Here is a 115343-nt window from a genome sequence, read left to right as displayed (position 1 = left end):
CCTTTTCTTCTGCGTGCAGAAGAAAAGGAGCTGCTATCAGCAGGGCTGTCAATATAAATTTGTTCATGGATGAATGCTTTTTGTTTTTGTATTTATTAGTATTGATATCTTTTTATGATTATATTAAATAATCATAGTCCGAAACCAAGTGCGAAATAGATGAAATTATGGTGCCCGATGTCTTCTGTCCGCGAGTGGGCATAGCGGTAGCCTACGCTCAGTGAGCCGTTCGACGACGATTTGCCTATTTGCGGAACGAAACTCACCGATACGTCATAGAACGTATTTTTCCAGTCGGCGTGCCCTATCGTGCTTCCCATTTTGGCTTTCATCTGCCAGTGGCTTTTGGCGTTTTTTACGAATTGGTATGCCAGTCCGCCGGCGAGTCCCGTGTTCGAGAAATACGTTTTCACGTCGTCCATCTTGTAGTAGTTGTATGTCTGCTCCACGCTTCCCACGATGTTCAGCCGCCCTTGTATGCCCAAGTAAAGGTCGAGGGCATAGTTGTTCATCCTCATCCCCTTGTTGCCGAACGACGCTCCTATATTCGGCTCTATGCCGAGGCATAGGTATTTCGTCGTGGCGTTGGGGTTGCACTGTGCATTTCCGCTCATGGGCAGCATGGCAAGAAATACTGATAAAATAAAAAAATGCTTCATGTTATTTTTTTTATGCAGTAGTCATATAGTGTTCATAACACAATATCATCATATAGTGTTATGAACATTATCGGTGTATATGGCTATTATTCAAAATAAATACGATATCCGCCATTTGTACCAAGACTGGGGTTATATTGGTAATCACCTTTTTTCATTGTAAGTGAGGTTGGCATTTTTTCAATATGGCCTGCATAAACAGGATTTCCTATACTATCTAATTCGATTTTGTCCGCATGAATTTTATCGTATGTGCCAGTCAAATTACAATCAATATGCAAATTTGGTATCTCTTCGGGATTGATATCTTTTAGCGGTTCAGATAAGAATAAATCTACAAATTTTTTCCCATTTTCGTCTTGTTGCAAATAGGTTGTAACATATTTTTTATCGTATGTTAATTTGGTGTTTTTAGGGAACCATTCAAAATTGCATAATCCGAAGCCTCGGCAGTTTCTGCTTGTTCTTCCCCATTCAGACCATCTGCATATAACTATCGTAACGTTATTTTTTTCAGAATAATCTGGGTTTACTTTATCAGTGCGAGTTTGGGAATTATTAAGTGCCAACTGATCATTTAATGACATATATTTAAATGTCCTTGCAACTTCATCCGATGGCTCGGTATCATTATTTACGTATTCTTCATTGCTGCAAGAAGCAAGCATTACTACTGCGAGCATAGTGCTCATTAAAATCTTTTTCATTTTGTTGATTTTTAAATTGATTATAATTTGTTTATTCAAAATATCCGTAAACGTATTTATCATTATAGTAAATCTCGATAGTGAATTTGTCGTTTTGATATTCTTCGGGAATGCTTAATGTGGTTTCTGCCGGGTTTATCATTTTCTTTTTATCATAGATAGTGTTTCCGGTGGCATCTTTTATTATAATATGTGCATTATATATAATGGTGTCTGTGCTGATGGTAACTTCGTCTTTGTCGTACTTTACCGTGGGGACTTCAAAGCGATGTTGGTCAGTTTTTGGAATATCCCAATGTAGTTCAACTGTTTTTCCCTGTGCGTGCATGCCCATACTTGTGATGATTGCCATGCAACAAATCATAAATTTCTTTTTCATACTTTTATTTTTTCGATTTCGTTTGATTTCTGATTTCGATGCAAAAGTATGAATACGAAAAAAGAATGCCAACGAAACGCGTTGACATTAAGTTGACAATAGCCGTCAAGAGTTGACAGGTTATTGACAAACGAGAGTTAAATTATTGGTTTACAGAGATTTGATGAAAGCGTCAAAGTCTTTTGCGGTTCCGTCGTTTCCGAATAGTTTTTCTTGCAACCGCTTTCTGGCTTTCGATATTCCGCTGGTGGAGAGGCTCAGTAGGGTTCCTATGTCTTTCACCGGGATGTCGAGTCGGATGAGCATGCAGATGCGATATTCCTGCATGCTGATGTCATGATATTCGTAGATTGTGCTGCGGAAATTCTCGATTTCTGCATTGATTGTCTCGTCGAGTGCTTTCCATTCATCTACATGCAGCACCTTGTCTGCCTTTGCCCGCTGAATGATTGTTTTATATATTTCGGTATTTGCGAGTCTTGCTCTTGCCGCCTCGTTTCTTGCTTGTTTGCGTTTCGCGTTTTCGTTGGCGAGTATCAGGTCTGCCTTTTGCTGCTCTATCTTTTCCGTGAGGCTTTTGTTTTCGTTGGCGGTGGAGAACAGTTGTTTTTCCAGTTCGGCTATTTTGGCTTTGTTTTCGTTGATGTATGCCTCGCTTTGCTTGAACAGTTCCGTTTTCATTCGTTTGAATTTCTCGGTCTGCTCCTTGCGTTTTTTGACGTTTCTGATGATGTATATTGCGAGAATTCCCGATATTGTGCAGATTATTATGTAGCTGAACAGAATGATGTTCAGCTGCGATGCATTTTCGGCTTTCAGCTCCAAGTTCTCTTTTTCGCGCAGTTTATAGTTATATAGTGAGCTCATTCTAGCCACAGATTCGGCGGCGGTGATTTTAAATATGGAGTCTATATGGGTCTTGGTTAACTGCATATATTTCTCGACGTTGATATAGTCACCTTTATTCAAATAAATTTTGGCAAGACTTTCGCTTGCAGTTTGTTTTGCGTGCATAGTACCAATGTCTAATAACTTCATGGAATATTTATATGCGGAATCATATTGGTTAGTTTGCATATAAATATTGACAGCCATATTATAATCATGGCTTTTACTTTTATTCTCATTGTTATATAAATTGGCTTTGAGCAGTTTTAGAGCAGTATCATAGTCTTGTTTTTTTATATATAAATTGGTTATAGATGAATTTATATCATTTATTATTTCATGATTATTTATTTTTGTAGCAAAAGACATTGCCTTTTTGAAATATATAAGGCAACTATCTAGACTTTTGTTGTATCTGTGTATGTCTGCAATATCTCGTAAAGAATATACCATGTTCACGGTATCTTTTAGAATGCTATCGTATTTATATGCTTTCAAATGTGCTTGTAATGCTTCTTCATAAAGATATTGTTGCCCGAAAATAAATCCCTCTTGTGCGCTAATATTGCTCAGGAGCCGATAGTTTTTGCTGTCTTTCAGCGTTTCTTCCGCTTTTTGGAAAAACTCGATGGCGCGTGGAGCATCCTTTAAATCTCGGTAAACGCTTCCGGCATAGTAGTATGCCTCGGGCAGAAGCCGGCTGTCGCCGCCATTCTCGTAATATTCCACAAGTTTGAGAATAGCACTGTCCGACGTGTGCGTGGCGTATGCCTTGTCGGCCGCTTTGATGCGCAGCAACTCGTAGTACATCCGCTCATGCTCGGGAGCGGCCGCCATTGCGCTGCTGATAGAGTCGAGCATGGCCGTCGCATCATTGGGATTTACGGATGTAAGACTGTCCGCCTCAACCAGTTCCCGGCGGTATTCGGGTGCCGAGCAGGCGGATAAAACTACCGTGGCTACTGCCGCTGCCACTATATATAATATGTATGTGCGATGCGAATAAAAACGTTTTGACATATCGTCAACCATAAAGAATCATTACACTAAGTTGCAAAATTAATATATTTTTCGGATATAAGCAATAAAAGATGAGTATAGTGAAACCTTTTAGGCTGTGCGAACGGAAATACACGGGATATGGAGTTGAGGCAAAAAAGAAAAGGGGAAAGCCGGAACGGCTTTCCCCGATATTTGCGGCCGTTTGCCCGCCGATTGGCAATGTGTCGCTTATTGTTTGTAATTTGTTTTGCTTTCGGCTCACATTCCGCTGCTTGCGGCAGCCTCGTCGGGTGGGCATCATACCGTGAATGTGCGTCGGCAAGGTTGTCAGTTGTGTACCAGCGTGCCGATAGGCTCGCCGTCCATCACCTTTTTCAGGTTGCCGACAACGTCCATGTTGAACACGTATATCGGCAGGTTGTTCTCCTTGCACATCGTGGTTGCCGTGAGATCCATTACCTTTAAGCCGCGGGTGTAAATCTCGTCGTATGTTATCTCGTCGAACTTGGTGGCCTCGGGGTCTTTCTCAGGGTCTGCGGTATAAATACCGTCGACACGTGTTCCCTTCAACATCACGTCGGCCTCGATTTCTATTCCGCGCAGCGACGAGCCGGTGTCGGTGGTGAAGTAGGGACTGCCCGTGCCTGCCGAGAAGATGCAGACGCGGCCTGCTTCCATGGCCTCGATGGCGCGCCACTTGGTATAGAACTCGCCTATCGGCTCCATGCGGATCGCCGTGAGCACGCTGGTGCGCACGCCGATGGCTTCGAGTGCCGAACTGAGTGCGAGCGAGTTGATTACCGTTGCGCACATACCCATCTGGTCGCCTTTCACCCGGTCGAAGCCTTTTTGAGAGCCGCTGAGGCCCCGGAAGATGTTGCCCCCGCCGATTACGATGCCTATCTGCACTCCCATTTCGCTCACTTCCTTAATCTGGCGGGCGTAGTCGGCCAGCCGTTCGGGGTCTATTCCGTAGTTCTGGTTGCCCATGAGGCTCTCGCCGCTGAGCTTCAACAATATTCTTTTGTACTTTGCCATAATGTTATTTGTTGTTTGATTGATTGCTGTTTATGATGAAAGACACCTCTTTGAAGGCGTATTCGCGTCGCTTCCCGTCTGCCGTAGCGAGCGTTAGCATGCCGTTGGGACTTACTGATTCTATCGTGGCGTCAAACTCTCCGTCCTTGTCCCGGTATGCGTGGATGCCGTGTCGGCGGTATAATGCCTCCTTGTACATGGCGTGTATGTCATCGTGGTGTCCGCCGTCTATCATGTCGAGATATGCCGACAGGCGTCTGATGAATACTCCGAGAACCTCCATTCGGTCGGCATCCTTTCCGTTGATTACCGCCAGTGACGTCGGGTTTGGAGCGTCGCCGGCAAACAGCCGCTGGTTTATGTTGATGCCTGTGCCTATTATGCAACTTGTGACGAGGCCGTGGGCGATGGTGCATTCGGACAGGGTGCCGCTTATTTTGCTGTCGCCGTGATACACGTCGTTAGGCCATTTGACGCTGATGCCGTCCGTGTGTCGTTCCAATGCGTCTTTTACAGCCAACGATCCCGCTTCGAGCAATACGAACTGCCGGCGTGCCTGTACATTTTTCGGATATGCCTTGACGGCGAGCAATAGGTTCTTTCCGGCTTCGCTTTCCCACCGGTTGGTGCCTTGGCCCCGGCCGGCGGTCTGGTTTTCGGCGCATACCACTGTCATGCGGGTTCCCTCTTCGCCACGGTAATACCGCAGGAAATCTATCGTCGAGCCGGTCTCTTCGATGAAAATAGTCTTTATATGTTCCATTGTGTGGGTTTCTCTGCCGTTCTTATATCAGTAAGGCAGCGGGGTGAAAGCGTCCTCGATGTGGTTTATACTGTATTCGCCTCCGCTGGCTCCGGTGACGGCAATGATGTCGAAACGTATCGGGGCGTCTATTCCATGTTTCTTCACGAAAGCGTTTGTCGCCATTGCCAGCGAGCGCATCTTGCGGCTGTCGACGGCCGTTTCCGGTTCCGTCAGTGTGTTTCCGGCTCTTGTTTTAACCTCGGCTATCACCAAAGTGTCTCTGTCTACGGCTATTATGTCGATGTCGCGATGTCCGAACCGCCAGTTGCGACGCATGATACCGTACCCTTTTTGTTCGAGAAAGTCGGCTGCGACGCGTTCTCCCCATTGCCCGAAATCATTGTGTTCTGCCATCTGTCTCGTTCTTTTTATATGTTGTCCGATTTGTGGATATGCTTGTAATGCGTTTGTAGCGGCTTATCGGCAGGCGGACGGTTGGTTTGTTGTTTATTATTGCAAAAATAGCATTTTTATCCCGTTCGTCAAAGAATTTGTATTACTTTTGTATCAGATAAGTTGTGCCTTGGCGACCAATGCTGTCCACATCGCTTAGGCCCACTTGTCGCAGTATATAAAAATAATATGGATATGACGGCGGAAGAGCAACTTAAAGAAGACGAGAAGTATATGCGCAAGGCCATTACAGAGGCCGAAGAGGCACTCAAAGCCGGCGAGATTCCCATCGGGGCGGTGATAGTGTGCAAAGGGAAGATAATATCGAGAGCACATAATCTCACCGAGACTCTTAACGACGTGACAGCCCATGCCGAGATGCAGGCCATTACATCGGCCGCCAATATGCTTGGCGGCAAGTATCTCACCGGATGTACTTTGTATGTGACGGTCGAGCCGTGTGCCATGTGTGCGGGTGCTATCGGGTGGGCACAGATACCCCGTATTGTTTATGGCGCGCCCGATGAGAAACGCGGCTATAAAAAACTTGCCCCCGGTGCGATGCATCCGAAGGCAGAGATAGTCACCGGCGTGCTCGGTGATGAGTGCGCCATGATGATGAAAGAATTTTTCCGCAGTCTGAGATAGGGCGTCCGTTGTCGTGCGGGGTGTGTAAAGGGTGTCTTGCGTCTCATTCGGCGCTGCCGTCGCCTTGGTAGGTATTGTAAGTGTTGCCAAGGTCGGGGTTGGTGCCGAAATACTCGTCATCGTAGTTTGTCTCGATAATCTTTTGGTTGTATTCCTTTCTTACCGGCCCCACGGTCATCACAATATCGTTGTAGCTGACAGTTGGGATTACTATTCCGAAGATGCCTATTGCCACTCTTGTGCCCTCGGGGCGGAAGTTGTTGTGTACCCGTGCTGTCGAGTAGAATGTGTGTCTGTATACTTCGAGACGGTTGTATTTGTCGAAGTCTTTCAGGTTATTTATTATCGAGGCAGAGTCACTGTCGGTGAAGATAGCCGTGAAATTGCGTACCACATCATCGATTCTATCATTTTTCGAGAGTTTGTTCTCGTTGATACACTGGCTTATTCCGTCGGCCGTGTTGTAGATCATGTCATCCTCGGTCGGAACCGACAGGTTGGCGAATAGTAATCCGAAGGCGACAATCACCGCCATGATGATGAGCTTCCCGAGACAACTGTGGTAGAATAATTCCGCGAAAGTCTCTTTTTTGTATGTGCCTCTGTCTGCTTGATACATGTCCGTGTGTTTTAAATGGTTGCCGATTATTGTTCTGTTCAGGCCCGCTTTACTTGCTGTGTATCAGGTTCATGAATTCCTGCCGCGTCTTTGCCTGGTTGAATGCCCCGCTGAAATCGCTTGTCGTCGTCACGGAGTTCTGTTTCTCCACGCCTCTCATCTGCATGCACATGTGGCGTGCCTCCACCACGACCATCACTCCGAGCGGGTGCAGTGTCTGCTCGATGCACTCCTTTATCTGCGATGTCATTCGTTCCTGTACCTGCAATCTGTGTGAGAATATATCCACCACGCGTGCTATCTTGCTCAGTCCGGTGATATATCCGTTGGGTATATATGCCACGTGCGCTTTGCCGTAGAAAGGCAGCATGTGATGTTCGCAGAGTGAGAAGAAGTCAATATCTTTCACTATTACCATCTGGCTGTAATCTTCTTTGAACAAGGCGTCTGTCAATACCTTGTTGGCGTCCATTCCGTAGCCTCTTGTCAGCACCCGCATGGCCTTTGCCACGCGCATAGGTGTCTTTACCAGGCCTTCTCGCTCAGGGTTTTCTCCGAGCAGTCCGAGAATGCTTTCGTAGTGTGAGGCCAGTTTGTCGAGGCTCTCACAGTGTTCTGTTTCCAAGTTCATTTGATTAATATTGTACGCTGATTTTTCCTTTCACTATCGATGCCTGCTTGTACCCGAGTCCTTGAATGGCTTCAAGCATGCGGTGCGCCTCCTCGTATGTCTTGTAGTTTCCCACACGGCATATCCAGCGTGGAGAATAGAAATGCACATATATTGACTCGTCAGGGAATGCCGATTTTATTCTGTTTCCTGTTTTTTCGGCGTTCTGCCTGTCTTGCCTGGTGTTGCCGCCGGCAAATGCCTGCACTCTGTATCCGGTAACCTTTCGGGTTCTAGACGTTGTCGTTCGTGGTGCCTCGCTCTCTGTCGCTACGGTATTCCTGGACGCTGTGGTTTCGGTGTTGACCTTTCCTGTTGCCGGCATGCTTTCCGTTTTCCGTGCCATCGGCATACTTTTGCTGCCGGATGTGCTTCTTGACGGTGCGGTTGCCGTTCTCGGGCCGTTTACCAGATTGCTCACAGCCTCGTCCTGTGTCACGGTCACCACACCCTGGCCGGCGGTCTTCTTTTGCAGCCTGTCGATGAATGTCTGTGCGCCGGCCGTGGCGGCGAAGCATGAAAGGAGTGATATTATAATCGCTTTGCGCATTCTTTGCAGAGTTTTTATGGGGTCGGGGTTGGGAATGTTTCGAGGGTTGTGAATGGCGGATATAGGATGAAGATATGAGTGGTACCGGGCATGATATCCCGTCACGCATGCCTCATTCCTGTATCCTCCATTTTCAATCCTCGAAACAGCAAGTCTTCACCTTCCTCCGTTGTTAGTTGAACGCGTCGATGATGCCCTTGAAGTCGGCTGCTTTCAATGATGCGCCGCCGATCAGTCCGCCGTCGATATTCGGCTTGGCGAACAGTTCGGGAGCGTTGCTTGCCTTGCAGCTTCCGCCATAGAGGATGGTTGTGTCTTCAGCCACTTCTTTGCCATATTTATCAGCCACAACGCTGCGTATGAAAGCGTGGATCTCCTCGGCCTGCTCTGCGGTGGCAGTCTTTCCTGTGCCGATAGCCCAGATAGGCTCGTATGCGATGACGATGTTCTTGAACTCGTCGGCTGTCAGGTTGAATACGCTGCCTTCCAGCTCGGCTTTCACAACCTCGTTCTGCTTGTCGGCCTCGCGCTCTTCAAGGCTCTCTCCGATACAGAAAATCACTTTCAGGCCGTTCTTCAATGCGAGCAGTACTTTCTCTTTCAGTATCTCGGGAGTCTCTCCGTAGTATCCGCGGCGCTCTGAGTGGCCGAGTATCACGTACTGTGCTCCGGTGCTCTTCACCATCTCTGCCGATACCTCTCCGGTATATGCTCCGCTCTCCTTGTCGGCGCAGTTCTCGGCACCGAGGCCGATAACGTCCTGATTGAGGAATTGGGCGATGCTTGCCAGGTGGATAAACGGGGTGCAGATGACAACGCCACAGTTTGGCTTGTCAGTAGTAAGAGTGTCGTTCAGCTCCTTTGCCAGTGCGATACCGTCTTGCAGGTTCATGTTCATTTTCCAGTTGCCTGCCACAATTTTTTTTCTCATTTTCTTTTGTTTTAAGAGTTTATATATTTTATTCGAATTTTTCTTTCTTTTCAGCCACTTTGTCCATGCCCATAGCCTGTCTGCCAGAGTGAGGACGAAGAGTGGCAGAATGTACCACATTATTATGAATGCCACCTTTCCGGTGGTCGAATGCTCGTTTGTGTTCCCGGCCCTTATGTTGTCGAGAATGCCTGTGAGCGAGTTCTCGTCCGGCAGGTCGTTGCAGCTCCATTTTCCTGCCACGGTACCGTTTTCGATGAGTATCAGCCCCGGGTTGCTCCTTATCATGGTCTGAAGGGTTGTGGGGTCGGTGGTGCAGAACGGATATTCGGCTCCCGTGATGGCCTGCCACCTGTTCATGGCTTTCTCTCCGCTTGCAGTCAGGCAGTAGAAAGGTATGTCGTTTTCCTCGGCATATTCGTACACGGCGTTTATCATGTCGAGCCGGCTGTCGTCTGCCGTTTCCAGATGCGGTGCCGCGAGCAGGAACGTGAATCCCTTGTCGTTGAGAACCCTGTCGGTTATATCTTCGTTGCCGTCTCTCGTCACTATCGAGAAGTCGTGTATCGGTGGTATGTATCCCTCGGCCGTCTGTACAGTCTTGCTGTCTACGAAAGTCCATGTGGAATCGGGATAGCTGTCGAGTGTGAACTCTTTTCTCTCACCGTCTTTTTCCATTATGAATGTTGTCTCGAATTGCGGGCCGGTCTTTCCTGGCGGCATTTCCATGCCCTGTCTGATATTCGCCCCGATACGATATGGGCGGAAGTCGAACGGCGGCAGGTAGTACAGCGAGTAGCCCGAGACGAACAGGATGAACACCACCGTGTAGTTAATCACTATCCATTGATTGCTCTTGCCTATCAGTCTCACCACTGTGAGCGGTCGCCGCCACATCACGAATGCCGCGCCGAGCAGCACCGTGTTTTTCCAGAATGTCTGCCAGTTGGTCAGTTTAACTGCGTCGCCGAAGCATCCGCAGTCGCTCACCGGGTCCGCAACGGCTATCCACAGCGTGAACGGAGTAAATGCGGCCATGACGGCAAGCGCCACTTGCGATGTCAGTTTGCGGCGTATGGCGAACAGGAACGCTATGCCGATGGTGAACTCGGCCGCGGCCAAAATCACGGCCGCCATCATGGCGATGAAGTCGGGGATGTATCCCGCCAGTCCCATTGCCTCGGCATAGTCCGTTATCTTTATCTGCGTGCCCGTAGGATCCACGGCCTTGACAAATCCCGAGAATATGAATGTCACGGCGAGTAACAGGCGGCAGGCGTTTACTGAAACTGCTCTCACTTATCGCTCAGTTTGATCGCTCCGAATACGGCGTAGTTTATTATATCCATGTAGTTCGAGTCTATACCCTCGCTTGCTATCGTGTCGCCCCCGAGATTCTCAATCTCCTTGATGCGCTCGATCTTCGTCAGTATGAAGTCTGTGTAACTGCTCACGCGCATCGACCGCCAGGCCTCATCATAGTCGTGGTTCTTGCGTTTCATGAGTTCGAGCGCTTCGAGCGCGTGCCGGTCGTAGTGCTCCATGGCCTCGCCGGCGGTCATGTCCACAGTGTCGGAAAATCCCTTTTCGAGCTGTATCAGGCCTATGATTCCGTAGTTTATCAGCGCTATGAACTCCGGACGTATGTCGTCACCCACTTTCGATACCTTTTTTATTTCAAGGCTGCGTATCCGTTTTGCCTTGATGAACAGCTGGTCGGTGAGCGATGACGGTCTGAGTATGCGCCAAGAGGCACCGTAGTCGTGCAGTTTTTTGCCGAACAGTGAGCGGCATTCGCTTATCACCTGTTCAAACTGTCCGTCGGTGTTTGTTTCGGTTGTTGCCATTGTGAGTGATTGTTTATTCGCTGCAAATTTATTAAAATATTACGAAACAGCCAAATCGGGGTTTCTCATTTGTCGTTTTGCAACTGCCGGCGGTGTATGTATCTGATTTTGGCAAACTGTGTGTCCATCACGATTTTCATGGAGTCGCGCTCTATTCTTCTCCTTGTCAGTTCGTCTATCTGTTCCTGTGTGGCGTAGGCTCCGCTTTTCTCCACCGCTTTTCTCATCACCTCATAGTCTCTGCTCGCTATCTGATACAGCTTGTCTGCTTCCTCGGCGTCTTCCTGCGCTTTCTTCAAGGCGATGCGCTGTTGCAGTTCAAGCGCCTGCTTGCGCACCTCAATGGCGTTGGGATATATCTTTCGCAGTGAGTCGATGGCATCGAGCGCAATGTCGTAGCGTCCGTGCACGAAGTCGTAGTTGGCGCTGTCGAGCAGTTTCTCGGCTTCTTTTTGTGTGCTGTTACATCCGCAGACGGCTGCCGCAGCGGCGAGCGATATGATAAGCGTTTTCGATTTCATTGTGTATGAGCTTTTTGGTAATGTCCCGCAAAATTAATCATCTTTTCCCGATTATCAATGCCTGTGCGGTCATTTTAAGAATAAAACTTCGTTTTTTTATTGTTTTTTATTTAATGTGTGTCTTTGTCTTGTTGGTGTTGTATTTTGTTACGGTGTATCGTGAAGTGTATCGCGATGACATTTTGTTTCCATCGCTTTTTTGCGTATATTTGTTCTCGGCAAATCGCTTTAAAAGCGTTTCTGTCGTGATAAATATTTACAAAAGTGTTGGATAAATATATGGTTGATATTGGAATGTGTATAAATATACGGCTTTTGACGGCTGCGATTTTTGATAATCGCGATATGGTGGGGTCGTCACCGTAGTAATATGTGTGCGGTTTAGGCATGAGGGTATGTGCTTGTCTCTCTGGTCGTGAAGCCGTTTTTGCATATGCGGTCGTATTATAGGCGAATTGTCCAAAGGCTCCCGGTGCGTGGCATCGGGAGCCTTTTTGCGTTTATACCGATATTTTCGTGCTGCATTAGGGTGCTTATTGCGTTGCGTTTGGATACTTGTCGCATTCCGTTTAGACGCTGAATGCATTGCATTGGGATACTGGTTGCGGTATGACGGGATGCCGGTTGCGGAACAGTGGCGTTTTAATTGTTTTCATGTTGTGTGTATATCAAAAAACAAAGGATATTTCGTTGCTTTTCTTCCGGTATTGCATGTTTATGCACTTCGGTGTCGTGATGTCCTGTGTGACTGTTTGTTTACAAAACGTCGTTTTTATGGCAGTCTGTGTTTCATTTGCCTTGTGTGTTGAGAGGATAATGGTGCCCTGTGTGTGAAATATTGTTTTTGCGTGGTTGAAAAAGTCTTTTCTTTTTGGCTATGTCATATATAATGTGTACTTTTGCAACCTTATTCACGTTTAAAAGAACAAGGTGCGTTGGTGCCTGAACGAGTGTATTCAAGGAAATGAAAATACTTACTGACGAAGAACTGGCGGAAGTGCTCGACAGAGAGATATTCCGCAAGATTTCAACCGCTGCCGACAAGCTCGGAGTGGAGTGTTATGTGGTGGGCGGATACGTGAGGGACCTGTTTCTCGAACGTCCGTCAAACGATATAGATGTGGTTGTGGTGGGCAGCGGCATCGAGGTGGCGTCTGAGTTGAAAAGGATGCTCGGTCGCAAGGCCCGTCTTTCGGTATTCCGGAATTTCGGCACCGCCCAGGTGAAATTCGGCGACATGGAAGTGGAGTTTGTGGGCGCGCGCCGGGAGAGCTATAGTCACGACTCGCGCAAACCGGTGGTGGAAGACGGCACGCTCGAAGACGACCAGAACCGCCGGGACTTCACGATCAACGCCATGGCCGTGTGCCTGAACGCCGGACGGTACGGAGAGCTGGTAGACCCGTTCGATGGCATTTATGACCTTGAAGAGCGCACGATATGTACCCCGCTCGACCCGGACATAACCTTCTCGGACGACCCGTTGCGCATGATGCGCTGCATACGGTTTGCCACGCAGCTGAACTTCATGATAGAGGAAGAGACGTTCGAGGCTCTCGAACGAAACGCCGACCGGATAAAGATCGTGAGCGGCGAGCGTATAAAAGACGAACTGAACAAGATAATGATGACAGACACGCCGAGCCGCGGTTTTGTTGACTTGCAGCGTTGCGGACTGCTCAACATCATATTGCCCGAGCTGGCTGCGCTCGACATAGTGGAAACGAAGAACGGCAGGTCGCACAAGAACAATTTCTACCATACTCTCGAGGTGCTCGACAACGTGTGCCGGCGCTCTGACAACCTGTGGCTGCGATGGGCCGCGCTGATGCACGACATCGGCAAGACACGCGGCAAGCGCTGGGATGCGGCTCAGGGATGGACGTTTCATAACCATAATTTCATAGGGGCGAAGATGGTGCCTCAGACTTTCCGCAGGCTGGCATTGCCGCTGGATGCCAAGATGAAATACGTGCAGAAGCTCGTGGACCTGCACATGCGGCCGATAGTGATTGCCGACGAGGTGGTGACCGACAGTGCCGTGCGCCGTCTGATGAATGATGCCGGCGATGACATAGACGACCTTATGACACTTTGTGAGGCCGACATCACGAGCAAGAACCAGGTTCGGAAGAAGTGTTTTCTCGAGAATTTCCGTGTTGTCCGCGAGAAGCTCGCCGACCTGAAAGAGAAAGACTACAAGCGGATGCTTCAGCCATGTATCGACGGTAACGAGATAATGGAAATGTTCGGTCTCGGCCCGTGCAGGGAAGTGGGCGCTCTGAAACAGGCTCTCAAGGATGCCGTGCTCGATAACCGGGTGCTTAACGAGCGCGAGCCGCTCATGCGCCTGCTTATGGACAAAGCGAGGGAAATGAGGCTGGTATGATTGCATGGAGCGTGCCTATGTTTAGTTACAAATCCTTAACTTGTGAATAATTATTGTTAAATTAAAAAGCTGAAATCGGCCATATAATATAATTATGACTATATTTGCAACCTGGAAACTCAACAGGTAAAAAAAGTTTTCTTACCTGTTGCGTTTAATTTGATTGTCTGTTAAGGAACTACCCTGTAAAGCAATAATAGTAAATCAATAGTATATAAAAAGAAAGTATGAAACAGAAGAAGATGTTTTTCTTGGTGGCTTTGGCTGCGGTGCTTGTCTCTTGCGGAGGCGGCAAGAAAGGCGGCAAGCCCAATTTCGGTGACAATGAGTATGCTGTGAGGACAATCCAGGCACAGCAGGCAATGTTGTCAAATTCATATCCGGCCACAATCAAGGGTGTGCAGGATGTGGAGATCCGTCCGAAGGTAGCAGGATTTATCACAAAGGTGAATGTTCATGAAGGTCAGCAAGTGCGCAAGGGGCAGGTGCTCTTTGTGATAGATAATGTCACTTATGAGGCTGCCGTGCGCCAGTCTAAGGCCTCTGTAAATGCGGCCAAGGCCCAACTTAACACGGCCAAACTGACATACGAGAACAGTAAGAAGCTGTTTGAGAACAAGGTGATAGGAGATTACGAACTGCAGTCGGCCGCAAATACGTACGAGTCGGCACAGGCCGCTCTGGCACAGGCCGAGGCCGGATATATATCGGCAAAGCAAAATCTCGACTTCTGCTATGTGACAAGTCCGGCAGACGGCGTGGTGGGCGAATTGCCATACAAGGTGGGAGCGCTCGTCAGCTCGTCCGTTCAGCAGCCGTTGACAACCGTGGCCGACATCAAGACCATGCAGGTGTACTTCTCCATGACGGAGAAAGACATCATGAGCCTGTCCAGGGCAGCCGGTGGAATGACCGCGGCAGTCAAGGATTTTCCGGCGGTCAAGTTGCAACTGGCCGATGGAAGCGTGTTCGGACACGAAGGACATATCGCGGCGATAAGCGGAGTGATAGACGCTTCGACGGGAGCCGTGCAGGTTCGTGCTGATTTCGCCAATCCTGAACATCTGCTCAAGAGCGGCGGTTCAGGCTCTGTTATCATCCCGCAGACCAAGCAGGGTGCGATCGTTGTTCCTCAGGATGCTGTGACACAGGTACAGGACAAGTATTTTGTATATGTCGTGGGCAAGGATAACAAGGTGAAATATACTCCCGTTACCGTAAATCCGGATAACGACGGCAAGACTTATATAATAGAAAACGGCGTGAAGGCCGGACAGTCTATTGTCGTTTACGGTGTGTCCGCACTGTCTGACGGACTTGAAATAAAACCGCTTACCGAGGCTCAGTATGCAGAGAAATTGCAGAAAGCCGAGAAACTCGGCGAGGCCCAGGGCGACCTCAGTGCGTTTAAGAAAGCAATGGGAATGTAAAACCGATTATTAGAGAACAATGAAATTAGACAGATTTATAGAACGCCCGGTGCTATCGACGGTGATTTCCATCCTGATAGTCATCCTGGGCTTTATCGGACTGGTGTCGCTGCCTATCGAGCAATATCCCGACATCGCTCCGCCTACAATCATGGTGCGCGCTTCGTATAGCGGTGCCAATGCCGAGACGGTGCTCAACTCGGTGATAACACCGCTTGAGGAGCAGATAAACGGTGTGGAGGGCATGACCTATATGACCTCGGCCGCCACTAACGACGGTTCCGGCTCAATCACCGTATACTTCCAGCAGGGCGCCAATGCCGACATGGCACAGGTGAATGTGCAGAACCGTGTGTCGCAGGCTTCGGCGCTGTTGCCTGCCGAGGTTACCCGTGCCGGTGTGCAGGTGATGAAGCGTCAGAACAGTAACGTGCTCATTTTCGCCATCACCGGTGATCCGGAGAAATACGACAACAAATTCCTCGGCAACTATGCCGACATCAATATCATACCCGCCATCAAGCGTGTGAAGGGTGTGGGTGAGTGTCAGGCCATGGGTTTGCAGTCTTACACTATGCGCCTATGGCTCGATCCGGTGAAGATGAAGAACCACAACCTCATGCCGAGCGACATCACCGGCGTGCTGGCTCAGCAGAACATTGAGGCCGCTCCCGGTAAGTTCGGCGAGCAGACGGACAATCAGTACGAGTATACAATACGATATAAAGGTCGTCTGAAAACTCCCGAGGAGTTCCAGAACATGATTATCACGAGCGATACCGACGGACGCACGGTGCGTGTCAAGGACGTGGCGAACGTCGAACTGGGCGGTCTTTACTACTCGTTCATGCAGTCGGTGGACGGTGAGGCTTCGTGTATGATGATGGTGACGCAGACTGCCGGCAGTAACGCTACTCAGATTGCGGATGATGTAAAGGCCGTGTTGGCGGAAGCGGAGAAGGCATTGCCGCCCGGAGTGCAGATCAAGTTGCTGCAAGATGTGACCGAGTTCCTCGACGCTTCGATCGACGAGCTTGTCAAAACCCTTGTAGAGGCATTTGTGTTGGTGTTTATCGTGGTGTATATCTTCTTGCAGGACATACGTTCCACGCTCATCCCGCTTATCGCGGTGCCGGTATCTCTGGTGGGAACATTCTTCTTCCTGTATGTATTCGGCTTCTCGCTTAACCTCTTGACGCTGGCCGCTCTCGTGCTTGCCATCGCCATAGTGGTGGACGACGCCATAGTGGTGGTCGAGGCCGTGCACGCCAAGCTTGACCTCGGTTACAAGAGTGCTGTCACCGCGTCGAAAGATGCCATGAGTGAAATATCGGGAGCTATCATATCCATTACACTCGTGATGGCGGCCGTGTTTGTACCGGTGTCGTTCCTCGGAGGTACAAGCGGTACGTTCTACCGTGAGTTCGGTGTTACCATGGCCATATCCATTGTGATCTCGGCGCTCAACGCTTTGACTCTTTCTCCGGCTCTTTGCGCCATGCTGTTGAAGCCGCACAACGCCGACGGAACGGAACGTAAGATGTCGAGAGTGGATCGTTTCCATGCCGCTTTCAACGCCGCTTACGGCAAAGTGCTGAATAAATATCAGGGCGGTGTGCGCCGTATAGTGGAGCGTCCGCTCATAGCCGTAGGCGCGACGATAGTGGGTATAGCGGCAATGGCCGTACTGATGATGAATACCCGAACGGGACTTGTGCCCGACGAGGATACAGGTACGCTCTTCGTTACCGTGGCAACGCCTCCCGGCACGGGCCTTGAAAAGACGAACGGAGTGATGGACCAGGTTGACAGGATGTTGAAGAGCAACCCTGCGGTGTCTAATACTCTGCGTATCACAGGATACAGCTTTATCGGCGGACAAGGTTCAAACCAGGGAACGTTCATCGTGAAGTTGAAGAGTTTCGAGGAGCGTAACGCTGCCGAGGGACCGTTGAAGTACGTAGGTGTGCACAATCTCGGTTCATCCATGGTGCTCGGAATGATTTACAAGCAGACAGCGTCAATCAAAGGCGCGCAGATTTTGGCATTCCAGCCGCCTATGGTACAAGGATTCTCCGCTACGAACGGTCTTACTTTCTCTATGCAGGACCGTACCGGTGGAGATGTGAATAAGTTCTTCGAGACGACACAGAAGTTCCTCGGCGAGTTGAACAAGCGTCCCGAGGTGAGCAGCGCCATGACGCAGTACAATTCTAAATATCCTCAGTACATGATGGATGTCGACGTATCGAAGTGTAAGCAGAGCGGTATCGACCCGTCGGTGGTTCTTTCTACCATGCAGGGATACTTCGGAGGACTTTACGCCTCCAACTTCAACAGCTACGGTAAGCTGTATCGTGTGATGATACAGGCGGCCTATGAGTTCCGCGGCGACTTGAAGAGTCTCGATAACATATATGTACGTACCAATAACGGCATGAGCCCTATCAAGGAGTATGTCAACCTGACGAAGATTTACGCGCCTCAGGAGATAGACCGTTTCAACCTGTTTACGTCTATAAACGTCAATGCGTCGCCGGCAGAAGGATACTCTACGGGTGATGTTATCAAGGCAATGGAAGAGGTAGCCGCTACAAGTCTTCCCGAGGGCTTCTCGTATGAGTTCTCTGGTCTGACCCGTTCGGAGCAGGAATCGAGCAACTCCACGGCTATAATCTTCGTGCTCTGTCTGACGTTCGTATACCTGATTCTTTCAGCCCAGTATGAGAGTTATGTGCTGCCGCTGTCTGTAATACTGTCGATTCCGTTCGGATTGGCCGGCGCATTCCTGTTCACCAACCTCTTCGGAAAGCAGAACGACATCTATATGCAGATTGCCCTTATCATGCTTATCGGTCTGTTGGCGAAGAACGCCATCCTTATTGTGGAGTTCGCCCTTGAGCGTCGTCGTACCGGTATGGCCATATCATGGTCAGCCGTATTGGGAGCGGCAGCCCGTCTGCGTCCTATTCTCATGACATCTCTCGCCATGATTATCGGTCTTTTGCCGTTGCTTGTCCCCATGGGAGCCGGTTACAACGGTAACATGACTCTTGGAGCGGCAGCCGTCGGCGGTATGCTTATCGGTATGCTCTGCCAGATTATGGTTGTTCCGGCGCTGTTCTATATCTTCCAGTTGCTACAAGAGAAGATCAAGCCGATAGCGTTTAAGGACGATGACGCCCATGTTGACTCGGAGTTGTTGCAATACACACGTCCCGTAGATAAATAAATGACAGAAAGATTATGAAGAAACTAATGATGATAATGTCCGCATCGCTGCTTCTCGGCAGCTGCGGACTATACAATAAATACGAGCGCCCGGATGTGAACACAAAGGGATTGGTGCGCGATGTGACGTCACTGACGGACACGCTGGCAGTGAGCGACACCACAAGTTTCGGCAATCTGCCGTGGCGCAGTGTGTTTACCGATCCTCGGTTGCAGGGACTGATAGAGACCGGGTTGAAGTATAACTTTGACTTGCAGAACGCAGCCCTTAACGTAAAGATGGTAGAGGCACAGCTCCTCTCTTCGAAGTTGGCATTCCTGCCCTCCATCTCGCTTACCCCCCAGGGCACGCTTTCATCATGGGACGGGCATACTCCCTCGAAAATATATTCTCTTCCCGTTAGCGCAAGTTGGAGCATCGACCTGTTTGGAAACCTGCTTTCGCAGAAGCGCAGCGCCCAGGTGGCACTTCTCGGCATGAAAGACTATCAGCTTGTGGTGAAGACCGGCGTAATCACCGGTATCGCCAACATGTACTACACGCTGCTGATGCTCGACAAGCAGAAAGCAATAGTAGACGAGATGGTGGGCCTGACGAAGAGCACGTGGGAGATGATGAAGTTACAGAAAGAGCTTGGCCGCGCACGTTCGACAAGTGTTCAGAGCGCTGAGGCAAGCTACTATTCAGTCCAGGCGCAGGCCGCCGACATCAACAGGCAGATTCGTGAGACGGAAAACTCGCTTTCGTTGCTGCTCGGTCAGCCGGCACAGACTATCGCCCGCGGCAAGCTCGATGAGCAGTCGCTGCCCGCCGAGTTCAGCACCGGCATAGCGATACAGATGCTCAACAACCGTCCAGACGTCCACTATGCCGAGATGACCCTCGCTCAGTGTTTCTATGACACCGAGACGGCCCGCAGCCGTTTCTATCCGAGCATCACCATCAGCGGTTCGGGTGCCTATACCAATAACTCCGGCATGGGCATTGTCAACCCCGGCAAGTGGTTGCTCTCTGCCATCGGAAGCCTTACCCAGCCGATTTTCGCCCGCGGCCAGCTGGTAGCCGGCCTGAAAGTGGCCAAGGCTCAGCAGGAACAGGCATACAACAACTGGCAGAACGCCATCTTGAAGGCCGGCAGTGAGGTTAGCAATGCTCTCGTGCAGTACAACTCTTCTGATGAGAAAAGCCGCCTCGAAGCCAAGCAGGTGGCTGTGTTGCGCCAGAACGTGGAAGACACCAAACAGCTCTACGCAAGCAGCGGAAGCACCTATCTCGAAGTAATATCGGCACAGTCGAGCCTGCTCAACGCCGAACTGTCGAAGGCTGCCGACGACTTCTCGAAGATGCAGGCCGTGGTGAGTCTTTACACCGCGCTCGGCGGCGGAAGATATTGATGTAAATGCCTGATGTTAAATGTTGGATGACGAACGTCAGAAAGATACTTGTCATCTGGCATTTGACACCTGACATGTCGCGTGACACACATTTGTCATACAGTATCCGGCATCTGACATCAGGCATCTGACATATTTACATTTAACATATAAACCTCATTTTTATGATAAGCGAAAGAGCAGAAATAAGTCCGAAAGCGAAGATTGGCCAAAACGTTACCATCTATCCTTTCGCATATATAGAAGACGATGTGGTGATAGGTGACGACTGTGTCATCTATCCGTACGTCAGTGTGATGAACGGTACACGTCTCGGTCGTGGAAACAAGGTTTTCCAGAATACCGTGCTTGGCGCCGTGCCTCAGGACTTCAACTACCGTGGCGACGCCTCACAGTTGATTATCGGTGATGAGAACGTGATACGTGAGAATGTGGTTATCAACCGTGCCACGTTCAGCGACGGCCGTACGGTAATAGGCAACCGCAACTTCCTTATGGAAGGCGTGCATGTGTCGCACGACACCAAGATAGGCAATGTAAACGTGTTCGGCTACGGAACGAAAATCGGCGGAGACTGTGAGATTGGCGACCGTATTATTTTCTCATCCGGAGTGATTGCCAATCCGGGCGCCCGTGTGGGCGACGCGGCGATGATACAGGCCGGAAGCCGTTTCAGTAAGGATATCCCTCCTTTTATCGTGGCTACCGACAACCCTGTGCGTTATGGTGGCGTGAATAAGGTAATCCTTCAGAATTACGGTGTGGGCGATAAGGTTATAGCGCACATCGCCAATGCCTACCGACTTGTGTTCCACGGGCAGACATCGGTGTTCGACGCCGTGCTGCAGATAGAACAGCAGGTGCCCGACGGAAAGGAAGTGCGCAACATCATTGAATTCATACGTGCCACCAAGCTCGGGATCATAGGCAAGATGTGATTCCGGATTGGTGATAGAACAGCCTTAGGGTTTTCATCAAACGGTTTCCGGCCCGGCCGCATGACATCGGTGTATGTCACTGTCATGCGGGCGGGCCGGAATTTTTTTGTGTTCCGCATCCAGTATGGCTCAGACCGTAAGGTTGTCATTTTGTAAATATTGTTCGTAATGCCGGCGGCAGTTCCGATATTGTATATTTATGCGATACGGGTCGTTACACGGTATAAAATACTTTGAAAAATGACAGGTTTCTCATTGTTTTGAGGTTGATTTGCCGCTTTTTTGCAATAGAGTGCTTATTGTGTTGCATTGGGATACCCGTTGTGTCGCATTCGGTATCCCGTTGGAGTCCGTTTGGCTACCGAACGTACTCCGATTAGTATCCCGTTGCAGGCGGCATGAAGCCTGTTTTTTGCATAAATATTCATCTTCGTGTAAACATGCTTGCGGGGTCTCACACAGTGGTGAGGCCCCGCAAGCATATCTGTCGGCCTGTGCCGACGGACAATAACCATGTAAAACGTATCGTTTCAAGCACCCTGCCGCATGCGGATGTCAGATTTTATGGTATTCCGTAAGTGTATGAATATGCAGCGGCAGGTGTGCTGAGTGTAATAAAAATATCATTCTTTTCATGGATTTCGCTTTTTGGTTTGATGCAAATATAGCGAAATATTCTTCCGTAATCAAGTATTTTCATGCTATACTTCACGCTATATGCAATGGTTTTTTGCTGTCTGCTCTTCATCGTGCCTGATGTTTGTCGCGGCCGTTCGGACAATAGCCCCCTGCCGTTCAGTATGAAGCGGTGCACGGTATGCCGCAGGCGATCACCCTGTCGCGGATGGCGTCGAGTGCCTCTTTCGGAGCTTTTCTCAGTCCGTGTGCCGGTGTCTCCCTGTCTATGGTGTATATCATCACGCTCTCGGGGCTTATGCTTTTCACCGTTTCGAGCCACGGTGCCACATATTCGTCGCCGGTATTGTCCACGCTCCGTCCGTCGGCCTCTCCTGTCATGAACATCGTCTGTATGATGAGATGCCCTTTGAAAGCCCTCATAGCTTCCTTTACGGCTTCGAGTTCGAATGTGCCTGTCGGCCTGTCCACGGCATTTATGTACCCGATGTCTGTCGTGTCGAGTTTCAGAATGTTGTTGTCCACCCTCATCAGTGCGTCGTGTACGTTGCGGCGGGTGATGCGGGTAGAGTTGCTGAGCACCGAAATTTTCGCGTCCGGGAAGTGGAGGTCGCGTAGCGATATGGTGTCGTCTATTATTCCGGCAAACTCAGGGTGGCATGTCGGCTCTCCGTTGCCTGCGAATGTCAGCACGTCGGGGGCCGTTCCATCCGCTTTCATTTCTTGCAGTTTGGCTTCGAGTGCGGCCGCCACCTCGCCCCGCGACGGCATTCCGAGGGTGGGGCGGTGGTCTTTGTTAAATCCGCATTCGCAATATATGCAGTCGAATGTGCATACCTTGCCGTCGGCCGGCAGCAGGTTGATGCCGAGCGACACTCCGAGCCTGCGGCTTCTCACAGGTCCGAATATTGGCGATGGATAAATGATAGTACTCATCTGTATTTCTTTTAATGGAATTCAAAGGTACATAAAAATACCGCACGACTGCGGTTAATACATGTTAAATGTATTGTGTGTTAATGGATTTTTTTGTTACTTTGCATCAATTTTGGTGTATTACGTCCGAAAAGATAATGGGAAAAAGAAAGAAAAAGAACCGTTTGCGTGGCGGGATGCAGGCCGTGACGTTATGTATAAGCACCACATTGGTGCTGATCCTTCTCGGGTTGATGGTGTTTTTCGTGCTTGCGGCGCGTAACCTGTCTGCCTATGTCAAGGAAAACCTCACCGTGACGTTGATGCTCGGAGACTCGGTCTCCGTAAATCAGGCCCGCATGCTGTGCCGTGACCTTTACCGCAGGCCTTATTCTCATGACATAGACTACATCAGCAAGGAACAGGCCCAGCAGGAGCAGTGCGCCGCGATGGGTTCCGACCCGTCGGAATTTCTCGGGTTCAATCCCTTTGTAGCCACTGTCGAGGTACGTATGAAAGCCGATTACGCCAACCGCGACTCCCTCAGGTGGATATCGAAAGAGTTGCGCAAGCGGCCGGAAGTCACTGACGTGGCATACCAGGAAGACCTGATGGACAGCGTGAACGATAATCTGGGCAAGGTCAGCATAGTGCTCCTCGTGCTCGCCGTGCTGCTCACCTGCGTCTCTTTCTCGCTTATCAGCAACACCGTGCGCCTTGGCATATACTCACGCCGTTTCCTCATTCACACCATGAAGCTCGTCGGAGCGTCATGGGGATTTATACGCCGTCCGTTCCTGCGCCGTGCCATGGGGCTAGGATTGCTTGCCGCCCTGTTTGCCTGTACGGCTCTCGGCGGAGGCTTTTATATGCTCTATCGCTATGAGCCGGGCATCATGACGATTTTCACATGGGAGGAACTTGCCGCCACGGCAGGCTCGGTGTTCCTCTTCGGAATAGTGATTACTGCAGTGTGCTCGTACCTGTCTGTCAATAAATTCCTGAAAATGACAGCCGGGGAGCTTTACAATATCTGACGGATGCATGTACGCCATACGGTGGATACGTGCCGGATATGCCGGCCGTGCATTTCAGTACCGGTAAGAAAACATATCACCAATAATAAATATGGATAAGAGAAATTTTGCTTTCGACCGTGTGAACTTCATCCTCCTTGCCGTGAGCATGGCAGTGATAGTTCTCGGTTTTATTCTGATGAGTGGTCCGGGGTCGACAGACACGACCTATAATCCGGAAATATTCAGCGCACGACGCATTAAACTTGCTCCGGCGCTGTGTGTCATCGGCTTCCTGTCGATGATATATTCAGTTCTTCACAAGCCCAAGACCGTGGCGGGAAATGATGATAAAAAGGAAGAAACCGTAAATCCGGAGAATACCGATGAGTTGGTTTGAGGCATTGATCTTAGGCCTTGTGCAGGGGCTGACGGAGTATCTCCCGGTGAGCAGTAGCGGACATTTGGCCATAGGCTCACATCTCTTCGGACTGGAAGGGGCGGAAAATCTGGCTTTCACCGTTCTTGTCCATGTGGCAACGGTGATGAGCACGCTTGTCATTCTTTGGAGCGAGATAGACTGGATTGTACGCGGGTTGTTCAAGTGCGAACTTAACGCGGAGACCAAATATGCTTTGAATATCGTCGTGTCGATGGTCCCTATCGGTATAGTGGGAGTGTTTTTCAAGGATAAAGTGGAGGAAATCTTCGGATCGGGACTGCTTGTCGTGGGGTGCATGCTCCTTGTGACAGCCGTTCTTCTTACATTCTCTTACTATGCCAAGCCGCGTCAGAAAGAACATATAGGCTGGCTCGACGCCCTGATTATCGGTCTGGCGCAGGCTTGTGCCGTGATGCCGGGCCTGTCGCGTTCGGGCAGTACGATCGCCACCGGTCTGCTGCTGGGCAACAAGAAAGAAAATCTCGCGCAGTTCTCTTTCCTCATGGTTATCCCGCCCATTCTCGGCGAGGCTCTTCTCGATGTAATGAAGGCCGTCAAGGGCGAGGACACTTTCGGCGGGATAGACACCCTTCCGCTTGTGGTCGGCTTCGTGGCGGCGTTCCTGTCGGGTTGCGTGGCGTGCAGATGGATGATTGATATAGTCAAGAAAGGCAAGCTGGTATACTTCGGCATCTACTGTGCCATAGCCGGAACGGCCACTGTTCTGTTCTCTGTTTTATGATTAAAAGTATCCCTGCGATGAATTTCACCGAAGGAGAAATTATATATTTGAACAAGCCTTACGGCATGTCGAGTTTCGGAGCGCTTGCCCGTGTGCGTTATCTCATATCGCGGCGTATAGGTGTCAAGAAAGTGAAGACAGGCCATGCGGGCACTCTTGACCCGTTGGCCACGGGCGTGTTGATAATATGCACCGGACGGAAGACCAAGGAAATAGAGGCTTTGCAGTATCGTGACAAGGAATATACGGCCACGCTGCAACTCGGATGCACCACCCCGAGCTATGACCGTGAGCATACGGTAGACTACACATTCCCTACGGCGCACATCACCCGGGAGCTTATTCTCGACACTCTTCCGCGCTTTCTCGGAGAGATACAGCAGGTGCCGCCGGAGTATTCGGCGTGCAAGATAGACGGCAAGCGTGCATATAAGATGATGCGTAAGGGTGAGAAAGTGGAACTCAAGCCCAAGACATTGCGCATTGACGAGATAGAACTCACATTTTTCGACCCTGTCAGGATGCAGATGGGTATACGTGTGGTATGCGGCAAGGGTACGTATATCAGGGCTTTGGCGCGCGACATCGGGATTGCGCTCGGCAGCGGCGCTTTTCTCACCGAGTTGTGCCGTACCCGTATAGGGGATGTAAGGCTGGAGCGATGCGTCGCCTTGGACGACTTCCCCGCATGGCTGGAAAGCATGCCGGTAGACGATGACGCGAAGACCTGTATATGATAATATAAAGAAAGGAGAATACTAAATATGAAACTGTCACAATTCAAATTCAAGTTGCCGGAGGCTCAAGTGGCGCTCGAACCGGCATTCCGTGCTTTCGAAAATGAGGACGGAACGATAGATAAAGTGTATCACAGAGATGAATGTCGCCTGATGGTCGTGCACCGTAAGAGCCGGGCCATAGACATGTTCAAGACCGATGCCGACGGCAATGAGATGAAAGATGCCGACGGTAGTCCGCGGTTTCTCACGTTCAGGGATATTGTCAACTATTTCGATGAGGGCGACACGTTCATATTTAACGATACGAAAGTGTTTCCCGCGCGTCTTTACGGTACGAAAGAGAAGACCGACGCCAAGATAGAAGTATTTCTGTTGCGCGAACTTAACGAAGAGCTCCGGTTGTGGGATGTGCTCGTCGAGCCAGCCCGCAAGATACGAATAGGCAATAAGCTGTTCTTCGATGAAGACGGGCCGATGGTCGCCGAGGTGATAGACAATACCACAAGCCGCGGCCGCACGTTGCGTTTTCTGTACGATTGCCCTCACGATGAGTTCAAGCGCGAGCTGTTTTCTCTCGGCGAGGCTCCGTTGCCACGATATATTGTTGACCACCGTCGGGCTACGGCCGACGATATGGAGAACTTCCAGACCATATACGCAAAGAACGAGGGAGCGGTCACCGCACCGTCATCTGGTCTTCATTTCAGCCGCGAACTGATGAAAATGATGGAAATCAGGGGGTATAACTTCTCGTATATCACCGTGCATTGCGGTCTCGGCAACTTCGAGCCGATAGAAGTCGAGGACCTCACCAAGCATAAGATGAGTTCCGAGCAGATGGAGATAGGTCCCGAAGCGTGCCGCATTGTTAACGGCGCCAAGATGGCAGGGCACCGTATCTGCGCCGTGGGAGTGAGCACAGCCCGTGCCACTGAGACCGCAGTGGGCACCGACGGGCTGCTGAAAGAGTACGAAGGGTGGACGAACAAGTTTATTTTCCCGCCCTACGACTTCGGAATGGCAAACAGTCTGATCGCCAATTTCTACCATCCCGAGTCCACCATGCTCATGACCACAGCTGCGTTCGGTGGCTACGATATCGTGATGGAGGCCTATTCGAAAGCCCTTAAAAACGGTTATCGCTTCGGTTGCTATGGCGACGCGCTTCTCATTGTTGACGATTGATGATGTGATGGCCGGCTGACGACGGCCTGTCTGCGGGTGAATTCAAGTCGGTTTGAATACCGTTTACCGTAGGATTGCCGGATGGTTACACCCCAATAGTATACAGAATATCGAGACGCAAATCCGATATTGAAGTCGGATTACCGGATGTCTGCAACCACATAATATGTCCATGCACAAGTTATACCTTGGTCTCGGAGCGAATATAGGCGACTGCCGGCGCACCATTTCGGAGGCCATTGACGAGATAGGAGAGCAGATCGGCACCGTTGTGTGCCGGTCTGCTCTTTATGATACCGAGCCGTGGGGCTTCGAGTCGGCCAACCGTTTCGTCAATGCGGTGGTCTGTTGCGATACTGTCCTGAGTCCGCGGGAAGTGCTTGACCGTACCAGGCGGATAGAACGACGGCTCGGACGCAAGGAGAAGACCGTGGCGGGGCGGTATCACGACCGTGCGATTGACATCGACATACTGCTCTACGACGACATTACCGTCGACGAACCCGACCTTAAAATCCCTCATCCGCTGATGCAAGAGCGTGATTTCGTGATGATACCGCTGCGTGAGATAATGGGAGAAGAGATGCCCGTGATGCCGGAACAGAGATTGTGACGTGTGATAATAGCCTGCCGAATGACGGATGAGGAGTCCTGAATTGCGGCGCACATTCCGCTGTGGCATGTAATGAATGCCGGTCGGACAGCGATTAAGATGTATCGAAGTGTGTTGTAAAAACCACTGTGGCATATAATAATTACTAATCATAAAACAATAAAAACAGCATGAAAAAGACCTTATTGAGTATCTTTGTCGCCGCGCTCGCCTTTGCCGCAAGCGCGCATGCGGACAATCCTTACAAGCACTACACGGACAACCTGCCTTTCAAGATGCCGGAGGTGAAAGCGCCGGTGTTTCCCGATCGTGACGTGAACCTGAAAGATTTCGGAGCCGTTGGCGACGGCAAGACCCTGTGCACCGAAGCCTTTGCCAAGGCGATAGACAACCTGAGCGGCAAGGGCGGCGGCCGGCTTGTCGTGCCGAGAGGTATATGGCATACAGGGCCGATAGTGTTGAAGAGCAATATCAACCTGCATCTTGAAAAGGGAGCGGTAATCCTTTTCGCTGCCGACGAGTCACTGTATCCGCTCATCAGCACATCTTTCGAGGGACTTGAGACACGCCGTTGCCAGTCTCCGCTGAGCGCAAACGGAGCCACTAACATTGCCGTAACCGGCAAAGGGGCTATAGATGGTAACGGCCAATACTGGCGTCCGCTCAAAAAAGCGAAGGTGACCGAGGCACAGTGGAAGTCGTTCACCGGCAAGGGCGGCGTGCTGAAACGTGCCGACTTGTGGTTCCCCTCCGAGGGGTATGCCAAGGGCGATGCCGGAGCTAACATGAATGTGCCGCAGGGAATGAAGTCGGAAGACGACTGGAAAAGCGTCAAACGTTTCCTGCGCCCCGTGATGGTGAGTCTCGTCAATTGCAAGAACGTGTTGTTGCAGGGCGTTATTTTCCAGAATTCCCCCGCTTGGAACATACATCCTCTGATGTGCGAGAACATCATAATAGACGATGTACTTGCTCGAAACCCATCGTATGCGCAGAACGGTGACGCCCTTGATCTCGAATCGTGCAAGAACGCCTTGATTGTAAACTCCAAGTTTGATGCCGGTGACGACGGTATCTGTATCAAGAGCGGAAAAGACGCCGACGGTCGCCGTCGTGGCCGTCCGTGTGAGAACGTTGTGGTAGACGGATGCACGGTGTTTGCCGGTCATGGCGGTTTCGTGGTAGGTTCGGAGATGAGCGGCGGCGTGCGCAACATCATGGTGACCGACTGTCAGTTTCTCGGTACCGATGTCGGTCTTCGCTTCAAGAGTACCCGCGGACGCGGAGGAATTGTCGAAAACATATTCATCGACGGCATATCGATGAACGACATAAAGAACGACGCGATCACGTTCAATATGTATTACGGCGGAAAGTCTATTGCCGAGTCAATCGCCGACGGTGACAATCCCAATGTGTCAGACAAGAAACCCGTGGACGAGACAACTCCGATATTCCGTAATATAGACATACGCAGGGTCGTTTGCAACGGCTCTGGACGTGCCATGGAATTCAAGGGGCTTCCCGAAATGCCCATAGACGGTATCACGCTGACAGATATAGACATCATAACCCGTGGCGACGCTGAGTTTGCCAACGCCAAGAATATAAAGAAGAGCAATGTCAACATAAAAGTGGTGAAGTAGTTCTTTAGAAATGTTTCTTCGGAGTTAAGAAGTAGTTTTACAAGAGTTCCGAAGAAAAATCTTCCGGACTCTCCCGATAAAGCTTCACTGAAAAAAAGGCTCCGACCGTCATTCGACAGTCGGAGCCTTTTATTTCTTTAGATTTCCGATCGCTTATTTACGCAGACCCAAAGCCTTGATGATCGCGCGGTAACGCTCCACGTCACGGTCGTAGAGATAGTTGAGCAGCGCACGGCGCTTACCTACGAGTTGTGTCAGTGAGCGTGCTGTGGTGAAGTCCTTGCGGTTCTTCTTCAAGTGCTCTGTCAGGTGAGAGATGCGGTATGAGAAAAGCGCAATCTGGCTTTCGGCAGAGCCTGTGTCTGTCGTTGATTTGCCATACTTACCGAAAATCTCTTGTTTTTTTGTTTGATCCAAATACATTTTTGTTTTGATTAATTTGTTGTTTCATTACATCTGTCAGACGCTTCCCGCCTTAATCACAACGGTTACATCATCGAATGCACCGGATTTTCCGGATTTCGGCCGCAAAGTTACATCTTTTTTTTCATACAGCCAAATGGTATTGAGCTTTTTTCAATGTTTAACCAACTGTCGCATATATGCCAAATATCATTGATTTTATGTCGGTTGTGAGTGTTTTCACAACTTCGTCCGTTTTTTTGCATACTTTGTTTTGCGCATTGGAGTATATACTCCTTTCCACTTTCGTGTTTCGTTTCGAGCGGTGTGCAGCGGGGGGCCGTCTTGTCCGGTATTCCCGTATGCACGCCGAGATGCCTAAAAAAGAGGTCTTGCGGAGCCTTTACGGCCAAAAAAACGGGGAAACACTGCTCTGTCTGCTCTAAAAATATTAACTTTGCACCCGATTTTTAAGGTATAACGAAATGCAAGACATCAGAAACATCGCCATCATCGCGCACGTAGACCATGGCAAGACCACACTTGTGGACAAGATGATGCTGGCCGGCAACCTGTTTCGTGAGGGACAGGATCTCAGCGGACAAGTATTGGACAGCAACGACCTCGAACGTGAGCGAGGCATAACAATCCTCTCTAAAAATGTGTCGATAGACTGGAAAGGAGTGAAGATAAACATCATCGACACTCCGGGACACTCCGATTTCGGCGGTGAGGTGGAGCGTGTGCTCAACATGGCAGACGGATGTCTGTTGCTTGTGGATGCCTTTGAAGGCCCGATGCCGCAGACGCGTTTCGTGCTGCAAAAAGCATTGCAGATAGGTCTTAAACCGATAGTGGTTGTTAACAAGGTTGACAAGCCCAACTGCCGCCCCGAAGAGGTGTACGAGATGGTGTTCGACCTGATGTTCTCTCTAAACGCCACCGAAGACCAGCTTGACTTCCCCGTGGTGTACGGTTCGGCCAAGAACGGATGGATGAGTGCCGACTACAAGAACCCGACGACAGACATCACATATCTGCTCGATAAGATCGTCGAGGTTATTCCGGCCCCGAAAGTGATCGAGGGTACTCCGCAGATGCTTATCACAAGTCTCGACTATTCGAGCTACACAGGCCGTATAGCCGTGGGACGCGTCCATCGCGGACTCCTGGCCGAGGGCATGAATATCGTGATATCACACCGTGACGGCTCTACCGAGCGCACGAGGATAAAGGAACTGCACACGTTCGAGGGCATGGGACATGCCAAGACGAGCCAAGTGCAGAGCGGAGATATCTGCGCCATAATCGGATTGGACCGCTTTGAGATCGGCGACACTATATGCGATGCCGAAAATCCCGAGCCGTTGCCGCCAATAGCGATAGACGAGCCGACCATGAGCATGCTGTTCACCATCAACGACTCGCCGTTCTTCGGCCGTGAGGGCAAGTTTGTCACCAGCCGTCATATCAACGACAGACTGACAAAAGAGCTTGAGAAGAACCTTGCCCTGCGTGTGGCTCCGTTCGAGGATTATACCGACAAGTGGGTTGTCAGCGGCCGTGGAGTGTTGCATCTCTCGGTGCTCATCGAGACTATGCGCCGTGAGGGATATGAGTTGCAGGTAGGTCAGCCGCAGGTTATATACAAGGAGATAGACGGTCAGCGCTGCGAGCCGATTGAGGAACTGACGATCAATGTGCCGGAAGAGTTTTCCAGCAAGATGATAGACATGGTGACACGCCGCAAAGGCGAGATGGTTTCTATGGAAAGTCAGGCCGACCGTGTGAACATCGAGTTCGATATTCCCTCGCGAGGCATCATCGGTTTGCGTACCAATGTGCTCACCGCCAGTCAGGGCGAGGCCATCATGGCACATCGTTTCAAGGAGTACCAGCCTTATAAGGGCGATATTTCGCGCCGCATGAACGGCAGCATGATAGCTCTCGAAACGGGTACTGCCTACGCATATTCCATAGACAAGTTGCAAGACCGTGGCAAGTTCTTCATCGAGCCGGGTGAAGAGGTATATGCGGGTGAGGTTGTAGGCGAGCATGTTCACGACAATGATCTCGTCATCAACGTGGCCAAGGCCAAGCAGTTGACAAATACACGTGCCAGCGGAAGCGACGACAAGGCACGTATTGTGCCGCGTACCGTGCTCTCGCTTGAAGAGGCTCTCGAATATATCAAGGCCGACGAGCTTGTCGAGGTGACACCGAAGAGCATGCGTATGCGCAAGGCGATACTCGACCATAACGAGCGGAAGAAAGCGAGCAAGGAGTAATGAGGCTCGGTGGCTGACAGTCCGCTCGGCCTATGATGCTCAAATGCAGGGCAGGCATATTCTCAAACAGATGTGAAGAATATGCCTGCCCTGCATTTGAACATATGCGATGACATGTCGTTATGCTTATCACTACATGCCGTCAGGGATATGTGAGATTCTCGTCTTTTATGCCTTCGAGTACCTCGGTGAGATATTTTTTTGCTTCGTGGCGTGCCATCGGCAGGTCGTGGAGCAGCCAGTTGCCACAGTCGCGCGGCGCGGCGCCGGGTATTTCACCTTCAAACTCGGCCACGAAACGGAATGTCTGCCTCATAAGTTCCACAATGTCACGGCTCTCGTAGTCGCCGCGTATCAGCAGGTAGTTGCCAGTCAGGCATCCCATGGGTCCCCAATACACTATTCTTTCCTTCCACTCGTCGTTGTTGCGCAGGTATGTGGCGGCCAGGTGCTCTATGGTGTGCAGCGCTCCGGGGTGCAAAGCCGGCTCGCGGTTAGGCTCTTTCATGCGTATGTCAAACGTGGTCACGGTCTCTCCGCCCACCTCGTCCTTACGTGATACGTATATGCCGCGCAGCAGCCGGTCGTGGTCTATTGTAAAACTCGGTATCTTGTTCATTACTGTCGTTATGTTTATAGGTTGTTTTTATATCTATGTATGGGTCGCCGTTACGATACGGATAAATCGTTACCGGCATACCGGTAATCATGCATGCGGATATTTTTTCATATCCGTTCGATAAATGCTTTAGTCACCTCGAACGAACTGTCTGCCGCCGTTTCCCAGAAGTTGAAGTACTGTCGGGCCTTGTGGTCGCTCAGCGGGATGTCGCTTATTATTCTGAAACTGATGAACGGCACGTTTCGTTGGGCGCAAGCATGGGCTATGGCGGCCGACTCCATGTCTACGGCGGCGGCCTCGGGGAAGTGGCTTATGATGTCTCTCATCTTGTCGCGCGAGTCGACAAACCAGTCGCCCGTCACGGTGAGACCTGATGTTATCTTCGTGCCGCAGTCAAGGGAGAGTGCCGTTCGTAGCAGCCTCGGGTCGGCATCGAAACGTTCCTGCATGCCGGGTATCTGTCCGTATGCCTGCTCTTCACCGCAGTACACGTCGTGGTAGCATGTCTGCGCCGCCGCCACCACCTCGCCGATGCCGAGCGTTGTCGCGGCTCCGCCCGCCACACCGGTTGAAACCACGGCGTCAGGCGAAAACCCGGTGAGCAGTTCCGTCGCTCCGATGGCGGCGTTCACCTTGCCTATTCCGCATTGGTGCAGCACCAGCTCGTTGCATCCTGTCGTTCCGACGGTATAGCGCCTTCCTCCTCTCTCGATGTCTTTCGGATTTTCGAGCAGCGCTTTTATCCGTCCGAACTCCTTTTCCATCGCTATTATTATTCCTATTCTCATATATTTGTAAATCGTTTGCGGCCACAAAGTTACTTAATAATTATGAATTAGTGATTATGTATTGTGGATTAAAATGCTTAACTTTGCGGGCGTAATTAGATAATAACATAAACATTTATACAGATGAACACATTCAAGAAATGCCTGCCCGATTTGCTGGCAGTGCTGTTATTCGCGGTCTTGGCGTTCGCCTATTTCTTTCCAGCCGATACCGAAGGCCGCATTCTATACCGTCATGACTCGTCGGCGGGCCGCGGTCTCGGCCAGGAACAGGTTGACTACCGCAAACGCACTGGTGAGATGACCAGATGGACAAACTCTGCTTTTTGCGGGATGCCTACCTACCAGATAGCTCCCTCCTATGATAGCTCTGATGTGATAAAGGCCGCCGAGAAAGCCTATCATCTGTGGTTGCCGGAGAATGTATGGTACGTCTTCGCCTATATGTTGGGCTTCTATATACTGTTGCGCGCTTTCGATTTCAGGCAGTCTCTTGCCGCGCTCGGCTCTATAATATGGGCTTTCAGCAGTTATTTCTTCATCATAATAGCCGCCGGACATATATGGAAGGTGATGGCTTTGGCATATCTTCCGCCGATGATTGCCGGCATAGTGCTGGCTTACAGGGGCAGATACCTGTGGGGATTGCTTGTCACATCGTTGTTCTGTGCCCTTGAGATAAACGCCAACCATGTGCAGATGACGTATTACTATCTGTTTATCATCGTCTTCATGGTTATCGCATACGCCGTCGAGGCTGTACGGAGCAAAGAGTATAAGCACTTTGCCAAAGCCACGGCCGTGTGCGCCATGGGAGCGTTGATAGGTCTGAGTATCAATATTTCTAATCTTTATCACACGTGGGAGTATAGTAAGGAGTCGATGAGAGGCAAGAGCGAGCTGACAAAAGCCGATTCGGCCAACCAGACGGACAGCGGTCTTGAGCGCGACTATATCACCCAGTGGAGCTATGGGGTGGGCGAGACGTGGACACTGCTCGTACCCAACACCAAGGGCGGAGCGTCTGTTCCGATGGCGAGAAACAAGACTGCCATGAAGCATGCTGACCCGAACTACTCATACATCTACCAGCAGATAGGACAGTACTGGGGTGAGCAGCCTGGCACGAGCGGCCCCGTATATGTGGGCGCCTTTGTGCTGATGCTGTTTGTTCTCGGCTTGTTTATCGTGAAAGGGCCGTTGAAGTGGGCGTTGCTTTCCGCCACGGTGCTGTCGGTACTTCTGTCGTGGGGACATAATTTCATGCCGTTTACCGACTTTTTCATAGATTATGTGCCGATGTACTCCAAGTTCCGCACGGTTGCTTCGATACTCGTGATAGCCGAGTTCACCATCCCGCTGCTCGCCATGCTTGCCCTTAAGCGCATTGTCGACGAGCCAGAACTGCTTACCGCGAAAATAAAATACGTGTATTTGAGCTTCGCCCTGACCGGAGGCGTGGCTCTGTTGTTCGCTCTGATGCCGTCGATATTCTTTTCCAACTATGTGTCTTCGTCCGAGTTGAGTGCCTTGAGCCAGTTCCCGCAGGAACAGTTGCAGCCGCTTTTGGCTAATCTCACCGAGATGCGTAAGGCCATGTTCACGGCAGACTGCTGGCGCTCGTTCGCCATAATCGTCGCAGGCACATTGCTGTTACTGCTCTACAAGGCGAAGAGATTGAAGTCGCAGTACATGATAGCCGGCATCGTCGTGTTGTGTCTGGCAGACATGTGGCAGGTGAACAAGCGCTACCTGAACGACGAGATGTTCGTGGAGCGCAGCGTGAGAGAGACTCCGGTGACGGCGAATGCCGCCGTGACACAGGTTATGAATGACAAATCGCTGTATTACAGAGTGCTTAATCTGGCGTCAAACACATTCAACGAAAACGAGACTTCATATCATTTGAAGAGTGTCGGCGGTTATCATCCGGCCAAGTTGCGCCGCTATCAGGAGATGGTGGAGCGTTACATCTCTCCCGAGATGCAGGCTCTCTTCGGGGCGGTGGCCGACGCGCAGGGCGACATGACTAAGGTAGACGGTGACAGTATTTTCCCGGTGCTCAGCATGGTGAATACAAAATATTTCATATTCCCGCTCCAATCGGGACAGGCCGCCCCCCTGTTGAATCCCTATGCGTTCGGCAACGGGTGGTTTGTGGACCGTGTCGAATATGTGGATGATGCCAATCGGGAGATAGCCGCCGTTGGAGATATCGACTTGCGCCGTGTGGCGGTGGCCGACACCAAGTTCAAGGAGGCGATAGGCGAGAGCGTGGCTCAGGACAGCACGGGCACGGTGACCCTCACGTCTTACGATGCCAACAGGCTGACATACGATATATCGTCGTCGCGTGGCGGTGTGGTGGTATTCTCGGATATATACTATCCCGGTTGGACGGCTACGGTCGACGGAGTCGAAGTGCCCGTCGGGCGTGTCAATTACATACTGCGTGCCATCAACGTGAAGCCGGGAGCGCACAAGGTTGAGCTTTCTTTCTTCCCCAAGACGGTAGACACTACCGAGACCATAGCATACGCGGGATATGTATTGCTTGTCATCATAGTGGTTCTGCTGGTGCTCATGGAGTACAGAAAGCGTAGGAAGTGATTCCTTAGGATTGATGAACAATAAAAAATCAGGGTGCCCGACACATCGGGCACCCTGATTTTTTATTGTCTATTTTATGTCATTTATTACAGTCGTGCGTGATGTGATGCCGCACGTATGCCCTGTGTCCGTATGCGGCGATGACGGCGAAGCATATCAACGGCACCGCGAATGACAGGTTGGTTGCCGGCAGTCCGGCTATCGAGATGCCGGAATCTATTATCACGGCTTGCAGCGGGGGAAATACCGAGCCGCCCAGAATGGACATGATGAGGCCCGCTCCGCCGAACTTCACGTTGTCGCCGAGACCCCGCAGCGCTATGCCGTATATAGTGGGGAACATCAGCGACATGCAGGCACTCACGCCGACGAGGCAGTATACGCCGTTGCGGTCGGTGAAAAGTATGGCTCCCAGCACGGAGGCCGCTCCCAGCACGGCCAGTATCGAGAGCAGCCGTCCCGGCTGTATGTATTTCAGAAACCATGTGCATATAAACCTGCTGAGCGTGAACATCACCATCGCCGCAATGTTGTATTTCTGCGACAGGATCTCGGCCGCATGCTCGCTCATGCCCTCTGCCATGAACACCCGCGTGCCGTATTGTATGATGAACGTCCAGCATGTAACCTGCGCTCCAACATAGAAGAACTGCGCTATCACGCCCTCACGGTAGTTCTTGATCTTGGCCAGTTCGCCGAGGGCGGTTTTCAGGCTCTTGTTCGAGCGTTCGTCACCGTTCTTCGGCATATTTGTGAACCTTATCAGCAGCAGCAAAATTATTATGATGGCGCCTATGTATATATAAGGTTGTATCAGAATGTCGAGGTCGTGGTCTTTGACAATGTCAAACTGTGTCTCCGAAAGTCCATGCCGCTCTGTCGAGTCCATCGGACTCATGCGTGCCTGCACGTACTGCATGGCTACGAACATGCCGGCGAGCGCTCCTATCGGGTTGAACGCCTGGGCGAGGTTGAGGCGCTGTGTGGCGGTCTCTTCGCTGCCCATGCAGTAAATATACGGGTTGCAACTGGTTTCGAGAAACGACAGTCCGCACGTCATTATGAAGTAGGCCAGCAGGAACGGGAAGTATACTCCTATGGCCTGTGCCGGCACGAAGAGCAGCGATCCCGCCGCATAGAGCGACAGCCCGATGAGCACTCCGGCCTTGAAAGAGTATCTTTGGATGAACATCGCCGCCGGAAAGGCCATCACGAAATATCCTAAGTAGAACGCCACCTGGACCAGAGCGCCTTCCGTCACGCTCATGCGGAATATCTTGGAGAATGCTTTTACCATGGGTGCCGTGATGTCATTGGCAAATCCCCAGAGGGCGAAGCACGATGTAATCATGACGAACGGGATGATAAGACTGACACCGTCTTTTATCAGTAAATCATTGTTTTTGGGTTTATTCATTTTCAGAGCAACTTTTTAATCGTGGCAAATTTACTAAGAAAATGTCAGAATTCATTACTGTAGATGATGTTTTTTATTTTACCACCGCCGTGACAATGCCTTTTTCAAACACCACGATGGCTCCCGAGGCATATAACCACTGTGTTCGCTGGCTGTTTTGGGTTATCCGTTCGGGCTTGCCCATGGCCAGTATGCACTCATTCTCGTTCATGCCCTTGATAACCTGTTTCTGGATGATGGCCTCCCAGTTGCCCATGGGCACGTCGTTGGCCATGATGCTTTCCACCATTCGCTGTGCGAAAATGTCGCAAAGCGTGGCGAACTCGTCAATGAACTCCTGTTGTCCCGGCTTCTTTTCGAGGTTTATCTTGTCGAAATTCACTGTCGTGAAGCCACCGAGAAAGCCTTTTGGCACACAGCGTATCTTGTCTATCAGGAACGTGAGGGTGCCTTTTTTAACCTGCAACGTGAGGTTAAATGTATAGCTGCGTCGAGCCTCTTCGCCGGCCGAGATCATAGGTCTTGCGTGCAGTTGCATTTTTAACGCGTCGTAAGTCTTGTTCTCGTTTATGTCGCCGGTCTGTTCGAGTGCCCACAGCACTGCGCTGCCGAAGGTCGACTTGTCGTTGTTTCCGCATGCCGCGCTTCCTTGGCATACATACTTTCCGTCTTTTTTCTCGAGTGTGTATTTGGTGTCCGCGTTTGCGGCTACGGGCAGCATTGTTATAAACAATAAAAGTATGGTGTGTATTTTACTCATATCTGATTATTATATCAAGGAAAAAGTCTGCTCCGACTTATCGACAAGCGGGAGCAGACGTGTTTTTAAAAGGAAAAAATTATAATATTGAATTAAATCACGTCAGACCACCGTTGTTGTATCGGAAAGTTGACGCTGTTTATTCTCTTAGAAGTTGAAACCTACTGTAGCGGCGAATGTGTTGAATTTGCCTTTTATGTCGTTGTCATCGTTGTCTATGAGGTTGTTGAAATCGCTGCCATAGCTGACACCGAGATACAGTTTTCTGTATTCGAAGCCTACACCTACCTGCCATCCGAAACTGAAACGCTTAGCCTCAAGTCCGTCGTCTTCATAGTCATCAAACCAGTTAATGCTTTCATCATCCTCGTCATCCCATTTGGTTTCTCCCAATAAGTTTCCTCTGAAATATACGCCGGCGAAAGGTGCTATCTTGAATTCTGTGTTGGGCACTTCATACTTGTAAGTGAGGTTTACCGGAACGCTGAGTGCAAGGAAGTTGTGCTTCAAATCTGCCTCATAGCCGTCGTCTTCTCCGATGGTCTCCGACTTGAAAGCGTATGTAAGTCCCAGTCCGGTCTCGATATAGAGGGGCATCGACGATGATACCGATATACCCTTTGTCCATGCCGCGGAAAATCCGTTCATGGCTCCGTCCATAATTTTTTTGTCTGTGCTCAGCGAGTTGTATGATACGCTCAGTCGGTTGTATCCGTTGCTTTCTTTTTTGTGGGTTACCGTGTTTGACGAGATTAACTGCGCCGATGCGCCCATGCTTACGATTGCGGCAAAAGCCATCATTAAAATCTTTTTCATGTTCTGTTGTTTTTGATATTAATAATTATATGTGTAAATCATTCTGTACATTATTTGTTTCTTGTCTCGTTGCTCACCGATGCTGTTTGGGTAGAGCCGGTCTGATAGCTGCGTATCCTTGCGCCTTCCTGCAAGGGACCTACCCATTTCTCGTCGGTGCTCTTGTCTCCGTAGTTGTGGAAGTCGGTGTATTTTGCCGGATATCCTTTCACGATTATGTCGAGTCCTTTCTGTTTCTTGTTGTTCACCACGTAGAATGTCGCGCCGAGAATGATGTCCGCTCCCGCTATTTGAGCCGCCTTGTACGCGGCGTTGGCCTTGGCGTCTTGCACCAGAGCTATGGAAATGTCGCTGAGGGGTACTCCCGGGTATATGTTGAACGGGCCATATTCCTGGCATTCGGTGTTTATCATTTTCAGTTCGGCTACCATCGGGCGCACAAAAAATTCCGACATAGCCTCTTGCACTCGTGTCTGGGCGTGTTCATAATCGGTCTGCGCCATTGTGTTCAGTGCGTATCCGCACATCATGGCAGCGATAACGAATATTTTTCTCATAGTCATAAGAGTTTTTTGAATTATTAATACATTTTTGATTGGTGTGTGCAAAAGTACGCATTGTTTTGCAAACAAAAATTAAAAACAGTTAACGAAATTTAAATTCAATGTCCGCTGCGTCTAAATCCTATGCCTGTTTTAACCTTATCGGCCGTTTGGCATGCTCTGTTGTTTTTGCTGTGTGGTTGTTTTGCACTACCTTTGCTTTGCTAATTCCATAAAGATTATGAAAAAGTTGCTATCACTTCCGCCCAACCTTGTGGGCAGTTTTCATGACATAACGGGGTTGTCCCGTGATGAGTATTTTTGTACAAATGACCCTGTGGGGCACAAACTCGGCAGTGGCGGAGGCACCACGTGGTTGCTCGAACAGTGTCATGAGGCAGAGAGTGAGGGTCGTGATTTCGCCGGCTGGCTTGCATCCGGGCGCCGCATACTGCTCCATGCCGGAGGCCAGAGCCGCCGGTTGCCGTCTTATGCTCCGTCGGGTAAGATACTTACACCCGTTCCCGTGTTCAGATGGGAGCGCGGACAGCGCCTTGCGCAGACGCTGCTCGACCTGCAACTTCCGCTGTATGAGCGTCTGATGCGCCTCGCGCCCGACAATATCCATACTATGATTGTAAGCGGCGACGTATATATACGCGCTGCCGAGCAACTGCCGCCCGTGCCCGATGCCGACGTGGTGTGCTACGGCCTGTGGCTCGATTCGTCCATCGCCACCGACCACGGAGTGTTCGTCAGCGACCGCAAGTCGCCATCTGTGCTGAAGCGGATGCTCCAAAAACCGGGCATATCCGAACTTAACGACCTTCTGCAAACAAGTTTTTACCTTACCGACATAGGCGTGTGGATGCTCAGCGACCGTGCCGTCAGCCTGCTCATGGAGCGCTCCGGCCGTGGTAAGGATATCACCGAATACGACCTGTATTCCGATTTCGGGCGTGCGCTCGGCACCGATCCGCAAATCGTGGACGACGAGCTGCGCTCGCTGAGCGTGGCCATTCTGCCCCTGCCGGGAGGCGAGTTTTACCACTACGGCACGAGCCGCGAGATGATTTCGTCTACTCTTGCCATACAGAATATAGTCAATGACCAGCGTGAGATAATGCACAACGGCCGCAAACCCCACCCGTCGATATTCATACAGAACTCACGTGTGGACATAAAGATAACGGAAGACAACCGTAACCTGTGGATCGAAAACAGCCATGTGGCTGCCGGATGGACGCTCAGCACGGACAATATCGTCACCGGAGTACCGGTCAACGACTGGCGGATAACTCTCAATCCGGGACAGTGCGTTGACATCGTGCCGGTGGGTGAGAGCGAGTGGGTGGTCCGTCCGTATATGATAGACGACAAGTTTGCCGGCGCCATGCAGCAGGTGCCCATGTTCCCCGTGTTCGACAATGCCGATGACATGGGCCGTGCGCTGCAGGCCATGCTGGGCGGCGAGACCGATACCGACGGTGCCACCCTGCTGAGTGCCGAGCAGATATCCACCGAGGCCAATCTCGTGCGCCTTGTGGAGCAGCGCCGCCGCTTCCGCCGCGACTGTTGGAGCGAGTTGGCCGACAACCACGAGCACAGCGTTTTCTATCAGCTCGACCTCGACGATGCCGCCCGCGACTTTGCCGCCGCCGGCATACCTCTGCCCGCCGAACTGCCCGTCACGCAGCCGTTGATGAAGAGAATAAACGATGCCATGTTCCGCTCGGAGGTCAATCGCCTTGCCGGCCGCGACCATGCGGCCGACGAGAGCCGTGCGTTCGGCCTGCTGCGCGAGGGACTCACCGAGACCGTGCTCGCCCGGAAGCAGAGTCCGCGCATGTCGGTATACAGCGACCAGATAGTGTGGGGGCGCAGCCCCGTGCGCATAGACATTGCCGGTGGATGGACAGACACGCCGCCGTTCTGCCTCACTGAGGGCGGCAACGTGATAAACCTCGCCATCGAACTGAACGGACAGCCGCCCTTGCAGACCTACGTGCGCCCATGCCGTGAGCCCCACATCGTGCTCCGCAGCATCGACCTCGGCGCTGTTGAGGTGATAGACACATACGGGCAACTGGCCGATTTCACCCATGTGGGCAGCCCGTTCTCCATTCCCAAGGCTGCGCTTGTGCTCGCCGGTTTCCAGCCCGGTTACAGCGTCGAGCCATACCCGTCGCTCCGTGCGCAGCTCGAGGATTTCGGTTGCGGAATAGAGCTGACCCTGCTGTCGGCCATTCCCGCCGGCAGCGGGCTCGGCACGAGCAGCATTCTCGCCGCCACGGTGCTCGGAGCGGTGAGCGACTTCTGCTCTCTGGCGTGGGACAAGGCCGAGATTGGCAAGCGGACGCTTGTGCTCGAGCAGTTGCTCACCACCGGCGGCGGCTGGCAAGACCAGTTCGGCGGAGTGCTGCACGGCGTGAAACTGTTGCAGACCGCCCGCGGGTTTGAACAAGACCCGCTTGTGCGCTGGTTGCCTGACGATATATACACGCAGCCCGAATATGCCCGTTGCCACCTATTATATTATACCGGCATCACCCGCACGGCCAAGAACATACTCTCGGAGATAGTGCGGCGCATGTTCCTCAACCGTGGCGACCAGTTGCGGTTGCTGCGCGAGATGAAGGCGCACACCATGGACATGTACGAGGCCATACAGCGGCAAGACTTCCACCGGGCAGGCCTGCTCGTCGGAAAGACGTGGCAACAAAATCAGGCGCTTGACAGTGGCACCAACCCGGCTGCCGTGAGGGCCGTCACCGATCTGGTGGACGACCTATGTCTGGGCTACAAACTGCCCGGAGCCGGCGGCGGAGGCTATCTCTATATGGTGGCCAAAGATCCGGAGGCGGCAGCGCGCATCAAGCAGACGATAAACGAAAACCGAACCAACGCCAACGCACGTTTCGTGGAGATGTCGCTCAGCAGGAAGGGACTGCAGGTGAGCAGGAGCTGAAAGCTCCCTGTCATGCCGGGTATCGGCCTGCATCCGCTTTTCCGGCAGGCATGCGTATACGACTCGGAATAATTATTACAAAAGCCTCCGGAATACTCGATTGTTTTGAAATACACATCCCGAGGCCGGAAATAGCGCCGTATTTTGCTGCTTGGCGCAATTTGCTGTGTGTCAGGGGTATATATGGATAACTCTTCGTCTCGGTTACAAAATCTCCCGTTTTTACGGATCGGATCGGGCTGATTGGTATCCGGTTGTCATGCGTTTAGCGGCCCGTTGCGTTCCAACGGGCCGCTAAACGCATCGCAATATGCCGCTAAATGCGTTCCAACGGGTATCCCGTCGCAGAATAGCGGTGAGAAAAACATATAAAAACTGTCCGGAAACCACTTTCCGTTTTCTATTTCACGATTTTTCAAATGTTAAATTCTTGGTAGTTTTCTTTACATCTTTATACATGGAGAGCGCGTCACACCGGCGGGCGACAACGGAATACATCACCGTAATAAGCATGGATATTCGTCTTTGCCATATCTACGGTGGTCGGTATATGTGTGAAGTACAGCTACTTCGCCGTCCGCCTGGCATATCAGTACCGTTGGTCGGTAAAGCCGGAACTTGACGGTTTTATCGGCAAGAGCAGAATATCTTTCGGTGTTGGTGTAGCGTTCTGATATATCGCATATATAGGATTTGCGTAATAAAAATACTGGGAAAATATCATCCAATGATATTTTTTCAGTATTTTTGCGTCTTGTAACGTAGGGTTACGGTGATTTAAAAGTGAAAGCATGGAATTGATGACGATAGTGGACGTGCCGTCGCCCGGTTTTGCGATAGAGCCGCAGGAGAAGATGCTCTTCGTGGGCTCGTGCTTTGCGGACAATATAGGACGCAGGTTTGAGGAAGAGAAGTTCAGGGCTGTGGTAAATCCTTATGGCGTGATGTATAATCCGGCAAGCATACTGCACACAGTGGAGCGCTGTGACGAAGCGCCGGGAACGGCGTTTATCACTCTGGGCACAAACCACGTGTACCGCCTGAAAGCCACGGGGGAGATAGTGGACAATTGCCGGAAACGGCCGCAGGCTCTTTTCGATGAGCAGGAACTTACGGTGGATGAGTGTGCCGGTTATCTTTCCAGGGCGGTGGATATCCTTGTAGGTAGAAACGCGGGAGTGAAGGTGGTGCTCACTGTCAGCCCTATCAGATATGCCAAATACGGATATCACGGCAGCCGGCTGTCCAAGGCTGTGCTGCTGCTCGCTGCCGAATGTGTGGTGAAGCGTTATGGCAACTGTGTGTATTTCCCGGCGTATGAGATTATGAACGATGAGTTGCGGGATTACCGTTTCCACTCGCCTGATATGTTGCATCCGTCGCCTCAGGCGGTGGAATATATCTGGCAACGGTTGCATGACGTGTATCTGAGTGATGCCGCGCGGCAATTTGTAAAGGACTGGAAGCCAGTCAAGGATGCGCTGGGTCACAAGCCGTTCAACCCCGACTCTGACGAATACCGGGCTTTCATGGATAAAACGATGTTAAAGGTTGCTGAACTGTCAAGAAAATATTCGGGTTTAGAGTTGGATGAGGGTATTGTGGAGATGAAAGGCAGGTTGCGGTGAATTTGGTAGTAAACATTAAACGGAGTGCCGTTACAGTGCGGCGCAATGTTTTTCACATAAAAAAGAGAATGAAATGAAGTATGGCATAGAGCAGATAATAACGCTCATCGGGGCACGGCGCATAGGAAATACCGACACTGATATCAGGTGGATACTCACGGATAGCCGCTCGCTGTGTTTTCCTGAAGAGACTTTGTTTTTCGCGTTGCGCTCCGAACGCAACGACGGTCATAACTATATTGCCGACCTTTATCGCCGCGGGGTGCGTAATTTTGTGGTGAGGCACGTACCGGAGAATGCCGCCGGCGATTATGCCGACGCCAATTTCCTTAAGGTGGTAAGCCCGCTTGCGGCGTTGCAGCGTCTTGCAGAGCGTCACCGTGACGAATTTGACATACCTGTTGTAGGCATTACCGGCTCCAACGGGAAGACGATGGTGAAAGAGTGGCTCAGTCAGTTGCTCTCGCCTCAGATGGTGGTCACACGCTCGCCGAAGTCGTATAACTCGCAGATAGGAGTGCCGTTATCGGTATGGCTGCTGGGTGAGAATACGGAAGTGGGACTGTTTGAGGCCGGAATCAGCGAGCCGGGAGAGATGAACGCCTTGCGCGACATAATACAGCCGACCATCGGGGTAATCACGTCGCTCGGCTCGGCGCATCAGGAGAATTTCCGGTCTATGGACGAGAAGTGCGGCGAGAAGATATCCTTGTTTCACGATGCCAAGGTAGTCATATACGATTCGGATGACGCTGTGGTGAGCCGCAATATCCGTAGGGCTGATTTCAAGGGCGAGCGTATAGGGTGGAGCACGACGGATAGTAACGCGCCGATGTATTTCAAGGATATATCCGTAGAACGGCAGGATGCCGACGGCAGCCAGTCGGTGAGGGTGTGCTATATATATAAAGGTGTGGCCGGCGAGTATCATCTGCCTTTTATTGATGAGGCCTCGGTGAAATGCTCTTTCGCCTGTGCCTGCGCCGCTCTTTATCTTGGAGTGGAGCCGGAGGAGCTCGACAGCAGGATGGGCCGTCTCGAACCGGTGGCCATGCGCCTTGAAGTGAAGGAAGGGAACGGCGGGTGCACGTTGATAAACGACTCTTACAACTCTGATGTGAACTCGCTTGACATTGCTCTTGATTTCATGAACCGCCGTCCGGATCATAACGGACGCAAGCGCACGCTGATACTGAGTGACATTCACCAGAGCGGCGAGCGCCCCGAGGCATTATACAAGGAAGTCTCGGAGCTGGCGGTGAAGCGAGGGGTGCGGAAATTTATCGGTATAGGAAAGGATATAGAGTCGTGTGCGGCATGTATAGGCGTGGCGGAAAAGTATTTCTTTACGGGCACGGCGCAATTTGTAGACAGTGATGTATTCCGATCGTTACATGACGAGGTTATATTGATAAAAGGGTCGAGGATGTTTGGTTTCGACCGCATAACGGAACTGCTCGAGCTGAAAGTTCACGAGACGATACTCGAAGTGAACCTTAACGCGGTGGTGGCAAACCTCAATTTTTACCGTTCGTTCATGCGGCCCGAGACAAAACTGGTGTGCATGGTAAAGGCCGATGCCTACGGCACAGGCTCTGTGGAGGTGGCTAAAACGTTGCAGGACCACCGCGTGGACTATCTTGCGGTGGCCGTGGCCGATGAGGGTGTCACGCTGAGAAAGAACGGGATTACAAGCAATATAATGATAATGAATCCCGAGATGACGGCTTTCAAGACAATGTTTGACTATGACCTTGAGCCGGAGGTGTATAGTTTCAGGCTGATGGACGCTCTCGTTAAGGCCGCCGAGCGTGAGGGGATAACGGGCTATCCGGTACATATAAAGCTCGATACGGGCATGCACCGTCTCGGTTTCGACCCGGAGAAAGACATGGAAGAGGTGATATACAGGCTGAAACGGCAGAACGCGATCATACCGCGCTCGGTGTTCTCACATTTCGTCGGGGCCGACAGCGACGGCTTCGATGAATTTTCCGCAAGGCAGTTCACGCTGTTTACCGAGGCCGCCGGCCGTCTGCAATCGGCGTTCGACCATAAGATTTTGCGGCACATGGACAACTCGGCAGGCATAGAGCACTTCCCCGAAAGACAGCTCGACATGTGCCGTCTCGGCCTGGGACTGTATGGAATAGACAGCCGTGACAACAGAGTGCTCAATACGGTGAGCACTCTTAAAACCACAATCCTGCAACTGAGAAATGTGCCTAAGGAAGAAACGGTGGGTTACAGTCGTAAAGGCATACTCGAACGGGACAGCGTCATAGCGGCGATACCCATCGGATATGCCGACGGACTGAACCGGCGTCTCGGCAACGGGCGGTGCCATTGTCTCGTAAACGGATGCAGGGCACCTTACGTGGGCAATATATGCATGGATGTGGCTATGATAGACGTGACGGGAATAGACTGCAAAGAGGGTGACGCGGTGGAGATTTTCGGCGGTAATCTGCCGGTGACGGTGCTCTCGGACTCTCTCGGTACCATACCGTACGAAGTGCTCACGAGCGTAAGCGGAAGAGTGAAGAAAGTGTATTATCAGGATTGACAAAGCTGTCAAAAGCGTCATGCAGGTGAAATAAATACATGATAAGTTAATAGAATAAGAAAAAATAGTGTATCTTTGCAAGCAGGACTGATTGCACTGAAAACATAACAAAAATATCTCTAATAACAAATGAATTCGATCAAGACTACCAAAATGACCAATTACAGATGGGTCATTTGTGCGATGTTGTTCTTTGCGACAACAGTAAATTACATGGATCGTCAGGTTCTTTCGCTTACATGGAAGGACTTTATCGCTCCCGAGTTTCACTGGACGGATGCCGACTACGGACTCATCACCGGTGCGTTCTCAATTCTTTATGCGGTATTCTGCCTCTTCGCAGGTAAGTTTATCGACTGGATGGGCACAAAGAAAGGTTATCTTTGGGCAATCTTCGTATGGTCGCTCGGCGCTTGTCTGCATGCAGGATGCGGTTGGGTGACAATGCAGGTGGAAGGGCTTGAGTCGGTGGAGGCTCTCAGAGCGGTGGAGGCAGGCTCAGCGACGGCGCTTTCCATCGCTACGCTCAGCGTATATCTGTTCCTCTTCTGCCGCAGCGTGCTTGCTGCCGGTGAGGCAGGAAACTTCCCCGCTGCCATAAAGGTGACGGCAGAGTATTTCCCCAAGAAAGACCGTGCTTTCGCTACGTCAATATTCAATGCGGGCGCTTCGGTGGGTGCCCTGGCAGCTCCGATCACCATTCCCACACTTGCCGAGCATCTCGGTTGGGAGATGGCGTTTATCATTATCGGTGCGCTCGGATTTATCTGGATGGCCGGTTGGGTGTTCCTTTACGACAAACCCAGCAAATCCGCTTATGTGAACGATGCTGAGCTTACATATATCAATCAGGACACAGCGGCAGACGTTGACCCGAAAGACGCTCATGACGAAGGTCCGCAGATACCTTTCGGAAAGTGTTTCACATATCGTCAGACATGGTCTTTCATTGTAGGCAAGTTCATGACAGACGGTGTATGGTGGTTCTTCCTTTTCTGGGCTCCTGCCTATTTCTCGGACCAGTTCGGCTATAAGTCTTCGTCAGGTATGGGCCAGGCGCTTATATTCGTACTTTATGCCATAGTTACAGTGCTTTCGATATTCGGCGGTTACCTGCCCAAGTATTTCGTAGAGAAAAAAGGAATGGGCGCTTATGCCGGCCGTATGCGTGCCATGTTGCTCTTCGCGTTCTTCCCGATACTGGCTCTTTTCGCCCAGCCGTTGGCTGATTGGAGCGGTTCTCCAATCGATCCGGCATGGTGGCCGGCATTGATTATCGGTCTTGCCGGTGCCGGGCATCAGGCATGGTCTGCCAACCTGTTCTCTACTATCGGTGACATGTTCCCCAAGAGCACTATTGCCACAATCACGGGAATTGGCGCCATGGCCGGAGGTATAGGCTCGCTTCTTATTAACTCGGGCTCGGGTATGTTGTTTACATACGCTGAAAATCAAGGTGCGGCATTCTCATTCTTAGGGTTTGAGGGTAAACCTGCGGGATATATGATAATATTCTGTATTTGTGCCGTGGCTTATTTGATTGGCTGGACGATAATGAAGACACTCGTGCCGAAATACAAGCCAATCGTCGTGGAGTAACATCCGAATTAACAGACATATAAAAATGAAGTCGCATCGAAGAGATGCGACTTCATTTTTATATGTCTGTTTTACATAAATCCTTGGTGTCTCAGGGCTTCGGCCAATCCTACCGACATTGCCTCGTTGTCTTTCTTGGTATATCGTATGTCGGTGAATATCTGTGCAAGGGTCTCTTTATTGTTTATCTCGCAGAAGTGCCTGTTTTCTTCCAACGCTTCCTTTGCGGTGTAATACAGGTTGATGTCTTGCGGGGTATAGTCGTTGTAAGTCTCTTGGTGTACGAAAGAATCTGTCGGCAACCGGTCTGTGAGCGGTGGGTTCTCGTCGGGCCAACCGAGGGTAATCGTGGCAACGGGCATTACGAGCCTGGGCAATTTGAGCGTGTCGATAATCATTTGCGGCATATATACCGTCGTTCCGAGGTAGCACAGGCCGAGCCCGGCTTCTTCGGCGAGATTGCAGAATGTCTGTGTATATAGCAAAGCGTCTGTCGCGGCATTTATGAACGAGAGGAAATTATCATATCCAGGTTCCGCTTTGCGGTTGCGGCACCATGTACTTGTTCGGTTATAGTCGGCGCATATAGTAAGTACCACGGGTGCGTTCGTCACCATTGGCTGGTTGAAATGAGCGGGCGCAAGCTGTTTTTTGACTTCCTCCGAGCGCGTCACAACCACACTGTAAAGTTGAAGGTTGCCCATCGTCTGGGTGCGTCCCGCCTCGGTGAGCAATTTGTTTAATAACTCTTCGCTCACTTCCCTGTCGGAATATTTGCGTATACTGCGTCTTGTGTTTATTGTATTCATTCGCATAATTGTTTTGATTATCGTATAGCTTTTATTTAATAGTGCAATTGTTTTTATTTGATATATGACCGGCCTTGTTTAATAGTATTGCCGGATTGGGCCAAATGTATGGCGGCTTGTTTGCCATGCCTTTCATTCATACTGCAAATATACAAATTTTAAAGCAAATCACAGCTAACCGAGTTTCTGTTTTGGTAGGATTGGGGTATTTGGCGTTATGGGAAAATAAATATAAAATCACTTAAACAAACGCCGTTTAAGTGATTTCATGTGCTTGAGGGATTTATGTTTGCCACCCAAACAAACGTGTGTTGATATATTTTATGTATACTATTTCGGGTTGATTGAGAACTTATAGTTCTGCGGCCGATAGTTCGGCGTATGCTTTCTGATAGTCACGTTCCGCTTCAATGGCCCGATCTTTGGAGTCATAATAAAGGCTTATTCCTGTCAGATATTCCTGTATGGATATTTGTCCGGCATCGAGGGCTTTTTTCAATGGTACGCTGTTGTCGGCCGATATTAGTACCGAACGGTATTTGTCGGCGGTGACTTTCAGGCCGGTGGTGCGGTGAAACAATGTTCTCAGATTGCCGTAAAACTGCTGTTTTGCGTCAGCTTCCCTCGCTTCTGCCGCACGGACGGCCGCTTTTGCCTGTTTTACTTTGTTTTTGTTTGCCCATAACGGTATCGAAAAGCCTACGGTAATGCCCTGATGACGCTCTCCTTTCACAAACTCGCCTTGGTATCCTAATGAGAAAGCCGGTAGTCCCATGGCTTTGTTCAAGGCTACTTCCTTTTTGCCGACCTCTATTTGCTGTCTCACATACGCCAGTGCGGGACTTTTCTTTTCGGCTGTCGCATACCATTCGTCGAAATCCTTGGGCATTGCGATTGGTTCGAATTCATTGTCCGACAAGGTGATGCCTTCCCCGCCGTTGAGTCTCGCCAACTGTGTGGCGGTGGCGTCACGCTCTGTTTCGATTCTTGTAAGTTCGGCCTCGGTGGCAGTCAGATTGAGCAAGGCACTGTTGTATTCGATTATGTTCCCGTCTCCGCTGTCGAGCCGTCTCTTTTGCGCTGTCGCCATTTCACGTGCATGTTCTGTTCTTGCGGTAAGTTCTTTGAGCATGGCGTTATAGTAAATGAGGTCTATGCAGCATTGTTTCGCTTCGAGCAGTATGTTCATTCTCTCGGTTTTATATTGCCATTCGGCAAGCAAGTCTTTTTTGTCTGCGACTTTACTCTTTATTCCCGATATTGTTGCGAAGTCGAAGCTCTGTGACACGCTCACGTCCTTTTTTATGCCGACTGTTTTCGGACTGCCCCAAAGGTACCCGAAACCAATCTCAGGGTCTGGTAGCGTCATGTCGGTGCGGTTGCCTGTTTTTTGTGTCTTCATATCCTCAGCGAGAACCTTCAGTGTTGTATTGTTTTGCTCGATGACGTTCAGCACATCGGCTATTTTGTTCTGTGCGTGCAGTGCCGCTGCCGTCATTATGGCCATTATTATTATCGGTAGTCTTTTCATCTCTCTATTGTATTATTGTAATTGGTGTTCGGTTGTTGCCGTTTCTTTTCCGGCCTGTTTCCTGTTGGTTATTATATACATTATCGGAATGATGAAACCGTTGAGCAGTGTGGATGTAAACAGTCCGCCGAGAATGACTTTTGCCATCGGACTTTGTATTTCATTGCCTGGCAGATCGCCGCCAATTACAAGCGGTATTAATGCGAGTGCCGATGTGAGGGCGGTCATTATGATAGGGTTCAGGCGGTCGGCAGAGCCTGTTTTCACACTTTCCGTAAGGCTCATGCCCTCCGAGCGCAAATCGTTGTAGCGTGCAATCAGCAACATCCCGTTTCGTGTCGCTATTCCGAATAGTGATATGAAACCTATGATTGCCGGAATGCTGATTACGCCGTCCGTGATGCTCACGGCCAGTATGCCGCCGATTAGCGACAGAGGCAGGTTTAGAAGTATTACGACCGATTGCCTGACGTTTTTGAACTGGTTGAACAACAGCATGAAAATGATTAGTATCGAGATTACTGATGTGGCCAGAAGTGTGCGTGCCGCTGTCTGTTCGCTCTCGAACTGTCCGCCGTATTCTATGTGGTATCCGTCGGGCAATGTGATATTCTCACCGATTTCCTTTTTTATGTCATTTACCACTCCGATAAGATCACGGCCGGATACGTTTGCCGATATTACAATCTTGCGTGCCACGTTCTCCCGGTTTATCGTGTTAGGCCCCATTGCCGACACCACATCTGCTATGTTGCCGAGCGGTACATTCGTTCCGTTCACGTCCACGATGATGTTCTTTATCCTTTCGGCTGTTGATCTGCTGTCATCGTTTACTTTCAGTACGAGATCTATAGTCCTGTTTCCTTCATATACGGAAGATACCGTTTCGCCGGCGAGCAGTGTGTTGACGACGGATGTAAACTCGGGCATGGTAATACCGTATTTTACCATTATGTCCCGTTTCGGAATTATTTTCAACTGCGGACACTCCACTTGCTGCTCCACGTTGAGGTCTGTTATACCGTCGATATGTTCGATTTTCTCTTTTATCTTGTTGCCTATCGAATACATCTTATTAAGATCCTTGCCGAACAGTTTTACCGCGATGCCGGCCTGAGTGCCGGACAACATGGCGTCAATGCGGTGTGTTATCGGTGCTCCCACTTCGATGTTTACTCCCGGTATGGCTTTTAGTTTGTCGCGGATGTCGTGGAGCACCTCATCCTTCGACCGCTTGTCGAGCACAAACGGGGCTTCTATCTCGGATACATTCGAGCCGAGAGCATGCTCGTCGAGCTCTGCCCGGCCCGTCTTTCTGCCCACGGTCTTGATTTCGGGAACGGTGAGCAGTATTTCTTCCGCTTTTCGTCCGATCCTGTCGGATTCTTCGAGAGAGATGCCAGGCATGGCACTGATGTTTATTGTGAACGAGCCTTCGTTGAACGGCGGTAGGAAACTGCGTCCCAACCCGGCGAAAATCACGAGTGAGGCTATGAGAACCACCGTCGTGCCTACAAGTACTTTCCTGCTGTTTGCAAGTGCCTTGTCGAGCGCTTTTGAGTATATTTCTTTCAGTTTACGCGCCACTATCGGTTCTTTGACGGTCTTTCCGTCTTCTTTTTTGTCACCCAGCAGATAACTGCACATTACCGGAGTAAGGGTGAGCGCCACAAGGGTGGATGCGAACAGAGCCGTGATGAACGCTATTCCGAGCGGTGCGAGCATCCTGCCCTCCATACCGGTGAGAAAAAACAGGGGAACGAAGCTCACGATTATAATCAGTGTTGAGTTGAGAATGGGCATGCGCACCTCTTTCGATGCCTCGAAGATTACGGTCAGTGCAGGCCGTTGTTCTTGTATGGGCAAGTTCCGGTTGTGCCGTAACCGTCTGTAAACATTCTCCACGTCGACTATCGCATCGTCCACGAGTGAGCCTATCGCTATTGCCATTCCGCCGAGACTCATCGTGTTGATGGTTAGTCCGAGCAGGTCCAGGGTGAGTATTGAGACCACGAGAGACAGCGGGATCGTGACGAGCGAGATAACGGTCGTGCGGACGTTCATAAGGAAAACAAACAGTATTATAACCACAAAGAACCCTCCTTCATACAGTGATTTCTTGACGTTGTCTATCGAGTTGTTGATAAACCGTTCCTGTCTGTATATGTCGGTAGACATCTTCACGTCGCCGGGCAGTGTCTGTTGAAGTTCGGCAAGAGCGTTGTCTATTTTCTCCGTAAGGCCGATGGTTCCCGTGTTGGGCTGTTTCGTTACGGTGATCATCACTGCCGGTTTGGTATCGTGTGATGCAGTTCCCATCTTCGGGGTGCTGTTTCCCACTTTTACTTCCGCAATGTTGTCGAGGCGTATGACGCTGCCTGTGCTTGTCCTGACGGCGGCTTTGCCTATTTCCCTCACATCGTCTGTAGATACGATGCCCCTTATTATATACTCGTTGCCGTATTCGTTGACAATTCCACCCGCCGCGTTGCGGTTCATGTCTTGCACGGCCTGGTACACTTCGTCCAGTCCCACTCCGTAGTGGCGCATTTTTTCGGTGCTCAGCAATATTTGATATTCCTTTATCTCACCGCCCAGAACCGTCACCTGTGCCACTCCGCCGGTGGCGAGTATGCGCGGTCTTATGGTTCTGTCGGCTATCGTCCGCAACTCTTGCAGCGATGTGGTGTCGGCCGTCAGGGCCACAAACATAACCTCGCCGAGTATCGATGACTGCGGGCCGAGCGTCGGACTGCTCACGTTTGCCGGCAGTTCCTCTTTCACTGCCGCAATCTTTTCCGACACGATCTGGCGTGCACGGTATATGTCCGTTCCCCAGTCAAACTCAACCCATACGACGGAAAATCCCGTCGTAGACGACGAACGCACCCTGCGCACGTCTGTTGCTCCGTTCACCGCAGTCTCCACAGGAAACGTCACGAGGCGTTCCACCTCTTCGGGCGCCATGCCGTTGGCTTCGGTCATCACGACGACCGTCGGGGCGTTGAGGTCGGGGAAAACATCCACTTCCATGTTCTCGGCGGTATACAGTCCTGTAATCATCAGTATCACGGCAGCTACGATTACGGCCATACGGTTGTTGAGCGATAGTCTTATTATCTTGTTTAACATGTCGTGCTCTTTATTTTGCGATTATCAATGGTTGTGGCTGTGCTGCGGTATTGATGTCGACGAGGCAGCCATTTTCACCTGGTAAGTGCCTGTCGTCACTACTTTGTCGCCCGTTTTCAACCCTTTCGTTATCTCTATGCGCTTTCCGTCGCTCATGCCTGTTGTCACTTCCCGCTTCCTGAATATGTCGTGTCCCGCTTGCAGATATACGTATTTCAGGCCTTGTTCTTCCGTAATGGCCGATAATGGTACGCTGATGATGTTATCCCGTCTGTCTGACAATAAGTATATGTCGGCGTATGAGCCGGCGACGAAACTTCCGATGTTGTCAAACTCGAACGTAACCGGGATAAAGGCACTGTTTGCCGTTGCCGTCCTTCCGTATGATATTAATCGTCCGTTGAGTCTGTCGAGGCTGTATGCGGTATTTTCGTATGCCGGTTTGAAGTTAGCGCTTTTGATGGAGTGCAGGTCTTTGAAGTCTTTTTCCGGTACGTCTGCCCTCAGTGTCAACCGTTTGTTTTGAGACACTACGGCTATGGCCTGTCCCACGTTGACATATTCCCCGTTATTCACGAGCAGGCTTTTGATGTACCCTGTTATCGGTGAAGATACGGATACGCCTTTTGCCGTGACGCTTCCGGCCGTTCCCTGATATGCGGCCCTTGCGGTCTCGTATGCCAGTCTGATTTGTTCAAATTCCTTTTCCGATATTATCTTGTCTGAGACGAGCTTGTCGGCACGTCGCAACTCTTTCTTAGCCGCTTTGTAAGCGGCTTTCGCCTTTACCGCCGGATCACCGTCTTGCAGTGTCTTTGCCGATATGCCGACCACGGTCTCACCGGCTTTTACAGCGCTTCCTTCCGTTGTCGTGGTCTTGGCGAATGTCACTATTCCGCTTGCCGTGGCTGCTATTGTCCGTTCGTCGCCTTGGGCTGCGAGTATCTGTCCTCCGGTCTTTATTACGAACCGGAACTCTGCCGGCTTTACTGTCTCCGTTCTCAGTCCTGCGGCTTCTGCCTGTTCATGTGTGAAAACAATCTCGTCTGCGTGCTTTTCTTTATCATCCACATGTTCCGGCTCTTTGTGGTCATTGTGGTCCGAGTGGCATCCGGCAGCGATTATGCCGGATAAAGCGAAAACAAATAAATATGCTCTATTTCCCATTGTCTTATTATTTAGAATGCAAAAATAAGACAATGGTTTTGCAACCCGGTTGCAAAGTGGATGGTGTGGCGGGTGGGGATGTTTTTTATTCTTTGGAAAGAATATGGAATATAGGGATTGAGGACGCGGATATGCTTTTGTATTCGGAATAAAATGTGAATATGTTTGTTCTGGATTTACAAATGATGCATATTCAAATGTATAGCCGTTGATTTCCGTTTATTCAAAAAGCATGTCCGCGTCCTTGATCCCTGCGTTTCGTGTTATCCTGTTGAAATATTACTCTCCTTTTCCTCCGCTGCTCTTGACGTCGTCGTTGCTTACGGTGCGTTCGGCTTTCTTCACGCTCGCTTTAAGCTCTCCAATCCTGAAATTCAGGCTTATCCCGTAGCGCATCCTTTGCATTCTGTGGGTGCTTTGGCTCATGAAGTTGGCGCTTTGCTCCGACCAGTCTGTCGAGGCATACTTATTGAAGAAGTTGCTTGCGAAGGCCGATATCGTCAGTCGCTTTTTCAAGAACGACTTGTTCACGTTTATGCTGTAATCAAACCACGGGGTGCCCTTTCCTTGGAGCATTATCCACGGTGACTGGTAAAAGCCGTTGACGCTTATCCGCCATTCCTTCGGCAGGCTTTGCTGTATGCCTCCGTTGGCGTTCATGAACCATCCGTGGTTGCGCAGTGTCATGCCGTCTTCGAGGTGTGCGTAGCGTATATATGTGTTGGCATATATACGTGTGGAACTTGTCGCGTTCCAGTTTGCGTACAGGCTGATGTCCAGGCTTTTCGACTTTCCGATGTTCTTGTATGTAGAGTATATCACGTCTTTCCCCGTGGGCTTTTGCAAACCCTTGTCCACGAGTGTCAGGTCGGACACGAGTTCCGATACGCTCTCGATGCTGTTGTTCGTCGTCGAGTAGCCGATGTGTATATTGTAATTGAGCTTTTGGGCGAAGTTGCTGTAACTGATGTTTGCCGAGTGTGTCTTCTCCGATGTCAGTTCGGGGTTTCCCTGGCGTATGTATGTGGGGTCGGTGTCGTCAAAGTAAGGGTTGAGATACCATATTCCGGGTCGGTATATGCGCATGTTGTAGCCCAACCGGAGGTTTGATGTTTCCGTGAGTTTGTATCCGATGCTTGCCGACGGCACTATGTCGTCGAAGTCTTTACTGAAATCCGTGCCCCGCCCAAGCAGGTATTTGACGTCTTGCAGGGTGTGCTCGTATCTCAGTCCGAGCCGTCCCGACCATTTGCCCGCTTTCAGTCCGTAGCCCGTGTAGGCGGCGAGTATGTCGTTGCGGTGCTTGTAGTGCGAGCTGTGGTCCATATCGTCTTCAAACTCTCCGTCGGCCAAATCTTTCTGCCGGCGGTAGTTTTCCGACGTGTTGTTCCTCAGTATGTATTTCACTCCGGCCTCCACTGTGTGCGCCTTGCCTATCGGCGTGGTGTAGTCTGCCTGGAAAGTGTGTTCCGCCGTGTTCTGTTTCCCGTCCGTCTGCTGTTCTTTCAGTTTGTCGACGAAGTCCTGCCATTGCTGGTCGGCGGCTCTCGTGTCGTAGTATTTGGAGTATGAGTCGCTCGTGCTCGGACTGGTGCTCACCCGGTATGACAGTGTCAGCATCCTGTCTTTCACCTTGAACAGCCGTTGGTAGTCTATGCCGCCGTTTATCGAGAAGCGCGAGTTGTTACCGCCGACGGTTGCCTGTCCGTAGTAAAGCTCGGCCCCCGTGCCGGGCATCAGTCCGCGTGATGTGGTAAGGGTGTGCGAGTCGCTGTTGTTTCCCCATAGTCCGAACTCCATTGTAAGTAGCCGCAACGTGTCTATCTCGTAGCTCGCCTCGATGCTTCCCGAGTGCGAATTGCCTTTATATTTGGTCTCGCTTGACGTTGCGAGGTCTGATGAGCTGCCCGTAATCTCGCCTATCGTGGTGCGTCGGGTTTCCGAGTAGTTTTTCGGATTGTCGTGGTGGTTGTAGTTGTAGCGTGCGCTCACGGTCAGTTTTCCGCTTTTCACCGTGCCGAATCCGCCTCCGCCCAGTCCTTGGTTCCGTGCGTCGGCTCTCAGCGTGGCGGTGTATCCTTCGAGCCCGCCGCCCACCGTTACGATGTTCAGTATTCCGCCCACGCCCTCGGCATCGTACTTCGGGCCGGGATTGGTGATTACCTCGATGTGCTTCACCGAGTTCGCCGGCAGACTTTTGAGCACTTCCGTCGGGTTGTCGCTCATCATCTTGTTCGGTTTGCCGTTCACGTAAACCTTGAACGATGATTTTCCGTTCACTTTGATGTTGTCTTCTCCGTCGACGGTCACGAGCGGAACCTTGCGCAGCATTTCGAGAACCGTGTTCGATTTCGAGTCGGGATCGTCTTCCATGTTATATGTGATCTTGTCGATGTCGGCCTTTACAAGCGGTTTCTGCGATTTTATCACCACTTGTTGCAGTTCGTTGCCTGCGTCGCTTGTGAGCAGCGTTCCGAGGTCTATGATTTTATCTGCCGGTTTCACGGTGAAGTCTTTTACCACCGGCTTGCGGCCCACCGAACTGATGGTTATCGTCATTTCGCCCGTGCCGGATGTTTTCAGGATGAATTTTCCCGTCTTGTCCGTCACGCCCATTTTCAGCGGTTTGCTGTCATTGCCTTTCTTCGTGATTTTGATTGTGGCATAAGGTTCGCCTTCTGAGGTAAGCGAGTCTTTCAGCGTACCTCTTACCTCAACTGTCTTTCCTGCTTGTGCCATGGCGCAGATGCTTGTCAACAGCATCGCCATAGCCATGAGCATGATTTTTCCTTTTGTTCTCATTATTGTCTTTTTTGATGTTCTGTCCGTTTTCTAAGGGTTTACATATTGTCACGTTTTTGCGTACGGCGACTTTCATTGTGCAGATTTTTATCGCTTTCTTCGTGCAAAGATAAACAATTATGGGTAAATGAAATTACCCCCCCCGATTTTAAAACACGTTAACTTTATTTTACGTTATTAAAATATTCGTTGTGTTATCAGCGCATGTCGTGTCTTTCCGATGCCCTGCGTACATGGATTTGCCTCATTAGACCGACGTATATGGCGCATTTGAATGATAGACGTTGTGATATGGTTTTCGGATGCAAAAAGAGTTAAAAATTAACGTTTTTTTAGTACGATGGGTAGCCAATTGTTTTTTGGATATTGTGAAAACGAACATAAATGTCTGCTATCAGTTTTAAAGCTCGGAACGGGTTTCGATACGGGACAACCCTGTTTGGGCGTATTTCTCATTTGTGCGTTTATTGAAATGAAATATCCGTCCGGATGGTGTTACAAAGCACCTTTGCGATCGGATAACACGTAGGCTGTGGCGTTTTCTCTTTTGTATGATGCAATATGTATTTTGGCTGCTTGGCCACAAATGGTGGGCTGTTCTGTAATCAGAAACAAATACAGGATATGGGAAGTGGTGAAAAGCGTGTGCGGTTACTCCGGATTTCCGAATCTGAAGTAGTAAATATTTACAGTCAGTGGTATCGTATTGTATAGTAAAGTGACAAAAAAGAGTGTGTCTTCTATGTCATTTCCGGACGAAAAAAAACGTTTGGGAGCATGAAAATATGCCAGTCGAAATCAGTTGGTAATCCTTTTTTGAGGCAATAAGTATCCCGTTGGTTCGAATTTTATGGCTTTTTGCGTTGCATTTGGATACCCGTTGGAGTGCAACGGGACGCTCGTTGCACTCCAACGGGATACTAAATGCGTTGCAACGGGTATCCAAATGCAGGACAATATGAAGAAAACCAGATATTTACCGTTTTTCCGCTTTTTCGTGCCGGAGCCTTTACAAAGCCGTAAAAGTTGAAAAAACTGATATGAATGTAAAAATGATTCATGATTTTGCAAGGTGTGGTAACCTTGAAAAATCATGAATCGTCGTTTTTTGTAAATTAATTCTGTAATGCCGTTGACCCTTACCTGAATGTACTGTTGAGTAATGCTCTCGTCATGTTCAGTGTCTCGGTGTCAGCACGACATCGTCGGCAAGGCACTCCGCTCCAGCATCTCCGTCGGCATAGAAGCCTACCACGGCGCGGTTCCCGCTTATTTTTATATTGTCAATGGATATGGTCGTCCATTCTTTGGCCGACGGTTTTATCTTGCGCTCGGTCTTGCGGCCTCCGCTCTCGGCATACATTGTCAGCCGTGAGAAGCGGCCTGTGCGGCGCACCTTTGCGCTGAGTGTATATATGCCGTCGGGCAGTGGCACGTATGGAGACGACTCGACCACCTGCGAAACACGGCGTGTGAAAGCCTCGCCGTCGCTGATACATAGGCTGAACTCGCCTGTCACGTGGCGTCGGTCGTCGCGACTGTTGGGGTGGTTGAGTTTCGGCGACAGACTGTCGTCTACAGCCACGTCACGGCCTTTGATTATCTCTGTGTCCCAGCCGAGCAGATGTTCCTGCCGCGGTTTCACTGGATTGGGTATCCGTCGGCGGTCGGCGTCGAAACTGCCGTTTCGCACATAATTGTTGTCGGAGTTAACCCGCCATTCTCCCGTAGTTTCGTTCAGAGACCATGAGGACAGCGAATTGAAGTAGGGCTTGCCGGCGTTGTCGAACGACAGAGGCACCCACTGGTTGTAGCCGAGGCCGTTGCCGGCGAAGCACGCCCACCGGTCACCGCAGTAAATTACGGTCTCCTGCTTCGTGCCCCGCACGGTATAGAAGAATCCCGTCTGCGACACGTGTGCGTAGTCGGCCTCGCATCCAGGCATTATCTGCATGTCGTTTGTCGGCGTGTAGGGGCCGCGTATGTCGTCGGCCATGAGGTAATAGGCGTAAGAGCCGTCCCAGCCGTATATGTTGGACGCGCACATGTAGTAACGACCCTTGTACTTGAACATGCAGTTGCCTTCACGGCTTGCCCCGTGGAATATCTTTGTGCAGTCAAGCAGGTCTATGCTGTCACCCCTTACGCCGATTTCAGATATGTAAATCTTGTTTCGCCCGCGTCCGTATGAGTAGACGAGGTAAGACCGGCCGGTGTCTTCATCGGTGAACACAGTTTGGTCGCCGGTATTCGGGGTTCCTATGGTGGCGGTCATGTCTCGCTTCCATTGCCAGCGGAAACGGCCGGCGGGAGTGGGGGATGTGGTGAACAGCACTCCGTTGCCGCACTGCACTATTAGCGAATAGCACCGCATGCTGTCTATATATGCCACGCCGAGCCGTCCGACCCACGACACATGTTCGTGGGCGGCAATCTCGTTTCTGTCGAGCACGTCGCCTTCATACTTCCAGTCGGTAAGGTTCGTCGAGCTGTAACATGTCACTCCGTCGAATACGGCGTGCTCGACAGTCACAGACGGGTCGGCCATGTACTCTTTCGACCCTCGGTAGCGCACGCCGTACCAATAGTACTTGTCTGTGCCAGTATCAGGGTCTTTGAAGCGGAATATTCCGCCGCCGTGACTGAACAGCGGACTGCCGTCGGTTGTGTGCCGGAAAGCGTCGTTGCGTATAGCCCCGAAACCATTGGCAGTGTCGTTCCATGTGGCTTGGGCAGCTGCGGTTATCACCGTCAGCGCAGCAAGCGGCACAAGGCATTTGAAGAATTTTTTGATCATGATTTATTGATTGTTTTAGTTGATGGCGCAAAGGTAGTAAAAAAAGTGTGACAATGCAAATGCAGGCATCTTCACGGCTTTCTTTTTAAGTACGTCAACCGTCTTTCGCAAAGCCATTCGGTTCCCTTTTTCGGATGATCTCATCGCCTCGTGAGGAGCAAAAAGTTTTCCGTGAAAATTATTTGCCGTATCGAATAAAGTAGTTATCTTTGTCGGTCGAAATCAATATCACCGTAATGGACAACAAGAAAACTTACAGTAACGACGAGGCTTTCGAGGCCTCAAAGAAATATTTTGGCGGCGACGAGCTTGCGGCCCGTGTGTGGGTGAACAAGTATGCCATGAAAGACAGCTTCGGAAACATATATGAGAAATCGCCCGAAGACATGCACCGCCGCATAGCCAATGAGATAGCAAGGATAGAACGGAAATACGCCGATCCGATGTCGGCACAGGAGATATTCGAGTTGCTCGACCACTTCAAGTATATAGTGCCTGCCGGAAGCCCTATGACGGGTATCGGAAACAATTATCAGGTGGCCTCGCTGAGCAACTGTTTCGTAATCGGTCTCGATGGCGATGCCGACTCGTATGGCGCCATAATGCGGATAGACGAGGAGCAGGTACAGTTGATGAAGCGTCGCGGCGGAGTGGGGCACGACCTTAGCCACATACGTCCGAAAGGGTCTCCGGTGAACAACTCGGCGCTCACTTCAACGGGTCTCGTGCCTTTCATGGAGCGTTACAGCAACTCGACACGTGAAGTGGCGCAGGACGGTAGGCGCGGCGCCTTGATGCTGTCGGTGAGCATAAAGCATCCTGACAGCGAGGCTTTCATTGACGCCAAGATGACCGAGGGCAAGGTGACGGGCGCCAACGTATCAGTCAAGATCGACGATGAATTCATGCAGGCGGCGGTAGACGGCAAACCGTATATGCAGAAGTTTCCGATAGACAGCGCCACACCCGACTACCAAAAAGAGATCGACGCCAAAGCGTTGTGGGAGAAAATAGTGCACAACGCATGGAAGAGTGCCGAGCCGGGAGTGCTCTTCTGGGATACGATATTGCGTGAGAGCATCCCCGACTGCTATGCCGACCTGGGGTTCCGCACGGTGTCTACAAACCCATGCGGAGAGATACCGCTATGTCCTTACGACTCGTGCAGGCTGCTGTCAATAAACCTGTATTCATACGTGCGCAATCCTTTCACCCCTGAGGCGAGTTTCGACTATGCGCTGTTTGCCAAGCACGTGGCTGCGGCGCAACGCATAATGGACGACATCGTAGACCTCGAATTGGAGAAGATAGACGCCATAATGGAAAAGATAGGATGCGATCCTCAGAACGAAGAGGTGAAAGGGGCCGAACTTTATCTTTGGGAAAAAATAAGGCGAAAGAGCGGTATGGGACGACGCACGGGTGTCGGAATAACGGCCGAGGGCGACATGCTGGCGGCTATGAACCTGCGCTATGGCACACAAGAGGCAACCGACTTCTCTGTCGATGTACACAGGCAGTTGGCCCTTTCGGCATACCGTTCGTCGGTAGACATGGCCAGGACACGCGGCGCTTTCGAAGTGTTCGACGCGGCAAGGGAAGCGGCAAATCCTTTCATCATGCGCCTGAAAGAGGCCGATCCGCAGTTATATGAAGACATGGTGAAATACGGTCGCCGGAACATTGCCTGCCTTACAATCGCACCAACCGGCACGACAAGCCTCATGACTCAGACCACAAGCGGTATAGAGCCGGTGTTCATGCCGGTATACAAGCGTCGCCGCAAGGTCAATCCGGGCGATGTGGACGTGCATGTGGATTTTGTGGACGAGGTAGGAGACTCGTTCGAGGAATACATCGTATACCATCATAAGTTCCTCACTTGGATGGAAGTGAACGGTCTTGACACGGCAAAGAGGTATACACAGGACGAGATAGACGAGCTTGTAGCCAAGTCGCCGTATTACAAGGCCACGGCAAATGATGTGGACTGGCTCATGAAAGTGCGCATGCAGGGCATGATACAGAAATGGGTGGACCACTCTATCAGCGTGACGGTAAACCTGCCCAATGACGTGGACGAGGCTCTTGTAAACCGTCTTTATGTGGAAGCATGGCGCTCGGGATGCAAAGGCTGCACGATATATCGTGACGGCAGCCGTGCGGGAGTAATGATTTCCGTATCCAAGAAAGACAAGAAGAAAGACGGGCATACAGCCGACGGAGACGCTAAGCCGTGCAAGCATCCTGAGGTTACCGAGGTAAGGCCGCGGACGCTTGAATGCGATGTGGTGCGCTTCCAGAATAATAAGGAGAAGTGGGTGGCGTTTGTCGGACTGCTCAACGGTTATCCGTATGAGATATTCACGGGATTGCAAGACGATGAGGAAGGTATAGTGTTGCCCAAGACCGTTACCAAAGGAAAGATTGTGAAGAGCGTAAGCGAGGACGGGCGCAAGCGTTATGACTTCCAGTTTGAAAATAAGCGGGGATACAAGACGACGGTAGAGGGACTTAGCGAGAAGTTCAATCCCGAGTACTGGAATTATGCCAAGCTTATCAGTGGAGTGCTCCGTTATCGTATGCCGATAGACCATGTCATAAAGCTTGTAGGCTCACTTCAGCTCAAAAGCGAAAGCATCAACACATGGAAAAACGGTGTTGAGCGCGCGCTTAAAAAGTATATCGTGGACGGTACGGAGGCAAAAGGACAGAAATGCCCGAATTGCGGACAGGAAACGCTGCTGTATCAGGAGGGCTGCCTGATATGCAAGAACTGCGGGGCATCGCGTTGCGGATAATGGTTTTTGGGATATTGGAATAACTGGAAGTTCGGTGCCGGTAGTGGGAGCGCCATTGATTAATAATGCCTTTATCCGGCATGTCCCACTACCGGCTCCGAACTTTCAGTTATTCCAATACTCCGCAAATCATTTTCAAACGAGTTTTTCTCATCACAGACACTTGATTACCGGTTATTGAAATCTCGTTTATAATCATAAGAATAATGAAATTGCAATCAAGTTATATTTATTTGAACGGTATCCGTTTTCATGCCAGTCACGGGGTGATGCCCCAGGAGAGGACGGTTGGGGCGGATTTTGTTGTCGATGTGCGTGTGGGATACGACATTACGCATGCCATGCTGACCGATGATGTGGATAATACCGTTAGTTATGCGGATGTGTTTGAAGTCGTGAAGCGCGAGATGAAGCGCCCGTCCGGATTGCTGGAACATGTCGCCGGACGTATCGGGAAGGCTCTTTTCGCCGAGTTTCCGGCATTGGCAAGTGTCGATTTGAGTGTCACAAAGTGCAATCCTCCTATGGGAGCCGACTGCCGTGGGGCGGGTGTGGAGGTGCATTTGACAAGGGACTAAGCGGTAACCCGCTGATTACAATATCTTTCCGATACAGAAAACTCCTGCGCCGGTAATCTGATTGATATACATTTAATAAATGATAAAACTATTTGATATATTTGAGTTTTTATCGGAAAATGTCTATTTTTGCACCAATTTATAGGCAGTATGTGCAAAAGAACAATTCTATCCTTATTGATTGCCATGTGTTTTTCGGTGGCCTGGGCTGCTGAGAAACGCTTTACCCTTGTCATAGATCCGGGGCACGGCGGACATGACACTGGGGCGCTGGGTACATACTCGAAAGAGAAAAACATCAACCTTAATGTCGCTCTGGCTTTCGGCAGGTACGTGGAGCGTAACTGTCCTGATGTCAAAGTTATATATACGCGCAAGACGGATGTGTTCGTAACTCTCCATGAACGGGCGAACATAGCCAACCGCAATAAGGCCGATCTGTTTGTGTCTGTGCATACGAATGCTCTGCCGAAAGGAAAGATAGCGCGTGGGTTGGAGACTTATACGCTCGGTATGCACCGGGCATCTGACAATTTTGACGTGGCTAAGCGCGAGAACTCGGTAATCTTGATAGAAAAAGACTATAAACAGCATTATGAGGGGTTTGATCCGCGTTCGTCGGAAAGTTATATAATGTTTGAGTTCATGCAAGACAGGAACATGGCACAGAGCGTAGACATGGCGAGATATGTCCAGCAGCGCACCTGTGCGGCGGCGGGAAGGCCCAATAAAGGTGTCAAGCAGGCTGGGTTCCTTGTATTGCGGGAGACATCGATGCCGGGTTGCTTGATAGAGTTGGGATTTATCACCACTCCCGAGGAAGAGAGATTTCTTAATACGGAGAACGGAATAGACGCTCTTGGAAGAGGCATATACAACGCTTTTCTGGATTATCGTAAGAAATATGATAAGTCGATAACCGTTCCTTACATGTCGGAAGCGCAGAAAAAGGCGGCCGAAGCGGATGAGGATAAGAAAGATGAGAAAAAGAAAAGCAAATCCAAAAAGAAGAATACGGATGCCGAGAGCATAGTGGCAGAATTGCGGGATGCCCGTGGCGGACATCTGCCTGATGCCCTCCGGACAGCGGCCGGCCGTGATGAGCAGGCGGAAGCGAGGAAAAATGACGCCGGGCAGAATTCGACAGTTGCGGCCGGACAGCATACAGGCAATACGAAACAGCAGGCAAACGGTGTAAAGCAAGCGGCTGGCACGACCGGAAAGCAAGACAATGCCGTACATGAAATAAGAATACGCACCACGGAGCAAAGCGCTGACGAGCCTATATTCAAGGTCCAGATACTTGCAAGTAACCGCAATCTGCGTCCCGACAGCCAGCAATTCAAGGGCGCTGAAAACATAGACTGTTACGAAGAGAACGGCATGTATAAGTATACTTGCGGAGCGTCGGCGGACTATAACGCCATATACCGCCTGAGGAAAGAACTTGTAGAGAAGTTTCCCGAGGCTTTCATCATAGCTTTCAAGGGCGGAAAGAAAGTGAATGTGGTCGAGGCGATACGTGAGTTTAAACAAAACAGAAATAAAAAACAGACGTTATGAAATTCTTTAATAAGGAAGTGCAGATAGCACTTGTGGCCATAGCTGGTATTGTGGTTCTTTTCTTCGGACTGCAATTCCTGAAAGGATTGAGCCTTTATTCAAACGAGGATACATATTATGTGGCATTCGATGACATCAGCGGTTTGTCTGCGTCGAGTCCCGTATATGCCGCAGGTTATAAGGTCGGTGTGGTGAAAGACATTATATACAATTATAATAAGACGGGCGAGATAATAGCCGTTGTGGGACTTGACAAGAACTTACGGCTGCCCAAAGGCTCGACAGCCGAGATAGAGAGTGACATGCTCGGTAATATTAAAGTGAACCTGATGCTTACCGGAAATCCGTTGGAGCACCTGGTCGTGGGCGACACTATCATCGGAAACAAGGATGCCGGAATGCTCGGACGTGCGGCGGCGATGATACCTACGGTGGAGAAGATGTTGCCGAAGCTCGACTCGATAATGGCCGGTCTGAATATGCTTCTGTACGATAAGGCGCTTTTAAATTCTATTCATAATGTGGATCAGATAACCTCGGAACTTATGGTTACCACCAGGGAGACCAACAGGCTGATGGCCGGTCTGAATAGAAACGTACCCGGAATGATGGAAAAAGCAAATAAAGTGCTCGACAATACGGACAAACTGACCGAACAATTGACAGCCGTAGACGTTGCCTCAACCATGGCAAAGGTTGATGCCACGCTCGCAAATGTGCATGATCTTACGGAGAAGATGAACAGCGACGAGGGTACTTTCGGGTTGCTCATGCGTGATCCGGAGCTTTATAATAATCTGACGGCCACCATGCGCGATGCCGATTCATTGATGATAGATCTCAAACAGCATCCCAAGCGATACGTACATTTCTCCGTATTCGGACGGAAAGCCAAATAAGGATTGCCTGATTTTTATTTCGTCTAAATTGTATGAAGACGCATGTCATGATGTTCCGGATTATGCGGAATGTATTGTGAATATGGGTTTTAAGTCTGAAAAGCCATTGAAAGCACTTTAAATGTCTTTTGATGGTTTTATGATTTTAAACGACTGAGACACAGTGGGTTGGTGGTAAGTGTCCTTATTTAGACATGAAAAATGGCTGGTTTACACTTAATGTGCCGTGGATAAGTGACTTACGTGTTGCCGGACATGTAAAGTTCGAAACTTAAAATTTGTCTATTTCGGAAAAAAAAGCGAAATTTGCATTCGCTAATAATGATGTAATCCTTATCGGATTATATAATAACGATAAATATACTCTGATGGTAAATAAGCATAAGATGCTCTGGGACAAGTGCCTTACACTGATTAAGGAGAATGTCACGGAGCAGCAGTTCAACACTTGGTTTCAACCGATAGTCTTCGAGTCTTACTCCGTTGAGGCACGGACGCTGTTGGTTCAGGTACCGAGTCAATATGTTTATGAGTACTTGGAGCAATATTATATAGGTCTTCTGGGCAAGGTTCTGACACATTGTTTCGGCACAAGCGTTAAGTTGCGTTATCGCATAGTGGTGGACAAGGCCCACAATATAGCCCAGGAGGTGGAGGCGGAAGAGCCTGCCGAGATCAGTGCTCCGCAGGCTACGGCACGTAGCGGTGAGGCAGCGAGGACGGCAAATGCCGCTGTTTCGCAGGAACTTAATCCGCAGTTGAACACTCGTCAGACTTTTAATAACTATATAGAGGGTGAGAGCAACAAGTTGCCGCGCACGGTGGGACTTTCCATTGCGGAGCATCCGGGGAAGTCTACATTCAATCCTTTCTTCATATACGGACCTTCGGGATGTGGGAAAACCCATCTTGTCAATGCCATCGGTGTGCGCTGTAAGGAAATGTATCCTGCCAAGCGCGTGCTTTATGTAAGCGCAAGGCTTTTTCAGGTGCAGTATACCGACTCCACACGGCAGAACACCACGAACGACTTTATCAATTTCTATCAGTCTATCGACGTGCTCATCGTCGATGATATACAGGAGTGGGCGACGGCTCCGAAGACTCTCGACACTTTTTTCCATATCTTCAATCATCTTTTCCGCAACGGAAAGCAGATAATACTGGCAAGCGACCGCCCGCCGGTAGAGTTGCAGGGAATGAAAGACCGGTTGCTTACCAGGTTCAGTTGCGGACTCATTGCCGAGCTTGAAAAGCCCAACGTGCAGTTATGCATAGACATTCTGAAATCGAAATGCCGCCGCGATGGTCTTAAAATCCCTGATAATGTAATCGGATTTATAGCCGAGACGGCCAATGGCAGCGTGCGTGATCTCGAAGGGGTTATTAACTCGCTGATGGCTTATTCGGTGGTATACAACTGCAATATAGACATGCACTTGGCCGAGCGGGTCATCAAACGTGCCGTGAAGGTAGACAACCGCCCTCTTACCGTGGATGATATTCTTGAAAAAGTGTGTACTCACTATAACGTGACTCAACAGAACGTGTTTAGCCGCAGCCGTAAGCGCGACTATGTGACAGTGCGTCAGGTGTCGATGTATTTCGCTCAGAAATACACCAAGATGCCGGCCTCTCGCATAGGGCAGCTTATCGGCAATCGCGATCACTCTACCGTAATCCACAGTTGTTCCACTGTTGAGCAGCGTTTAAAGGTGGATAAAGCCTTTGTGGAGGAACTTAACAGTATCGAAAACTCGTTCCGTTTGAAGAAGTGAGCGGCAAGTCGCTGATGGTTAAGTCATGATAATAGTGAGTAAGGCGTTATGGTAGCCGATTGGCGGTTTTTAAGCAATCGTTCGGAGAACGGTAAGTGAATAAGCGGAAAGGAATATAACTTTAAGGGCTTTTATATATAATGAGAACTCCATGCGTAGTGCCTGTTCGGCATGAAGCATGGAGTTCTTGTTTTATGTCGTCTTTACAGTTTCACGTTGAATACCGCGCCGGCCATTATCCATGCGCCTGGTTGCGGAATGTTGCCATAGTCAACGTAAGACTTGTCGAATACATTGTTGGCCTCTACGTAAAGCTTGTATCCCGAGGCGTGCCACGACAGGCGCGTGTCGACGATGGAGTACGGGCTGTATGATAGCACCGTTCCGGCAGCGTCTGCGTATGTTCCGGTGCGTTCCTGAAAGCGGTAGTACACTCCGAGCCGTAGCGATGGCAGTATGTCGGCGTGCATCGATGCCACCACCTTGTGTCGCAGATATTCGAGCGAGTACTTGCTCTGTATGTTCGCTTGCTCGTCTTTCGACTGGTCTATGTAGCTGTATGCCACGTTGAATGACCTCAGGACACGCTGTCCTGGCATGAGCCGTGCCAAGTCGACACGTACAGATGCTGACATGCCTACGGCGTTCACTTCAGTGAAGTTCACTGATTCCCATGGGGCGTCAGGGCCAAGGTCAGTGTGCCGTATCCAGTCGATGAGGTTTGTGCAGTGGTTGTAATATACGTTTGCGCTTGCCGTCACGCAGCGTCCTCCGTATTTGACACCCGCCTCGAATGCCGACATTTCTTCCGGTTTCAGATATTTGTCAGCCTTGTATCCCTCTTGCGTGTAGTAGAGTTCTGTCACCGACGGCATGCGCAGCGACGTGTTCCACGAGGCATATACTTTCCAGTCGTGCCCTATCCGGTAACTTGCGTCGATGCCCGGGTATACGCGCATGTTCATGTTGTTCCATGAGTTTTTCGCCGCCACGAGTCCGGCAGAAAGTGTGAAACGTCTGAGCAGGATGTTGTGTTCGACCACAAAACTGATGTTAGTCCTGTTCAGTCCGCCGGTATAGTCGCGGTCTGTGCCGTGTATGTGGTGCGGCTTGTCTAGAGGCTCGCCCAGCGATGTGCTGATTACGTCCTCATTGCGCAGCTCTGCACCGATGGCCGTGCGTCCCAGTGCCCAGTCGAAATAACTGTTGATGTTCACTCCGAATACATCGGAGCGGTGATAGTTGAACTTCGATTTTTCAGGTGCGTTGCGGAACAGCTCGAACCGGTCGGCCGTGCGGTTCCAGTATATGGACGGTTTTATTCTGAAACGTCCTCTGCGGTTCTCGGCCTGAATGGCTGTGAATGTCTTGGTGACGTGCTCGAACTGGTCGTCCCACTTCACGCCGTAGAACGTGTTTGAGCCGAAATCTTTCGTGCTTATTCCTGCGTGCCATTTCACGATCATGTCGTCATCGGTATAGTTGCCCTGATAGAAACTCTTGCCGCCACTGAAGTCGGCGTTCAGTCCTCCGGCCTTGTTGCGGCTATATCCGTCACTGCGGGTATATCCTCCCGATAGCTGGTTGTTCCATTTGCCTCGTGCAATGTTTGCTCTCGCTCCCGCAGCCGCATAACCATACGACCCCGCTTCCGCATGGGCGTCGATGCTGCTGCGTGCCGGTGTTTTGGTGATGATGTTTATTGCTCCGAGTAGTGATGATGTGCCATATACACGTCCGGCGGGTCCTTCGAGAACTTCTATCCGTTCGATTTCACTAATGTCAACCGGGAAATCGAAAGTGTTATGGCCTGTCTGCGGGTCGCAGATGTTGATGCCGTTGAGCAGTATTGTGATCTGCTCGTTGTTGCTGCCCCTGAGGCTGATGTCCGTCTGCGCTCCAATCGGTCCGCGCTGCCTGACGTCCGCTCCCACGGCGTATTTCAGCAAGTCGTTAATACTTTGTACCGGAGCCTGCGCGATCTCGTCGCGTTCCAGTACGGTTACCATTCTCGCTGCCTGGCTTCTTGTCAGCGGCGCCCTCGATCCGGTGATGTTCACCTCTTCGAGCGACAGTTCCCTGTCGGTACGCACCGCGGTGGTATCGGCTGTCACAGGCTCGACGCTCACTCCGTCGGCCTTTGCGTGCGACAGTGTGACAACGCTGAGTGTACCGATGAGCACCTCGCGACCCAAGCTGGCAAAGAGAGAGTATCCTTTGTGTCCGAAACGGTGGAACTTGAACACATCCCTCTTGTTTGAGTTTGTCTTGTACATAAAGTTAATAAATGATGTTAATAAAAACCGCAGGATTTTACCTTGCGGGCGGCAAAGATAGCAATAAAAATGAAAAAAAGACAGTTTGACAGAAAAATATTTATCATGGTTTGGGTGTAGGGTTGTTATTTCTCTTATTGGAAATATACATCAGAGAAATATTTCGTTACAGGCATTGTAGCGATACATATCCCTATGCATATTTTCTGTCGTCAACCGTTTTTAGTCGCATTATTTTGCTACCTTTGCATCCGTTATGAGCATAGTTTCTTTTGTCAAGAAATGGACTTTACCCGTTTCAATATGCGTTGGCACGGTATTTTATCTGCTTTTTTCTAACGTGGAGCTGCTTGAACCTGTTGGCTACACCGTCGGGCCGGTTTTGGTTGATACGCTGCCTTACGGTATGTTTCTTATCCTTTATGTCACGTTCTGTAAGATACAACTCCGTGACATGAAGCCGCGGCCGTGGCATTTGTGGCTCCAGATAGCCCGTGTAGCCATTTCTGTAGCTCTCGTGTGGCTCATCACGTCTGTCGACGATGAGGGTCTGAAACTCGTTCTCGAAGGCGCTTTCGTCTGTGTGGTATGTCCCACGGCCGCCGCTGCCGCGGTAGTGACCGAGAAACTTGGTGGCAGCATAGCCTCGCTGACGATTTTCACTATCATCGACAATCTCGTCACATCGCTCATCATCCCCGTTCTTTTCCCTTTTGTCGAGAAAGAGGCGCACATACCTTTCGTGGCCACGTCGCTGCTTGTATTGCGCAATGTGGCTTCGGTGCTTGTGGCACCGTTGGTGCTTGCCGTGCTCACCCGTAAATTTCTGCCCCGTCTCAACGAACGCATCTGCCGCACGAGAAACTTCGGTTTCTATATGTGGTGCTTTAATCTGGCTGTAGTCACCGGACTTACGGTGCACAACATTCTCTATTCTTCGGTGACAGGTGTCGTACTCGTGGGTCTTCTTGCCTTGCCGCTTGTGGTCGCTCTTGTGCTTTTCTCGCTCGGCAAGGGAGTAGGACGGCCATACGGCGACAATATCAGTGCAGGTCAGGCGCTCGGCCAGAAAAATACTGTGGTGGCGATATGGCTCACTGTCACGTTTCTCAATCCTCTCGCGGCCGTTGCTCCGGGAGCATACGTGATTTGGCAGAATATGGTGAACGCATGGCAACTGTGGTATAAAGAGAAGTACGGCCGTGTGAAGTGGTGACAGTCTTGAGAACCGGTATACCGGTATGCAGAGATTTGCGAAGCCAATGTTTGCCCGTATGGCTTGTGTGGCGGAAATATAAGTGATGAGTGAATACGTCTGCATAGACAAATCGTCATAATGAAAGGGGAAAACGGAAATATTGAGGATAAAATGTTAAAAAACAGCAAAAGGTTATTAATTTAGCTATTTTGTCGTAAGTTTGTACATTAAACTATAATTATTACTACTGATATGAAAAGATTCAGACATTTAGGATTAGCCTTGTTGGCTGTGTTGCCTATGGGTGCCGGCGCTCAGAACACACCGGTCAGCCAGATGGAAAAGCTCAACCGCGGACTGGTGGTCGTGCCGGCAAGCAGCGGTAACGGCCGTTTCGTCAGTTGGCGAATGCTCGGGACTGACAACGACTCCACCGTTTTTGAGGTACTTTGCGACGGACAGTCGCTGAAAAAGAATATCACCGGAACAACGTCGATAGTCGATCCTGTGGGGTATGCGAACAGCAAGTATCAGGTTGTGACATATCAACAGGGAGGGGTGAGAGACACCACGGAGGCTGTTACGTCGTGGGGAGACATTTACCGTTCGTTGCCGCTTGACAAACCGGCAGACGGGAAATCGCCCGACGGACAGACATACAGCTACACTCCCAACGATTGCAGCGTGGGAGACGTGGATGGCGATGGAAACTATGAGATAATATTGAAGTGGGATCCGTCCAACTCGCAGGACAATTCCAAGAGCGGATACACCGGAAACGTATTTCTCGACTGCTATAAACTCGACGGTAAGAAACTGTGGCGGATAGATCTTGGAACTAATATCCGTGCCGGAGCACATTACACCCAGTTTCTCGTATATGACTTCGATGGTGACGGCAAGGCCGAGCTTGTGTGCAAGACAGCTCCCGGAAGCATTGACGGGACGGGCACATACGTAAATCAGGTTGCCACGGAAGACGAGATAAAGAGTGCCGACAATTCAAAAGACCATCGCACCTCGGCAGGACGGATCAATAGCGGGCAGGAGTATCTCACTGTGTTCGACGGCCTTACAGGAGCGGCGATACATACCATATTCTATAACCCTAACCGCAACGCGCAGTATGGAGGAGACAAGCCCGGATCGTTCAACTGGGACGATCGGAGCGGCAAGACCGATAACGGATCGTACGGAAACCGCGGAGAACGCTATCTTGCCACGGTGGCATATCTCGACGGTCCGGACAAGAACCCGAGTGCCGTTATGTGCCGCGGATATTATACATACGCATTTCTTTGGGCCGTTGATTTCGACGGCGAGCGCCTGAAGCAGAAATGGCTGCATTACTCCAAGTCGCAGACGACGGTCGAACTGACGGATGCCGACGGAAAGAAGGAGACTTTTACCTATAATACGAATACCCGTGGGGGAGCCGGAAGCAAGACGGCTTATGGCAATGGAAACCATAATATCTCTTGTTCCGATGTCGATGGCGACGGATGCGACGAGATAATATGGGGCTCTTGCGCCATAGACAACGACGGAAAGCTGCTCTATGCCACCGGCTATGGACATGGAGACGCTATACATCTGAGCGACCTGATACCCGATCGTCCGGGGCTTGAGGTGTTCCAGGTACATGAAGGCAGTCCCTACGGATGGGATTTGCACGATGCCGCAACGGGAGAGATTATATGGAGCGCTACCTCCGGCGGAGATAACGGCCGCGGAATAGCTGCCGATATAGATGCTGACAACCGTGGTTTCGAGTTCAGCTCGGCCGCAGACAGGTCGCAGCGTAGTGCCGTGACCGGGCAGGCAATCAGCGATAAGGGAACTTCCATTAACTTCCGTGCCTACTGGGATGGCGACCTGCAAGACGAACTTCTCGACGGAAACCAGATGGACAAGTGGACCGGTAACGGCACAAGCCGCATATACCCGAAGTCGGGAAAGAATTTCTATGACATCGCTCACTCGTCTACATGCAACGGATCCAAGAAAACTCCAAACCTGCTTGCCGACATTCTTGGCGACTGGCGCGAGGAACTGATACTGTGGGATGGCAGCGACGCGGCTCATCTGAACATCTTCACTACAAACGTTGAGACGAAGTTCCGTGTTCCCACGCTGATGCACGACCATACGTATCGCATGGGTATAACATGGCAGAACACGGCATACAACCAGCCTCCTCACCTCGGATACTACCTGCCCGACATGTTCCTCACACGCTATACTCTTGCGGGCGACGGTGCGATGGAACAGAACGTGAGTCTCGGCGACAGCATCGTGCCCGTCGTTATCAATTACAAGAACTGCACTACGCCCAGTCTTTACCTGTCGATAAATCCCGACGGGACGGAGGTTCCTGGCAAGGTGATGGACGGTTTCAAGTTCACACGTACCATAAAAGAGCAGAAACTGGTACTCGAAGGCAAGCCGTCGGCCGTCGGCACGTATGAGTTTGTGATAAAGAGCGGTTCAAATGTAGTGGACAAGTCCACACGTTTCGATACCATCCGTGTCACATGTATGGACAAGAACGGTATTGACGGCATCGTAGCCGGTCAAAATGAAGAGTGGGTAAGTTTGAGGAGCGGCAGCTCGATGGCGGATAATATAGTGCTGGGCTTCAATCTTAAGAGACCTCAGAACGTCGAGATAGGCATATATGCCATCACCGGTGCAAAGGTATATGGCGTCAATCACTTTGCCGGCAACAATGCTCCGCTGCAGATAATGGGTCTCGGACGGCTTGCCGGAGGTGCGTATATACTCAAGGTAAAATCTTCTGAGGGTACATTCTCACGTAAGATGATGAAAAGATAGTTCGTGGCTTACGACTGTTCATCGTGTCGTCGGCAGTGAGTTTCCGTCATTGTAGCGATATATGGCGTTTTTACGAGCCGTTGACCGTAATTTTGTACGATAGTCACAGTTTTTGTACGATATTCCCATATTCCTTGATTTGCAAAGTCGTAATTTTGCGTTTGAAAATCAAGAAATATGGGAATAACTTTTAAACATCTACTGACTGTTGCACTCATGGCCGTTGCCATTGGTGCCAATGCACGCGAAACTTACAATTTCAATTCCGAATGGAGAATTGAAAAGCAGAAGAAGACCGTGACTCTGCCGCATGCCTGGAATGAGAATGAGGCATATAAAGTGTATATCAACAAGATGAGCGATTCCGTTATATGGTATCGCAAGACATTTGTTCTGCCGAAAAATGCCGAGGGACGTCGTGTGTTTATCGAGTTCGAGGGAGCCCGCCAGGCCGCCGAGGTGTTTGTGAACGGTAAGAATGTGGGTCTGCACGAAAATGGGGTGATGGCCTTCGGCTTCGACCTCACGCCGTATGTCAAGAGAGGCAGGAATCTGATAGAGGTGCGTACGGACAACGATTGGCACTATCATGAGCGTGCCACGAAGTCGGGTTTCCAATGGAACAACAATAATTTCAACTCAAATTACGGCGGATTGCCCAAGAACGTGAAGCTCCACATCACCGATAATGTGTATCAGACGCTGCCGCTTTACAGTAATTTGAAGACAACCGGTATATATGTATATGCCAAAGACCATGATATTCAGGGACGTCAGGCCACTGTTTTCGTAGAGAGCGAGGTGCGCAATGAGACCGATGCGCCTGTAACCAGGCGTTTGCAGGTTTCTCTTACCGAGATGGATGGCCGTGAGGTGTGTGGTTTCAGCAGTGAGCCTGTGGTTATTCCGGCACATGGTACCGCCGTGCTTAAAGCGCAATCCCGTGCTTACGGCCTGCATTTTTGGAGTTGGGGATACGGATATTTATATAAGGTAAAGACTTGTTTGGTGGATAATTGGGTTTATCCAGGTATTGAGGATGGAGGATTGAGGATGGAGAATGGCGGCGTGAAAGGTTCGGGAAGACAGATTGCCGGCAAGTCTCAATCCTCAGCCTCCGGTCCTCGGTACACGGGAAGGACCTCCTCTTCTCCTCTCGTCACCGATGAGGTGACTACCGTTACGGGCTTCCGCAAGACCGAGTTCAAGAACGGAATGTTCTATTTGAACGACCGTGTGATGATGGTGCATGGCTATGCTCAGCGCACAAGCAACGAATGGCCGGGCGTGGGAATGTCTGTTCCTGCATGGCTCAGCGACTACTCTAACGATCTCATGGTCAAGAGCGGCGGCAATGTGGTGCGCTGGATGCACGTCACCCCGTGGAAACAGGATGTCGAGTCGTGCGACCGTGTTGGCCTGATACAGGCCATGCCGGCCGGCGATGCCGAGAAAGATGTCGACGGCCGTCGCTGGGAACAGCGCGAAGAGCTTATGCGCGATGCCATAATATACAACCGCAACAATCCGAGTATCATATTCTATGAGTGCGGAAACCAGCGCATATCCGCCGGGCACATGGTAGCCATGAAGGCGATACGAGACAAGTATGACCCCAACGGAGGCCGTGCGATAGGCAGCCGTGAGATGCTTGACCGGCCGGAGGCCGAGTATGGCGGCGAGATGCTTTATGTGAACAAGAGCGACACCAAGCCGATGTGGATGATGGAATATTGCCGTGACGAAGCCTTGCGCTGGTATTGGAACTCTTGGAGCTACCCGTATCACAAGGAAGGCGACGGCCCTCTGTACCGCAACGCACCCGCAGACGCGTATAATCATAATCAGGATGAGTTTGCCCGTGAGCTTGTCAACCGCTGGTATGAATACTGGTTGGAGCGTCCCGGTAGTGGAACTAAAGTCAATTCGGGCGGTGTGAAGATTGTGTTCAGCGATACACAGACCCACGGACGCTCTGCCGATAACTACCGTGTGAGCGGAGTTGTAGACCCTATGCGCGTTCCCAAGGATGCGTTTTACGCCCATCAGGTGATGTGGGACGGTTGGGTAGACGACCTGAAACCGAGAACACACATCGTCGGACACTGGAATTACACGCAGGGTGAGGTGGTACCTACTGTCTATGTGGTGTCTACGAGCGACAGTGTCACGCTCTCGCAGGGTGGCTGTACTATCACCGCCGACGAGCACAAGTACCGCTTCCTGCATATTTTCAAGAACGTGAAGTATACAGACGGTAAGCTGACGGCCACCGCGATGGACAGGAACGGACATACAGAGTCGGTATGCTCGCTCGAGACGGCGGGCGAACCGGCGAGCATAAAGCTCACCGCCATTGAAAATCCCACGGGATGGAAAGCCGACGGCCACGACCTCGCTCTTGTTCAGGTGGAGATTGTCGACAGGCAGGGACGCCGCTGTCCGCTCGATAACCGCCTCGTGAAATTCAGCCTGAGCGGTCCTGCCGAGTGGCGGGGCGGTGTGGCGAAAGGCAAGGACAATCATGTGTTCTGCGACACATTGCCCGTAGAGTGCGGTGTAAACCGTGTGATGCTGCGCTCTCTTACCAAAGCCGGCAACGTCGCGCTGACGGCCAAAGCCGAGGGAATGGCCGATGCCAAGATCACTTTCACCACGCATCCCGTTGCCGTCGAGGGCGGACTTGCCACCTATATGCCGTCAGACGGACTCAAATGTGTGCTCGACCGCGGCGAGACACCGTCTGCACCGTCGTTCCGTCAGTGGCGCCGTGGTGTGGCGATAGAGTCGGCCCGTGCCGGAAGCGGAAACGACCCGCGCCTCAGCTACGATACGTTTGAGAACACCTCGTGGGATAGCGGCAACAAGCTCGACGAGGCATGGATTACCTATACGCTTGCCGAGAACACACGGATAGACGATATCTGCATCAAGATGAAAGGATTCCGGGCCACGACTTACCCGATAGCGGTTTACGCAGGCGATGTCAAGGTGTGGGAGGGCTGGACGCCAAAGTCGCTCAGCTACATCCACATACCGCTCAAAGACGCTCCCGTATCGAATGTATACACAATCCGCTCGCTTGGTTCGAGCACCACGAAAGACGCTTTCGGGGCGGTGCAGGAACTTGACAGCAAGAACAATGAGAAGAAGCAACGCGGCAACAACGCCTTGAAGATAATCGAGATAGAGTTTCTTAAAAACCTCTGATAAGCGGTTTGATATGTTATAAACGGATATAAAAAAACTACGCGCCGCCATACGTATGGCGGCGCGTAGTTTTTTTGTTTATGCCCTAAATGACACTTTGCTTATACAAGCGAGGCTTATATCACAGTGTCGTATCTATCGCTTTTATGGTGCCGTCGGCGTTAAACTCCATTTTGTCTATGCACACTTCACGGTTGTAACCGGCCGACCATCCCAATTTTATGGCCTCCGGACGTGCGAACCGGTGATATACTATCCGCCAGTCGTCCGAGTCTGGCAGTCGCAGTATGGAATGATGCCCTGTGCCGAAAATGCCTTTTGCCGGGTTTTGGCTCAGTATCACTGTGCGTTCCTGCCGTGCCGGCTTGCCGCCGCGTGTGAACTCGGTGGGAGAGTCGCTGATAAGATAGCGTACGCGGTAGTTGGCACTGCGTGTGTCGTTCTCCGACCACATGAAGTAGTACACCCCGTTGCGCTCAAACACGTATGTACCCTCGTTGTAGTTGTATCTCGCTTTGTCCTTGCGGTCTATCAGGACCTTGGTAGACACGATGCTCTTCATGTCCTTGCCCAGTTCCGATACGGCGAGAAAACCGTTGCCCCAATAGAGGTAATACCTTCCCGTCTTAGGGTCTTGAAACACGTCGGGGTCTATCACCTGTCCGCCCTTCATGCCCTCGGGCCTGCTGTCGAGCAGCGGCTTGCCCAGCGCGTCGCGGAACGGCCCGGTAGGATTGTCGGCCTCCGCCACGCCTATCTTGCCCTCTGCCGTGAAGTAATAGTAATACTTAAACTTCCTCTTTCCTTTCTTGTGTTCTATGATGCACGGCGCCCAGAGGCATTTGTTTGCCCATGCGCAGTCCTTTTCGAGGTCGAAGATTACGCCCTCGTCCGTCCAGTTCTTCAAGTCGTCCGACGAGTATGCCTTCGCATCGTGGTTTTGCCAGCCCTCCTTACCGTCCGTCGTGGGGTACAGATAGTACTTGCCTGTCTTCTCGCTATACATTATCTCGGGATCGGCAAACAGCCCCGGTATCACCGGATTTTCCACGTTCGGTGCCACGTGCTTGCTTTGCAGCCCGTCCGACCAGGCCTGCAACCGGTCGTATTCATCTTTCGTCAGTCTCATGAACGATCCGTGCTGCGGGCCGTTCACACCCTCTATGTCCTGCGGATTGCTGAAATTGCGCATGTATTTGTCGGCCTTGCAGATGCGGTAGCGTTTCGGGTTAGACGAATATTCGATGTACCCGATGCGCCATGTCGAGTCGCCGGCGAGCTGGAACGCCGACACACCCTCGCATTTTTTCTTGCCCTCGAAGTCTATGTAGTCGTCAGCCACAGGCTCGCTCCACGGTCCGGTGAGCGCTTTTGCCGTGGCGGTGAACAGTCCGGGCTGTCCGCCCTCTTTCTTTATCATCATGTGGAACAGCCCGTCGGCTTCAAGATAGTTTATGTCGGCGTCTATCGTGGCATATCCCCAGTCGAACATCAGTCTCGGCTTTGTCAGCGTGGTGAAGCTCTCGTCGGCGTAAGAGTAGTACATACGGTCATATTTCTCCTCGGCCCTGTTCCACAACGAGTAGTAAATGAAGTATCCGCCCCGTCGCCCGTCGCCCCACTCATACGTAGGGTCCCAGAATATTTGCGGAGCCCACACACGGTTTACCGTGCTCCAGTCCTTGTACACGTCCGGTGAGTCGGGGTCGCTGAATATGCCCGGGCCTTTGCGGAAGTCGAAAGTCACCGACTTCCAGTTAATCATGTCGTCGCTCGTCAGCAGGTCTATTCCGTAGTTGTCCCACTTCTTGCTCTTCGCCACGCACATGTCTGTCGTCACCATCAGATAGCCTGTGCCGTCGTGCTTGCGGCAGATGTAGGCGTCGCGTGTGCCGCCCTCTATGCGTGCGTGCTCTGACGGCGGGAACACCGGGTCGCCGTTTATCAGGTCGTGGAAGTGCAGGCCGTCGCGGCTCAGGGCGTATGCCGTCCACTCTCCGCGTCCGCTCATGTGGCAGTACAGATAGCCGTAGTCTCCCTTTTGCAGGTTTTGCGCCGGGAGCATAAGTGGAGACATTGCCGCCGCGAGCGCCATGCCCCACTGTCTTATCAGTCTTTTCATTGTCAGTTGGTATTTAATTGTTTTATGTTATTTAGTGGATATCCTGCCGGCAGCCGGTGAAGAAAGTGCCGTTTATTGCAGAGTCAAACTCAAAAGCTATGTCTTTATGAGCATACGTTTCGCCATATCGCCCTTTTCTCACAACAAGCCCTATCTATCGCATTTGTGCGTTCAATCCATTCTGAAGCACTAAGTACAAAAGAAGGCAAACCCGCACTTTTTCTAAAGTGGTCAAATCCGGCCACTTTAAAATCCGGATTGCGAATCACTTCCCAAGTCCCGGGAAATTCAATGGTATGGCGATTTCTTATCCGGTTCTTGATTATATCTGCAGACCGACTGTCTCCATCTTTGGCAGAAGCCCTATCTGTGAGAGAGATATAATCCTGTTCTTCCCATTGTAGAGCTGTTATTCGGGTATTTTGAACCGTTATCTTTGCCATTGGGGCTATGCTTTGGTTTTCAGCCGTAAAGGTAGCTATAATTCACGAGATTATCTCTTTCCAGATGAATAATTTACAAAGATGGGAAATAAAAATCCGATAGCAGATATTGTCTTTTCCGAGGATTGTTATACTTTTGCATAAGAAAGAGTTATTTGACAGCATAGCACCGCAAATCGTTGAAAATCGCACGGCCGCCAATTCGTTACCTCTGTCCCTCAAATACTCCGTTAAATGCTAATTCTTCATACCGTTATATTAAACTGTTCATAATCCTAAGAATAACAAAAGTTTTTTCCCTGTAAACATAATGTCACGTATTTAACACATTCTTTTTTGTTGAAATAGAATTTCGTATGCGATACATGTCGCGATATGAAATGCGATAGAGTGGTTTTTGTCAGTCGATAATCTTGTCTTTTTCTTGCGTCGGGACGCTTGTCGGAGTCCGTTTGGTTGCTAATCGCGTTGCGTTTAGATACTCGTTAGCCTCCGTTTAGCGTCTAAACGCGAGGCAACGGGACGCTAAACGGAAAAAATCTGTCGGGTAGGCGATGTGGATTTGGTAAGGGAAATTATTGTGGCGGGCGTATTGGGTTGATACATTGGAGATTACGTAAAAACCGCTCATAATACGCTTATTTTCGGCCTTCGGCTTTTTATTTTCAAACGGGCAGGTTTTTACAGACACTTTTGTAAATATTATTGATTATATTTAACAGATAGCCGCCAATGCTTAAAAAAGATTAACCACAGGTATAAAAAACACCTTTTTACACATTATTATATATATAATCCCTATATTTGTGGTTGTTAAACCGTATTGTTTACATATATGATGACTCGTTATATGGCTGTCATTGCCGTGCCGCTGCTTGCCATGCTTTGGCCAGTGCGGTTGTCGGCGTCGGAAAAGCTCGATGCCATACGCAGGGCGTTGGAGCGGTCGTCGGTGAGCCGATTGCAGGAAAAAGTGTACGTGCATACCGACAATATGTGCTATTTCATAGGCGACACGCTTTGGTATAAGGCGTATGTGGTGGGCGCGGGAGATCTCCGCCCCACTGACATGAGCCGCATACTTTATGTTGAACTGCTCACGCCCGACGGTATTGTGGCCGAGCGTCAGAGCGTCATCGTCAGCCCCGACGGATTTACCTGCGGTAATTTCGCTATTAAAGACTCGCTATATTCCGGATATTACGAACTCAGGGCATACACCCGGTGGATGCTCAATTTCAACGTGACGGAGCACAGATACACGAAAGACGACGCACACTATTTCTATAACAACAGGATGGCGGCCGACTATTTCCGTCATTGGGAGGGGCTTTACTCCCGTGTGTTTCCCGTATACGAGCGTCCCGACTCGGCCGGCGACTATGCTTTCAAGCGGATGTACAGTCGTCATAAACAACGTATATCATCAGCATCGAAGCCGGCATTGAAAGCCGTGTTTTTTCCTGAGGGCGGCACTATGACTGTCGGCGTGCCCTGTCGTGTGGCTTTCGAACTTACAGACGAGCAGGGAGCCGCTGTCGACATACAGGGTAAACTGACTGGCGATGGAATCAGCCCGACGGAGATTTCCACCACATACATGGGGCGCGGCGTGTTTTCCGTCACTCCTGCGGTCGGTCGCCTCAGAGCGTCTTTCTCGTGGCAGGGACGCGACTACTCGTTTGCCCTGCCAGCCGCTGAGCCGGCCGGAGTGTCACTCCGCCTGTCGGGGCGCGGTGTCGAGATCTCCTCTTCCGGCATGCCTGCCGGCGAATACGGGCTGTCTGTGCTTTGCCGAGGCGTGTTGCGCCATTTCACCACCTTTACCCTTGGTGCCTCGGAGCATGCCTCCCTGACGCTGCCCGACAGCCTGCCGGCCGGTGTGAACGACGTGACGCTGTTCGACGGGAGCGGCCGCATACTCGCCGACCGTCTTTTCTTCGTCCGTCCGGCCGATGGGCAGACAGTGCGTGTGGCTGTGGATGGAAATATCAAAGCGACATATTCACAATATGAGGAAATCACGCTCGACCTTGTTTGCGACCGGACGGCAGGCGGGGCGCCGATGTCCGTGTCCGTGCGGGACGCCGGTACCGACGAGCCAACGTACGACAACGGAAACATAATGACCGATCTCCTGCTTGGAAGCGAGTTGCGCGGGTTTGTGGCCGATCCTTCATATTATTTTGCCGAGGCCACTCCCGAGCGCGACGCGGCTCTCGACCTTCTCATGATGGTGCAGGGCTGGCGGCGGTATAAGTGGAGCGAATATGCCGATACGGTGTTCCGGCCGTTGCGTTATACACCTGAAAAAACACTCACAGTGGAAGGTAGCGCGCACAAGTCTCTCGCTGTTTACGACGTGGAGAACGGAGAGGCGAGGAATTGGAGGTACGGACAGTTTAATGTGGGCATAGCCACCGATACCGCCGTGGGCGTGCAGAATGAGAATTTCGAACTGGGCGACATATCGCAGGTGAACGGGCATCTGGGGGTGAACCATCCCGACTTGAAAAAAGAAGTACTGGTGGAGGCCGAGATAATATTCGGTACCGAGGTGCTCGGCGGCACGCAACTGACGCACGACGGCGGACGTTATCTCTTTGAGATACCGCCATACTACGGCGAGGCGATATTGAAGATGAAAGCCTATAAGGAGAAAGACTCGCTGAGGCAGAGCATGACATCGAGGAAAGTCAAGGGTATGATGGATGATACCGCCATGCCGGACTACTATGTGAAGCGAGATCTTTTTTACCCGATATATTCGGACAAGTACGACTATTACCGTACACACGCTCCTGAGAATTACGGTGGCGGGGCGATGCCTGACGGGTCGGGAGACTCTCTGCTGTCCATGGAGCGCGGCGTGCACATGCTCGGCAATGTCAGCGTGAGCGGTCGTCGGCGGGGCAGGCGTGGCATCGACTTCGAACAGCCGGCGTGCGTGACCGACGTATACGAACTGTACAACAACATCACTGACTACGGCCTGAGCTACGGGATGTTCGACAGGCGTATGTTCCCGGTGCAGGTGGCCCGTTTCCTCTACGGCAACATGGGGAGGCGGAACAGGTTTAACATCGACTCGCGGATAGACGGATATACCTATTTCAGAAGCTATGTTCCCGATATGGAAGATGCGGGAAAGGCATGGACAAACCGCAATGAGGACGCGCTGTTGGACGACCTCGGGTTGCGGCGGCTGCGAGAAGTGAGGATATACAGCGACTATGAGCCGCGCAATGAGGACATTCCGATCGAGCAAGACCGGTATAATGCCGACGTTACTGTCGAGATGGTGCCCTTTGCCGATGACGCGGTTCAGCCGGCATTCCGTGACCGGCACATCATATTGCCCGGTCTGAACGAACCGGCCGATTTCTATAATCCCGATTACAGCGTGACGCGTCCGGCTGAGCCTGCCGATTATCGCCGCACGCTCTACTGGAATCCCAATGCCCATGCCGATGCCGACGGGCGGTTGAGGTTGAGGCTTTTCAACAACGGCAAGACCTCGGCCTTAAAAATATCCGTGGCGGGAATAACCCCTGACGGACGGTTTATGGTATATTGGAAGTAGGTGTGTTTTTTGTTTTTTTGAAACTAAAAAATGACAGGGAGCAACCGTAGATTGAAAAAAAATGCTTACATTTGCGGCTCGATGAAGTGTCACCGTTCTTGTGGCGTGGTACCTTGACGGAAACACGTGCCTGCCGCCACTCGATAATCCCTTATATCCTGACAATTAAAATATTAACTAACCAACGATAACATGAGAAAAAAACTATCTCTCTTACTTTTGCTCGGCATGGCGTTTGTCGGTGCATGGGCGCAGCGTGCCACGGACGTGATTGACCGTGGGCTTGTGGCCGTGAAATATATCGGCGGCGTGTATTGCAGCTGGCGTATTCCGGCAGAGGAATACTATGATGTCACGTACAACATATATCGTGACGGCAAGAAACTGAACGATACTCCGCTGACGGTGTCAAACTATCGTGACAACGGCGGGACGAGCACCGCCAAATACACGGTGGAAGCCATCGTGCGCGGCAAGTCGCAGGGGCAGTGCGCTCCCGTGACACCGTGGAAGAGCAACTATCTCGAAGTGAAGATGAATCACGGGGCGCTCACGAGTACATATATACCAAACGATGCCTGCGTGGCCGATGTCGACGGGGACGGACAGTTGGAGATATTGCTCAAATTCGACAACCAGAACGATATCCAGAACGGATACAAGCCGAACGGACATAACGGTGAGTACGCGATAGTGGAAGTGTACAAGCTGGACGGCACAAAACTGTGGTGGCTCGACTTCGGACCCAATATGGCCGACTTCCAGAACAACGAGAACAATATCGTGGCATACGACTGGGACGGCGACGGCAAGGCGGAGGCCGTGCTGCGTGCCGCCGACGGCACCACCATCCACATGGCTGACGGCACAACATACGTTGTGGGAGACAAGAGCAAGAACTACCGTCCGGCAAGCGGCGGAGGCGGCGTCAATTTCTTCATGCACGAAGGAGACGAGTTTCTGCTGTATCTGAACGGAGCTACAGGAAAACCGTATCAGGTGATGGAATACCCGCTGAGACGCCTCGAACCGGGAGAGACAGACCTCAACAAGGCCTGGGGCGACGGCTACGGACACCGCTCTACGAAGCACTTCTTCGGAGCGCCGGTGCTCGACGGGCGCAAGGCGAGCATATTCCTCGCACGCGGTATTTATACCCGGCATAAGATGATTGCGCTCGACGTAAATCCGGCCACGCACGAACTGACCGAGCGTTGGCGCTGGAACTGCAACACGCCGGGCTCGCCGTGGTTCGGACAGGGTTATCACAACTATGGCATTGCTGATGTGGACTGGGACGGACGCGATGAGATCGTATTCGGCTCGATGGTTATCGACGATAACGGCAAGGGACTCTCTACCACAGGCCTGGGACACGGCGACGCGCAGCATTGCAGCGATTTCGACCCGTACATACACGGACATGAGATTTTCGCCTGCAACGAAGATCGTCCTGGAAACAATTTCCGTGACGCCACGACATCTAAGATTTACTATCGCTATTCGGCAACGGAAGACGACGGACGTGCCATAATGGGCAATTTCAGCAACAGCTATCCCGGCGCGCAGGGAACATCGTCACGCGACGGATCGCTGATAAGTTCGGTGACACACGCGGCGATACCTGGCGGCTCTAAAGCCGACATAGCGCAGAACATGCGTATATACTGGGACGGAGACTTGTGCTCGGAGACGTTCAACTATGAGAACGGCAAGAACACTGCCGGTGCCATATACAAGCCGGGACACGGAAAGATTGCCACGCTCGGCGGCAGTATGACAAACAACGACACGAAAGGTACGCCGTGTTATCAGGGCGACATCTTCGGAGACTGGCGCGAGGAGGTGATAATGCGTACCGCGTCTAACAACATACGCATATATACCACGGATGTGGAGACTAAGTGGCGCAATTACTCATTGTGGCACGACCATCAGTACCGTCAGGCGATGGTGTGGCAGATGTGCGGTTACAACCAGCCGCCCCACACAAGCTATTTCCTCGGTGAGCTGGAGGGAATAACGGTGGCTCCCGCCCCGCTTACCATGACGGGACGCACCGAGATTAAAAACGGGGCCGTGATAGGCGGCGGTGAGGCAGACAAGCATATAATGATGTGCGAGACGGGAGACATGACAGTGTCCGTGAGCGACGGTGCCGCTCCTTATATCTTTACCGACAACGCCCCGACATGGGTCCAGGGAAATGACGACAACGACAGGATAGCCACAACCGAGTACACGCACACGCTTACGGGCGGCGCTTTCACAGGCGGAATGCGGCTTGTGAAGCAGGGCGACGGTACACTGCGGCTGCCGAAAGTGACACAGACATATACGGGAGAGACAAACGTTTGGGCGGGAACGCTCGCTTTCGACGGTACGATGCAGGCAAGCCGCGTGTGGCTCAACCGTCACGCCACGCTTGTGTCCGACGGCGGAAAGTTCATGAATGGCATCAAGGCCGACTACAATGCGACCATCGTACCCGGTGGAAAGAATAAGAAAGGAACGATAGAGACCGATTCGCTGTGGCTTAACTTCGGCTCGGTGGTACTCTTCGACCTGTATGGCGAGGATGTGACGGCAGACGTGGTGAAAGCCAGGACGATGGTGATAGAGAAGAAAAACTGGACCAACGGTCCGGCATACTCGACTCCCGTATTCAGGTTTGTGAAGCATCCGGCTGCCGGAGAGGGCAATGTGGCCAACGGCCGCTACCTCATCGGTGAGGTGGAGAAAGTGGCGGGCAATCTCGCCGACGTGCAGATAGAAGGGCTCAACAGCCAGAAAGCCACTTTGGCTTTCGAGAACGGAAAGCTGTATGTGGTGATAGAGAACTATGTTGCCGGCGACGTCACATGGATCGGAAGCGTGGACGGAACATGGGATGTGGACGTTACGGCCAATTTTGAGGAGAAAGGAACCGGCGCCAAGCGTTCGTTCGTTCCGGGAGACAATGTTATTTTCGACGATAACGCACAGTCGGCTACCGTCAACGTGTCGGGTACGGTGGCTCCGAAGAGCGTCGTTTTCGCAAACGAGACGAAGACGCTGACAATCACCGGCGACAGTATCGTGGGTGAGGGTACGGTGACAAAGACAGGTGCCGGAACGGTGAATATAAATAATCTGAACCGTGTGGGCAACACGGTGATTGCCGGAGGAAAGCTTACAGTGGCCTCACTTGCCAACGCGATAGGACAGGATGTCGGCTCGTTGGGAATGATAGACAAGACCATAACCATATCTGGAAACGCCACTCTCGGTGTCAGCGCGAACTCGACATCGGGGCAGACCGTCATCGTGGGCGAGGGTGGAGCGACGCTCGACATTCCGACCGGCATATCCCTGACAATGGCTTCGGGAATAAAGACGGCGGCAAGCAACGCCGTTCTTACCAAGTCGGGAGGAGGAACGCTCAATCTCGGCAACGGCAACGGTGTGTCACGTCTTCTGATTACAGGCGGAGTGGTGAACGCATCGGAGAGCGGCGAGGTGACACAGCTTCCCGCCACGGTGGAATTCCACGGCGGCAAACTTTACGATCCTAACAGCGAGGGATTACCCGGGACAAAGAACAGGACCAACTTCGTGGTAACGGAAGGATATTCCGGAACGTTGTATGCCGACCCGAGGTGCGATTACAGCGGTACGCTCACCGGTGCGGGCACATTCTATATATATGCGGCCGGAGTGCGTAATTACTTCAAGGGCGATTGGAGCAATTTCGAAGGAACGATAGTTCCGGGCTACAGCAAGCGCGGAACGTACGACCCGTCTTTCGACTTCAGCAACTCGAAAGGACTCGGCAAGGCCACATTGCAGATGAATGAGGGCATCGAGTTCAAGAATAACGGCAACAATGTGGCTGTGGCAAACATCACCGGCAAGGGAACACTGAGCGGAACGGGTATCTATATTATCGGAGGAACGGGTGAGGACATAATGTTCCAAGGCTCGATACTTTCTCCGGTGAGAAAAGCCGGAACTGGTACATGGACTTTGTCTAATACGACGATGCAGAAAAACATAGGAACGATAAATGTGGACGGAGGTTATCTGTATCTGAATACCTATAACTCGACGGCATCGCTTGTGGGCAAGAACCCGATAAACGTGAACAACGGCGGTACCATAAACGGTTCGGGAACGGTGGGTACCCTGAACGTGAACAGCGGCGGCACAATCACTCCCGGACGGACCACCACTGCCGATGTGTCGGGATTCATAGCCGCAGAGGGCAATCTGACGGCAAACACCGGCTCGGTGGTAAATCTCAATATTAAGAACGCCGCAAACTCGGCCTCGTCACGCTCGTTCCTGAAAGCAGACGGAACGCTGACTCTGAACGGAACGCTGAATATCAGCGTGAGCGAGAGCTACCGACCCGCCGCAGGCGATGAGATAATACTTTGGACGGCTGGCGCATTTGCGGGAAATCCTATGTTGAACCTGCCGGCACTGCCGGAAGGCTATGAATGGGATACGGCGGAACTGTTCAAGCCAAGCGGCCTGTTGCGCGTGAAAGGTACTGACGGAATATTGTCGATAGGTTCCGCTGCCACCGTCCGTTGCCGTGTGTACACTGCCGGCGGCCTGTTTGTGGGCGAATTTGAGGCAAAAGCCGCCGATGTGGTCGCGGAAGCGCGCAAACTCGGACTGGAACCGGGTACGTATATAGTGCGTGCGGCATCAGACAAGGCAACAAGGGCAATCAAGGTGGTGATAAGATAGGAACTCCGGATTGTCACGGATGATATAGTACAAAAAGGTTATTGTCGTAAGACTGAATGTTAGGCGGTTGCCGGCAATAACCTTTTTTTATTTAAATCACATTGCGTGCCCATTGATGCCATAGGCAAGGACCATTGACGGATGTGTGATTTTAAAGTTAAAAAAGCAAAATTCGGTGGTGTAAACGGATAAAAAATCATATATTTGCAACCGAATATTATTCATTACAACTATTATCAATTTATCTATTAACTTAAATATTAAACAAAACAAAATGAAAAAACGATTACTTTTAATGTTTGCCGCAGCTATTGGTGCGGTGGGATCGTTTGCTTATGAGGTGGGTCAGTATGTGTACACACCCAATGGCCGATTCCAAATCATCGGTAAGAACCTGTTGACAAACGGAGATTTCTCCAAGGGCATGGAAGGTTGGACAAATGCGGGCGGTGAGCCGTTGTCCGCCGATACATTCGCGGTAAGCAACGACGGACCCGGCGGTATGGCGTGCCTGACGGCCATTGCGGGCGGAATACAGAAGTCTGACGGTTTTGCCACATCAACAAACTTCAGACAGTCTGTCGCTGTACAGGAGAACACCACTTATATCGTGACTTACAAGGCAAAGGCTTTTGTCACGCCGCGTATCTCCTCTGTCTCGCTTGACCGTAACAACAACTACCAGAATGTGTTTGTAAACGATGACGGGGCATGGCCTATGACAAGAAATGATGAAGACAGAGCGAAAATCAAGGCCAGCATATTCAGCTTCGGGACATGTTCGGCCGACTGGTACGAGAGGACGATGGATTACAGGGCTGATTCTGCCGTGTATCTGAACGTGTTCTTCTTCAACCTTGTCGTAAACGACTCTTATACTGACTTCGGTATATATGAAGCCAAGCAGGTAGGTGACGACCGTATAATCAAGGATGCGATAAGCCAGATCGAGTTTTATAAGAATGACGAGGCAAACTTCCCCAATGAGCGTGATTTGCTCGAAGAGCCGCTTGCCGACCTGAAAGGATTAGTGGGGGGGGAAATGACTGTGGCTGACGTAGAGTCTTTCATGGATGGAATATTCGGTGAGGGTGGCCCCGTATCCGAATTCCTTAACGCCAACTCGGCGGACGCGTCTCCTTATTTTACCAACTTCACTTTCGACGACCTGGCTAAAATCAATCCCGGTAAAGGTATCGCTAAGGGCTGGACATCATCGACAGGTAATGAAAGATGGGGCGTCGCAGAGCCGAAGTATAACTTGACGACCAATCACCTCGTTGCCGAAATAGGCGCGAACTATGCTTTGAATACAAGCTCTTTCTCGCAAGGTCAGGATCTTCCCGCAGGCAAATATCTTTATATAGTCCGCGGTATGGCCAACAAGTATTTCCAGGACGGAAAAGGTAGCAAAAGCAACTATTATCATATAGACTTCCATTCTCCTGTTGACGGCTTGAAGTATTTTATCAATAATGATACCATCGCGATGGAGAACGTTGAGTGTGGAAGAGCCAACGTATATATGCACGTTTTTGATATTAATGAGGACGGTGTTAAGACAATCGGTTTCACATATCCGACAATAGGTCAATGCGAATCAGGAAGTTATGAAGGTTACAGCGGTGGCGGCCGTATAGACTTTGACAATGTCGAGATTCGTGTGTTGGGTATGTCTGAGGCGGAATTGCAGGGTTATTTCCTTAAAGGAAAACTTGCCGCTTCACGCAATGCTCTGAGAGTGATGACAGACTCTGCAATCGTTGTCGCCGATAAGGATATGTATGTATTCGGCAAGACTGTTCTTCGTGACTCCATCGCTGTGTCAGAGGCTGTTTATGCCGCAAACACGGATCTTACACAGGAATGTATCGACGCGTTGGATAAGCAGATGAACTATATGCGTGACGCTATCCGTGCTCTTTATACTCTTAACACAGAGTATGTTCAGCTCGGTAATGATATAGCGGTGTGCAAAAACGAACTCGCGGACGAAAACCGTCCGAAAGGTAAGGAAGAATTCGGCGCTGCCATTAAAGTAGCTGAGGATTATTATAAAGCTCAGATAGAGACAAGCCGTGACTCGGCAGAGCTTGTAAGACAGGATGTTGTTTTGATAGAGGCCCGCATGGCTTACGGTTTGGCTAATGCTTCTGTTAAAACACCGGCAGAGATTGTTTTGGTAAACAACTCATTCCAAAAGAAGAATACCGAGGGTTGGACAGAGGACGGAGGAGCGTCTTCTCCCGGAAAATCTAATTGGAAGTTCCAATCAAATGGAGATTTTACAGACGGATATTGCGCATACTTCAACAGAGGAAGAACAGCGACAGACTACAAGTGGGCTTGGCAGGATGTTGACGCTCCGAGAAACGGTGTATACATGTATGTCGCCGAGTGTGCCGTAAACAATAGTAGCTGGACTGATACAACAGGCGTACATTCTGATACATACCTGTTTATGAACAACGATTCTATTGAGGTGTATACTCCCGGAATAGGAGATGGTAACTCAATGGCTTTCCCGGGTCATGTAACCAAGTTCTCCATAATAACTAAGATTGCCGACATTAATGCGTTGGAGACTCCCGGTGTAATCCGTGTAGGTTTGGAGAAGCCAATGAGAGAAGAGAATGCCGTTCAGCTTGGTCTGATTTACTTCGGTTCTTCACATCTCTACTATCTCGGTTCTATCGAGGATTATGAGACAGGTATCTCTGATGTAACAGCCGCTGAAAACATGAACCGTGGCGACATCTACAACCTCAATGGTGTTAAGGTACGTGCCAATGCAACATCTCTCAAAGGTCTTGCTAAGGGTATCTACATCATGAACGGTAAGAAATACGTTGTAAAATAAATTCGGATTATAATAAGCCATTAATAATCATTTGAGTTTATGGCGGGGTAAAGGCATTGCTTTTCCCCGCCTTTTTATTTAAGTTTTTATATTAAGAATAAACCTGGGCAATGAAAAAACTTTATTATTATTTATCTGTTTTACACAATGATTAGTTATGGAATGTACGATGCTTCATGGGGTGGTTAACTATGATAATTTCTGACGTTGTTTTGTGCGTTTGATAAGATAATAATAGTGTTGTGATAATCATATTTTGATAATATTGAGCGTTGTTCGTTTAATATATTATTTTTTATAAAAATTTATTGTTTATGAATTTATTTTATATTATCTTTGTGGCTAAATCTATAGGGGGCATTGTGCCCGTCTTGAAACTACTGCAATAAAATAATAACTTATTAATTAAAACTTTATGAGAAAACTCATCTTTTGTTTTTCTTTTGTCTGCATGGGAGTATTGTCTTCTTGTGTGGACAAGAACGAACTTGTGGATGAAGAATCGTTACCGGGATGGCTTGGCTCGAGTATATACGGCGAGTTGAAAAATCCGGATCCCGGCAAGGGACTTACCGGTTCTTTTAAAACATATCTTCGTTTGGTCGATGATTTGGGATATACCGAGACGTTGAGTCGTACGGGTAGCAAGACCGTATTCCCGGCAAACGACGAGGCTTTTGCCCGCTTTTTCGCCAGTGAGACATGGCCGGGCGTGAAAAGATATGAAGACCTTTCAGCAGCCCAGAAGAAAATGCTTCTGTATTCTTCGATGCTTGACAATGCGCTTCTCATCGGTATGTTATCCAATACAAGCTCTTCCACGGGTGTTGTTCAGGGACGTGCGTTGAAGCATGCCACATCTACAAGTGTTATCGATACCGTTACTTCATACCAGACACTTCCTGCCATTTTGGCTGCTTACGGAGAGAATAATCCTAACTGGACAAGATTTCAGAAAGGAGTGGCCGTGGTCTCAGACGCGACAAAGCCCATGTTGGTGCATTTCACCCGTGAGTATATGCTCAACAATAGTATAACAACTGCCGGCTCTAATAACGATTTTTCGCTTATTACCGGAGGAGACTACAAGGAAGGTGATGCCTACATATTCGGAGAAAGAGTGCTCGCACAGGATGTTACCTGCCAGAACGGATATATACATCAGGTGCAGGATGTGATAACACCCCCGGGAAACATGGCGCAGGTATTGAAGAGGACTCCCAATTTGTCTCTTTTCAGTCACATGCTTGACCGTTTCGCAGTACCGGTATTCAACCAGAAGGTGACGAATGACTATGCCGATTGGTATAATTCGCAGAAAGCTATAGGTGCCATACCGGCCGACCAGATGGCTCCCGATTCGATATTTGAAGTCCGTTACCAAAGCCGCTTGTCGCAAGGAAACGCCGCTTTTGATAAAGATGTGAATGGCGCTGACGTGATAAATGAATATCTGTTGAATCTTGATCCGGGATGGAACGAGTTTTATGTAGCGCCGACGCAAAGCGGCCAGCCTGAAACATTCCTTACGGATCTTGCCGTGGCATTTGCTCCGGAAGATGAGGCCCTGATAAAGTATTTTACAGAGGATGAAGGCAAATCTATAATAGATACTTATGGCTCACTGCCTAATACGAAAGAAAACTTAAAGCGCAATCTTGACGATGTTCCGATGAATATCCTTGCGAAGTTCATATCCAATATGCTGAGAACATCTTTTGCCGCGGCAGTTCCGAGTAAGTTCAACTCTATCGTTGATGACGCAAAGGACCTGATGGGTATAACACTTGATGACATCAAGAAAAAGGATGATAACAGTTACGATATAAAGATTGCCAATAACGGTGTTATCTATACGACCAATAAAGTGTTTGGCCCGAAGGCTTATGTTGTGGTCTCGGCACCGGCTTTGTTTAACAAAGAGATGCACATGATAAACTGGATCATACAGAATCAGACGTTTAATAACGCATTCGCCCTTGGTTTGGACTTTTATGCCTATTTGTTGACGACGTCATCAAACTATGCCTTGTTCCTTCCGACTGACAAGGCTTTTGACGCTTATTATCTTGACCCGGCATCTTTGATAAAAAGAAACGGACAGTTGGCAGGTTCTCCTTACGTATATCATTATTATTATTCTCCGACTTCCAAGTCGGGTATAGGTGTTTCCAGGTGGAAATATGACATACAGACAGGTGTGGCGTCTGACTCCGTCATATTCGAAATAGAAGGTGCGGCGAACCAGACAAACTGGCCTGTTGTCAAGTCACACCTGTCTGATATCGTGCAGTATAACACTGTGGTATTGAAGGATGGCGAGGTGCTTGGAAACAATAAGTATTACAAGACCAAGCACGGCGGTACTGTTATCGTGGATATGAACAATAAGACAGTCGTGTCAGGAAACCAGATTAATGGCGTGATGCCGGTATCCAACATAACGGAAGAATATATCCAGAAGAACGGTCGTTCATATTCGATAGACAGGCTTATACAAGGCCCGACAAAGAGCGTGTACGGTGTATTGAGCGAGAATCCGCAGTTTAGCGAGTTCTTCGAGTTGTGTAACGGTTTCGATGATGATATTCTTGACTGGGCCGGAATTTCCAAATCGAAAGATCCGCAAACCGGTATTTATGCCGTTGACAGATATAAGGTATTCTACAATCCTAACCAGCGTAATGCGAAAAAAGGGTGTATAGACCTGAATGTAAAATTCTTCAACAGCTATAACTATACTGTATTCGCGCCTAACAATGAGGCCATGAAGTTCGCTTATGAGCATGGTCTGCCTAAGTGGGAAACGATAAACGAACTGTATGTCAAGTTTGCGGAACAGGAAGAAGAGACGGATGATGCCATAGAGGCCAAAAAAGAGGTTAGGGCCATGGTTGAGGCAATAAAGGCTTTTACACGTTATCATTTCCAGAATACTTCCGTTTATGTAGATAATGAGGTTGAAACAGGTAATTTCATTACATTCTTTGTCAATGACAATAGCATAAGTCAGGAATTGAGTATAAGTGGCGGCAACGGACAGATAATAATCAGGGATGCCACGGATGAGCGAAAGGTAATATCGGCATCGACCGGTCTTGTCAATGAAATGGCCCGGGAGTTCGAATTTGTCATGGAAAATACTTCCAAGGCATCGTATGCAAGTTCGTCTTCGTTCGCTGTCGTTCATGAACTTACGAAACCTCTGAGCTATAACAAGGCTGTTGATTACAGCAAGGGAAGTACAGAAGTTTCCGCTTCAAAGAATCACAAGTAAATCGCAAGCCGAGAGCAGAAACAAAATTTATTTTGACTATGCCGAGGCGCAGCATTTATTGTAGATTAATAAATCTAAAATAATAAAAGTAAAGATATATAATATGCCAAAGATAAAATTAATGCTTACTGCCATTTTGCTTGTCATGGTACAGGCTGTGATGGCGCAAGGGCAACGAATATCAGGTACGATAACAGATAATTTCGGACCTGTTATGATGGCGAATGTTGTTGAGCGTGATGCCAACAACCGTATCGTGACGGCAACGGTGACGGATGTCAACGGTAATTTCTCTATGGTTGTCAAGAATCCGAAAAACAAGTTGGTTATTTCCTATGTGGGAGCCAAGACGAAAGTATTGTCCATCGGTACACGTACGAAATTTAATGAGAACCTCTCTTCGCAGACAACAGTGCAAGAAGTGAAGGTCGTCGCGAAGCGCAAGTCTAATTCCGGCGGTCTTTCCATTCCGAAACGCGAAGTCTCCGTGGCTCAGCAGACAATGGATATGGCCGATGTTGAAGGACTTTCCTTCACCAGTGCTGATGAGGCATTGCAGGGTAAGATAGCGGGTCTTGATATTGTGGTCGGTTCCGGTAACCTCGGTTCCGGTACCCAGATGCGTTTGCGTGGTGTGACATCAATCAATGGTAATAAGAATCCTTTGATTGTCGTTGATGACCAGATTTATGACGCTCCTGATTTTGATGCTGAAAATGCTACTGACGAAGATTATGCTTCTCTGCTTTCAGTGAATGTGGAAGACATCCAGAGTATCACGGTCCTTAAAGATGCCGCTTCCACTGCCATTTGGGGATCGCGCGGCGCAAACGGTGTAATTGAGATAAAGACAAAGCGTGGCGCACGCGGAAAGACAAGGGTCAATTTCTCGTATAAGTTCACCGGCAACTGGCAGCCCAAGGGATATGAGCTTCTCAATGGTGACAATTACTCCATGCTTATGAAGGAGGAAATATATAATCCGACGCAGCAGTCTGACGCTACGATTAATATCAATGAGTTGAACTATGTAAAGAGTTGGGGCGACTATGAGAATTGGAACAACAATACGGATTGGGTAGACGCTGTCACCCAGTTCGGACAGATGCATAGCTACAACCTGAACCTCACGGGTGGTGGATCGAAAGCAAACTTCCGTATATCAGCCGGATATGACCATCAGACGGGTACTATCATAAAGCAGACATTGAATCGTTTTACGACACGTCTTGCCCTTGACTATTTTGTAAGTGAGCGGATCAAGTTCATGACAACATTTGCTTTCACTTATACCAATAACAATAAGAATTACAGCGACTTGCTCGGTCTGGCCCAGAAGATGGCTCCCAATATGAGTATATATCGTCAGGATGCCAACGGTGAGGATACGAATGAGTATTATATAATGAATCCGAGTTCGGGCGTACGTAATCCGTCATCGGAGGAGTTGAAAGATATACGTGCCCTTGGCAATCCTGTCGCAATAGCAAATCTTGCATTTTCAAAAGAGAATGTCTATCGTGTAAACCCGGATTTCAGTCTGCAATATGAATTGCTTGGAATAGAGGAGGGAAAGAGCCGTCTAACATATAAGGGCGACGTGTATTTTGATATTTACGCAAACAGCAAGCCCAGTTATTATCCGGCGGAGTTGTCAACAGACAACATGGATTCAAAGAACTATAACAGGTCGTATAATTTGGAGAGTAACTCAATGGGATTTACTTTCACAAATGACCTTACTTTCACACCGCATTTCAAGAATGAGGACTGGACGGCAACAATGAAGTTCCGTTATCAGATAAAAACAAGTACGAGCAGCCAACAATATGAGACGGGATACCTGACTCCTCCGGGACTCGACAGGCCATCTTTGGGTGTGCTTATTGATGATGGTACAAGTAGCAGTACCGGCAAGTCCAAATCGCAAAGCTGGAGCTATACGGGCCATTTCTCTTACAAGAGCCGTTATTCACTTGGCGTTACGTTGCGTGCGGACGGTGACTCAAAATTCGGTCCTGAGCACAAGTGGGCTTATTTCCCAAGTGTATCCGGACGTTGGAACATTATTGACGAACCGTTTATGAAACCTATTCGTAAGGTAGTCTCGATGCTTGCTTTCCGTCCCAGCTGGGGTAAGGTTGGTAATGCACCGAGTTCGGAATCTTTGTTCTACGAGGCATATAACACTGCCGCCGGAAACTATGGTACAGGTTCCGGTGCTCCCACGACAACAATGTTGCGTTTGAAACTTGATAACCTCAAATGGGAAACAACGACAAGTTATAACTTAGGATTTAACCTTGGATTGCTCGACGATAAGATTGAGGCTGAGTTTGAATACTATAAGAAGACAACAAAAGACTTGCTGATGAAAGACGTGCGCATTCCTTCTACCGCGGGTTATGCAACCTTGGCATATTCGAATGTCGGCGAGATGAGCAATGAGGGATGGGAGTTGAATGTAAGTCTGAATAATATCATAAAGGCAGGTAAGTTCTCTGCCAGTGCCAATATAAACGTGTCTCAGAACTTCAATGAAATCACTGAGATGGATGACAAGGTGTTGGCATCCGTAAATACGGAATGGTCAAACAAGAACGGACTTTATCTGAATCGTGTCCAGGTGGGTAACCCGCTCGGTTCTATTTACGGTTACAGATATAAGGGAGTTTATAAGTATTCTTATGAGTATTTGATAAATTACAGAAAGGAACATCCTTCTGAATTCCCGACCAACGCCTCTTTTGAAAATTGGATCAATCAGCAGCTTGCGGCCGGCAATACTGCGCCTGTGGCAAGAGACAAGAACGGAAAGGTGCTGATGAATGCAGACGGGACACCTATGCACATGGTCTTCGACTATGCCACAAGAAACTATGAGTTCAAGGGTGGTGACGCTATTTATGAGGATGTCAACCATGACGGACAGATAAACAGTCTTGATGTCGTTTATCTTGGTAATTCGATGCCTAAGGTAAATGGAGGTTTCGGATTTACTTTCCGCTATGACAGGTTTACATTGCGTACCAACTTCAACTATCGCTTCGGTAATAAAGTCGTGAATTTCGCGCGTATGGAATTGGAAAAGATGTCAACGGCTTATAATCAGTGCGCTACTGTCAATTACCGTTGGCGTAAGGATGGAGATGACACTCCGATACCGCGGGCAATGTATGGTAATGAGGTCGCTTTCAACTGGATGGGTTCCGACAGATATGTGGAAGACGGTTCTTTTGTCCGTTTCCAATATGTGCAGTTGACCTATGACATGCCGAAAACGATGACAAAGAAGTTAGGTCTTAACACATTCAAGATTTACGCTTCTGCAAATAATCTTTATTGCTGGACCAAGTACAGCGGTTCTGATCCGGAACATTCAGCAAGTGGCTGGGGATTTGCCGAAGATAAGGCAAAGACACCTCGTGCTAAATCGTTCACGCTTGGTATTAATGTAGGGTTCTGATAAACTTGAATTTTAGAAAAGATGAAGACAATGAAAAAATATATATTATTCATATTGTCCGGGTTCTTGACAACATCTTGTATAGACACTGTAGTATTGCCGGATGACATTACTATCGGTGAAGACATGTGGAAGAGCAGGGATGATGTGTCGGCCATGGTTAATAGCGCATATAAGGCCATGTGCTCGGAAGGTGTGATAGAGCGTTGCATCGTGTGGGGTAGTTTCCGTTCAGACGAGTTGAATCCTATCGTGCAGACGTTCAATAACGGCAAGGAAACAGCTCTTAGAGACATAAAAGCCGGTAACATGACCCATAACAACCTGTATGCGGATTGGGCGAGTTTCTATAATGTGATCAATAAGTGCAACCTTGTATTGGAGCGTGCTCCCGGTGTGGTGAACATAGACCCGTCTTATACGGTAAACACATTGAATACTGACAGGTCGCAGATGCTTGCTTTGCGTTCGTTGTGTTATTTTTACCTTGTGAGGGCTTTCCGCGATGTGCCGGTTACGCCGGGTGCTTATTTTGTGAGCAGTCAGAGCTTCGAGATACCCCAGCAGGCGCCTGTTACCGTATTGAACAAGTGTATCGCTGATTTGGAAGAGGCGATAAAGACACCTCTGTCACCATTAGGATATACAGACTGGCGCCGTGTCGGTTATCTTAATCGTGAAGGTATCGCGGCATTGCTTGCGGATGTATATTTGTGGAGAGGCTCTATGACTCATGATGCCGGCGATTACCAGAAGTGTGTCGAGTACTGTGATGTCGTCCTAAATTCAAAGAAGCAGTCGACTTCTGACGATTTCATGTTGCAGGATCGTAAGTGGCCCAACCTCATATATAATGGCTCAGAAGTATATCGTAACGTGTTCATTCAGGGTAATTCCCGTGAGAGTATCTTCGAATTGCAGATGGACGGACGTAATGATGATAATTTCGGTCTGCGTAACAGTTATTGGAATTATGATGAGAGGGCACGTTCAAATGGTTTGATGAGAGCGTCGTTAAATTTCAATGAAGCCGGAGATGATTATATTTATATAAAGGATAAAGATTACAGATGGTATGAGAGTTGTTATAATGTGAAGTCTTCCGACCAGACGGAATTGGATGTCTTCAAAATGGTATCAACCCAAACTACAGGTAATGATGAGACACCCCAAAAGCCTGTGACATCAAAGGTTGCACGTCCTTATGCCGATGTCGGCCAGAACTGGATTGTCTACCGCCTGTCCGATGTTATGCTGATGAAAGCGGAGGCGCTTGTACAGCTCGCGCCTGAGGCGGAAGTCGCTCAGGACGATTCGGAGAGTGCGGTAGGAGAGGCGGATGTCTTGCTGACAGCATTTACACTTGTCAATGAAGTTAATAAGCGTTCGCTTGCGCTGACTACTCTTGGCGATGCCGACACTTTGAAATTCAGCACATATAATACCAAGGCCGCAATGGAAGAGTTGGTTTTGGATGAACGTTTGCGTGAGCTGTGTTTTGAGGGTAAGCGTTATTTCGATCTGATGAGATACAATTACCGTCACGTAGAGGGTATACAGGCGGATAAGATTTTAGCAAATATCAGTTCTGACGCAAAAGCGATGGTAAAGAATTACGGACCAATGATGGAACTTATGACAAGAGGTATGTCCGAGGGCAATGCCGCCGCAATGTTCAAGATGCCGACAGAACCATTCCTTTATTTCCCTGTATTGAATAGTGAGATAAAGGTCAATTCCTTATTGAAGCAAAATCCTGCGTATAAGGAGAATGATGCTTATGTGAAGAATTAATAATGACAATTAATTATGAAAATGAATATATTTAAATCATTGTTAAAGGCTGCGGGGGCATTGTTCTTTCCCGTTTGCCTTACCATGTCATCTTGTAGCGAGGACATCGATGAGTCAAACCTTTATACTTTTACCGGTGAGACAATTGAGGATTTTCTCGTAAATAACGATACGGCATTCAGCAATTTCAATTATATATTGAAGAGAGCGGGCTACGACAGAATATTGAGTTCTTATGGAAGCGGCTCACAGCAATATTATACATGTTTCGCTCCGAATAATGCGGCAGTGGAGAGATATATTGACAGCCTCTATAACGATAAGGAGAGTAAAATAGAGCATAATGGAATGACTGAGAATTCCATTGAAGGCCTGTCGGACAGCCTTTGCGCCGATATTACATTATTCCATATATTGGGAACAAAGAAGCTGACAACAGACATGAACGCTTCTGGTGTCAGGACCCTGCTCGGCCGTACCGTCACGACAACGACACGGGCTGACGGTCTTACGGTGTTGAATGAAGTGGCCGCTATAATCATGCGTGATTATGAAGTGGAGAATGGTGTCGTACATGTCATTGACCATGTGATACCTCGTTCCAATAAGACCATTGTCAGAGAGTTGCAATTGGATACCGCCAGATTCAGCATCTTCTATAAGGCGTTGGAGGCAACAGGACTTATTAATGAGTTGGATGCCGTGAACAAAGAGCTTAAAGCAGAGAAACCGGCTCCCGTGAGTGGCTATTATACTCCGACAGAGTGCAAGGTCGGCTTCACGGTGTTTGCCGAGACAGATGCCGTGTTTGCCAAAAACGGTATCCATACTTTTGACGATCTGGTTGAGAAGGCGAAGGAATGGTATGGAAAGTCCGCTTCCGGAGATAAGAGAACAGAAACGGAAGGCTGGTATGATTATTACAGGAATAACGGTATAACAGTCAGTACAGGTAATGATTATACGAAAGAAACCAATGTGTTGAACATGTTTATGAGATACCATATCTTGAAGGCGGCGGTGTCCAAGGATATTTTGGCCTTGGATCACAATACGGTAACTGGATATGGATATAATGGAGACGTATATGACTATTATGAGACCATGCTTCCCAAGACATTGATGAAGACGTGGAAAGTGAAGAAAGAGAATAAGATTTATATCAACAGATATGTAGAGAACAACACTCTTACCGATGGAGTGGAGACACTCGGTTCGGATGGAATGCACAGGCTCATATATAAAGGTTGTAAAATACAGACAGACTCATTGATAGCCCCTCTTAACGGTTATATATATCCGATAGACGACATTCTGCTTTATAATTCTCAGGTTCCTATGGGAGTCCTGAATGAGAGAATACGTATTGACGCATTGACCATGCTTCCCGAAATATGCACAAACGGATTCCGTGGAATGCACACCGATGAGCTTACAGTGTTGAATGGCGGTAAAGGCGCCGGCCGTGTGCGTTTCCCCGTGGACTATTTTGATAATGTCAAGGTTTATAACGGCAATAATACTCAAATCGACATGAATATTATTGCAAAGACCGGCGACAGTAACTACTCATTATATAGGGGAGACAGTTTCCAGGGTATGGGTATATTTGACTTTGCGATCAAATTGCCGCCGGTTCCGGATGGTCTTTATGAGCTTCGCATAAACCTGGATTGTATGATGCACGGTACGATGCTTCAATATTATCTCGGAGAAACACCGGACATATCTTCAATGCAGCCTCTCGACATCCCGCTGGATATGCGTATACCGCAAAATGATTTTAATGATCCTCGTGTGGTGGATATGGGATGTGTGGATATCTATGCGGATCCCGATGCAAAAGAAGACAGAGGCCTTGAATCGGACAGGGTGATGCGCACCCATAAGTACATGAGGGCACCACTATGTATATGGAGACAAAATGATAACAGTATTGTTTCACGATTCAAATTACACCAGCTTCGCAGAATATTGGATACCCGCGATTTAAAACAGCAGGATTATTGGCTTAGGTTGAAGACCGTTCTTGATGACGGTAATAAGGAACGTAAGTTCCAGATTGATTATGTCGAGTTCGTGCCTGTTAATGTAGCGCAGAATGATCGTTATCTGGAAGATATGTATTAATCTTGGTTCTAAAAATACTAACAGAAATTTATATGAGACGAAATAAATTGATATATTGCATGATGGCGGCAGCGACAATGTTTGCCGCATCATGTTCTGACTTCGATGATTACAACGAGGCCTATACGGGCGGTAATACTGAAAGTCAGCAGACTCTTTGGGATAATATCTCAGGGAACCCGGAGTTGACGCAGTTTGCCGAACTGTTGAAAAAAGGTGGTTATGATGAGGTTCTCAAAAGTTCACGTTTTGTTACAGTGTGGGCGCCGAAAGACGGAACATACGATAATACATCGTTATTGGCGATGGACAAGGAAACTCTGGTGGAGAGGTTCATTAAAAATCATGTGGCCAACTACAACTATAATATCTCTACCGGTGACGAACGCCGTGTATATACCCTCAATGAGAAGTCAATCATTATGGAGAACAACACTTACGGCGGATTGAATATCGAAAAGAAGAATATCCCGAGTGTGAACGGTATTTTGCATATTATCGACGGTTATGCGGAATATCATCCGAATATATACGAATATATATTTGAATCGGGAAGTGACAGTCTGGCTTCTTATTTCAAGCATTTTGAATACTTGTACTTTGACGAGAGCAAGAGTGTCATCGGCCCGATAGATTCGTTGGGTCAGCAGACATACAGTGACTCTGTCATAATAAAGAAAAACAGGCTTACGGACGAGCGTACAGGTCTTCTCAATGCAGAACTGACAAATGAGGACAGTGTCTATACATTGCTTATACCCACAGATGAGGCATATAAAAAATCTTATGACAGAATAAAGAGCTGCTATACCTATCCGAGTGCCGGAAAGATAGAGTATCTGCCATTGACGGAGGATATGGTGGGACAGGCGTTGCCTGTGACCGTGCAGTCCGAGTATGTGTCAGACTCACTTACACGCTTGAGGATCGCAGGCAATCTGCCATTCACTCATACCAACAAGTATAACTCATGGATGCCGGAAGTCGACAATGGCAATGTATGGCAGAGTGATACACTGTGTTCCACTAGATGGAATTTGCTGTCCAATGGGCCTGAAATCCTGTCGCATACGGTCGGTGACGTGCTTAAAATGAGTAATGGATATGTTCGCATAGTCGATACTCTTGCCGTTCATCCATGGGAGTCATGGTGTCCCGAGATCAATGTCGGTATTTTCAGCCAGGATGTTCGCCCGTTGTATTCCGGTTGTACTCCTCCGACTAATTTTAATGTTGTTGGCGGTACTTACGGCCCTGATATCCAACGGTATCTTCTTTTGGATCCGGTTAATGACAGTTCCAGGCCGGAAATGTATTTCAAACTTAACAACGGGGTGAGGTCTGCGGCATATAACGCATATGTCGTATTGTTACCGGAAGTTTATGGTGAGAGTGAAGAAAACAAGATTACTCAGTTTGACGTTAATTTCAGTTACTTCGGCGAAGGAGGTAAGATAGTGGAAAAGAAGTTTGCCAAGCTCATTACCGATTCGGTAAATTTGGGTAAGGTTGATACGTTCCATGTGGGAGAGATTGTATTCCCTTATTCTTATTCGGCAACGGAAGCTTATCCTTATCTTCACTTGCGAATAAACCGTAACAAGTATAACAGCAAGGAGAAGAATTATACCAACAGACTGAAAATAGCCGGTATTATTCTCCGTCCGGTTGAATATGACGAATACTTAAAAAATGAAGAATGATTATGAAGAGCATTATATTTAATATTAAGAAGTCGTTTCATAGAAACGCTTTCTGCCTCATTGCAGTAGGTTTGGCCATGCCTGTATTCGCTCAGGACGAACTTGCCGGTGACGAGGTGGCAGCCGCTCCCAAGCGTCCTAAGGTTGAGCAGGAGAAATATCAGTTGAAGACTGTAAAGGGAGTTATTCTTGATGAAGTCACTAAAAAGCCGTTGGGCGGTATACAGGTGAAAGCACTCGGTAACAGCCGCTACACGGCAATGTCCGACGATGACGGAACATTCACTATAAAGGTACCGGTGTTTACCACCTCATTGTATGTCTATGCACAGGAATTTTCTGCCCAGCAGGTAGGTATAGACGCTGATAAGGAGGATGGACTTGTCGTGTATATGCTCAGCGACAAGTTCCGCCCGATGTATAATGACGGAACCTCAATAACAGCGTCACGTGATTTTACGGCGACAGGAGGTCATAATTTCACGATAGATACGGAAATAGAAAACCGTCTGTCCGGAGATCTCCGTTCCATACAACGTTCGGGAAGTGTCGGCATTGGTAACAATATGTTTATCAGAGGTCTTAACTCCATCAATGCCAGCTCTCAACCGCTTGTAATCGTAGACGGCGTTGAGATGGATATGCAGCTGGGACGTGAAATGTTGCATAGCGGCAACGTTAATAATATGCTGGCGAATGTTATGCCTTCGGATATAGAGAAGGTCACTGTGCTCAAAAACGCGACGGCTCTTTACGGTGCCCGTGGAGGTAACGGTGTTATCCTTATTGACACCAAGCGCGGTCACAGCATGGCAACCCGTATCGATGCCAACATATCTGTCGGCCTGAGTCTCGTTCCGAGATTGCAGAAGATGATGAATGCCTCACAGTACCGTAATTACGCGACAGAGATATTGGGAACGATTGACGGTATCGACAAGAACACCCCGTCTCTTAACTTCCTCAACGATGATCCCAACGGATACTATTATCATACATACCATAATGATTTCGATTGGCAGGACGCTGTTTATCATACGGCTTTGACCCAGAATTACAGTATTAACGTGCAGGGAGGAGACGATGTCGGCATGTATAATCTTTCTGTAGGTTATGTTGACGGCGAGAGTACCGCGAAGGGAAATGACTATAACAGAATGAATGTGCGTTTCAATACGGATATTGATATTTTGAAGAACTTGAAGACAAAGTTCAACATGTCTATATCCCGTACAACGACAAACTCCCAGAACGATGGCGTGCCGGAAGATTTTTCCAAGGCGACACCTACTTCTCCCACGTTCCTCGCCGCAATCAAGTCGCCTTTGGTAACTCCTTATCAGTATAATACCCATCTTGGCGGATTTTCAAGTTTGCTGAGCGAAAGCGACGACCTCTTCGACGCTATAGGAAAGGGATATTCTTTGGCTAATCCTGTTGCCATATTGGAGAAAGCCGAGGGCGTGAACAGGAACTATACCGAGAATACATATTTCCAGACGATGATAGCACCGACATTGAAGTTGGGTCGTGACTGGTCTATTACCGAAATGTTCAGCTATGTACTGAATCGTAATTCCCAGCGTTATACGCGTCCGAGTACCGGTGTGCCCGGATTTGAATTGAAAAATCTTGGAACGGTGTACAATCAGTTCTCCACATTGTTCTCCAACGAGAATAACATCGTCAGCGATACAAGGGTGAACTTCTCTCATATTTTCGGTGCGCACACGTTAAGCGCTTATGCCGGTTTCCGTTATAATTACTTCTCGTTCGACAGTGATGCCATAAGCACCCAGTTTACAAGCCGCCAGGATGATAAGAACCCGCATATCTCTGCAAGTGCTTCCGACATAAACACTTCCGGAGGAGCGAATGATGTGTGGAAGCAGATTCAGTGGTATGGCAATATCGACTATAATTTTATGAACCGCTATTTCCTTACTCTTTCATTGCTGGGTGAGGCGAACAGCCGTTTCGGCGTGGAATGTGACGGTCTTGACATGTTCGGTACCAAATGGGAGCTTTACCCGAGTGTACAGGCCGGATGGGTTGCCACAAACGAGAAGTGGTTTCCTAAGAATGCAGGCATCAATTACTTGCGTATCAATGCAGGATATGATGTCAGCGGTAATGACGATATCATGAACAATGCCGCACGTACCGTTTATGCCATGACAAAGTATAACGGTTTCCCGGCCTTGCAGTTGGTAAACATAGGTAACGACAAGATCCAGAGCGAGAAGACACATAAGTTCAATGTCGGTTTCCAGAGCTATTTGCTCCACAACCGTATAGGCGTAAGTTTCGATTACTATATTCATAAGACCACCAACCTGCTTACAATGAAATCGTTTAGCGATCCTATTTCCGGCATAAACAGTTACTGGACAAATGGGGGTGAGTTGAAGAATACAGGTTTTGAGGCCGCGGTATCGGTGAAGCCCGTTGTATCAAAGAACTGGAATGTAGAGCTTGGAGCGAGTGTCGGCCATTACAAGAATGAGGTGACCAAACTGCCTGACGGAGATTATACATCTTCAATATATGGTAAAAACAACATCCTTACTTCCGTCGGTAATCCCGTGGCAATGTTCTATGGCTATAAGACTGCCGGCGTGTTCGCGGATGACGCAGCGGCTAAATCGGCAGGCAAGGACGGTTATCTTTATGTTGAGGACAATACCGGACAACGCCACGACTTCAAGGCCGGTGACGTACATTTCGTAGACAAAGACGGTAACGGCATTATAGACGGTAACGACCGGTTTGTCATCGGAGACCCCAATCCGGATATATACGGAAATATCTTTGCCACCGTGAACTGGAAGAATTTTACTTTGAGCATGAACTTCAATTACAGTCTCGGTAACGATGTGTTCAATTACCAGCGCATGATTTTTAACTCGGGAAGCAACTTCTACAATCAGCAGGTTGCCATGACAAACCACTGGCGCTATGAGGGACAGGTTACCGATATGCCGCGTGTGATGTTCAACGACCCGATGGGTAACAATAGATTCAGCGACCGTTGGATTGAGGACGGAAGCTATCTTCGTCTTAAGACGTTGAAGTTGGCATACCGTGTTCCGGTGAACTTCACATGGCTGCAAGGACTCTCCGTGTGGGCAGAGGCGGTGAACCTCTTCACGTTGACGAAATATCTGGGCAATGATCCGGAGTTCAGCATCAACAATGGTGTGATGTATCAGGGCATAGACTGCGGCAACCTCGCTCAGGGTCGTGCGTTTACATTAGGAATGAAGATAAACCTCTAAACAAAATCAGGAATTATGAAAAAAATTATATTGTTTTTTGCCGGCGTGATGACACTCATGGTCTCGTCATGTGATGATATGCTTGATGTGGATGGCGGCCGTCAGGTGGAAATGCCGGAAATAAACCAAAAGACCGACTCTCTGTTTTATGTGGCAGGAATCATGCAGGCCATGCAGCAGGCAGCCGAGGTTTATGTGATTCAGAATGAGATGCGTGGCGATCTGGCTACGACAACGGTCCATTCTGACAGGAACTTGCAGGAGCTGGCAAACTTCTCAGCCACTACCACCAATAAGTATGACAGTGCATACGTATATTATAAGGTCGTGAACAACTGCAATTATTATCTCGCTCATCGTGACACCGCTCTTTACGACGGGGCATATAATGTGACACTCGACGAGTATGCGGCTGTTCTGTCATATCGTGCATGGGCTTATTTGCAGCTTGCCCGTACTTATGGGAAAGTCAAGTTCTTCACTCATCCTTTGACTTCTCTTTCACAGATAGAGAACGACAACTCTCCAATGTTGGATATTGAGGGTATTGTAAATGAGCTCGCTCCACAGCTTATACAGTTCCGCAACTCAGGTATACCTTATAGTAACTCTACATCTAAGTTGGGAGATTATGAATTTATTTGGGAGCGTTGCTGCATACCTGTAAATGTCATTCTTGGAGAGCTTTATCTTGAGGTGGGACGTTACTCCGATGCTGCGAAATGCTATTATGAGTTCCTGTTCCGCAATAAGATTCTTGCCGAGGATATGCGTTCGTTGTTTAATATAAGGTATACAGGTGAAATCGTGGATCTGCCTAATGATTTCACTCCCGGAGGTGTTTCCGGTATGACATGGATAACGAGGACCGATCTTGTGACAACAACCCTGTCTTCTGTCAACGGTACATCATCGGGTGCGATTACATATATCCCGATGGCGGATAAGAGTCTGAACGGATATACGACGGAGATACCCAAGTTGTTCGGTTTTGATTATTATTACTATAATTCACACCCCGAATCAGAGCAGATTATTGACAGCGTGTATCTTAAGAACAAGCAGATTGTGGCTTCCGATGTATATAATCTTCTTGCTGACAGTGCCGATTATTATTATCAGACAAACGATCCCATCGACCCGCAGCTCAGTGTATTGAAGAGAGTGGGAGACATGCGCGCCCGCGCTCGTATAGATGTTATCAACCGTGATAATGTAAGAGAGGAGATTTTGCAGACTTATATTACCAAAAAGGCTTTGCCCCGTGTCGTACTTTACCGTCCGTCAACCATCTGGTTGCACTTGGCAGAGGCTTTGAACCGCATGGGATATCCTGATGCCGCCTTTGCCATATTGAAAGACGGCATTACAGATAATATGCGTTCATATCAGTATGTGCGTGATGAGACGTGGAACATGCTGACCACGGAAATCCCTTTCTGCTCTAATGATGGAAGAAGCGAGCAGTCTCAGCTTTTCAGCGGAACGGGCACAAATCATAACTATGGTATTCATCGCCACGGATGCAGCGACCAGTACGGTATATCCGGCGATAAGTCTCTTTACAAGATGTCTGTTGAAGTGGAGAAAAAGATTGCCGAGCTTCAAGATATTTTCGACGGGGAGCAGTGGAATGTCAGTGTAGTGGATCGCGCCGCAGACATTCAGGCTGTCGAGGCTGAAATTGATGCGGTTGGTAATGACGCTTCGATGAGTGATGAAGAAAAGACCCGGAGGTTGAAAGAGCTTGACGCACGGCTTGCGAAACTCAACAAGGAGTTTAACAGTCTCGGTAAATGGAGCCTGCAAGACGTAATCAATGCGGTCGAAGACATCATCTGCGACGAGTATGCGATGGAATTTGCTTTCGAGGGCAGCCGCTTTGCCGACCTTGCGCGCCTCGCGCGTAATAAGAACGGTAAGGGAACCGGTGGCTATTCCGGAAGTCCGGCCGGTTACGGTGCCAATTTCGGTGGTCGTTGGCTGGCCAAGAAACTTGCGTTCAAGAATCCTGTCAAGGACCTGACGGTTGAAAGCAACTGGTATTTGGATATGAAATAAAATCCGGTTGTCTGAATATATAAAAGAGAGTCAGGTGCACGAGCCTGACTCTCTTTTTTCTGTTTTTGCGCTTTTTCCCAAGTGTGGTTTCTGTTTGCTTTCCCTTTTCGTCTTCCCTTTGCTTTTTATGCCGTATGCTTATTATTGCTTGCGGTCAAAGTTTTGTATGCCTGTGTTAATGTAAACATTATTCGTATGTTTCACTATCATGCCGTTGTTGTATATTTATGCAAGAAAAGCCGTTTTGCATGTGGCGAGACTTTGATATTTGATATGTATGGCGATGATGATATGATGGCAGACATACTTTTTACAGTAAGTATAGTGGTTGCGATGCATTTAGATACCCATTGCAATGCAATGGGTATCTAAATGCATCGCAACGAGCGGCTGAATGGAATGTGACGGGTATCCAAATGAAAGGCTTTTTTGCTTGTCATAATGTGTCGGATAAGAGTCTTGCATAAATATACATTCCGTCATAAAACGGTTTGCGGGGCATCACACGATGGTGAGGCCCCGCAAACATGCATGTCAATCAATACCGATGCGTCATAAGTAAAGGAAACCCGGTCAGACCTGTAAGTCCTGACTTATATCATATTTTATGGTTTGTGATATTGCATAAATATGCGGAGTTAATGGTGCTGATTGTAATGTAAATGTCATGTCTCTTTTGTTTTAAGTCTGTTTATTTGTTTTCTGCGGAATGTATTTGCCAACAGTCTGTAACTTGTTTCATGATGAAGTTTCAACATGTCTGTCTGTTTGTGAAAGCTTACTTGTTGCCGGCAAATTTACATTAAAAAGTAGCGAATGCCAAATTTTATCGCGATACATTTGACGATACGGAAAGTCATGGCCGGTTTGTTTTTTACTGTGGTTCCAAGTGATAGCCTTCGGTCACCGGCTTTTTATAATAAGAAGGCAAGGGCATGTTGCATGCCCTTGCCTTCTTTCGGTTATGTCGTGTAGGTTGTTGTCAACCTTGAGCGGCGTTCTTATTTTCTGCCGCCATACTGCTGGTCGAGGTTGAAGATGGCCGAGTCGCCCATCTTGCGGATGCGGTCTACTATGCCCGAAGCCGTGGCCTCTTCCTCCACCTGTTCGCGTACGAAAGTCCAGAGGAAGTCTTGCGATGCCTTGTCTTTCTCTTCGATGGCGATGTCTACCAGCTCGTCTATCCAGCGCGATACCTTGCACTCGTGCTCGTATACGCTCTCAAACACGTTGAGCGGGGTGCTCCAATCTCCTGGCACGTTGTCTATCTGTCCCACTTTGGCCATGCCGCCTCGCTTGATTATATAGTCTGCCATGGTGTAAGCATGCTCCATCTCCTCCTGAGACTGCTTTTTCATCCATGCCGAGAAGCCGTTGAATCCTTCTTTGTCGAGGTAGAAAGCCATTGAGAGATAGAGGTTGGCCGACCATATCTCTCTTGTAATCTGCGCATTTATAGCGTCTTGTAATCTCTGTGAAATCATATTGTTTAATTTTTAAAAGTTAATATTCATCTGATGGTTAATTTACAAATTCCGTACCGAAAGAGTATTGTCGACAACATGTCATGCGGTAATTAACTATCTTTAATTATATTGTCCGATGTGTTAGTCGAATATGTACCTTATGCTGAACATCACCTTGTATGTAGATGCCACGCTGTTGTATTTCTGATATGTTGTCAGATGGCGTGCGCCGTTCATCATGTTGTATGTGAACGAACCGTTGCTTCCGTTCTTGCCGTTGCCAGCACGGTAAGACAGCAGGTTGTTTCCGATAATCTGTTTGTATGTTCCCCAGTCGCTGTTGAGCATGTTGAGTACGTTGGATATGTCGCAACCGAGTTGCAGTGTGTGCTTCCTTCCGCCGACCATTAGGTTGAAATCCTGCTTGAACTTGAAGTCGAGCTGGTGGTGCCACGGCATTTTCGCTCCGCCGCGCTCGGCATATTGTCCTTTGCGGTCTTTCAGATAGTCATCCTGGTTGATGTATGCCCAGAAGTCGTCGCGCTGCATGTCGGCCGTGTATGTCTGCCTGTTGCCAGCCGCGTCGGTATACTGTCCGTTGTCGGCGAAGTTCCAGTCGTTCAGTTCCTCGCGCGAGGCGGGTATTCGGATGAGGTTGCCTGGTGCCGAGGGATCGTTCGTCACGTTGCCGTTGAATATGTATGAATATCTGGAGTAAGAGTAGTTGCCCATGTATCCGTTCTCTGAACCGTCGTAGATGAGGCTGAATGTGGAGGCGGCATTGCGTCCCTCTTTCAGTTTGTAGCTTGCGGAGATGAGCACGCGGTTGGGTGCCACGTATGTGGCGTAGCCCGTCTCGTGGTCGTTCACGGCGTTTATCGAGTTGCGGTAGTTGGTGTATGCCGACGAAACCTGGTCTCCGATGCCCTCGCTGTAACTCTTTGCGTGCGAGTGCGTGTAGGCCGCCGAGATGTCGAGACCGAAAGCAAACTTTTTGTGGAGTTGTGCCGTCAGCGACCAGTAGTATGCTTTTTTGCCTGCGTTCTCTATTACGTAAGCCTGGTTTCTGCCGTATGTACTCATGTATTTGCGTTCGTCGAATGGGGCAAGCCATATGGTAGACTTGCCGTCCCAGTACACGTTCTTGTTGGTCACGACGCACGGGTTGAGGTCTCGATTGTATATACCTTCGAACGTGAAGTCTATATCGTATGGCAGTTTTGCGTCGAACGCAAGCGACATCTTCCATGTCTTCGGCATCCGCAGATCGTCGCCAAGGATGGTGGGGCCGCCCGGAACGCTTGTCTTGCTCGTGGCTCCTATCTGTGTGAGCATGTCACCGGTGTTCATTGTGAACTTCGGATACGCAATGTTTCCTGCCACGCTGGTGTATGTGGTCTGTCCCATTCCCGAGTTGCCGACAGCCGACACGAGCCATACGAACGGCATACGGCCCACGAAGATGCCCGTACCGCCACGGAGAATGTACTTGCGCTCGCCGGTGACATCCCAGTTGAATCCCACTCTCGGCGATACGCTGATACTGTTGCCCGGCACGTTGTCCGTGCGGTAATGCTCGCTGCCGAAAGCGAGGTCGTAGTATTCTTGGTTGAAATTGTCTGACAAAGAGGGGTAGTGAGGCAGTTCGAAGCGCAGTCCGAGAGACAGTTTCAGGTTGTCGGTCAGGTCCATGTTGTCTTGCAGGTAGAGGGCATACTGATGGGTAGACATCTGTGCCTCGAACATGGAGTGGCCGGGATTGTTGCCGTATGTGATGGCGAACAGGCGGGGTGTGGCGGCGAACACCGATGCCCAGTCTCTGTTGTCGATCTGCTCCTTTGTAGCCTCGTATGCGTAATATCCCGATGCGGCCTGTGCGTATCCGTTCACAGCCCTGTTGTATTCATACTGCAATCCGGCGAAAAGGTGATGCCTGCCGATGGTGGTGCTCAGTTCGTCGGTGAGCACGAAGTTTTTGGTCTGTGAGAGGTTGCCGGCCGTGAACACGTCGTTACCCATGAATGCCCATGTGGGGAAGTGGCCTTGTCCGTCGTCCATGACAATCTCCACGGTCGGCTGGTCACCGTATTCGTTGCTTCTCGGCTGGTCTTGGAAAGAGTATGTGCCTCGGAGCGTGTTGTTCCAGTTGCCGACACGGCTGTTCAGCTCGGCTGCCAGCGACGTGAAGCGGTACTCGCTGTAGTAGCGTGTAGACAGTGCGCTCATTCCGTAAGCAGAGTTGCTGCCGTATGCAGAGTTGCTGCCGTTGTATATGTTATTTTGCTGGTTTGTGCCTATATTGCGTGAGTTTGAGGCGCCTGAGTTTGCTTTACGGTTTGATTTCGTGAAGCGGATGTTGAACTTGTGGTCGTTGTTTATGTTCCAGTCGAGGCGTGCCAGGATACGGTACGACGGCGACTTGGCGTTATATCCCTGCCATGGTCCGGTGGTAAATCCATACGTGTTTTGCATGTATCGGGTCAGCGATTCGAGGTCGGAGAGCACCGGCCGGCGGTTGGTATTGTCGAATTTTCCGTTTACTCCGCCATTGGCCACGGCCGATGGGCCGGCAGTCACCTTGTCTTCATACTCTCCGTTGACGAAGAAAAAGAGCTTGTCTTTTATTATGGGACCTCCGAGAGTAAACCCGTATGTGTTTGCGTGTGCGTCTTCAAGTGCCATCTTGTCGTAGTCGCCTACTTTTTTGCCTGCAAGGTCGTTGCTCGTGAGGTATGTGTATGCCGAGCCTTTAAACTTGTTTGTACCGCTGCGTGTCACGGCGTTGATGGCTCCGCCGGTAAATCCGCTCTGCCGCACGTCGTAGGGGGTGATGGAAACGGTTACTTGCTCGAGTGCGTCTATAGAAATGGGGCTTCCTCCGCCGGGCAGAACGTTTGAGCCGAGACCGAACGTATTGTTGAACTGCGCTCCGTCGACAGTCACGTTCGACTGCCGGTAATTGCCTCCGCCGATGGCAAAGCCGTTTGTGGTGCCCGAGCCTTGCGGTGTCAGTCGCATCAGGTCTGTCATGCTCCGGCTGACTGTAGGCACGGCGGCAATCTGCTCGATGTTCACGTTTGTCACCGCGCCCGAACGGCTGCTTCTCATGCTTTTGTCTGCCGTCACCACCACTTCGTTGAGCAATTCTGCCGATTCCTGCAACGATGTGTTAAGCGTCTGGTTGTCTGCCAGTTTCAAGGTGATGCCTTTCACGACGGCAGTGCGGTAGCCGATATATGAAATCTCCACTTTATAAGGGCCGCCGGCTTTCATCCCCGTTACGGAATAGCGTCCGTTCCTGTCGGTCACAGTCTTGTACGTCGTTCCCGACGGCTCGTGCACAGCCTTGATCACTGCGCCGATGACTGTTTCGTTTTTCTCGTCGGTGATTTTACCGTTGATAGACGAGGAGGTGACCTGGGCTTTGATTGCGGAAGTAATCAAAAGCATGATTACCGCCATTATGGTTTTCACCTTTGTTGCTGTCATAAAATAAAAAATTAAATAAAAACCGAAAACAGGTACAAAGATACGGATATTATTAAATCCAAAGCATTAATTTTGTTAAAATTCAGTAATGGATTAATATCTTTTGTCATATTTAATTATCCGGAATGAACAAAAAGATGTACTTTTGCGCATGCTGATTCATAAAAACAAAACATCGGTTATTTTAAGAGTTATACTATCAACGGATCATTGTTTATGCGTTACAGATTATTTGCCATAATGTTTTTGGTGTTTGTCGTGCATGCGGTATCGTATGCCGAGAACGGCAAATATGCCCTGATCATAACTTCCTTTCAGGTTGAGTTGAACAAATATCAGATGAACCTTAATGATTTTTATCATGAGGTGAATGGTGGACATCCTGACTTGGAGTTTGTCGTGGAGAACATGAATTGCCGTTCGCTTAGCGAGCTTAACGAGTGGCAGGGGCGCATGAAAGAGATAATAGAGAAATACGTGGATCGTAAACCGCAGTTGGTCTTGATTCTCGGTAATGAGGCTTTGGCGTCTTACCTGTCTATAAATGACGATTTCGTGAAAACCGTTCCGTGCTTTGCGATGCTTGTGAACGATAAGATTGTCGAGATAATGGACGAGCCTGTGGACATAAAGACGTGGCAGCCGAAGATGCGTTCTTTGACTACGGATATGGATGAGTGCAGGCTGATGGGCGCTGTGGCATATCATTATGACATTGGCAAGAATGTGAAGTTGGCACAAAACCTGTTTCCAAGGATGGAGCGTATGTTCTTTTTTGTGGACAATACATTCGGTGGATTAAATCTGTTGGGGCTTGTGGAAGACTGGATAAAGACCGGCGTAAATGCAAGAAAGCCGGATTTCAGAATTGTGGACGGTCGCTCGTGTACGTTCGAGAATGCCGGAAATATTTACAGTAAAATGAACCCGGCGAAGGATATTGCTATGTTTTCCTCCTGGCGCATAGACGCGACGGGAAACTATTTCGTTATAAGCACCACCAAGAAACTGCTTGGGTATAACAGCGGTATTCCCGGAATATCCATTTCCACCACGGGTATCGGTGATGTTAGCATGGGAGGATATATACCTCGCTACGGCTCGCAGGGAGAGCGGATAGGGAAGATGGTCAGCAGGTGGCTGGCTACCGGTGAGCCACAGAAGATAGAACTGGTGGAAAACCATTATTCATTCGATTACGATCTGCTTGGCAAGTGGCGTATAGACAAGAGGCGGCTTCCTGCCGGTTCTGAAATAATAAACAAACCGTTGTCTCTCTACGAGTCGAACCCGCTGGAGTTCATGTTGTTCTTCTCGGTAACGGTGATATTGGTGATAATAATAGTTTTCCTCGTGTTATATACCAATACGCGACGTCGCAATCTCGAACGTTTGAAACAGGTGAACGCACAGCTCGTGGAAGCAAAGGATAAAGCCGAGGAGGCGGACATGCTTAAATCGAAATTCCTGGCAAATATGAGTCATGAGATAAGAACCCCGCTCAATGCCATTGTGGGATTTTCGGAGCTTATAGTGACAAGTTACAAGGAATTGCCTGAAGACGAGATTAACAATAT

General features: G+C 49.6%; 71 protein-coding genes and 1 pseudogene (1 of these 72 cut by a window edge). 39 read left to right on the top strand and 33 right to left on the bottom strand.

The genetic code is table 11. The annotated features are described in order from the left end of the window. Window positions 1-131: 131 nt before the first annotated feature. From HPS53_RS02660 to HPS53_RS02630, 7 genes are all read right to left on the bottom strand, one after another. Window positions 132-659, bottom strand: coding sequence for a hypothetical protein (locus HPS53_RS02660; RefSeq protein WP_172204175.1), 528 nt, complete (start codon window positions 657-659; stop codon window positions 132-134). Window positions 660-745: 86 nt separating this feature from the next. Further along, entirely contained in the window at window positions 746-1366 is a 621-nt protein-coding gene (locus tag HPS53_RS02655) for a hypothetical protein (protein WP_172204174.1), read from the bottom strand. Window positions 1367-1397: 31 nt separating this feature from the next. After that, window positions 1398-1745 carry a DUF3244 domain-containing protein gene (locus HPS53_RS02650; RefSeq protein ID WP_172204172.1) on the bottom strand — a complete coding sequence of 116 codons (348 nt, stop codon included), beginning with the start codon at window positions 1743-1745 and terminating at the stop codon, window positions 1398-1400. A gap of 150 nt (window positions 1746-1895) precedes the next feature. After that, window positions 1896-3653 (bottom strand): lipopolysaccharide assembly protein LapB, encoded by a 1758-nt coding sequence (locus tag HPS53_RS02645; RefSeq protein WP_172204170.1) that lies wholly within the window; start codon window positions 3651-3653, stop codon window positions 1896-1898. Window positions 3654-3962: 309 nt separating this feature from the next. Next, window positions 3963-4673, bottom strand: a complete 711-nt coding sequence (gene pyrH / locus HPS53_RS02640) for a UMP kinase (RefSeq protein WP_104369511.1) — start codon at window positions 4671-4673, stop codon at window positions 3963-3965. A 4-nt stretch (window positions 4674-4677) separates the two neighbouring features. Further along, window positions 4678-5436 carry a biotin--[acetyl-CoA-carboxylase] ligase gene (locus HPS53_RS02635; protein WP_172204168.1) on the bottom strand — a complete coding sequence of 253 codons (759 nt, stop codon included), beginning with the start codon at window positions 5434-5436 and terminating at the stop codon, window positions 4678-4680. A 27-nt stretch (window positions 5437-5463) separates the two neighbouring features. Continuing rightward, window positions 5464-5832 carry a YraN family protein gene (locus HPS53_RS02630; RefSeq protein ID WP_172204166.1) on the bottom strand — a complete coding sequence of 123 codons (369 nt, stop codon included), beginning with the start codon at window positions 5830-5832 and terminating at the stop codon, window positions 5464-5466. A gap of 234 nt (window positions 5833-6066) precedes the next feature. On the opposite strand from HPS53_RS02630, the gene HPS53_RS02625 reads away from it, so the two are divergent. After that, window positions 6067-6519, top strand: a complete 453-nt coding sequence (locus tag HPS53_RS02625; protein WP_104369536.1) for a nucleoside deaminase — start codon at window positions 6067-6069, stop codon at window positions 6517-6519. A gap of 43 nt (window positions 6520-6562) precedes the next feature. Here HPS53_RS02625 and HPS53_RS02620 read toward each other — a convergent pair whose 3' ends face one another. The 6 genes from HPS53_RS02620 to HPS53_RS02595 form a co-directional block, all read right to left on the bottom strand. Then, window positions 6563-7138: a hypothetical protein gene (locus tag HPS53_RS02620; protein WP_172204164.1), complete on the bottom strand. Its 576-nt coding sequence runs from the start codon at window positions 7136-7138 to the stop codon at window positions 6563-6565. A 49-nt stretch (window positions 7139-7187) separates the two neighbouring features. Continuing rightward, a complete protein-coding gene (gene folE / locus HPS53_RS02615) occupies window positions 7188-7769 on the bottom strand; it encodes a GTP cyclohydrolase I FolE (RefSeq protein ID WP_104369507.1) in 582 nt (193 codons plus the stop codon). 4 nt (window positions 7770-7773) lie between these two features. Continuing rightward, on the bottom strand, window positions 7774-8358 hold the full coding sequence (locus HPS53_RS02610; RefSeq protein ID WP_104369506.1) for an SPOR domain-containing protein: 585 nt from the start codon (window positions 8356-8358) through the stop codon (window positions 7774-7776). 172 nt (window positions 8359-8530) lie between these two features. After that, on the bottom strand, window positions 8531-10588 hold the full coding sequence (locus HPS53_RS02605; protein ID WP_172204162.1) for a BT_3928 family protein: 2058 nt from the start codon (window positions 10586-10588) through the stop codon (window positions 8531-8533). After that, window positions 10585-11136, bottom strand: a complete 552-nt coding sequence (locus tag HPS53_RS02600; protein WP_104369504.1) for a DUF1599 domain-containing protein — start codon at window positions 11134-11136, stop codon at window positions 10585-10587. Before HPS53_RS02600 ends, HPS53_RS02605 begins: the two co-directional genes overlap by 4 nt. Window positions 11137-11201: 65 nt before the next feature. Further along, window positions 11202-11657 (bottom strand): hypothetical protein, encoded by a 456-nt coding sequence (locus HPS53_RS02595; protein ID WP_172204160.1) that lies wholly within the window; start codon window positions 11655-11657, stop codon window positions 11202-11204. Window positions 11658-12621: 964 nt separating this feature from the next. On the opposite strand from HPS53_RS02595, the gene HPS53_RS02590 reads away from it, so the two are divergent. From HPS53_RS02590 to lpxA, 5 genes are all read left to right on the top strand, one after another. Next, the gene (locus tag HPS53_RS02590; protein WP_172204158.1) at window positions 12622-14046 is read left to right on the top strand and encodes a CCA tRNA nucleotidyltransferase; all 1425 of its coding nucleotides are present in this window, start codon (window positions 12622-12624) and stop codon (window positions 14044-14046) included. Window positions 14047-14273: 227 nt separating this feature from the next. Next, window positions 14274-15476, top strand: coding sequence for an efflux RND transporter periplasmic adaptor subunit (locus HPS53_RS02585; RefSeq protein WP_104369501.1), 1203 nt, complete (start codon window positions 14274-14276; stop codon window positions 15474-15476). Window positions 15477-15495: 19 nt separating this feature from the next. Beyond that, entirely contained in the window at window positions 15496-18708 is a 3213-nt protein-coding gene (locus HPS53_RS02580; protein WP_172204156.1) for an efflux RND transporter permease subunit, read from the top strand. Window positions 18709-18722: 14 nt separating this feature from the next. Then, window positions 18723-20102, top strand: a complete 1380-nt coding sequence (locus tag HPS53_RS02575) for a TolC family protein (protein WP_253942800.1) — start codon at window positions 18723-18725, stop codon at window positions 20100-20102. A gap of 164 nt (window positions 20103-20266) precedes the next feature. Further along, entirely contained in the window at window positions 20267-21040 is a 774-nt protein-coding gene (gene lpxA / locus HPS53_RS02570) for an acyl-ACP--UDP-N-acetylglucosamine O-acyltransferase (RefSeq protein ID WP_172204154.1), read from the top strand. A gap of 795 nt (window positions 21041-21835) precedes the next feature. Here the strand turns inward: lpxA and HPS53_RS02560 are convergent. After that, entirely contained in the window at window positions 21836-22612 is a 777-nt protein-coding gene (locus tag HPS53_RS02560) for a radical SAM protein (RefSeq protein ID WP_172204152.1), read from the bottom strand. A gap of 137 nt (window positions 22613-22749) precedes the next feature. On the opposite strand from HPS53_RS02560, the gene HPS53_RS02555 reads away from it, so the two are divergent. The 7 genes from HPS53_RS02555 to HPS53_RS02525 all read left to right on the top strand — a co-directional run bounded on the left by HPS53_RS02555 (window position 22750) and on the right by HPS53_RS02525 (window position 28975). Then, window positions 22750-23628, top strand: coding sequence for an ABC transporter permease (locus tag HPS53_RS02555; protein WP_172204150.1), 879 nt, complete (start codon window positions 22750-22752; stop codon window positions 23626-23628). 91 nt (window positions 23629-23719) lie between these two features. After that, entirely contained in the window at window positions 23720-24007 is a 288-nt protein-coding gene (locus HPS53_RS02550; protein WP_104369494.1) for a DUF3098 domain-containing protein, read from the top strand. After that, complete coding sequence (locus tag HPS53_RS02545; protein ID WP_172204148.1) at window positions 23994-24791, top strand: undecaprenyl-diphosphate phosphatase; 798 nt, start codon at window positions 23994-23996, stop codon at window positions 24789-24791. Before HPS53_RS02550 ends, HPS53_RS02545 begins: the two co-directional genes overlap by 14 nt. 17 nt (window positions 24792-24808) lie before the next feature. After that, complete coding sequence (truB, locus tag HPS53_RS02540; RefSeq protein WP_172204146.1) at window positions 24809-25528, top strand: tRNA pseudouridine(55) synthase TruB; 720 nt, start codon at window positions 24809-24811, stop codon at window positions 25526-25528. A gap of 27 nt (window positions 25529-25555) precedes the next feature. After that, entirely contained in the window at window positions 25556-26716 is a 1161-nt protein-coding gene (gene queA / locus HPS53_RS02535) for a tRNA preQ1(34) S-adenosylmethionine ribosyltransferase-isomerase QueA (RefSeq protein ID WP_172204144.1), read from the top strand. A gap of 172 nt (window positions 26717-26888) precedes the next feature. Next, window positions 26889-27329, top strand: coding sequence for a 2-amino-4-hydroxy-6-hydroxymethyldihydropteridine diphosphokinase (gene folK, locus HPS53_RS02530; protein WP_172204142.1), 441 nt, complete (start codon window positions 26889-26891; stop codon window positions 27327-27329). Window positions 27330-27499: 170 nt separating this feature from the next. Beyond that, window positions 27500-28975 carry a glycoside hydrolase family 28 protein gene (locus HPS53_RS02525; protein ID WP_172204140.1) on the top strand — a complete coding sequence of 492 codons (1476 nt, stop codon included), beginning with the start codon at window positions 27500-27502 and terminating at the stop codon, window positions 28973-28975. Window positions 28976-29128: 153 nt separating this feature from the next. Here the strand turns inward: HPS53_RS02525 and rpsO are convergent, their stop codons facing one another. Beyond that, window positions 29129-29398, bottom strand: coding sequence for a 30S ribosomal protein S15 (rpsO, locus tag HPS53_RS02520; RefSeq protein WP_104370249.1), 270 nt, complete (start codon window positions 29396-29398; stop codon window positions 29129-29131). A 464-nt stretch (window positions 29399-29862) separates the two neighbouring features. Between rpsO and typA the strand changes: the two genes are divergently transcribed. After that, a complete protein-coding gene (typA, locus tag HPS53_RS02515) occupies window positions 29863-31665 on the top strand; it encodes a translational GTPase TypA (protein ID WP_172204138.1) in 1803 nt (600 codons plus the stop codon). 142 nt (window positions 31666-31807) lie between these two features. On the opposite strand, the gene HPS53_RS02510 is transcribed toward typA, so the two are convergent. Together HPS53_RS02510 and HPS53_RS02505 are read right to left on the bottom strand one after the other, a co-directional pair. Then, window positions 31808-32284, bottom strand: a complete 477-nt coding sequence (locus tag HPS53_RS02510) for an S-ribosylhomocysteine lyase (RefSeq protein WP_172204136.1) — start codon at window positions 32282-32284, stop codon at window positions 31808-31810. A gap of 107 nt (window positions 32285-32391) precedes the next feature. Then, window positions 32392-33075, bottom strand: a complete 684-nt coding sequence (locus HPS53_RS02505) for a 5'-methylthioadenosine/adenosylhomocysteine nucleosidase (RefSeq protein WP_172204134.1) — start codon at window positions 33073-33075, stop codon at window positions 32392-32394. Window positions 33076-33198: 123 nt separating this feature from the next. Here HPS53_RS02505 and HPS53_RS02500 point away from each other — a divergent pair, with 123 nt between their 5' ends. After that, window positions 33199-35685, top strand: coding sequence for a YfhO family protein (locus HPS53_RS02500; protein ID WP_172204132.1), 2487 nt, complete (start codon window positions 33199-33201; stop codon window positions 35683-35685). Between the two features lie 79 nt (window positions 35686-35764). Here HPS53_RS02500 and fucP read toward each other — a convergent pair whose 3' ends face one another. The 4 genes from fucP to HPS53_RS02480 form a co-directional block, all read right to left on the bottom strand. After that, window positions 35765-37102 (bottom strand): L-fucose:H+ symporter permease, encoded by a 1338-nt coding sequence (gene fucP, locus HPS53_RS02495; RefSeq protein ID WP_172204130.1) that lies wholly within the window; start codon window positions 37100-37102, stop codon window positions 35765-35767. Window positions 37103-37175: 73 nt separating this feature from the next. After that, window positions 37176-37862 (bottom strand): hypothetical protein, encoded by a 687-nt coding sequence (locus HPS53_RS02490; RefSeq protein ID WP_104370243.1) that lies wholly within the window; start codon window positions 37860-37862, stop codon window positions 37176-37178. A gap of 147 nt (window positions 37863-38009) precedes the next feature. Beyond that, window positions 38010-38678: an outer membrane beta-barrel protein gene (locus HPS53_RS02485; RefSeq protein WP_172204128.1), complete on the bottom strand. Its 669-nt coding sequence runs from the start codon at window positions 38676-38678 to the stop codon at window positions 38010-38012. 50 nt (window positions 38679-38728) lie between these two features. Then, the gene (locus HPS53_RS02480; protein ID WP_104370241.1) at window positions 38729-39235 is read right to left on the bottom strand and encodes a hypothetical protein; all 507 of its coding nucleotides are present in this window, start codon (window positions 39233-39235) and stop codon (window positions 38729-38731) included. 226 nt (window positions 39236-39461) lie between these two features. Between HPS53_RS02480 and HPS53_RS02475 the strand changes: the two genes are divergently transcribed. The 5 genes from HPS53_RS02475 to HPS53_RS02460 all read left to right on the top strand — a co-directional run bounded on the left by HPS53_RS02475 (window position 39462) and on the right by HPS53_RS02460 (window position 47981). Next, on the top strand, window positions 39462-42188 hold the full coding sequence (locus tag HPS53_RS02475; protein WP_104370240.1) for a bifunctional fucokinase/fucose-1-phosphate guanylyltransferase: 2727 nt from the start codon (window positions 39462-39464) through the stop codon (window positions 42186-42188). A 539-nt stretch (window positions 42189-42727) separates the two neighbouring features. After that, on the top strand, window positions 42728-42862 hold the full coding sequence (locus HPS53_RS12685; RefSeq protein ID WP_256372905.1) for a hypothetical protein: 135 nt from the start codon (window positions 42728-42730) through the stop codon (window positions 42860-42862). A gap of 117 nt (window positions 42863-42979) precedes the next feature. Then, entirely contained in the window at window positions 42980-43816 is an 837-nt protein-coding gene (locus HPS53_RS02470; RefSeq protein WP_172204127.1) for a GSCFA domain-containing protein, read from the top strand. Between the two features lie 73 nt (window positions 43817-43889). Then, window positions 43890-46382 carry a bifunctional UDP-N-acetylmuramoyl-tripeptide:D-alanyl-D-alanine ligase/alanine racemase gene (locus HPS53_RS02465; RefSeq protein WP_172204126.1) on the top strand — a complete coding sequence of 831 codons (2493 nt, stop codon included), beginning with the start codon at window positions 43890-43892 and terminating at the stop codon, window positions 46380-46382. Between the two features lie 129 nt (window positions 46383-46511). Beyond that, window positions 46512-47981 (top strand): MFS transporter, encoded by a 1470-nt coding sequence (locus HPS53_RS02460; protein ID WP_104370237.1) that lies wholly within the window; start codon window positions 46512-46514, stop codon window positions 47979-47981. A gap of 71 nt (window positions 47982-48052) precedes the next feature. On the opposite strand, the gene HPS53_RS02455 is transcribed toward HPS53_RS02460, so the two are convergent. The 6 genes from HPS53_RS02455 to HPS53_RS02430 all read right to left on the bottom strand — a co-directional run bounded on the left by HPS53_RS02455 (window position 48053) and on the right by HPS53_RS02430 (window position 60219). Beyond that, on the bottom strand, window positions 48053-48790 hold the full coding sequence (locus HPS53_RS02455) for a nitroreductase family protein (protein WP_172204125.1): 738 nt from the start codon (window positions 48788-48790) through the stop codon (window positions 48053-48055). Between the two features lie 352 nt (window positions 48791-49142). After that, window positions 49143-50321, bottom strand: coding sequence for a TolC family protein (locus tag HPS53_RS02450; RefSeq protein WP_172204124.1), 1179 nt, complete (start codon window positions 50319-50321; stop codon window positions 49143-49145). A gap of 12 nt (window positions 50322-50333) precedes the next feature. Next, window positions 50334-53453 carry an efflux RND transporter permease subunit gene (locus HPS53_RS02445; protein ID WP_172204123.1) on the bottom strand — a complete coding sequence of 1040 codons (3120 nt, stop codon included), beginning with the start codon at window positions 53451-53453 and terminating at the stop codon, window positions 50334-50336. A gap of 24 nt (window positions 53454-53477) precedes the next feature. Next, window positions 53478-54620 carry an efflux RND transporter periplasmic adaptor subunit gene (locus HPS53_RS02440; RefSeq protein ID WP_172204122.1) on the bottom strand — a complete coding sequence of 381 codons (1143 nt, stop codon included), beginning with the start codon at window positions 54618-54620 and terminating at the stop codon, window positions 53478-53480. Between the two features lie 279 nt (window positions 54621-54899). Further along, on the bottom strand, window positions 54900-57422 hold the full coding sequence (locus HPS53_RS02435; RefSeq protein ID WP_172204121.1) for a TonB-dependent receptor domain-containing protein: 2523 nt from the start codon (window positions 57420-57422) through the stop codon (window positions 54900-54902). A gap of 1177 nt (window positions 57423-58599) precedes the next feature. Next, window positions 58600-60219, bottom strand: coding sequence for a family 43 glycosylhydrolase (locus tag HPS53_RS02430; protein ID WP_172204120.1), 1620 nt, complete (start codon window positions 60217-60219; stop codon window positions 58600-58602). A 236-nt stretch (window positions 60220-60455) separates the two neighbouring features. Between HPS53_RS02430 and HPS53_RS02425 the strand changes: the two genes are divergently transcribed. From HPS53_RS02425 to dnaA, 5 genes are all read left to right on the top strand, one after another. Next, window positions 60456-63020: an adenosylcobalamin-dependent ribonucleoside-diphosphate reductase gene (locus HPS53_RS02425; RefSeq protein WP_172204118.1), complete on the top strand. Its 2565-nt coding sequence runs from the start codon at window positions 60456-60458 to the stop codon at window positions 63018-63020. A gap of 206 nt (window positions 63021-63226) precedes the next feature. Continuing rightward, the gene (gene folB / locus HPS53_RS02420; RefSeq protein WP_172204116.1) at window positions 63227-63598 is read left to right on the top strand and encodes a dihydroneopterin aldolase; all 372 of its coding nucleotides are present in this window, start codon (window positions 63227-63229) and stop codon (window positions 63596-63598) included. A gap of 150 nt (window positions 63599-63748) precedes the next feature. Further along, window positions 63749-65161 (top strand): N-acetylmuramoyl-L-alanine amidase, encoded by a 1413-nt coding sequence (locus HPS53_RS02415; RefSeq protein WP_104370227.1) that lies wholly within the window; start codon window positions 63749-63751, stop codon window positions 65159-65161. Then, on the top strand, window positions 65158-66060 hold the full coding sequence (locus tag HPS53_RS02410; protein WP_172204114.1) for an MlaD family protein: 903 nt from the start codon (window positions 65158-65160) through the stop codon (window positions 66058-66060). The genes HPS53_RS02415 and HPS53_RS02410 overlap by 4 nt, the downstream gene beginning before the upstream one ends. Before the next feature lie 368 nt (window positions 66061-66428). Next, complete coding sequence (gene dnaA / locus HPS53_RS02405) at window positions 66429-67838, top strand: chromosomal replication initiator protein DnaA (RefSeq protein ID WP_172204112.1); 1410 nt, start codon at window positions 66429-66431, stop codon at window positions 67836-67838. A gap of 203 nt (window positions 67839-68041) precedes the next feature. Here dnaA and HPS53_RS02400 read toward each other — a convergent pair whose 3' ends face one another. Beyond that, window positions 68042-70114, bottom strand: coding sequence for a TonB-dependent siderophore receptor (locus HPS53_RS02400; RefSeq protein ID WP_104370225.1), 2073 nt, complete (start codon window positions 70112-70114; stop codon window positions 68042-68044). A 256-nt stretch (window positions 70115-70370) separates the two neighbouring features. On the opposite strand from HPS53_RS02400, the gene HPS53_RS02395 reads away from it, so the two are divergent. The 3 genes from HPS53_RS02395 (at window position 70371) to HPS53_RS02380 (ending at window position 77357) form a co-directional block, all read left to right on the top strand. Next, entirely contained in the window at window positions 70371-71330 is a 960-nt protein-coding gene (locus HPS53_RS02395) for a transporter (protein ID WP_172204110.1), read from the top strand. Window positions 71331-71564: 234 nt separating this feature from the next. Then, window positions 71565-74147 carry a T9SS type A sorting domain-containing protein gene (locus tag HPS53_RS02390; RefSeq protein WP_172204108.1) on the top strand — a complete coding sequence of 861 codons (2583 nt, stop codon included), beginning with the start codon at window positions 71565-71567 and terminating at the stop codon, window positions 74145-74147. Between the two features lie 177 nt (window positions 74148-74324). Beyond that, window positions 74325-77357, top strand: a complete 3033-nt coding sequence (locus HPS53_RS02380; RefSeq protein WP_253942799.1) for a glycoside hydrolase family 2 protein — start codon at window positions 74325-74327, stop codon at window positions 77355-77357. Window positions 77358-77478: 121 nt separating this feature from the next. On the opposite strand, the gene HPS53_RS12570 is transcribed toward HPS53_RS02380, so the two are convergent. The 3 genes and pseudogenes from HPS53_RS12570 to HPS53_RS02370 all read right to left on the bottom strand — a co-directional run bounded on the left by HPS53_RS12570 (window position 77479) and on the right by HPS53_RS02370 (window position 79922). After that, complete coding sequence (locus HPS53_RS12570; RefSeq protein WP_371741745.1) at window positions 77479-78396, bottom strand: family 43 glycosylhydrolase; 918 nt, start codon at window positions 78394-78396, stop codon at window positions 77479-77481. A gap of 54 nt (window positions 78397-78450) precedes the next feature. Continuing rightward, window positions 78451-79479 (bottom strand): annotated as a pseudogene (locus HPS53_RS12565) (glycoside hydrolase family 43 protein); the annotation flags it as partial. Between the two features lie 104 nt (window positions 79480-79583). Next, the gene (locus HPS53_RS02370) at window positions 79584-79922 is read right to left on the bottom strand and encodes a hypothetical protein (protein ID WP_253942798.1); all 339 of its coding nucleotides are present in this window, start codon (window positions 79920-79922) and stop codon (window positions 79584-79586) included. A gap of 835 nt (window positions 79923-80757) precedes the next feature. Between HPS53_RS02370 and HPS53_RS02365 the strand changes: the two genes are divergently transcribed. The 10 genes from HPS53_RS02365 (at window position 80758) to HPS53_RS02320 (ending at window position 108811) form a co-directional block, all read left to right on the top strand. Next, window positions 80758-83505 carry a hypothetical protein gene (locus HPS53_RS02365; protein ID WP_172204104.1) on the top strand — a complete coding sequence of 916 codons (2748 nt, stop codon included), beginning with the start codon at window positions 80758-80760 and terminating at the stop codon, window positions 83503-83505. A gap of 192 nt (window positions 83506-83697) precedes the next feature. Continuing rightward, complete coding sequence (locus HPS53_RS02360; RefSeq protein WP_172204102.1) at window positions 83698-88242, top strand: autotransporter-associated beta strand repeat-containing protein; 4545 nt, start codon at window positions 83698-83700, stop codon at window positions 88240-88242. Between the two features lie 274 nt (window positions 88243-88516). After that, window positions 88517-91102 carry a hypothetical protein gene (locus HPS53_RS02355; protein WP_172204007.1) on the top strand — a complete coding sequence of 862 codons (2586 nt, stop codon included), beginning with the start codon at window positions 88517-88519 and terminating at the stop codon, window positions 91100-91102. Between the two features lie 415 nt (window positions 91103-91517). Beyond that, window positions 91518-94379, top strand: a complete 2862-nt coding sequence (locus HPS53_RS02350) for a fasciclin domain-containing protein (RefSeq protein WP_172204100.1) — start codon at window positions 91518-91520, stop codon at window positions 94377-94379. Between the two features lie 103 nt (window positions 94380-94482). After that, on the top strand, window positions 94483-97845 hold the full coding sequence (locus HPS53_RS02345; protein WP_172204098.1) for a SusC/RagA family TonB-linked outer membrane protein: 3363 nt from the start codon (window positions 94483-94485) through the stop codon (window positions 97843-97845). A gap of 30 nt (window positions 97846-97875) precedes the next feature. Further along, the gene (locus tag HPS53_RS02340) at window positions 97876-99639 is read left to right on the top strand and encodes a RagB/SusD family nutrient uptake outer membrane protein (protein ID WP_172204096.1); all 1764 of its coding nucleotides are present in this window, start codon (window positions 97876-97878) and stop codon (window positions 99637-99639) included. Between the two features lie 21 nt (window positions 99640-99660). Further along, the gene (locus tag HPS53_RS02335) at window positions 99661-101769 is read left to right on the top strand and encodes a fasciclin domain-containing protein (protein WP_158249607.1); all 2109 of its coding nucleotides are present in this window, start codon (window positions 99661-99663) and stop codon (window positions 101767-101769) included. Window positions 101770-101801: 32 nt separating this feature from the next. Continuing rightward, window positions 101802-103472 carry a fasciclin domain-containing protein gene (locus tag HPS53_RS02330; RefSeq protein WP_104370214.1) on the top strand — a complete coding sequence of 557 codons (1671 nt, stop codon included), beginning with the start codon at window positions 101802-101804 and terminating at the stop codon, window positions 103470-103472. Window positions 103473-103474: 2 nt separating this feature from the next. After that, window positions 103475-106750 (top strand): SusC/RagA family TonB-linked outer membrane protein, encoded by a 3276-nt coding sequence (locus HPS53_RS02325; RefSeq protein WP_172204094.1) that lies wholly within the window; start codon window positions 103475-103477, stop codon window positions 106748-106750. Between the two features lie 15 nt (window positions 106751-106765). Next, complete coding sequence (locus HPS53_RS02320) at window positions 106766-108811, top strand: hypothetical protein (RefSeq protein ID WP_172204092.1); 2046 nt, start codon at window positions 106766-106768, stop codon at window positions 108809-108811. A gap of 1001 nt (window positions 108812-109812) precedes the next feature. Here the strand turns inward: HPS53_RS02320 and HPS53_RS02310 are convergent. Together HPS53_RS02310 and HPS53_RS02305 are read right to left on the bottom strand one after the other, a co-directional pair. Continuing rightward, window positions 109813-110295: a ferritin gene (locus HPS53_RS02310; protein WP_104370212.1), complete on the bottom strand. Its 483-nt coding sequence runs from the start codon at window positions 110293-110295 to the stop codon at window positions 109813-109815. A gap of 123 nt (window positions 110296-110418) precedes the next feature. Beyond that, complete coding sequence (locus HPS53_RS02305; RefSeq protein WP_253942797.1) at window positions 110419-113766, bottom strand: TonB-dependent receptor; 3348 nt, start codon at window positions 113764-113766, stop codon at window positions 110419-110421. A 216-nt stretch (window positions 113767-113982) separates the two neighbouring features. Here HPS53_RS02305 and HPS53_RS02300 point away from each other — a divergent pair, with 216 nt between their 5' ends. Beyond that, window positions 113983-115343: the 5' portion of a HAMP domain-containing sensor histidine kinase gene (locus tag HPS53_RS02300; protein WP_172204090.1), read on the top strand. The gene runs 544 nt beyond the window's last position; the window shows 1361 of its 1905 coding nt (coding positions 1-1361); the start codon lies at window positions 113983-113985; the stop codon falls past the right edge of the window.

Origin of the sequence: Prevotella sp. PTAC (assembly GCF_013166535.1) — a bacterium.
Lineage (GTDB): Bacteria > Bacteroidota > Bacteroidia > Bacteroidales > Bacteroidaceae > Prevotella.
Note: the sequence above shows the minus strand (reverse complement) of the source record. Positions and strands in the feature narration are given on the sequence as shown.

What these genes read in the sequence shown, in the direction of transcription:
- HPS53_RS02625 (WP_104369536.1), top strand. Translation starts at nt 6,067, where the DNA reads ATGACGGCGGAAGAGCAACTTAAAGAAGACGAGAAGTATATGCGCAAG.
- HPS53_RS02305 (WP_253942797.1), bottom strand. Translation starts at nt 113,766, where the DNA reads ATGACAGCAACAAAGGTGAAAACCATAATGGCGGTAATCATGCTTTTG.
- HPS53_RS02545 (WP_172204148.1), top strand. Translation starts at nt 23,994, where the DNA reads ATGAGTTGGTTTGAGGCATTGATCTTAGGCCTTGTGCAGGGGCTGACG.
- HPS53_RS02335 (WP_158249607.1), top strand. Translation starts at nt 99,661, where the DNA reads ATGAATATATTTAAATCATTGTTAAAGGCTGCGGGGGCATTGTTCTTT.
- HPS53_RS02505 (WP_172204134.1), bottom strand. Translation starts at nt 33,075, where the DNA reads ATGAGAATAGGAATAATAATAGCGATGGAAAAGGAGTTCGGACGGATA.
- HPS53_RS02450 (WP_172204124.1), bottom strand. Translation starts at nt 50,321, where the DNA reads ATGAAAAGACTACCGATAATAATAATGGCCATAATGACGGCAGCGGCA.
- folK (WP_172204142.1), top strand. Translation starts at nt 26,889, where the DNA reads ATGCACAAGTTATACCTTGGTCTCGGAGCGAATATAGGCGACTGCCGG.
- dnaA (WP_172204112.1), top strand. Translation starts at nt 66,429, where the DNA reads ATGGTAAATAAGCATAAGATGCTCTGGGACAAGTGCCTTACACTGATT.
- HPS53_RS02330 (WP_104370214.1), top strand. Translation starts at nt 101,802, where the DNA reads ATGAGACGAAATAAATTGATATATTGCATGATGGCGGCAGCGACAATG.
- HPS53_RS02510 (WP_172204136.1), bottom strand. Translation starts at nt 32,284, where the DNA reads ATGAACAAGATACCGAGTTTTACAATAGACCACGACCGGCTGCTGCGC.
- HPS53_RS02590 (WP_172204158.1), top strand. Translation starts at nt 12,622, where the DNA reads ATGAAAATACTTACTGACGAAGAACTGGCGGAAGTGCTCGACAGAGAG.
- HPS53_RS02585 (WP_104369501.1), top strand. Translation starts at nt 14,274, where the DNA reads ATGAAACAGAAGAAGATGTTTTTCTTGGTGGCTTTGGCTGCGGTGCTT.
- HPS53_RS02550 (WP_104369494.1), top strand. Translation starts at nt 23,720, where the DNA reads ATGGATAAGAGAAATTTTGCTTTCGACCGTGTGAACTTCATCCTCCTT.
- HPS53_RS02485 (WP_172204128.1), bottom strand. Translation starts at nt 38,678, where the DNA reads ATGAAAAAGATTTTAATGATGGCTTTTGCCGCAATCGTAAGCATGGGC.
- HPS53_RS02655 (WP_172204174.1), bottom strand. Translation starts at nt 1,366, where the DNA reads ATGAAAAAGATTTTAATGAGCACTATGCTCGCAGTAGTAATGCTTGCT.
- HPS53_RS02310 (WP_104370212.1), bottom strand. Translation starts at nt 110,295, where the DNA reads ATGATTTCACAGAGATTACAAGACGCTATAAATGCGCAGATTACAAGA.
- HPS53_RS02445 (WP_172204123.1), bottom strand. Translation starts at nt 53,453, where the DNA reads ATGTTAAACAAGATAATAAGACTATCGCTCAACAACCGTATGGCCGTA.
- HPS53_RS02470 (WP_172204127.1), top strand. Translation starts at nt 42,980, where the DNA reads ATGGAATTGATGACGATAGTGGACGTGCCGTCGCCCGGTTTTGCGATA.
- HPS53_RS02475 (WP_104370240.1), top strand. Translation starts at nt 39,462, where the DNA reads ATGAAAAAGTTGCTATCACTTCCGCCCAACCTTGTGGGCAGTTTTCAT.
- rpsO (WP_104370249.1), bottom strand. Translation starts at nt 29,398, where the DNA reads ATGTATTTGGATCAAACAAAAAAACAAGAGATTTTCGGTAAGTATGGC.
- HPS53_RS02580 (WP_172204156.1), top strand. Translation starts at nt 15,496, where the DNA reads ATGAAATTAGACAGATTTATAGAACGCCCGGTGCTATCGACGGTGATT.
- HPS53_RS02480 (WP_104370241.1), bottom strand. Translation starts at nt 39,235, where the DNA reads ATGAGAAAAATATTCGTTATCGCTGCCATGATGTGCGGATACGCACTG.
- HPS53_RS02425 (WP_172204118.1), top strand. Translation starts at nt 60,456, where the DNA reads ATGGACAACAAGAAAACTTACAGTAACGACGAGGCTTTCGAGGCCTCA.
- folB (WP_172204116.1), top strand. Translation starts at nt 63,227, where the DNA reads ATGAAATTGCAATCAAGTTATATTTATTTGAACGGTATCCGTTTTCAT.
- HPS53_RS02410 (WP_172204114.1), top strand. Translation starts at nt 65,158, where the DNA reads ATGAAATTCTTTAATAAGGAAGTGCAGATAGCACTTGTGGCCATAGCT.
- HPS53_RS02345 (WP_172204098.1), top strand. Translation starts at nt 94,483, where the DNA reads ATGCCAAAGATAAAATTAATGCTTACTGCCATTTTGCTTGTCATGGTA.
- HPS53_RS02430 (WP_172204120.1), bottom strand. Translation starts at nt 60,219, where the DNA reads ATGATCAAAAAATTCTTCAAATGCCTTGTGCCGCTTGCTGCGCTGACG.
- HPS53_RS02400 (WP_104370225.1), bottom strand. Translation starts at nt 70,114, where the DNA reads ATGTACAAGACAAACTCAAACAAGAGGGATGTGTTCAAGTTCCACCGT.
- HPS53_RS02380 (WP_253942799.1), top strand. Translation starts at nt 74,325, where the DNA reads ATGGGAATAACTTTTAAACATCTACTGACTGTTGCACTCATGGCCGTT.
- HPS53_RS02555 (WP_172204150.1), top strand. Translation starts at nt 22,750, where the DNA reads ATGGGAAAAAGAAAGAAAAAGAACCGTTTGCGTGGCGGGATGCAGGCC.
- HPS53_RS02465 (WP_172204126.1), top strand. Translation starts at nt 43,890, where the DNA reads ATGAAGTATGGCATAGAGCAGATAATAACGCTCATCGGGGCACGGCGC.
- HPS53_RS02575 (WP_253942800.1), top strand. Translation starts at nt 18,723, where the DNA reads ATGAAGAAACTAATGATGATAATGTCCGCATCGCTGCTTCTCGGCAGC.
- HPS53_RS02350 (WP_172204100.1), top strand. Translation starts at nt 91,518, where the DNA reads ATGAGAAAACTCATCTTTTGTTTTTCTTTTGTCTGCATGGGAGTATTG.
- pyrH (WP_104369511.1), bottom strand. Translation starts at nt 4,673, where the DNA reads ATGGCAAAGTACAAAAGAATATTGTTGAAGCTCAGCGGCGAGAGCCTC.
- HPS53_RS02435 (WP_172204121.1), bottom strand. Translation starts at nt 57,422, where the DNA reads ATGAGAACAAAAGGAAAAATCATGCTCATGGCTATGGCGATGCTGTTG.
- HPS53_RS02560 (WP_172204152.1), bottom strand. Translation starts at nt 22,612, where the DNA reads ATGAGTACTATCATTTATCCATCGCCAATATTCGGACCTGTGAGAAGC.
- truB (WP_172204146.1), top strand. Translation starts at nt 24,809, where the DNA reads ATGAATTTCACCGAAGGAGAAATTATATATTTGAACAAGCCTTACGGC.
- folE (WP_104369507.1), bottom strand. Translation starts at nt 7,769, where the DNA reads ATGAACTTGGAAACAGAACACTGTGAGAGCCTCGACAAACTGGCCTCA.
- HPS53_RS02360 (WP_172204102.1), top strand. Translation starts at nt 83,698, where the DNA reads ATGAGAAAAAAACTATCTCTCTTACTTTTGCTCGGCATGGCGTTTGTC.
- HPS53_RS02600 (WP_104369504.1), bottom strand. Translation starts at nt 11,136, where the DNA reads ATGGCAACAACCGAAACAAACACCGACGGACAGTTTGAACAGGTGATA.
- HPS53_RS02460 (WP_104370237.1), top strand. Translation starts at nt 46,512, where the DNA reads ATGAATTCGATCAAGACTACCAAAATGACCAATTACAGATGGGTCATT.
- HPS53_RS02490 (WP_104370243.1), bottom strand. Translation starts at nt 37,862, where the DNA reads ATGAGTAAAATACACACCATACTTTTATTGTTTATAACAATGCTGCCC.
- HPS53_RS02395 (WP_172204110.1), top strand. Translation starts at nt 70,371, where the DNA reads ATGAGCATAGTTTCTTTTGTCAAGAAATGGACTTTACCCGTTTCAATA.
- HPS53_RS02525 (WP_172204140.1), top strand. Translation starts at nt 27,500, where the DNA reads ATGAAAAAGACCTTATTGAGTATCTTTGTCGCCGCGCTCGCCTTTGCC.
- HPS53_RS02370 (WP_253942798.1), bottom strand. Translation starts at nt 79,922, where the DNA reads ATGGCAAAGATAACGGTTCAAAATACCCGAATAACAGCTCTACAATGG.
- HPS53_RS02595 (WP_172204160.1), bottom strand. Translation starts at nt 11,657, where the DNA reads ATGAAATCGAAAACGCTTATCATATCGCTCGCCGCTGCGGCAGCCGTC.
- HPS53_RS02365 (WP_172204104.1), top strand. Translation starts at nt 80,758, where the DNA reads ATGATGACTCGTTATATGGCTGTCATTGCCGTGCCGCTGCTTGCCATG.
- HPS53_RS02440 (WP_172204122.1), bottom strand. Translation starts at nt 54,620, where the DNA reads ATGGGAAATAGAGCATATTTATTTGTTTTCGCTTTATCCGGCATAATC.
- HPS53_RS02660 (WP_172204175.1), bottom strand. Translation starts at nt 659, where the DNA reads ATGAAGCATTTTTTTATTTTATCAGTATTTCTTGCCATGCTGCCCATG.
- queA (WP_172204144.1), top strand. Translation starts at nt 25,556, where the DNA reads ATGAAACTGTCACAATTCAAATTCAAGTTGCCGGAGGCTCAAGTGGCG.
- HPS53_RS02340 (WP_172204096.1), top strand. Translation starts at nt 97,876, where the DNA reads ATGAAAAAATATATATTATTCATATTGTCCGGGTTCTTGACAACATCT.
- HPS53_RS02500 (WP_172204132.1), top strand. Translation starts at nt 33,199, where the DNA reads ATGAACACATTCAAGAAATGCCTGCCCGATTTGCTGGCAGTGCTGTTA.
- HPS53_RS02390 (WP_172204108.1), top strand. Translation starts at nt 71,565, where the DNA reads ATGAAAAGATTCAGACATTTAGGATTAGCCTTGTTGGCTGTGTTGCCT.
- HPS53_RS02650 (WP_172204172.1), bottom strand. Translation starts at nt 1,745, where the DNA reads ATGAAAAAGAAATTTATGATTTGTTGCATGGCAATCATCACAAGTATG.
- HPS53_RS02455 (WP_172204125.1), bottom strand. Translation starts at nt 48,790, where the DNA reads ATGAATACAATAAACACAAGACGCAGTATACGCAAATATTCCGACAGG.
- HPS53_RS02610 (WP_104369506.1), bottom strand. Translation starts at nt 8,358, where the DNA reads ATGCGCAAAGCGATTATAATATCACTCCTTTCATGCTTCGCCGCCACG.
- HPS53_RS02415 (WP_104370227.1), top strand. Translation starts at nt 63,749, where the DNA reads ATGTGCAAAAGAACAATTCTATCCTTATTGATTGCCATGTGTTTTTCG.
- HPS53_RS02355 (WP_172204007.1), top strand. Translation starts at nt 88,517, where the DNA reads ATGAAAAAACGATTACTTTTAATGTTTGCCGCAGCTATTGGTGCGGTG.
- HPS53_RS02645 (WP_172204170.1), bottom strand. Translation starts at nt 3,653, where the DNA reads ATGTCAAAACGTTTTTATTCGCATCGCACATACATATTATATATAGTG.
- fucP (WP_172204130.1), bottom strand. Translation starts at nt 37,102, where the DNA reads ATGAATAAACCCAAAAACAATGATTTACTGATAAAAGACGGTGTCAGT.
- HPS53_RS02620 (WP_172204164.1), bottom strand. Translation starts at nt 7,138, where the DNA reads ATGTATCAAGCAGACAGAGGCACATACAAAAAAGAGACTTTCGCGGAA.
- typA (WP_172204138.1), top strand. Translation starts at nt 29,863, where the DNA reads ATGCAAGACATCAGAAACATCGCCATCATCGCGCACGTAGACCATGGC.
- lpxA (WP_172204154.1), top strand. Translation starts at nt 20,267, where the DNA reads ATGATAAGCGAAAGAGCAGAAATAAGTCCGAAAGCGAAGATTGGCCAA.
- HPS53_RS02635 (WP_172204168.1), bottom strand. Translation starts at nt 5,436, where the DNA reads ATGGAACATATAAAGACTATTTTCATCGAAGAGACCGGCTCGACGATA.
- HPS53_RS02325 (WP_172204094.1), top strand. Translation starts at nt 103,475, where the DNA reads ATGAAGAGCATTATATTTAATATTAAGAAGTCGTTTCATAGAAACGCT.
- HPS53_RS02320 (WP_172204092.1), top strand. Translation starts at nt 106,766, where the DNA reads ATGAAAAAAATTATATTGTTTTTTGCCGGCGTGATGACACTCATGGTC.
- HPS53_RS02630 (WP_172204166.1), bottom strand. Translation starts at nt 5,832, where the DNA reads ATGGCAGAACACAATGATTTCGGGCAATGGGGAGAACGCGTCGCAGCC.